The 105,892-nt window shown below is 65.5% G+C and carries 123 protein-coding genes, 1 other RNA gene, 2 pseudogenes and 1 riboswitch (2 of these 127 cut by a window edge); of the genes and pseudogenes, 56 read left to right on the forward strand and 70 right to left on the reverse strand.

The genetic code is table 11. The annotated features are described in order from the left end of the window. The 6 genes from nirB to AC1DQQ_RS09935 form a co-directional block, all read right to left on the reverse strand. Positions 1-358, reverse strand: partial view of a nitrite reductase large subunit NirB gene (nirB, locus tag AC1DQQ_RS09910; RefSeq protein WP_478030959.1) — the start only. 2,159 nt of this gene lie to the left of the window's left edge; the window shows 358 of its 2,517 coding nt (coding positions 1-358); its start codon is at positions 356-358; its stop codon lies off the left edge, out of view. After that, entirely contained in the window at positions 358-1,563 is a 1,206-nt protein-coding gene (locus tag AC1DQQ_RS09915) for an alginate export family protein (protein WP_478045057.1), read from the reverse strand. Before AC1DQQ_RS09915 ends, nirB begins: the two co-directional genes overlap by 1 nt. A gap of 22 nt (positions 1,564-1,585) precedes the next feature. Further along, positions 1,586-2,824 (reverse strand): nitrate/nitrite transporter, encoded by a 1,239-nt coding sequence (locus tag AC1DQQ_RS09920; RefSeq protein ID WP_478030962.1) that lies wholly within the window; start codon positions 2,822-2,824, stop codon positions 1,586-1,588. Positions 2,825-3,054: 230 nt separating this feature from the next. Beyond that, on the reverse strand, positions 3,055-4,266 hold the full coding sequence (locus AC1DQQ_RS09925; protein ID WP_478030964.1) for a CmpA/NrtA family ABC transporter substrate-binding protein: 1,212 nt from the start codon (positions 4,264-4,266) through the stop codon (positions 3,055-3,057). Further along, positions 4,263-4,844 carry an ANTAR domain-containing response regulator gene (locus tag AC1DQQ_RS09930; RefSeq protein WP_478042618.1) on the reverse strand — a complete coding sequence of 194 codons (582 nt, stop codon included), beginning with the start codon at positions 4,842-4,844 and terminating at the stop codon, positions 4,263-4,265. Before AC1DQQ_RS09930 ends, AC1DQQ_RS09925 begins: the two co-directional genes overlap by 4 nt. A gap of 99 nt (positions 4,845-4,943) precedes the next feature. Then, a complete protein-coding gene (locus AC1DQQ_RS09935) occupies positions 4,944-6,047 on the reverse strand; it encodes a glycosyltransferase (RefSeq protein ID WP_478042620.1) in 1,104 nt (367 codons plus the stop codon). Positions 6,048-6,322: 275 nt separating this feature from the next. Here AC1DQQ_RS09935 and AC1DQQ_RS09940 point away from each other — a divergent pair, with 275 nt between their 5' ends. Both AC1DQQ_RS09940 and AC1DQQ_RS09945 read left to right on the forward strand, forming a co-directional pair. After that, positions 6,323-7,294 carry a hypothetical protein gene (locus AC1DQQ_RS09940; RefSeq protein ID WP_478042621.1) on the forward strand — a complete coding sequence of 324 codons (972 nt, stop codon included), beginning with the start codon at positions 6,323-6,325 and terminating at the stop codon, positions 7,292-7,294. 10 nt (positions 7,295-7,304) lie between these two features. Further along, positions 7,305-8,501 (forward strand): glycosyltransferase, encoded by a 1,197-nt coding sequence (locus AC1DQQ_RS09945; RefSeq protein WP_478045059.1) that lies wholly within the window; start codon positions 7,305-7,307, stop codon positions 8,499-8,501. On the opposite strand, the gene AC1DQQ_RS09950 is transcribed toward AC1DQQ_RS09945, so the two are convergent. After that, complete coding sequence (locus tag AC1DQQ_RS09950) at positions 8,479-9,936, reverse strand: DUF2029 domain-containing protein (RefSeq protein ID WP_478045061.1); 1,458 nt, start codon at positions 9,934-9,936, stop codon at positions 8,479-8,481. The two genes, AC1DQQ_RS09945 and AC1DQQ_RS09950, sit on opposite strands and share 23 nt — an antisense overlap. Before the next feature lie 123 nt (positions 9,937-10,059). On the opposite strand from AC1DQQ_RS09950, the gene AC1DQQ_RS09955 reads away from it, so the two are divergent. Then, positions 10,060-11,661, forward strand: coding sequence for an alkaline phosphatase D family protein (locus tag AC1DQQ_RS09955; RefSeq protein WP_478045063.1), 1,602 nt, complete (start codon positions 10,060-10,062; stop codon positions 11,659-11,661). Between the two features lie 136 nt (positions 11,662-11,797). On the opposite strand, the gene ubiG is transcribed toward AC1DQQ_RS09955, so the two are convergent. After that, entirely contained in the window at positions 11,798-12,538 is a 741-nt protein-coding gene (ubiG, locus tag AC1DQQ_RS09960) for a bifunctional 2-polyprenyl-6-hydroxyphenol methylase/3-demethylubiquinol 3-O-methyltransferase UbiG (protein ID WP_478045064.1), read from the reverse strand. A 53-nt stretch (positions 12,539-12,591) separates the two neighbouring features. Between ubiG and AC1DQQ_RS09965 the strand changes: the two genes are divergently transcribed. The 3 genes from AC1DQQ_RS09965 (at position 12,592) to AC1DQQ_RS09975 (ending at position 15,294) form a co-directional block, all read left to right on the forward strand. After that, entirely contained in the window at positions 12,592-13,893 is a 1,302-nt protein-coding gene (locus tag AC1DQQ_RS09965) for an aspartate kinase (protein ID WP_478045066.1), read from the forward strand. Positions 13,894-13,994: 101 nt separating this feature from the next. Continuing rightward, positions 13,995-14,588, forward strand: a complete 594-nt coding sequence (locus AC1DQQ_RS09970; protein ID WP_478030979.1) for an acetate uptake transporter — start codon at positions 13,995-13,997, stop codon at positions 14,586-14,588. A 280-nt stretch (positions 14,589-14,868) separates the two neighbouring features. After that, the gene (locus AC1DQQ_RS09975; RefSeq protein ID WP_478042627.1) at positions 14,869-15,294 is read left to right on the forward strand and encodes a DUF1801 domain-containing protein; all 426 of its coding nucleotides are present in this window, start codon (positions 14,869-14,871) and stop codon (positions 15,292-15,294) included. 9 nt (positions 15,295-15,303) lie between these two features. On the opposite strand, the gene AC1DQQ_RS09980 is transcribed toward AC1DQQ_RS09975, so the two are convergent. Continuing rightward, positions 15,304-15,720: a secondary thiamine-phosphate synthase enzyme YjbQ gene (locus AC1DQQ_RS09980; protein WP_478042629.1), complete on the reverse strand. Its 417-nt coding sequence runs from the start codon at positions 15,718-15,720 to the stop codon at positions 15,304-15,306. Between the two features lie 46 nt (positions 15,721-15,766). On the opposite strand from AC1DQQ_RS09980, the gene AC1DQQ_RS09985 reads away from it, so the two are divergent. Beyond that, complete coding sequence (locus tag AC1DQQ_RS09985) at positions 15,767-16,798, forward strand: NAD(P)H-dependent flavin oxidoreductase (RefSeq protein WP_478042630.1); 1,032 nt, start codon at positions 15,767-15,769, stop codon at positions 16,796-16,798. A gap of 16 nt (positions 16,799-16,814) precedes the next feature. Here the strand turns inward: AC1DQQ_RS09985 and AC1DQQ_RS09990 are convergent, their stop codons facing one another. Then, entirely contained in the window at positions 16,815-17,282 is a 468-nt protein-coding gene (locus AC1DQQ_RS09990; protein ID WP_478042631.1) for a hypothetical protein, read from the reverse strand. Between the two features lie 159 nt (positions 17,283-17,441). Between AC1DQQ_RS09990 and AC1DQQ_RS09995 the strand changes: the two genes are divergently transcribed. Then, a complete protein-coding gene (locus AC1DQQ_RS09995) occupies positions 17,442-18,047 on the forward strand; it encodes a TetR/AcrR family transcriptional regulator (RefSeq protein WP_478043472.1) in 606 nt (201 codons plus the stop codon). Positions 18,048-18,077: 30 nt separating this feature from the next. On the opposite strand, the gene AC1DQQ_RS10000 is transcribed toward AC1DQQ_RS09995, so the two are convergent. The 4 genes from AC1DQQ_RS10000 to AC1DQQ_RS10015 form a co-directional block, all read right to left on the reverse strand. Beyond that, positions 18,078-18,590: a hypothetical protein gene (locus tag AC1DQQ_RS10000; protein ID WP_478042634.1), complete on the reverse strand. Its 513-nt coding sequence runs from the start codon at positions 18,588-18,590 to the stop codon at positions 18,078-18,080. Between the two features lie 108 nt (positions 18,591-18,698). Then, positions 18,699-19,037: a hypothetical protein gene (locus tag AC1DQQ_RS10005; protein ID WP_478042635.1), complete on the reverse strand. Its 339-nt coding sequence runs from the start codon at positions 19,035-19,037 to the stop codon at positions 18,699-18,701. Positions 19,038-19,191: 154 nt separating this feature from the next. Beyond that, positions 19,192-20,166: a hypothetical protein gene (locus AC1DQQ_RS10010; protein WP_478045067.1), complete on the reverse strand. Its 975-nt coding sequence runs from the start codon at positions 20,164-20,166 to the stop codon at positions 19,192-19,194. Position 20,167: 1 nt separating this feature from the next. Continuing rightward, positions 20,168-20,509: a PadR family transcriptional regulator gene (locus AC1DQQ_RS10015; protein WP_478042638.1), complete on the reverse strand. Its 342-nt coding sequence runs from the start codon at positions 20,507-20,509 to the stop codon at positions 20,168-20,170. Between the two features lie 107 nt (positions 20,510-20,616). Between AC1DQQ_RS10015 and AC1DQQ_RS10020 the strand changes: the two genes are divergently transcribed. Both AC1DQQ_RS10020 and AC1DQQ_RS10025 read left to right on the forward strand, forming a co-directional pair. Further along, entirely contained in the window at positions 20,617-21,198 is a 582-nt protein-coding gene (locus AC1DQQ_RS10020; RefSeq protein WP_478045068.1) for a YdeI/OmpD-associated family protein, read from the forward strand. 125 nt (positions 21,199-21,323) lie between these two features. Beyond that, on the forward strand, positions 21,324-22,259 hold the full coding sequence (locus AC1DQQ_RS10025) for an MBL fold metallo-hydrolase (protein WP_478045070.1): 936 nt from the start codon (positions 21,324-21,326) through the stop codon (positions 22,257-22,259). A 22-nt stretch (positions 22,260-22,281) separates the two neighbouring features. Here AC1DQQ_RS10025 and AC1DQQ_RS10030 read toward each other — a convergent pair whose 3' ends face one another. Then, positions 22,282-23,019: a hypothetical protein gene (locus AC1DQQ_RS10030; RefSeq protein ID WP_478045072.1), complete on the reverse strand. Its 738-nt coding sequence runs from the start codon at positions 23,017-23,019 to the stop codon at positions 22,282-22,284. Positions 23,020-23,408: 389 nt separating this feature from the next. Beyond that, positions 23,409-23,837 (reverse strand): DoxX family protein, encoded by a 429-nt coding sequence (locus AC1DQQ_RS10035; RefSeq protein ID WP_478030998.1) that lies wholly within the window; start codon positions 23,835-23,837, stop codon positions 23,409-23,411. 183 nt (positions 23,838-24,020) lie between these two features. Between AC1DQQ_RS10035 and AC1DQQ_RS10040 the strand changes: the two genes are divergently transcribed. Next, a complete protein-coding gene (locus tag AC1DQQ_RS10040; RefSeq protein WP_478031000.1) occupies positions 24,021-24,497 on the forward strand; it encodes a MarR family winged helix-turn-helix transcriptional regulator in 477 nt (158 codons plus the stop codon). Between the two features lie 27 nt (positions 24,498-24,524). On the opposite strand, the gene AC1DQQ_RS10045 is transcribed toward AC1DQQ_RS10040, so the two are convergent. Further along, entirely contained in the window at positions 24,525-24,956 is a 432-nt protein-coding gene (locus AC1DQQ_RS10045; protein WP_478031001.1) for a winged helix-turn-helix transcriptional regulator, read from the reverse strand. A gap of 88 nt (positions 24,957-25,044) precedes the next feature. Between AC1DQQ_RS10045 and AC1DQQ_RS10050 the strand changes: the two genes are divergently transcribed. From AC1DQQ_RS10050 to AC1DQQ_RS10060, 3 genes are all read left to right on the forward strand, one after another. Then, the gene (locus AC1DQQ_RS10050) at positions 25,045-25,860 is read left to right on the forward strand and encodes an oxidoreductase (protein WP_478031002.1); all 816 of its coding nucleotides are present in this window, start codon (positions 25,045-25,047) and stop codon (positions 25,858-25,860) included. Between the two features lie 51 nt (positions 25,861-25,911). After that, complete coding sequence (locus AC1DQQ_RS10055; RefSeq protein WP_478031004.1) at positions 25,912-26,913, forward strand: NADP-dependent oxidoreductase; 1,002 nt, start codon at positions 25,912-25,914, stop codon at positions 26,911-26,913. A 139-nt stretch (positions 26,914-27,052) separates the two neighbouring features. Continuing rightward, a complete protein-coding gene (locus tag AC1DQQ_RS10060; RefSeq protein WP_478031006.1) occupies positions 27,053-27,715 on the forward strand; it encodes a hypothetical protein in 663 nt (220 codons plus the stop codon). A gap of 12 nt (positions 27,716-27,727) precedes the next feature. Here AC1DQQ_RS10060 and AC1DQQ_RS10065 read toward each other — a convergent pair whose 3' ends face one another. Further along, positions 27,728-28,372, reverse strand: coding sequence for a TetR/AcrR family transcriptional regulator (locus AC1DQQ_RS10065; protein ID WP_478031007.1), 645 nt, complete (start codon positions 28,370-28,372; stop codon positions 27,728-27,730). A 104-nt stretch (positions 28,373-28,476) separates the two neighbouring features. Between AC1DQQ_RS10065 and AC1DQQ_RS10070 the strand changes: the two genes are divergently transcribed. From AC1DQQ_RS10070 to AC1DQQ_RS10080, 3 genes are all read left to right on the forward strand, one after another. Further along, the gene (locus AC1DQQ_RS10070; RefSeq protein ID WP_478045074.1) at positions 28,477-28,899 is read left to right on the forward strand and encodes a VOC family protein; all 423 of its coding nucleotides are present in this window, start codon (positions 28,477-28,479) and stop codon (positions 28,897-28,899) included. 143 nt (positions 28,900-29,042) lie between these two features. Beyond that, positions 29,043-29,516 carry an NUDIX domain-containing protein gene (locus AC1DQQ_RS10075; protein ID WP_478045076.1) on the forward strand — a complete coding sequence of 158 codons (474 nt, stop codon included), beginning with the start codon at positions 29,043-29,045 and terminating at the stop codon, positions 29,514-29,516. A gap of 219 nt (positions 29,517-29,735) precedes the next feature. Next, positions 29,736-30,236 (forward strand): hypothetical protein, encoded by a 501-nt coding sequence (locus AC1DQQ_RS10080; RefSeq protein ID WP_478031012.1) that lies wholly within the window; start codon positions 29,736-29,738, stop codon positions 30,234-30,236. Positions 30,237-30,305: 69 nt separating this feature from the next. Here the strand turns inward: AC1DQQ_RS10080 and AC1DQQ_RS10085 are convergent, their stop codons facing one another. From AC1DQQ_RS10085 to AC1DQQ_RS10105, 5 genes are read right to left on the reverse strand one after another with little or no spacing between them, the layout of a single operon-like run. Further along, positions 30,306-30,794, reverse strand: a complete 489-nt coding sequence (locus AC1DQQ_RS10085) for an NUDIX hydrolase (RefSeq protein ID WP_478031372.1) — start codon at positions 30,792-30,794, stop codon at positions 30,306-30,308. A gap of 56 nt (positions 30,795-30,850) precedes the next feature. Next, complete coding sequence (locus tag AC1DQQ_RS10090) at positions 30,851-31,531, reverse strand: TPM domain-containing protein (protein ID WP_478031014.1); 681 nt, start codon at positions 31,529-31,531, stop codon at positions 30,851-30,853. Continuing rightward, complete coding sequence (locus AC1DQQ_RS10095) at positions 31,531-32,352, reverse strand: TPM domain-containing protein (protein WP_478031015.1); 822 nt, start codon at positions 32,350-32,352, stop codon at positions 31,531-31,533. Before AC1DQQ_RS10095 ends, AC1DQQ_RS10090 begins: the two co-directional genes overlap by 1 nt. Then, positions 32,349-32,858 (reverse strand): TPM domain-containing protein, encoded by a 510-nt coding sequence (locus AC1DQQ_RS10100; protein ID WP_478045078.1) that lies wholly within the window; start codon positions 32,856-32,858, stop codon positions 32,349-32,351. The genes AC1DQQ_RS10095 and AC1DQQ_RS10100 overlap by 4 nt, the downstream gene beginning before the upstream one ends. A gap of 14 nt (positions 32,859-32,872) precedes the next feature. Next, positions 32,873-33,463, reverse strand: coding sequence for a LemA family protein (locus tag AC1DQQ_RS10105; RefSeq protein WP_066809741.1), 591 nt, complete (start codon positions 33,461-33,463; stop codon positions 32,873-32,875). A 156-nt stretch (positions 33,464-33,619) separates the two neighbouring features. Between AC1DQQ_RS10105 and mscL the strand changes: the two genes are divergently transcribed. Next, on the forward strand, positions 33,620-34,057 hold the full coding sequence (mscL, locus tag AC1DQQ_RS10110) for a large conductance mechanosensitive channel protein MscL (RefSeq protein WP_478031019.1): 438 nt from the start codon (positions 33,620-33,622) through the stop codon (positions 34,055-34,057). 188 nt (positions 34,058-34,245) lie between these two features. On the opposite strand, the gene AC1DQQ_RS10115 is transcribed toward mscL, so the two are convergent. Next, positions 34,246-34,677: an RrF2 family transcriptional regulator gene (locus AC1DQQ_RS10115; RefSeq protein WP_066809744.1), complete on the reverse strand. Its 432-nt coding sequence runs from the start codon at positions 34,675-34,677 to the stop codon at positions 34,246-34,248. A 141-nt stretch (positions 34,678-34,818) separates the two neighbouring features. On the opposite strand from AC1DQQ_RS10115, the gene ssrA reads away from it, so the two are divergent. Beyond that, positions 34,819-35,161: a transfer-messenger RNA gene (ssrA, locus tag AC1DQQ_RS10120) on the forward strand. 46 nt (positions 35,162-35,207) lie between these two features. On the opposite strand, the gene AC1DQQ_RS10125 is transcribed toward ssrA, so the two are convergent. Next, a complete protein-coding gene (locus tag AC1DQQ_RS10125) occupies positions 35,208-36,410 on the reverse strand; it encodes a histidine-type phosphatase (RefSeq protein ID WP_478045079.1) in 1,203 nt (400 codons plus the stop codon). Between the two features lie 158 nt (positions 36,411-36,568). Here AC1DQQ_RS10125 and AC1DQQ_RS10130 point away from each other — a divergent pair, with 158 nt between their 5' ends. Beyond that, complete coding sequence (locus AC1DQQ_RS10130; RefSeq protein ID WP_478031023.1) at positions 36,569-37,339, forward strand: class II aldolase/adducin family protein; 771 nt, start codon at positions 36,569-36,571, stop codon at positions 37,337-37,339. Positions 37,340-37,388: 49 nt separating this feature from the next. Further along, positions 37,389-38,789 (forward strand): hypothetical protein, encoded by a 1,401-nt coding sequence (locus AC1DQQ_RS10135; RefSeq protein WP_478045080.1) that lies wholly within the window; start codon positions 37,389-37,391, stop codon positions 38,787-38,789. Positions 38,790-38,795: 6 nt separating this feature from the next. Here the strand turns inward: AC1DQQ_RS10135 and AC1DQQ_RS10140 are convergent, their stop codons facing one another. The 4 genes from AC1DQQ_RS10140 to AC1DQQ_RS10155 form a co-directional block, all read right to left on the reverse strand. Continuing rightward, the gene (locus AC1DQQ_RS10140; RefSeq protein WP_478031027.1) at positions 38,796-39,254 is read right to left on the reverse strand and encodes a DUF1003 domain-containing protein; all 459 of its coding nucleotides are present in this window, start codon (positions 39,252-39,254) and stop codon (positions 38,796-38,798) included. Between the two features lie 237 nt (positions 39,255-39,491). Next, positions 39,492-40,148 (reverse strand): glutathione S-transferase family protein, encoded by a 657-nt coding sequence (locus AC1DQQ_RS10145; RefSeq protein ID WP_478031028.1) that lies wholly within the window; start codon positions 40,146-40,148, stop codon positions 39,492-39,494. Between the two features lie 4 nt (positions 40,149-40,152). Next, the gene (locus AC1DQQ_RS10150) at positions 40,153-40,581 is read right to left on the reverse strand and encodes an SRPBCC family protein (RefSeq protein ID WP_478031030.1); all 429 of its coding nucleotides are present in this window, start codon (positions 40,579-40,581) and stop codon (positions 40,153-40,155) included. Next, on the reverse strand, positions 40,581-40,916 hold the full coding sequence (locus AC1DQQ_RS10155) for an ArsR/SmtB family transcription factor (protein ID WP_478045082.1): 336 nt from the start codon (positions 40,914-40,916) through the stop codon (positions 40,581-40,583). Before AC1DQQ_RS10155 ends, AC1DQQ_RS10150 begins: the two co-directional genes overlap by 1 nt. A 131-nt stretch (positions 40,917-41,047) precedes the next feature. Between AC1DQQ_RS10155 and AC1DQQ_RS10160 the strand changes: the two genes are divergently transcribed. After that, positions 41,048-41,596 carry a DUF4272 domain-containing protein gene (locus tag AC1DQQ_RS10160; protein WP_478045281.1) on the forward strand — a complete coding sequence of 183 codons (549 nt, stop codon included), beginning with the start codon at positions 41,048-41,050 and terminating at the stop codon, positions 41,594-41,596. A gap of 138 nt (positions 41,597-41,734) precedes the next feature. Here the strand turns inward: AC1DQQ_RS10160 and pnp are convergent, their stop codons facing one another. The 13 genes from pnp to rimP form a co-directional block, all read right to left on the reverse strand. Beyond that, on the reverse strand, positions 41,735-44,086 hold the full coding sequence (gene pnp / locus AC1DQQ_RS10165; protein WP_478045083.1) for a polyribonucleotide nucleotidyltransferase: 2,352 nt from the start codon (positions 44,084-44,086) through the stop codon (positions 41,735-41,737). Positions 44,087-44,237: 151 nt separating this feature from the next. Continuing rightward, positions 44,238-44,507 carry a 30S ribosomal protein S15 gene (gene rpsO / locus AC1DQQ_RS10170; RefSeq protein ID WP_066812946.1) on the reverse strand — a complete coding sequence of 90 codons (270 nt, stop codon included), beginning with the start codon at positions 44,505-44,507 and terminating at the stop codon, positions 44,238-44,240. A 24-nt stretch (positions 44,508-44,531) separates the two neighbouring features. Next, on the reverse strand, positions 44,532-45,485 hold the full coding sequence (gene truB / locus AC1DQQ_RS10175) for a tRNA pseudouridine(55) synthase TruB (protein ID WP_478045085.1): 954 nt from the start codon (positions 45,483-45,485) through the stop codon (positions 44,532-44,534). A gap of 31 nt (positions 45,486-45,516) precedes the next feature. Continuing rightward, positions 45,517-45,921 (reverse strand): DUF6491 family protein, encoded by a 405-nt coding sequence (locus tag AC1DQQ_RS10180; RefSeq protein ID WP_478045086.1) that lies wholly within the window; start codon positions 45,919-45,921, stop codon positions 45,517-45,519. Positions 45,922-46,006: 85 nt separating this feature from the next. After that, positions 46,007-46,687, reverse strand: a complete 681-nt coding sequence (locus AC1DQQ_RS10185; RefSeq protein ID WP_478045087.1) for a site-2 protease family protein — start codon at positions 46,685-46,687, stop codon at positions 46,007-46,009. Next, a complete protein-coding gene (locus tag AC1DQQ_RS10190) occupies positions 46,684-47,271 on the reverse strand; it encodes a thymidine kinase (protein WP_478031043.1) in 588 nt (195 codons plus the stop codon). Before AC1DQQ_RS10190 ends, AC1DQQ_RS10185 begins: the two co-directional genes overlap by 4 nt. Continuing rightward, complete coding sequence (locus AC1DQQ_RS10195) at positions 47,271-47,807, reverse strand: hypothetical protein (RefSeq protein ID WP_478041538.1); 537 nt, start codon at positions 47,805-47,807, stop codon at positions 47,271-47,273. Before AC1DQQ_RS10195 ends, AC1DQQ_RS10190 begins: the two co-directional genes overlap by 1 nt. A 533-nt stretch (positions 47,808-48,340) precedes the next feature. Next, complete coding sequence (gene rbfA / locus AC1DQQ_RS10200) at positions 48,341-48,739, reverse strand: 30S ribosome-binding factor RbfA (RefSeq protein ID WP_478041537.1); 399 nt, start codon at positions 48,737-48,739, stop codon at positions 48,341-48,343. Between the two features lie 119 nt (positions 48,740-48,858). Continuing rightward, positions 48,859-51,546 carry a translation initiation factor IF-2 gene (gene infB / locus AC1DQQ_RS10205; protein ID WP_478045089.1) on the reverse strand — a complete coding sequence of 896 codons (2,688 nt, stop codon included), beginning with the start codon at positions 51,544-51,546 and terminating at the stop codon, positions 48,859-48,861. Beyond that, the gene (locus AC1DQQ_RS10210) at positions 51,543-52,337 is read right to left on the reverse strand and encodes a DUF448 domain-containing protein (protein WP_478045090.1); all 795 of its coding nucleotides are present in this window, start codon (positions 52,335-52,337) and stop codon (positions 51,543-51,545) included. The genes infB and AC1DQQ_RS10210 overlap by 4 nt, the downstream gene beginning before the upstream one ends. 61 nt (positions 52,338-52,398) lie before the next feature. Next, positions 52,399-52,629 (reverse strand): tautomerase family protein, encoded by a 231-nt coding sequence (locus AC1DQQ_RS10215; protein WP_066827428.1) that lies wholly within the window; start codon positions 52,627-52,629, stop codon positions 52,399-52,401. Continuing rightward, on the reverse strand, positions 52,629-54,242 hold the full coding sequence (gene nusA / locus AC1DQQ_RS10220; protein ID WP_478031050.1) for a transcription termination factor NusA: 1,614 nt from the start codon (positions 54,240-54,242) through the stop codon (positions 52,629-52,631). Before nusA ends, AC1DQQ_RS10215 begins: the two co-directional genes overlap by 1 nt. Continuing rightward, positions 54,242-54,772, reverse strand: coding sequence for a ribosome maturation protein RimP (gene rimP, locus AC1DQQ_RS10225; RefSeq protein WP_478031051.1), 531 nt, complete (start codon positions 54,770-54,772; stop codon positions 54,242-54,244). The genes nusA and rimP overlap by 1 nt, the downstream gene beginning before the upstream one ends. A gap of 183 nt (positions 54,773-54,955) precedes the next feature. On the opposite strand from rimP, the gene AC1DQQ_RS10230 reads away from it, so the two are divergent. Next, positions 54,956-56,170 carry a PQQ-dependent sugar dehydrogenase gene (locus AC1DQQ_RS10230; protein ID WP_478045092.1) on the forward strand — a complete coding sequence of 405 codons (1,215 nt, stop codon included), beginning with the start codon at positions 54,956-54,958 and terminating at the stop codon, positions 56,168-56,170. Positions 56,171-56,504: 334 nt separating this feature from the next. On the opposite strand, the gene AC1DQQ_RS10235 is transcribed toward AC1DQQ_RS10230, so the two are convergent. Together AC1DQQ_RS10235 and AC1DQQ_RS10240 are read right to left on the reverse strand one after the other, a co-directional pair. After that, positions 56,505-56,894, reverse strand: coding sequence for a PaaI family thioesterase (locus AC1DQQ_RS10235; protein ID WP_478045094.1), 390 nt, complete (start codon positions 56,892-56,894; stop codon positions 56,505-56,507). Further along, complete coding sequence (locus AC1DQQ_RS10240; RefSeq protein WP_478045096.1) at positions 56,891-57,325, reverse strand: PaaI family thioesterase; 435 nt, start codon at positions 57,323-57,325, stop codon at positions 56,891-56,893. Before AC1DQQ_RS10240 ends, AC1DQQ_RS10235 begins: the two co-directional genes overlap by 4 nt. 107 nt (positions 57,326-57,432) lie before the next feature. Between AC1DQQ_RS10240 and AC1DQQ_RS10245 the strand changes: the two genes are divergently transcribed. From AC1DQQ_RS10245 to AC1DQQ_RS10265, 5 genes are all read left to right on the forward strand, one after another. Further along, the gene (locus tag AC1DQQ_RS10245; protein ID WP_478045097.1) at positions 57,433-58,974 is read left to right on the forward strand and encodes an acyl-CoA synthetase; all 1,542 of its coding nucleotides are present in this window, start codon (positions 57,433-57,435) and stop codon (positions 58,972-58,974) included. Between the two features lie 99 nt (positions 58,975-59,073). After that, positions 59,074-59,856 (forward strand): crotonase/enoyl-CoA hydratase family protein, encoded by a 783-nt coding sequence (locus tag AC1DQQ_RS10250; protein WP_478045098.1) that lies wholly within the window; start codon positions 59,074-59,076, stop codon positions 59,854-59,856. Positions 59,857-59,907: 51 nt separating this feature from the next. Further along, a complete protein-coding gene (locus AC1DQQ_RS10255) occupies positions 59,908-60,828 on the forward strand; it encodes an MBL fold metallo-hydrolase (protein WP_478045100.1) in 921 nt (306 codons plus the stop codon). Between the two features lie 82 nt (positions 60,829-60,910). Continuing rightward, positions 60,911-61,402 carry an N-acetyltransferase family protein gene (locus AC1DQQ_RS10260; RefSeq protein ID WP_478041527.1) on the forward strand — a complete coding sequence of 164 codons (492 nt, stop codon included), beginning with the start codon at positions 60,911-60,913 and terminating at the stop codon, positions 61,400-61,402. Positions 61,403-61,474: 72 nt separating this feature from the next. Further along, the gene (locus tag AC1DQQ_RS10265; RefSeq protein WP_478045101.1) at positions 61,475-62,170 is read left to right on the forward strand and encodes an endonuclease/exonuclease/phosphatase family protein; all 696 of its coding nucleotides are present in this window, start codon (positions 61,475-61,477) and stop codon (positions 62,168-62,170) included. Positions 62,171-62,174: 4 nt separating this feature from the next. Here the strand turns inward: AC1DQQ_RS10265 and AC1DQQ_RS10270 are convergent, their stop codons facing one another. Beyond that, positions 62,175-62,597 (reverse strand): acyl-CoA thioesterase, encoded by a 423-nt coding sequence (locus tag AC1DQQ_RS10270; RefSeq protein ID WP_478045103.1) that lies wholly within the window; start codon positions 62,595-62,597, stop codon positions 62,175-62,177. Between the two features lie 179 nt (positions 62,598-62,776). Between AC1DQQ_RS10270 and AC1DQQ_RS10275 the strand changes: the two genes are divergently transcribed. The 3 genes from AC1DQQ_RS10275 (at position 62,777) to AC1DQQ_RS10285 (ending at position 65,085) form a co-directional block, all read left to right on the forward strand. Then, complete coding sequence (locus tag AC1DQQ_RS10275; protein WP_478031067.1) at positions 62,777-63,229, forward strand: hypothetical protein; 453 nt, start codon at positions 62,777-62,779, stop codon at positions 63,227-63,229. A 91-nt stretch (positions 63,230-63,320) separates the two neighbouring features. Further along, entirely contained in the window at positions 63,321-63,986 is a 666-nt protein-coding gene (locus AC1DQQ_RS10280) for a nitroreductase (RefSeq protein WP_478045104.1), read from the forward strand. Positions 63,987-64,131: 145 nt separating this feature from the next. Then, entirely contained in the window at positions 64,132-65,085 is a 954-nt protein-coding gene (locus AC1DQQ_RS10285) for an alpha/beta fold hydrolase (protein WP_478045106.1), read from the forward strand. Between the two features lie 60 nt (positions 65,086-65,145). On the opposite strand, the gene AC1DQQ_RS10290 is transcribed toward AC1DQQ_RS10285, so the two are convergent. Beyond that, the gene (locus AC1DQQ_RS10290) at positions 65,146-65,460 is read right to left on the reverse strand and encodes a transcriptional regulator (RefSeq protein ID WP_478041524.1); all 315 of its coding nucleotides are present in this window, start codon (positions 65,458-65,460) and stop codon (positions 65,146-65,148) included. After that, on the reverse strand, positions 65,444-65,890 hold the full coding sequence (locus tag AC1DQQ_RS10295) for a hypothetical protein (RefSeq protein WP_478045107.1): 447 nt from the start codon (positions 65,888-65,890) through the stop codon (positions 65,444-65,446). The genes AC1DQQ_RS10290 and AC1DQQ_RS10295 overlap by 17 nt, the downstream gene beginning before the upstream one ends. Positions 65,891-66,076: 186 nt before the next feature. Between AC1DQQ_RS10295 and AC1DQQ_RS10300 the strand changes: the two genes are divergently transcribed. The 12 genes from AC1DQQ_RS10300 to AC1DQQ_RS10355 all read left to right on the forward strand — a co-directional run bounded on the left by AC1DQQ_RS10300 (position 66,077) and on the right by AC1DQQ_RS10355 (position 75,742). Further along, positions 66,077-66,715 (forward strand): nicotinate-nucleotide adenylyltransferase, encoded by a 639-nt coding sequence (locus tag AC1DQQ_RS10300; protein ID WP_478045108.1) that lies wholly within the window; start codon positions 66,077-66,079, stop codon positions 66,713-66,715. An 8-nt stretch (positions 66,716-66,723) separates the two neighbouring features. Beyond that, a complete protein-coding gene (rsfS, locus tag AC1DQQ_RS10305; RefSeq protein WP_478031075.1) occupies positions 66,724-67,110 on the forward strand; it encodes a ribosome silencing factor in 387 nt (128 codons plus the stop codon). Between the two features lie 145 nt (positions 67,111-67,255). Then, on the forward strand, positions 67,256-67,678 hold the full coding sequence (locus AC1DQQ_RS10310; protein WP_478031077.1) for a 23S rRNA (pseudouridine(1915)-N(3))-methyltransferase RlmH: 423 nt from the start codon (positions 67,256-67,258) through the stop codon (positions 67,676-67,678). 4 nt (positions 67,679-67,682) lie between these two features. After that, positions 67,683-68,876 carry a murein hydrolase activator EnvC family protein gene (locus AC1DQQ_RS10315; RefSeq protein WP_478031078.1) on the forward strand — a complete coding sequence of 398 codons (1,194 nt, stop codon included), beginning with the start codon at positions 67,683-67,685 and terminating at the stop codon, positions 68,874-68,876. A gap of 60 nt (positions 68,877-68,936) precedes the next feature. Next, a complete protein-coding gene (locus tag AC1DQQ_RS10320; protein WP_478031080.1) occupies positions 68,937-70,280 on the forward strand; it encodes a S41 family peptidase in 1,344 nt (447 codons plus the stop codon). A 7-nt stretch (positions 70,281-70,287) separates the two neighbouring features. After that, on the forward strand, positions 70,288-70,758 hold the full coding sequence (locus AC1DQQ_RS10325) for a disulfide bond formation protein B (protein WP_478031081.1): 471 nt from the start codon (positions 70,288-70,290) through the stop codon (positions 70,756-70,758). Then, positions 70,755-71,291, forward strand: a complete 537-nt coding sequence (locus tag AC1DQQ_RS10330) for a demethoxyubiquinone hydroxylase family protein (protein WP_478041520.1) — start codon at positions 70,755-70,757, stop codon at positions 71,289-71,291. The genes AC1DQQ_RS10325 and AC1DQQ_RS10330 overlap by 4 nt, the downstream gene beginning before the upstream one ends. Before the next feature lie 25 nt (positions 71,292-71,316). Then, positions 71,317-71,763: a hypothetical protein gene (locus AC1DQQ_RS10335; protein ID WP_478045110.1), complete on the forward strand. Its 447-nt coding sequence runs from the start codon at positions 71,317-71,319 to the stop codon at positions 71,761-71,763. A 346-nt stretch (positions 71,764-72,109) separates the two neighbouring features. After that, positions 72,110-72,622: a DUF2306 domain-containing protein gene (locus AC1DQQ_RS10340; RefSeq protein WP_478045111.1), complete on the forward strand. Its 513-nt coding sequence runs from the start codon at positions 72,110-72,112 to the stop codon at positions 72,620-72,622. Between the two features lie 7 nt (positions 72,623-72,629). Beyond that, on the forward strand, positions 72,630-74,042 hold the full coding sequence (locus AC1DQQ_RS10345) for a hypothetical protein (protein WP_478045112.1): 1,413 nt from the start codon (positions 72,630-72,632) through the stop codon (positions 74,040-74,042). A gap of 143 nt (positions 74,043-74,185) precedes the next feature. After that, complete coding sequence (locus tag AC1DQQ_RS10350) at positions 74,186-74,821, forward strand: hypothetical protein (protein ID WP_478045113.1); 636 nt, start codon at positions 74,186-74,188, stop codon at positions 74,819-74,821. 120 nt (positions 74,822-74,941) lie between these two features. After that, a riboswitch (ZMP/ZTP riboswitch) is annotated at positions 74,942-75,023 on the forward strand. A 20-nt stretch (positions 75,024-75,043) separates the two neighbouring features. Next, positions 75,044-75,742 carry a DJ-1/PfpI family protein gene (locus AC1DQQ_RS10355; RefSeq protein ID WP_478045115.1) on the forward strand — a complete coding sequence of 233 codons (699 nt, stop codon included), beginning with the start codon at positions 75,044-75,046 and terminating at the stop codon, positions 75,740-75,742. Here AC1DQQ_RS10355 and AC1DQQ_RS10360 read toward each other — a convergent pair. From AC1DQQ_RS10360 to AC1DQQ_RS10400, 9 genes and pseudogenes are all read right to left on the reverse strand, one after another. Next, positions 75,708-76,358 carry a DedA family protein gene (locus AC1DQQ_RS10360; RefSeq protein WP_478045116.1) on the reverse strand — a complete coding sequence of 217 codons (651 nt, stop codon included), beginning with the start codon at positions 76,356-76,358 and terminating at the stop codon, positions 75,708-75,710. The two genes, AC1DQQ_RS10355 and AC1DQQ_RS10360, sit on opposite strands and share 35 nt — an antisense overlap. A gap of 60 nt (positions 76,359-76,418) precedes the next feature. Then, a complete protein-coding gene (locus AC1DQQ_RS10365; RefSeq protein WP_478045118.1) occupies positions 76,419-77,474 on the reverse strand; it encodes a sulfotransferase in 1,056 nt (351 codons plus the stop codon). Further along, positions 77,425-77,826, reverse strand: coding sequence for a hypothetical protein (locus AC1DQQ_RS10370; protein WP_478031093.1), 402 nt, complete (start codon positions 77,824-77,826; stop codon positions 77,425-77,427). The genes AC1DQQ_RS10365 and AC1DQQ_RS10370 overlap by 50 nt, the downstream gene beginning before the upstream one ends. Next, on the reverse strand, positions 77,823-78,056 hold the full coding sequence (locus tag AC1DQQ_RS10375; RefSeq protein WP_478031094.1) for a hypothetical protein: 234 nt from the start codon (positions 78,054-78,056) through the stop codon (positions 77,823-77,825). The genes AC1DQQ_RS10370 and AC1DQQ_RS10375 overlap by 4 nt, the downstream gene beginning before the upstream one ends. Then, the gene (locus AC1DQQ_RS10380) at positions 78,053-79,423 is read right to left on the reverse strand and encodes an arylsulfotransferase family protein (protein WP_478045120.1); all 1,371 of its coding nucleotides are present in this window, start codon (positions 79,421-79,423) and stop codon (positions 78,053-78,055) included. Before AC1DQQ_RS10380 ends, AC1DQQ_RS10375 begins: the two co-directional genes overlap by 4 nt. A gap of 194 nt (positions 79,424-79,617) precedes the next feature. After that, a pseudogene (locus AC1DQQ_RS10385) lies at positions 79,618-80,372 on the reverse strand (UdgX family uracil-DNA binding protein); the annotation flags it as partial. 22 nt (positions 80,373-80,394) lie between these two features. Beyond that, a complete protein-coding gene (locus tag AC1DQQ_RS10390; protein ID WP_478045121.1) occupies positions 80,395-81,381 on the reverse strand; it encodes an aspartyl protease family protein in 987 nt (328 codons plus the stop codon). A gap of 61 nt (positions 81,382-81,442) precedes the next feature. Further along, positions 81,443-83,848, reverse strand: coding sequence for a ligase-associated DNA damage response DEXH box helicase (locus AC1DQQ_RS10395; protein ID WP_478045122.1), 2,406 nt, complete (start codon positions 83,846-83,848; stop codon positions 81,443-81,445). 164 nt (positions 83,849-84,012) lie between these two features. Continuing rightward, positions 84,013-84,690, reverse strand: coding sequence for a hypothetical protein (locus AC1DQQ_RS10400; protein ID WP_478045124.1), 678 nt, complete (start codon positions 84,688-84,690; stop codon positions 84,013-84,015). 62 nt (positions 84,691-84,752) lie between these two features. Here AC1DQQ_RS10400 and AC1DQQ_RS10405 point away from each other — a divergent pair, with 62 nt between their 5' ends. From AC1DQQ_RS10405 to AC1DQQ_RS10415, 3 genes are read left to right on the forward strand one after another with little or no spacing between them, the layout of a single operon-like run. After that, on the forward strand, positions 84,753-85,751 hold the full coding sequence (locus AC1DQQ_RS10405; protein WP_478045282.1) for a ligase-associated DNA damage response exonuclease: 999 nt from the start codon (positions 84,753-84,755) through the stop codon (positions 85,749-85,751). Positions 85,752-85,798: 47 nt separating this feature from the next. Beyond that, on the forward strand, positions 85,799-86,866 hold the full coding sequence (locus tag AC1DQQ_RS10410) for a zinc-binding dehydrogenase (protein WP_478045126.1): 1,068 nt from the start codon (positions 85,799-85,801) through the stop codon (positions 86,864-86,866). A gap of 52 nt (positions 86,867-86,918) precedes the next feature. Continuing rightward, a complete protein-coding gene (locus AC1DQQ_RS10415; protein WP_478041512.1) occupies positions 86,919-87,626 on the forward strand; it encodes a DUF899 family protein in 708 nt (235 codons plus the stop codon). On the opposite strand, the gene AC1DQQ_RS10420 is transcribed toward AC1DQQ_RS10415, so the two are convergent. The 7 genes from AC1DQQ_RS10420 to AC1DQQ_RS10450 all read right to left on the reverse strand — a co-directional run bounded on the left by AC1DQQ_RS10420 (position 87,620) and on the right by AC1DQQ_RS10450 (position 93,125). Beyond that, the gene (locus AC1DQQ_RS10420; RefSeq protein ID WP_478045127.1) at positions 87,620-87,919 is read right to left on the reverse strand and encodes a putative quinol monooxygenase; all 300 of its coding nucleotides are present in this window, start codon (positions 87,917-87,919) and stop codon (positions 87,620-87,622) included. The genes AC1DQQ_RS10415 and AC1DQQ_RS10420 overlap by 7 nt on opposite strands. A 229-nt stretch (positions 87,920-88,148) precedes the next feature. Continuing rightward, positions 88,149-88,538: a hypothetical protein gene (locus AC1DQQ_RS10425; protein WP_478031110.1), complete on the reverse strand. Its 390-nt coding sequence runs from the start codon at positions 88,536-88,538 to the stop codon at positions 88,149-88,151. Between the two features lie 41 nt (positions 88,539-88,579). Next, positions 88,580-90,082: an RNA polymerase factor sigma-54 gene (gene rpoN / locus AC1DQQ_RS10430; protein WP_478041510.1), complete on the reverse strand. Its 1,503-nt coding sequence runs from the start codon at positions 90,080-90,082 to the stop codon at positions 88,580-88,582. Between the two features lie 7 nt (positions 90,083-90,089). Beyond that, complete coding sequence (gene lptB / locus AC1DQQ_RS10435) at positions 90,090-90,866, reverse strand: LPS export ABC transporter ATP-binding protein (RefSeq protein WP_478041509.1); 777 nt, start codon at positions 90,864-90,866, stop codon at positions 90,090-90,092. 146 nt (positions 90,867-91,012) lie between these two features. Then, entirely contained in the window at positions 91,013-91,657 is a 645-nt protein-coding gene (lptC, locus tag AC1DQQ_RS10440) for an LPS export ABC transporter periplasmic protein LptC (protein ID WP_478041508.1), read from the reverse strand. Continuing rightward, positions 91,650-92,270: a ribonuclease D gene (locus AC1DQQ_RS10445; RefSeq protein ID WP_478041507.1), complete on the reverse strand. Its 621-nt coding sequence runs from the start codon at positions 92,268-92,270 to the stop codon at positions 91,650-91,652. The genes lptC and AC1DQQ_RS10445 overlap by 8 nt, the downstream gene beginning before the upstream one ends. A 57-nt stretch (positions 92,271-92,327) precedes the next feature. After that, the gene (locus AC1DQQ_RS10450) at positions 92,328-93,125 is read right to left on the reverse strand and encodes a TerC family protein (protein ID WP_478031116.1); all 798 of its coding nucleotides are present in this window, start codon (positions 93,123-93,125) and stop codon (positions 92,328-92,330) included. Between the two features lie 208 nt (positions 93,126-93,333). On the opposite strand from AC1DQQ_RS10450, the gene AC1DQQ_RS10455 reads away from it, so the two are divergent. Further along, a complete protein-coding gene (locus AC1DQQ_RS10455) occupies positions 93,334-94,140 on the forward strand; it encodes a cold-shock protein (protein ID WP_478031117.1) in 807 nt (268 codons plus the stop codon). A 221-nt stretch (positions 94,141-94,361) separates the two neighbouring features. Here the strand turns inward: AC1DQQ_RS10455 and AC1DQQ_RS10460 are convergent, their stop codons facing one another. Continuing rightward, the gene (locus AC1DQQ_RS10460) at positions 94,362-95,192 is read right to left on the reverse strand and encodes an EamA family transporter (protein ID WP_478045128.1); all 831 of its coding nucleotides are present in this window, start codon (positions 95,190-95,192) and stop codon (positions 94,362-94,364) included. Between the two features lie 46 nt (positions 95,193-95,238). Between AC1DQQ_RS10460 and AC1DQQ_RS10465 the strand changes: the two genes are divergently transcribed. The 3 genes from AC1DQQ_RS10465 to AC1DQQ_RS10475 all read left to right on the forward strand — a co-directional run bounded on the left by AC1DQQ_RS10465 (position 95,239) and on the right by AC1DQQ_RS10475 (position 97,103). Continuing rightward, a complete protein-coding gene (locus tag AC1DQQ_RS10465; protein ID WP_478031120.1) occupies positions 95,239-95,808 on the forward strand; it encodes a sigma-70 family RNA polymerase sigma factor in 570 nt (189 codons plus the stop codon). Beyond that, on the forward strand, positions 95,798-96,478 hold the full coding sequence (locus tag AC1DQQ_RS10470) for an anti-sigma factor (RefSeq protein WP_478045130.1): 681 nt from the start codon (positions 95,798-95,800) through the stop codon (positions 96,476-96,478). The genes AC1DQQ_RS10465 and AC1DQQ_RS10470 overlap by 11 nt, the downstream gene beginning before the upstream one ends. Positions 96,479-96,551: 73 nt before the next feature. Continuing rightward, on the forward strand, positions 96,552-97,103 hold the full coding sequence (locus AC1DQQ_RS10475; RefSeq protein ID WP_478045132.1) for a fasciclin domain-containing protein: 552 nt from the start codon (positions 96,552-96,554) through the stop codon (positions 97,101-97,103). A gap of 50 nt (positions 97,104-97,153) precedes the next feature. Here AC1DQQ_RS10475 and AC1DQQ_RS10480 read toward each other — a convergent pair. Then, a pseudogene (locus AC1DQQ_RS10480) lies at positions 97,154-98,743 on the reverse strand (cisplatin damage response ATP-dependent DNA ligase). A 149-nt stretch (positions 98,744-98,892) separates the two neighbouring features. Here AC1DQQ_RS10480 and AC1DQQ_RS10485 point away from each other — a divergent pair. Further along, positions 98,893-99,717 carry a metallophosphoesterase gene (locus AC1DQQ_RS10485; protein WP_478045133.1) on the forward strand — a complete coding sequence of 275 codons (825 nt, stop codon included), beginning with the start codon at positions 98,893-98,895 and terminating at the stop codon, positions 99,715-99,717. Between the two features lie 48 nt (positions 99,718-99,765). Here the strand turns inward: AC1DQQ_RS10485 and AC1DQQ_RS10490 are convergent, their stop codons facing one another. From AC1DQQ_RS10490 to AC1DQQ_RS10500, 3 genes are all read right to left on the reverse strand, one after another. Beyond that, complete coding sequence (locus tag AC1DQQ_RS10490) at positions 99,766-100,257, reverse strand: Dps family protein (protein WP_478031129.1); 492 nt, start codon at positions 100,255-100,257, stop codon at positions 99,766-99,768. A 100-nt stretch (positions 100,258-100,357) separates the two neighbouring features. Then, positions 100,358-100,903, reverse strand: a complete 546-nt coding sequence (locus AC1DQQ_RS10495) for a TMEM165/GDT1 family protein (protein ID WP_478045134.1) — start codon at positions 100,901-100,903, stop codon at positions 100,358-100,360. 11 nt (positions 100,904-100,914) lie between these two features. Then, positions 100,915-101,223, reverse strand: coding sequence for a hypothetical protein (locus AC1DQQ_RS10500; protein WP_478031131.1), 309 nt, complete (start codon positions 101,221-101,223; stop codon positions 100,915-100,917). A 165-nt stretch (positions 101,224-101,388) separates the two neighbouring features. On the opposite strand from AC1DQQ_RS10500, the gene rpmG reads away from it, so the two are divergent. Then, positions 101,389-101,556 (forward strand): 50S ribosomal protein L33, encoded by a 168-nt coding sequence (gene rpmG / locus AC1DQQ_RS10505; protein WP_066808222.1) that lies wholly within the window; start codon positions 101,389-101,391, stop codon positions 101,554-101,556. A gap of 264 nt (positions 101,557-101,820) precedes the next feature. Here rpmG and AC1DQQ_RS10510 read toward each other — a convergent pair whose 3' ends face one another. Beyond that, positions 101,821-102,183 (reverse strand): response regulator, encoded by a 363-nt coding sequence (locus AC1DQQ_RS10510; protein ID WP_478031132.1) that lies wholly within the window; start codon positions 102,181-102,183, stop codon positions 101,821-101,823. 28 nt (positions 102,184-102,211) lie between these two features. On the opposite strand from AC1DQQ_RS10510, the gene AC1DQQ_RS10515 reads away from it, so the two are divergent. The 4 genes from AC1DQQ_RS10515 to AC1DQQ_RS10530 all read left to right on the forward strand — a co-directional run bounded on the left by AC1DQQ_RS10515 (position 102,212) and on the right by AC1DQQ_RS10530 (position 104,847). Beyond that, positions 102,212-102,478, forward strand: a complete 267-nt coding sequence (locus AC1DQQ_RS10515; RefSeq protein ID WP_478031134.1) for a DUF3572 domain-containing protein — start codon at positions 102,212-102,214, stop codon at positions 102,476-102,478. Next, entirely contained in the window at positions 102,475-103,113 is a 639-nt protein-coding gene (locus AC1DQQ_RS10520; RefSeq protein ID WP_478045136.1) for an HAD family hydrolase, read from the forward strand. Before AC1DQQ_RS10515 ends, AC1DQQ_RS10520 begins: the two co-directional genes overlap by 4 nt. Then, the gene (locus AC1DQQ_RS10525) at positions 103,110-103,577 is read left to right on the forward strand and encodes a RidA family protein (protein ID WP_066821255.1); all 468 of its coding nucleotides are present in this window, start codon (positions 103,110-103,112) and stop codon (positions 103,575-103,577) included. Before AC1DQQ_RS10520 ends, AC1DQQ_RS10525 begins: the two co-directional genes overlap by 4 nt. A 121-nt stretch (positions 103,578-103,698) precedes the next feature. Then, positions 103,699-104,847, forward strand: a complete 1,149-nt coding sequence (locus AC1DQQ_RS10530; RefSeq protein WP_478045138.1) for a GNAT family N-acetyltransferase — start codon at positions 103,699-103,701, stop codon at positions 104,845-104,847. Here the strand turns inward: AC1DQQ_RS10530 and AC1DQQ_RS10535 are convergent. Next, positions 104,822-105,892: the 3' portion of a hypothetical protein gene (locus AC1DQQ_RS10535; RefSeq protein ID WP_478031375.1), read on the reverse strand. Its footprint extends 576 nt past the window's final position; 1,071 of the gene's 1,647 nt are visible here — the last part of the coding sequence; the start codon falls outside the window, past its right edge — the gene reads right to left on this strand; the stop codon is at positions 104,822-104,824. The two genes, AC1DQQ_RS10530 and AC1DQQ_RS10535, sit on opposite strands and share 26 nt — an antisense overlap.

Below are 105,892 nucleotides of genomic sequence, written 5' to 3' on the forward strand. Positions count from 1 at the left end.
ACCGGCCCGATCGCGCGGTTACGGTCTTGTCGGCGCGGTCGATCGCCGCCACCGGATCGCCGGCGACCAGCTCGATTCCGTTATCCGCGTACCAGGCGGCGTCGTTGATCACGATGTCGTCGAACGTCTTCTCGCCCGCCAGCACCGGCGACAGCATGATGCGGTTGTAGTTCACCCGCGGTTCGGCGCCGAAGATCGTCACCCGGTAACGCCCGGCGTCGCGAGCGATCAGTTCCTCGACCGCGCGGCATCCGGCCATGCCGTTGCCGATGACGACCAGATGGGGAAGGCCCGACTCCGAGCCGGACGGCGCGTCCGGCTCGGAGTCAGGGTTGGACGCGGAAACAAGGAAATCCATCACAAGCTCCAATCGAGCTGCAGCCAGAATTTGCGGGTATCGGTGGCGAAGCCGTCCGCCTGGTAATCGGCGTAGCGGGCGGAAAGGCTGGTCTTGCCCAGCTTGGCGCTGGCGAGCAGGTCGATCTCGTCGCCATAGAGGCGGCTATGCCGGTCGCTGGCGAAGCGGTGATAGACCGCCTGCAGCGTCAATGCCTTGAACGGCCCCGCCTGTTTCCAGCCATAGCCGAGATTGCCATAGAGATCGCGGACGCCATCGGGCGGCGTCGTCAGGAACTTGTCGGCCCAGCCCTGGAACTTGAAGCCGGTCGCGATCGGCGTCTGGAAGGACGTGAGCGCGGCACCCTTGTCGGCGCCGAGCACTTCATACCCCGCGCCGAGCTTGACCGCGTGGAGATCGAGTCCGCCGTCGATCAGATAATAATCGGCGCGATAGCGATTGGGGTTGCGGTCATAATCGGACTGGGTCGCGTAGCTCAGCTGGTAAGAGAATTTGACCCCCTTGCCGAGCGGGCGCGCGCCAGCCAGCCGCGCGCCATAGGTCTGGCTCGACAGGCGGAACCCCTGCACCGCGGCTTCGTCCTGGTCGACCAGATAGGCGAAGCAGGTGATCGTGCCGAGCGGGCTGGCATAGGACAAATTGCCCAGCACATTGTCGCCCCCGATCGACCGCGGCCGCGCGCCCACGCCGTCGATTCCCCAGACGGTGTTGACCCGCCAGGCATAGGTCAGGTCGGCTTTCAGCCCTTTCACGCCCGTCCATTCGAAGCGTGCGGCATCGAAGGTCTGGCCGTTCTGGCGAAACGGCACCGCACCGACGAAGCGCTCGTCGTCGAGCGCTATCCGCTGGCGGCCGACGGTCAGGGCGACGGCTTTGGTGCGATATTGGAGCTGCGCGCGGTACAGCGCGATATTCTGCGGGTCGGCGATCAGCGGGCGCGTGGCGGCGCCATGCAGTCCGTCATAATAGTCGCCGACCAGCGCAAGGGTGCCCTGCATTTCGACGATCGCGGAAAGCGGCCCGCTGCTCGCCTGCACCCCGCTGCGGATGCGGATGGTCGCCGCCTCCGCATCTTTCGGCAGCCCCGCCTGATCGACAGTTTCATAGCGCAACCGCGCATCGATCAGTGGCTTCAATTTGATGTCCTGCGCCATGGCGGGACTTGCCGCCAGCACGCTTCCAAGGATCAACCAGGCAGGTTTCATCGCGTGTCTCCCCTGCTCTCGTTCAGATCCGCACGCCTGCCGCCGCGCCCCAGCGCCGGCGCCAGGAATGCTTGACGATCAGCAGACCGAGTCCGGCGACCAGTGCGAGTCCCGCGAAGATCAGGAAGCCGGGTGCGAAGCTGCCAGTCAGCTGCTTGGCGATGCCGAGCGAAGAGGCGAGGTAGAAACCGCCAACGCCGCCCGCCATGCCGACCAGCCCGGTCATCACGCCGATCTCTTCGGCAAACCGCTGCGGCACCAGCTGGAACACCGATCCGTTGCCGACCCCCAGCGCCAGCATGGCCAGCACGAACATCGCCATCGCCATGACCAGGGTCGGCGCCATGCTGACCGCCACCAGCGCGAGCGCGGCGGCGGCGAACACGGCGGTCAGTGCCTTCACACCGCCGATCCGGTCGGCGATCGCGCCGCCGAGCGGCCGAACCAGCGAGCCGGCGAACACGCAGGCGGCAGTGCAATAGCCGGCGGCCACCGGCGTCAGCCCGAAGCGATCGGTGAAATAGATCGGCAGCGAGGCGGCGAGTCCGACGAACCCGCCAAAGGTCACCGAATAGAAGCCCATCAGCCACCAGGCGTCGGCCGATTTGAGCGGGTGGAGATATTCGGCGAGCGACTTGGGCGCGGGGCGGTTGGGCGCATCGCGCGCCATCAACTGATAGGCGATCAGCACGAGCACCAGCGGAATACAGGCCAGGCCGAGCACGGCGTTCCAACCGAACGCCTTGGCCAGCAAGGGCGCGAACAGAGCGGCGAGCACGGTGCCCGAATTGCCCATGCCGGCAATCCCCATCGCCTTGCCCTGATGCTGCGGCGGGTACCAGCGGCTCGCCAGCGGCAGCGCGATCGCGAAGCTCGCCCCGGCAAACCCGAGAATGACGCCGAGCGCCAAGGTGCCGGCAAAGCTGGTTACGCCGGCCAACCAGGCGGTCAGCAGTCCGGCGATGACGATGATCTGGCTGATCGTGCCCGAGCGTTTGGGACCGATACGGTCGACGAGCAGGCCGTTGACCACGCGCAGCACTGCGCCGGCGAGCGTCGGCGTCGCCACCATCAGGCCCTTTTCGGCCGGCGTCAGCGCCAATGTCTTGGCGATTTCCGGGGCGAGCGGCCCCAGCAATACCCAGACCATGAAGGCGAGGTCGAAATAAAGGAACGCGGCGATCAGCGTCGGGACATGCCCGCTCGACCAGAAGCCGTCCTGCTGCCTGCCTTGTTCCCTGTTCCAGAATGCGGTCGCCATGCGGATCCCCTTCGCGTGCGATGGACAAGAAAAAAGCCGCCCCGACGGCAGCCAATATTGGCGCGTCGGGGCGGCTTCGTTGCCTTGGCGGATCGTCGGACCCGCCCCGCAATTACCCCCGTCGGTGGAGGTCGTCGCGGTTATTTCGTGCCGAGCGTCATTGCCCTGCGAAAGGGATGATGCGTGATTCGCTCGCCGGACGCAAGCTTATTTCGCACTTGCAGCAAAAATCAGGGCAGCGACGCCAGATACGCCTGCGCATCGTCGGGATCGAACGCGCGGCCGTCGAAGAAGCGATCGGCGCCAAGCACAAGCCGCCCCTGGACCGATCCGGCACCGAGCGGATCGCCGATCGCACCTTCCAGTTTCGAGCTCGCGCCCGGCAGGATCGCCGACGACCCAGCCAGCGCAGCGCGATACAGGTCCGGCCTGAACACGCCTTCGGCGCGGGCGGCTTCTTCGGCCGAGAAAGGCGTGCCGTCCCACCGCGTCATTTGCGAATAGAGCCACGCCGCCTGGCTGCGCCACGGAAAGTTCGCCGCCTCGCGAAACTGGAACATGAAATCGGGAATGTGGAGCGGGGTCGCGCCTTGCGACAAACGGACGCGATCGGTGATCGCGCGCAGGATCGTCTCCTCCGGCGCCGCCAGATAAGCGGGCTGCGCCAGGATCCGTGCATTCTCTTCGGCTGCGTCCGGCTCGACGAAATGCGCCGCGGCATCGTGCAGCGCACGAATCAGCCGTTCGACCAATTCGGGCGATCCGCGCACCGTCTCGCGCCGCATCGCGAGCACCTTCTCGACCCCGCGCCGCCAGATTTGCGCCGTCACCAGCGCAATCCGTCCGACCCCGCGATCGACCGCCACGCTGTTCCACGGTTCGCCGACGCAGATGCCGTCGACCTCTCCCGCGGCAAGCGCGTCCGCGGCGAAAGGCGGGCTGGTCGTGACGATCTCGACATCCATGTCGGGCCGGATGCCGACCGCCGCCAACCAGTAGCGCAGCATGTAATTGTGGCTCGAATAGCGATGGACGACGCCGAAGCGGAGCGGGCGACCCGCTTGCGCCCGCGCCAATGCGACCTGGCGGAGGCGTTCTCCGACGGTCCGCGGGTCGCCGAGTTGGCCGCTTTCCAGCGTTTCGGCCGCGAGCGGGATCGAGAAGGTGATCGCGTTGCCGTTGAGGCCGAGCGCGAACGGCACGTCGATCTCGACCGCCGGGCGGCCACGGCCGAGCGCGGTGGCGATCGCCAGCGGTGCGATCATGTGCGCGGCATCGGTATGGCCATAGAGCAGGCGGTCGCGCACCGTCGCCCAACTGAGATCGCGAACCAATTCGATCTCGAGTCCGTGCGCTGCGGCGAATCCCCGCTCGCGCGCCAGAATCGGCAAGGCGGCGTCGACCAGCGGCAGAAAGCCGATCCGGATGCGGTCGAGCGTCAAATATCGTCCCCCATCAATGCCGCGCTGGTGATGATCGCTTCCGCCACGTCGGCGATGCGGCGGTTGGATTGCATCGCGTGGCTGCGCAGCAAGGCATAAGCGGCGGGCTCGTCGATCGCGCGGCGGCGCATCAGGATCGCCTTCGCCTTGTCGATCGCGGTGCGGTCGGCCAGCGCGTTGCGCGCCTCGTGGAGTTCGTCCTGGAGCCGCGAAAAGGCGTTGAAGCGTCGCACCGCGAGATCGACGATCGGCATGATCCGCTGTTTCGACAGACCGTCGATGATATAGGCCGAGACGCCGGCATCGATCGCCGCGGCGGTCGTCTCGGGATTGCTCTGATCGACGAACATCGCGATCGGTTTGGCCAGCGCCCGCGACACCGCGAAATATTCCTCCAGCACGTCGCGGCTGGGGTTTTCGAGGTTGATCAGCACGACTTCAGGGTTGGCTGCCTCGATTTGCGCGACCAGCGCGTTCGAATTGTCGATCAGGACGAGATCGTCGAGTCCCGCCTCGCGCAGACCTTCGGATATGATCGCCGCACGAGTCGTGCTGGTGTCGATGATCGCGATCCGCATGGGGTAAGCATATGCTGCGCTGCAGCGGCGCGCCAGAGTTACCTATGGCTGGGGGGTTGGCTGGGGGGTAAACCGGACAATGAAAGGTCCGCGGACGGATTAATCCTTCAATGCCCTGAGCTTGCGATCGAGCACCAGCTCTTCGAACAGCCTGACATAGCGTTCGATCGAATCGCGCCCGCGTTCGGGCACCGGGTCGGGGCGTGGCCGGCCGGGGGCGAGCCAATGGTCGAACGCGGAAACCAAAGCGAGCGGATCGTCGGTCGGCACGACGCTGCCGAGGCGTGGATGCGCGACGATTTCGCGGATCGCGACGCTCGAGTCGGTGGCGACCACCGGCGTGCCGAGCGCCAGCGCTTCCTGCAGCACGCCCGGCACGCCCTCGAAGTCCGAGGTCAGCACCAACGCGCGCGCCTGGGCCAAAGCGGGGCGCGGGTTGGTCGAATAGCCGGGCAGATGGACGCGCGAGCGCAGCCCCAGCGCGTCGATCTGGTTCTCCAGTTCGCCGCGAACCTCTCCCTCGCCGACGATCATCAGCTTGACGTCGCGGCGTTCGACCCGCGCCAGCGCGGAGATCGCGCGGTCCCAGCGCTTTTGCGGCGTCAGCCGGCCGATCCCGATCAGATAGTCGGCGCCCGGCAGCGGCGGAGTCGGCGCCCCGATCGGCTCGGGGCTCGGCGGATTGGCGATCACGCTGACGCGATCGGCACCGATTCCCGTCATCCGCACCGTTTCCTCGGCCATTGCCGGGCTCATCGCGACCAGATGATCGATGAAGCTGGGATAGGAACGCAGGAACGCGCGATAGCCCTGCGCCACCGGAAAATGCTGATCCCCGCGGTCGAGCCGGTTGGACACCTTGCCCACCACCGGCGGGCAATCGCGACCGAGCCGCAGCTTCAGCCAGGCGACCGCGCTGGAATAATGATTGCCCGGACAGAACACGATATCGGGCGCCGCGCTCTTCACTGCCTGGGGAAGCGCGCGGATCATGCCGAAATGAGTCGTGCCCAGCTCGATCAGCTGCACGCCGTCGGGGATTTCGGCCGCGAGCGGACCTCGTGCCGAACTCAGCACCAAGGTGACGTGCTGCCCCAATTCGACCCAGCCGCGGATCATCCGCAACATCGCGCGTTCGACCCCGCCGCCCTGAAGGCTATGAGCGAAAGTCAGGATTCTTACGGGGGCGTAAGGACTGAGCATGGATTGGCGCGCTAACGTCGATTTGTGTCAAAAGTTTCTCGGAGGCGAAATAATTAGGGCAAAACCGACTTATTTGCCGCCGAAACGATGCTGCACCGCAACATAGTGCTTGTCATTAGCCCTTTCCACCCCCAAATCGCGCGGCGCTCTCGGCAACCGGCTTGTCGCGGGCCAATTGTCGTGCTCGTGCGTTGCCGCTAAGCGGCCATTATTTCCGGGCAGGTCCGATTGGAGACTAAACTGCCGCATTTGGATGAACAGATTTTGGAGCGTCGATGAACAGCGGCTTTGTCGGGGCATCCAGCAATCCTGCCGCCGGTCTGGCGCCCAAGATTGTTGATGCGGCCGAGGACCTCGCCGGGCTCGAACCCGTCAGGAGCCTGAAGAGCCGCTGGCCGATGATCATCGCCGGCGTGCTGAGCCTGGCGATGATCGCGGGGCTGGCGAAGCAACTGCTCGGCTCGGGCCTGGCCGGGTTCAGCCACGCTGCGCCCAACAGCTGGCTCTATTACATCGCCTTCGCGTTGCTCTACATTTCGCCGCCGACCGGCGATTACATCATCTTCCGCCGGTTGTGGAAAATCCCCTTCGAGGGATTCGGCGCTCTGATCAAGAAGCGCATCGCGAACGAGGCGGTGGTCGGTTATTCGGGCGATGCCTATTTCTACGCCTGGGCGCGGCAACGCGCGGCGATGGTCGCGGCCCCGTTCGGGGCGGTCAAGGACGTCTCAATCCTGTCGGCGATTTCCGGCAACATGATGACCTTGGTCATGACCGCGCTGGCGCTGCCGTTCGCGCTCGAGGTGCTGCCGCCACGTTATTATACCGGCCTGGCCGTCGGCATCCCCGTCGTGATCGCGATGTGCCTTCCGTTCCTGATCTTCTCGCGCAAAGTGTTCTCGCTCGACCGCAAGACGCTTTGGTGGATTTTCTGGATTCATGCCGCGCGCCTGACGGTCGGCTGCGTGCTGATCGCCTTCGCCTGGCATTTCGGGCTGCCCAATGTCGGCATCGGCGCCTGGCTGATCCTGTCCGCCGTGCGCATGCTGGTGTCGCGCCTGCCGTTCGTGAACAAGGATCTGGTCTTCGCGACGATGACCAGTGCGATTCTCGTTCACAGCAACAGCAACGCGACCAATGTCGATCTCGCCAATTTGATCGCCTTCACCACCGCGCTGACCCTCGTGGTCCATGTCGCCTTCGCCGCGTTCTTCGCGGTCCAGGCGCTGATCAAGCGCCAGATCTAGGCCGCGCGCGATGCTGGTCGTCGACGTCAACGAATTCTACTCGCCGACCGGTGGCGGCGTGCGGACCTATATCGACCGCAAGATGTCGATCATGGCCGATATGGGCCACGAACTGATCTGCATCGCCTGCGGCAAGGAAGACCGGGTCGAGGAACGCGCTGGCGGCGGCAAGATCATCTATATCAAGTCGCCGGGTCTGCCGTTTGACAAGAATTACGGCCTGTTCTCACGCTACGAGCCGATCTGGCGCTGGCTCGACCAATTACAGCCCGACGTCGTCGAAACCTCGTCGCCATGGCGCCCGGCCTGGATCGTCGGCAAATGGCAGGGGAGCGCGCTCAAGTCGTTCTTCATGCACAACGACAATATCGCGGCCTATCCGATGCGCTGGCTCGAGGGGCTGGCTCCGCCCGAGCAGATCGAGGAGGCCTGCGCCCTCTATGCGCGGTACATGAACCGCTTTCTGACGCTTTACGACACCGTCGTCACCAATGGCCCGGCGCTCCAGAAGCGGCTGACTCGGCGCGGCGTCCGGATCGATGCCGCGATGACCCTGGGCATCGAGCGCAGCCATTTCTCACCCGGTCTGCGCGACGAAAGGTTGCGCGCGGCGATGCTGCGGCAGGTCGACTTGCCGCCCGAAGGGCATCTGCTGATCGGGATCGGCCGCCATCATGGCGAGAAGCGCTGGCCGCTGGTGATCGATGCGGTGCGCATGGCGGGCGACAAATTGCCCGTCGGCCTGATGCTGCTCGGCACTGGTCCCGAGAGCAAGCGGCTTGAGGCGCGGATCGACGGCAACCCGCATATCCGGCTGTTCCGCCCGGTTTACGAACGCAACGAACTGGCGCGGATCATGGCGAGCGCCGACGCGCTGATCCATGGCTCCGAGGCCGAGCCGTTCGGGCTGGTCCCGTCCGAGGCGATGGCGTCGGGCCTGCCGCTGATTGTCCCCGATACCGGCGGCTGTGCCGAGGTGGCAGACCCTCTGACCAGCGAAACCTATCGCGCGCGTGACGCCGTGTCGGCCGCTGCCGCGATCCAGCGCTTGTTCGCGCGCGAACCCGCTATCCTGCGCAAGGCGGCAAAAGTCGCGGCCGGCCGCGTCCGCACCGACCGCGAGCATGCCGTCGACCTGATGGCCTATTATCAGTCGCTGATCGACGCGCGTGACGGCGCCGGCGTCAGCGCAGCACGTAGAGCGTAAACTTCCCGTTCAACCGCGCGATGCCGACTGCGTGGGGCGCCGCCCATGCCGCGAGCTTCGCCTCGAGCGCGGCATCGCCACCTTCGGCATCGGCATCGCCACCGACCAGCACCGCATCCGGCAGTGCCGCGCCGTCCAAATTCTTCGCCGACACCAGGTTGAGTGCCCGCTCGCTAGCCGGGTCGAGCAGATCGTGGCTGCGGAAATAGAACGGCCCCGGTGCGAACCGCGGATCGATCGCTCGACCGGTCGCGGCGACATATTGCGGCGACAGCGTCGCGACCATCCCGGTCACGCCTTGCTGATCCATCGCCGCGGTCAGCCGCGCGCCGTCGGTCACCGCATTGGCCATCGGCGCGCCATGCTCGGCGGTCAGCACCACTGCCTCGACCGACGGCGCCAGACCGGCGAAGAAGAACACCGCGAACGCAATCCGCTCCCAGCGCGCAGGCGGCCTGCTTTCCCACAATAATGCCAGCCGCACGAACAACGGCGGCAGAACGGGAAGCAGATATTGCCGCCAGGTCGGCTCGGGCAGCAACGCTGCGACCAGCCCCGCCACGATCAACATGTCGAGCAGCCGCGCCAGGCCCTGCTCGTCGCGCCGCCAGCGCGCCGCGACCGCGACGATCGCCGGCAAGGCCGTGCCGAGCGCGAGGAATTTGAGCGTGTCGATCGCCTTGAACCCGAGCGACAATTTGAACGCGCGCCCGGCATCGCGGTACATCTGGTCGGGAGCGAGCGCCGGAAAGGTCAGCATCTCGAACCGCGCCGCCTCGGGCGCTTGCGCGACCATCCAGCCGATCAGCGCGATTACCGGCAGCGTGCCGAGCGCGATCATCACCGGACGATGGCGCCGATCGAGCAATGCCCAGACGAAATAAGCGACCGCCGGGATCGCGTAGCTGATCTTGGCTCCCGCAGCGAGCGCGAGCAGGAACCCGGTCAGCAGCGCGTGGCGCGTCGAGCCTTGCCCTTGCGCCGCGCGCACGATCAGCACCAGCGCACCCGCCAACGCGGCGGCGGGAAGCGCATCGTTGCGCGCGGTCCCCGCACTGAACAGCAGGACGTCGGTTCCTGCAAACAAGCCGGCGACGATGATCGCCATCCGCGATGTCACGCCCGCCGCCCGCGCCGCACGACCGACCATCAGCACCGCGATTACGCCGAGCACCGCATTGAGTACTCGCAGTCCCGGCCAGGCCAGTGTCCCCAGGCCGACCGCGAAGGGTGCGAACAACACCGGCTGCAACGGCGTCTGGAAATAAGCGAAGTCGCGCCACGGCAATGCATTGCGCGCCAGGATCGCGGCGGCGACATATTGGCTCTCGTCATGATTGACCGGCCGCAGCACCGACAGCACCGCGAACAGGAAGATCAGACCCAGGACCAGCGGCGCGCCCGCTTGCCCCCCACGCATCATCCGTAGCAACATGGCCGCGTCCGTACCGGACCTGTCACGAACGCGCCACATGAAGCGCGCAAGGGAACCGGCGTTTAGATTGGTTTTCGCGGTGCCGGCCCGCTCCCCCACCCGGCCACCCATAAGATACTGCCGTTGGGTGTTCTCGTCACCGGCACGTTGGGACTGGGTGCCTGGAGCGTCCCAGGGTTCGCGCAAACCACCAACGTCACCAACGCGACCGGCTTCACCCATTCGGTCGCGAGCGGCGAACCGGCCAGCGACTCGATGCTGTTATGGACGCGCTACGTCCCGGCCGACGGCAAGCCCGTCCATCTGACGGTCGAACTGTCCGAACAGGCCGATTTCGCCAAAATCGCGGGCAACGGCATGGCGATCACCGGACCGTGGCGTGACTGGACGACCAAGATCACCGTCGATGGCCTCAAGCCGGGCACCAATTATTTCTACCGCTTCGTCGGTCCCGATGGCTCCAAATCGCCAACCGGCCGGACGCGTACGCTGCCGACGGGGCCGCAGGCCAATGCGTTCAGGGCGGCGATCTTCTCCTGCTCGAACATGCCGTTCGGCTATTTCAACGCTTATGGTCACGCCGCGGCGCGCGACGATCTCGACCTCGCCATCCATCTCGGCGACTATTTCTACGAATATAAGACCGGCGGCTATCCCGCCCCCAAGGACACGGTGCGTTCGACCGAACCGGCCAACGAATTGGTCCATCTCGCCGATTACCGCATCCGCTATGCCAGCTATCGCAGCGACCCCGACCTCCAGGCGCTCCACGCCCGCCTGCCGATGATCGTGCAATGGGACGACCACGAATCGGCCAATGATTCGTGGGAAGGCGGCGCGGAGAACCACCAGCCCGACGAAGGCGACTGGACGCTGCGCAAGATGGCCGCGATCCAGGTCTATCGCGAATGGATGCCGGTCAGCGACGAGCCGTGGAAAGCCTATGAAATCGGCGATCTCGCCACGCTGTTCCGCACCGAAACGCGCGTGCTGGCGCGCACCGAGCAGCCCGATATCGCGCCCTTGTTCAAGGCGGCCGACCCGGTCGCGGCGCTCAAGGCGTTCCGCGATGGCCCTTGGATGGATCCCGCCGCGACGATGATGGGGACGCAGCAGGAAGACTGGCTGTTCCACGCCATGCGCCGATCGGTCGCGGCAGGGCAGAAATGGCAGTTGGTCGGGTTCGGCACGATCCTGGGCGAGACGGTGATGCCCGCCGCCGCGCTTGGCTGGGTCGACCCGAACGCCAGCGAGCGGGCGAAGAATTACGTCCTCGCCGGTATCCAGGCGGGCAAGCTCGGCCTGCCGTTCAATTACGACAATTGGGGCGGCTATCCGGCCGCGCGCGCCCGTTTCCTGCGCGCGGCGCAGGGGACCAATGCCAATCTGGTGGTGATTTCAGGCGACAGCCACAATGGCTGGGCGTTCGATCTCAAGCAGGATGGCAAAGCGGCGGGCGTCGAGTTCGCCGGGCACAGCGTGACCTCGCCCGGCTACGAGCACGAAGTGAAGGTCGATCCCAAGACGGTCGCCGCCGGGCTGGTCGCAGGCAATCCCGAACTCAAATGGTGCGACACCTCGCACCGCGGCTACATGGCGCTGACGATCACGCCGGAGAAGGTGTCGAACGACTGGCTGTTCGTCGATACGGTGCGGGCGAAGTCGCGCAATGCGGTGGTCGGGCATAGCACGAGCGTTGCGCGTGGGCGGAATGTGATGGCGTGACCGAATTCCTCTCCCCTTGGGAGAGGAAGGGAGCCGCGCAGCGGCGGAAGGGTGAGGGCAGGTTGGAGCAACGCTCTGCCCTCACCCTTCCGCGCCCTATGGGCGCTCCCTCCCTCTCCCGAAGGGAGAGGGAAATTTACCCCCGAACCGCGGTCAGGAAATAGTCGAGCTTGGTGTCGTCGCTTACCTTGAACCCCTTACCCGGCGAAAAGCTCAGCCCGCTGACGTCGATCACCTTTAGTCCCGCATCCTCGACCAGCTCCGTCAGTTCCTCAGGCGTCAGGAACTTGCTCCAATCGTGCGTGCCCTTGGGGATCATCCCGCTGCCTTCACCTACCGTGATCATCGCGAGACGCGACAGCGCGGTGCGGTTCGGCGTCGACAGGATCATCAACCCGCCTTCGGCCAGTGCGGTAGCCAGCCCCGCGACGAACGCCGCCGGGTCGGTGACATGCTCGATCACTTCCATGCTGGTGACGAGGTCGAACCGCTCTCCGGCCAACAGCTCGACACTGCCCGCGCGATAATCGATCGCCAGCCCCAATTGCGCCGCATGCGTGCGCGCCACGCCGATATTCTCCGCCGCGGCATCGATCCCGGTGACCTCGGCGCCTAGCCGCGCCAGCGGCTCGCACAACAACCCGGCACCGCAGCCGACATCGACCGTGCGCTTCCCCGCCAGCGGCGTGAAGCTCGCCAGATCGCCACCCCAATGCGCATCGATTTGGCGCCTGATATAGCCCAGCCGCGGCGGGTTAAGCCGATGGAGCATCGCCGACGAGCCTTTGGGATCCCACCAGTCGCGCGCCAATTTGCCGAAATGCGCGGCTTCCTCGGGGTCGATAGTGGTTACAGACGTTACGGTTGCGCTTGCCATCGCGGCTTCCTATCAGGCGCGCCTCTCCAATCCAAAGGACTTCCGCTCCTCCGATGGCCGCGACCCCTGCCCGTATTGTCATGAAGTTCGGCGGGACGTCGATGGCCGGGATCGAGCGAATCCGCAATGTCGCCAATCGCGTCAAGCGCGAGGTCGATGCCGGCAACCAGGTCGCCGTGGTCGTATCGGCAATGGCCGGCGAGACCGATCGGCTGGTCAATTTCTGCCGCGAAGCGTCGTCGCTCTACGATCCGCGCGAATATGACGTGGTGGTCTCGGCGGGCGAACAGGTCACCAGCGGATTGCTTGCGATCGCGCTCCAGGCGATCGGCGTGCCGGCGCGGAGCTGGCTCGGTTGGCAGTTGCCGATCCACACCAGCGACGCCCATGCCTCTGCCCGGATCGAGGAGATCGACACTGCCGCGCTCGACCTCGCGCTCTCCTCGGGCCAGGTCGCGGTGATACCCGGATTCCAGGGCGTCGCCGACAGCGCCGACGGCGAACAGGGCCGCGTCACGACGCTTGGCCGCGGCGGATCGGACACGTCGGCGGTGGCGGTGGCGGCGGCGATGAAGGCCGATCGCTGCGACATCTATACCGATGTCGACGGCGTCTACACGACCGACCCGCGTATCGTGCCGAGGGCGCGCAAGCTCAAGAAAGTCACGTACGAGGAAATGCTCGAGCTCGCGAGCGTCGGGGCGAAAGTGCTCCAGACGCGCTCGGTGGGCCTTGCGATGAAGGAAAATGTCCGCGTCCAGGTGCTGTCGTCGTTCACTGGCGACGACGCGCCGATGGCGGATACATTGCCCGGGACGATGATCGTGGGCGAAGAGGAGATCGACGACATGGAACGCCAGCTGATCACCGGCATCGCGCACGACAAGAACGAGGCGAAGATCACGCTGACCAACGTGTCCGACACGCCGGGCTCGGTCGCGGCGATCTTCGCGCCGCTCGCCAAGGCCAATATCAACGTCGACATGATCATCCAGAACATCGCGCACCAGAGCGCTGGGCGTGCGGGGTCGACCGACGTCACCTTCACCGTCCCCGCGGTCGACCTGGCGCGGTCGATCCAGGCGCTGAACGAGGCCAAGGAATCGATCGGGTTCGAGGAACTGGTCCACGACACCCGCGTCGCCAAGATCTCGGTGGTCGGCGTCGGGATGAAGAGCCATGCCGGCGTCGCGTCGAAGATGTTCACCACGCTCGGCGAGCGCGGCATCAACATCCAGGCGATCTCGACCAGCGAGATCAAGGTCAGCGTGCTGATCCACGAGGACGAGACCGAGCTCGCGGTGCGCGTGCTGCATACCGCTTATGGGTTGGATGCCGAGGAAGCGGCGGCCTGAAGCACGCTGAACAGGCTCACGGAGCGGCGCACGCTTGACTGTGTGGCGGCGAACCGTGTTTGTTAGGTCAACTGCAAGATCGCTTAGGGGGAGAGAGGTTCGTGCCTGATTCAAACACCGTGCCGGCGCCGGCCAATCCTGCCGCTCTTGGCCTCGTGGGCTTTGGCTTCACGACGATATTGCTCAGCCTCATCAACGCCGGCCTGCTTCCCGCGGGTGGCGAAGGCGTGGTCGTGCCATTGGCGCTCGCTTTTGGCGGGCTGATCCAGCTCATCGCCGGCTTGCTCGAAGTCCGGCTTGCCAACACCTTCGGAATGACGGCCTTTCTGAGCTATGGCGCCTTTTGGCTGTGGTTCGGCCTGCTGCAGATTTTCGCGCACACCGGCGTGATCGATATTTCGTCGGCGGGTCCGACGGTCGGGGTCGCGCTATTGTTGTGGGGCGTGCTGACGCTCGGTCTCTGGATCAGCACCTTTCGATTGGCGCGCATCGTCTTCCTGATCTTCCTCACGCTCTGGCCCACATTCTTCCTGCTGGGACTGGGCGCGGCGCTGGGGCAGCCCGCTTTGGGCCATCTCGGCGGGTGGCTCGGCCTGCTCTGCGGATCGCTGGCGATGTACGGCAGCTTCGCCTTCGTCACCAATGCGACCTGGGGACGACAAATCGTGCCGGTCGGCGGCCCTGTCGTTTCCTGACATTCGAAGTGCCTGCGCAGGGCCCGAGACTCACTCGCCGATAAGATGAAGCGCGAGGTGCCGCCGATGCGGTGCCCGACGGTGCTCGAACACATCATTGCCTGCCGAATGCCGGGGATCAACCAATCGGCGGGATCGACGGCCCGGCCTGATCAGCCGCATCTCGCCCGTGACTGTCCGCCACGGGCGAGATGCGGCTGGGCCGTTGGAGGCACAAAGCCTAGAGTCGCCGTCCGCAGGCGCGCGACGAGCGTGGTGACGATGGAAGGAGGCTCCCGCCATGACCATAGATGAGCAAATCCATGCCTATATTGCCGGGCAGCCCCAGCCGAAAGGCGATGAGCTGCGGGAGCTGCACGAGCTCATCCTGCGCATCTCGCCGACCTGTAAAACATGGTTCCTGGACGGCAGGAACGAGGAAGGCAAAACAGTTTCCAATCCGAATATTGGATATGGAACCCAGACGATCGAATATGCCGATGGTAAAACCAGGGAATTTTACCAAATCGGCCTGAGCGCGAATACGACCGGAATATCGGTCTATATAATCGGCGTAGAAGACAAGAAATACCTCGCCCAGACTTATGGCCAAAAACTCGGAAAAGCATCTGTGACTGGCTATTGCATCAAATTCAAGAAATTGAAGGACATCAATATAGATGTGCTTGAGGAGATAATTCGATTTGGGTTGGGCGTCCGGAATTAGAAGGGCTGCTCACTCGCCGATGAGGTGAAGCGCGAGGTGCCGCCGATGCGGTGCGCGACGGTGCTCGAACACGTAGATTCCCTGCCACGTCCCGAGTGCTAGTCGGCCGCCGATCATCGGGATCGTCAGGCTGGTCTGGGTCAGCGCGGCGCGCAGATGCGCGGGCATGTCGTCCGGTCCTTCGTCGTCATGTTCGTACTCGCGTGATTCGGGCGCGATGCGAGCGAAATAGCGTTCGAGATCGCGGCGCGTGGCAGGCGCGGCATTCTCCTGGATCAGTAGCGACGCGGAGGTGTGGCGGATGAATAGCGTCAGCAGACCGCTATCGATACCAGTGCCCTCGACCCAGCGCCGCACCGCGTCGGTGCAGCCGTGCAATCCCTGACCGCGCGTCTCGACCGTCAGCTCGGTATTATCCTGCCGCATGACGCGGGCTTGCCCCAAACCCCCGGGCAAGGCTAGGTCCGGCGGCATGACATCCCCTTCATCGATCGGCGCCGAGCGCCTCAAGCGGCGCATGGCGCGCGGCGTGGATTTTCTCGGCTCCGAGGTCGCGATCCTGTGCGGCGCGATGTCGTGGGTGAGCGAACGCCATCTCGTCTCGGCGATGTCCAACGCCGGCGGGTTCGGATTGATCGCATGCGGGGCGATGACTCCCGAATTGCTCGATAACGAGATCGCCGAGACCAAAAAGCTCACCGCCAAGCCGTTCGGCGTCAATCTGATCACGATGCACCCGATGCTGTTCGACCTGATCGAGGTCTGCAGCAAGCATGGGGTCGGCCATGTCGTGCTGGCCGGCGGCCTGCCCCCGACGGGGTCGCTCGACGCGATCAAGGCAAACGGCGCCAAGCTCATCTGCTTCGCTCCCGCGCTCGCACTCGCCAAGAAGCTGATCCGCTCGGGCGTCGACGCCCTGGTCGTCGAGGGCATGGAAGCCGGCGGGCATATCGGCCCGGTATCGACCAGCGTGCTGGCGCAGGAAATCCTGCCCGAAGTCGCCGAGCAGGTGCCGGTGTTCGTCGCCGGCGGGATCGGCCGCGGCGAGGCGATTGCCGGCTATCTCGACATGGGCGCGGCCGGCGTCCAGCTCGGCACGCGCTTCGCCTGCGCGACCGAATCGATCGCCCACCCCAATTTCAAGAAGGCGTTCTTCCGCGCCAATGCCCGCGACGCGATCGCCAGCGTCCAGATCGACCCGCGCCTGCCCGTCATCCCGGTCCGCGCGCTCAAGAATGCCGGCACCGAATTGTTCACCGCCAAGCAACTCGAAGTCGCGCAATCGCTCAACGACGGCACGGTCGAGATGGCCGAGGCGCAGTTGCAGATCGAACATTATTGGGCCGGCGCGCTGCGCCGTGCGGTGATCGACGGCGATATCGAGCATGGCAGCCTGATGGCCGGCCAGTCGGTCGGCATGGTGAAAGAGGAAGAACCAGTCGCCGACATCATCGCGCAATTGATGGCCGAAGCCGCGCACGCGCTGGAGAAGCGCGCGGCGTAGCTCGCGCGCAGCCCGATTATCCCGCCGTCGCCCGCCGGAAGCCCCAGCGGACGATCATCGCGACGATCACGCCGAACACCAGCATCGCCAGGACATTGAGCAACAACCAGACCAGCGAGATATGCGCCGGCTTGGGGCCGAACGCCGATAGCGGCACGACGATCAGGTTCATCACGACGAACACGCCGAGACCGAAGGCCAGACCGGCCAGGACGGGGCGCGTCCGTAGCCAGGCGAGCCGCGTCGCGGCGGCGGCGTAGATGCCGGCGATCGCGATCGACATGGCGAGCTGAAGCGCAAGCCCCAAGGTCACCGTCCCGGTGCCACCGGCATAGGATTTCATTCCGATCAGCCCGCTGGCGATGCCCTGAAGGATCAGCGCCGGGCCGACATGGTTGATGAGCGCCGCCGCGCCGATGTCGATCGTGCCGGCGACGAGGCCGGCAATCACGGCCGCGCGGGTAATTTCGATCGTCTTGTCCATGGTTCGAACTCCCTCACGAAAACAGATGATTGTCCTCTGATCGGACGGGCTCAGCATGGTCGCCGCTATGGATACGATGCGCTTTGGCTTGCACTTCGCGGTCCGGTGCCGACAATGGCGTGTGCCCGACTCAGAAACATACATACAGTTTGTATGAAAATGGAACGCCGTACGCAAGCCGAACGGACGACCGCCACGCGCGGCGCACTGATCGCGGCGGGGCGAGCGCTGTTCACCAAGCGCAGCTATGCCGAGGTCAGCGCCGAGGAGATCGTCGCGGCGGCGGGCGTCACGCGCGGCGCGCTCTACCATCATTTCGAGGACAAGAAGGGCCTGTTCGCCGCGGTGTTCGAGGCGATCGAGGAGGAGACGATCGCCCGGCTCGCCGCCGCCGGCAGAGAGGGTGGCGCACTCGACCGGATACGTGACGGAACCAAAAAGTGGCTCGACCTGTGCCGAGAGCCCGAGGTGCATCGCATCGCGCTGATCGAGGCACCGGCCGTGTTGGGCTGGGAACGCTGGCGCGCGATCGGCGACCGCTACAGCCTGGCGCTGGTCGAACATCTGCTGAGCAGCGCGATCGCAGCGGGGGAAATCCCGCCGCAACCGGTGCCGCCGCTGGCGCACATCCTGCTCGGCATGGTGCGCGAAGGCGCGCTGTTCCTGGCGACCGCCGCCGACCCCGCACAGGCGCAACGCGATGTCGGCCGCGTGGTCGATCACTTGCTGCTGGGGCTGGCTCGGCCGGACTGCGCGGCAGCCTGACGAGCAATAGCAAGCCCGTCAAAATAGCGTTCAGGCGCAGGTCGTGCGCTGGTTGAGGCACAATGTCTTGGTCCAGCCGACCCCCGATTTGATGCGGATCTTCACGAAATCGCCCGCACAGCCGAGCAGATAAGCGGGTTGGTCGCCAATCTCCCCTGCCAGAATCTGCGCAGCGCGTTCGTCGTGGTCGGCACGGATCGGCTCTCCGTTGACGAGCCCATCGGACCCGAGGACGGAGCGGTGCATATAGCCGCTGCCGCGGAAGATCGTCTTGCGCGCGTCGCCGACTAGATCGGCGCGGTCGATCGCGAACCAGTCGCCCGCCTGGCCCACGACATGGACCTCTATCCAGTCGTCGCCCGTGCGCGGTGTGCGCAACGTCGCGGCGACAGCGCCGCCGGGGGTCTTGCGCACATTGGTGCCGGCAGGATCGGGATCGATCACGCTGACCATGACGTTGCACGCGGTGGCGGCCGGCGCGGCCGCTTCGAGCGAGCCGAGCGGCCATAGCAGCAGCGGAGCGGCGCAGAGCAGGAGCTTCATCGGGCATCCTCCGAAATAGCGCGGCCGGCCGGACCGCCATGCCGGGAGCATGGCGGTCGATCACGATATCGGCAACTCGTTCGCGTCGGATACCCGATACGAGCAAGGCTAGGACACGTCGAATTGCTCGGTCTGATTGGCCCCGATTACCTCGATCCCCCTGGTGCCGGTGATACCGGTGAGCGGCAAGGAGACATGATACGGTTTCACCGCGTCGAGGCAGATACCGCCAGCCAAGGTGCCGACCACCTCGATGCCCCAATAATCGGGCTGGCGGATGTAGATCAGCGGAACGAGTTTGACGGTCATGTTGAAACACGGCGCGGTGCCGGTGACGATCAGGAAAAAGGTGCCGTTGACGATCCCTGGTACCACCTCGGCGCTCTCGAACGCGATCACGCGGCTGCTTTCGGCGGCCTTGGTCGATTGCATTAGTTTTTCGGACATCGCTCATCTCCCCACGACTCGCCCGCTGGGCGGGACGATCAAGTTCAGGAGACGATCATTCGCAATACTTTGGAATATCTTATCGTGTCCATTATGGTCGGAGCCGTTATTCAAACATTATTTCAGACATTTGGTTTCGACCACTAGAGCCGGATTAGATCGCCTTCATGCCCACCGTCCCTGGTCGCGCCGTGGCGAGGCGCCACACTTCCTGCAGACCCTGAAGCACCAGGATCGCGCCGACCACGATGATCGCCCAGTGGATGCCGATGTTCACGCCACGATCGATCTGCGCCAGTTTGTCGGCGGGGAGCGTGCCGCTCGCGGTGAGCCAATGGCCCGCCTGATAGATCACATAGGCCAGGCCAAGCCCGCCCGCCGCGGTGGCGACCGCGAGCGCCGCCAGCAGGGCTTTCCAGCGCGGGCGCAGCCATTGGACGAGGTTGAACACCAGGCGCGCGACCAACAGCGCGAGCACCGGCCACCAGATTGCGGTCCAGATCGGATCGGGCGTCAGGGTCAGTCCCTTCACGTTGCTGTAATAAGCCGGGAACGGCACCAGGCCGCACCACCACAGGATGAAATAGACCCCGATCGCGACCTCGAACGCCGATCCCCAGACATTGGGTTGCTTGTCCTTGACCTCGGGCAGGTCCTGCGGCCGCCATTTGGCGAGATGGTCGGCGGGGAAGCCGGTGCGTTCGAGCGCGTAGAACACCGCGGCGACCGTGCCGAAGGCGAGCATCGCCGAACTGAACAGGTTGGACATCGCGCGGCCGAGGGCATGGGCGATATCGGCATGGCCGAACACCACGCTCGACGCCGCGGTGACCGCGAAGGCCAGCGCCAGGACCATCGCGACGATGCGCAAGGTCGCGACGAAGAACGGAAAGGCGTCCGGCCCGATCAGATATTGCTGCGGCCGATAGCGCGAGGCGACGATCAGCGGGTGACCGACCTCCTTGATCAACGCGGCGACCTCTTTCCTGTCGAGCGGGCGGCCGAGCGCGTCCTCGCGCACTTCCTGGCGGGTGAGCAGGTCGTCGCGAATCTCGGCAACGATATCGTCGGCCTTGTCCGCCGGCAGGCGCCGCGCGATCGCGGCGAGATAGCGGTCGATCAGGTCCATCTCATTTGTCCTTTTCGGTAAGGCGCAGGATCGATTCTGAAATCGCATTCCATTCGTGGAGCAGCGCGGCGAGCGTGTCGGTGCCGTCGATCGAGAGGCGGTAGAAGCGCTTGGTGCGCTTGGCCTCCTCGCGCCATTCGCTGATCAGCAGGCCCTGCGATTCGAGCCGGCGCAGCAGTGGATAGAGCGCGCCCTCGTCAATCAGCAGCCCGGCATCCTCGAGCGATTGGCGCAGCGTATAGCCATAGCGCTCCTCGCGCAGCGCCCCGAGCACGGCGAGCACCAGCGATCCCCGCCGGAGTTCGACGCGCAGTTTCTCGAATGTGTCGTCATCGACCGGCATGAGCTGTGCTTCACATAGTGTGTGATATACACTGTATGATGCACAGTAATTGAAGAGTCAAGGCCGGCAATGCCAAGGGGTGTGCGAGAGCGGCGATGGAGAGCGCGATGGATAAGGAACGCGGCGGGTTGCCGGTGCTGGACTTCGTCGATGCCGAAGCGTGGGAGACGTGGCTGGCGACACGCGGCGGAAATGCCGCCGGCCTGTGGCTGAAGATCGCCAAGGCGGGCAACGCTGCGTCGAGCCTGACCAAGGCGCAGGCGATCGACGGCGCGCTATGCCATGGCTGGATCGACGGCCAGATCGACAAATATGACGAGGCTTGGTTCCTGACCCGCTTCACCCCGCGCAAGCGCACCAGCAAATGGTCGGAAAACAACCGCAAGCGCGCCGAGCAGCTGGCGGCGGACGGCCGCGTAGCCCCGGCGGGACTGGCCGAGATCGAGGCGGCCAAGGCCGATGGGCGATGGGACACGGCCTATGCCCCAGCCTCGACCGCGGCGGAGCCGGAGGATTTGACGGCCGCACTGGACGCGGCGCCCGCCGCGCGGGCGTTCTTCGACACGCTGACCGGGGCCAACCGCTACGCGATCTTGTACCGCGTGCAGACCGCGAAGAAGCCGGAAACGCGCGCGGCGCGGATCGCGAAGTTCGTTGGGATGTGTGCGCGCGGCGAAACGATTCATTGAGGCGATCGGAAATGGCCGTGTCCGGACTGACGGCTTTCTCGCGCACGTCTCTGACAAGTTGAGCCCGTGGCGATTGCCATGATATTACGTTTGTCGGAATAGGTAATACCTCATATGGTGAGCCTATGGACCTGCTCGCCTCGTTTCGCACCGCCCGCCGCCTGGCCACCTGCCGTCATTCCATGGCGCTGATCGGTTCGGTATTGCTGCTTGGCTCAGCGCCTTCCGGGCCCAATTTGCCGCAGTTCGCGCACTGGATCGACGGTGCAACGGCGAACGAACCCGAGACACAGGTCCAGATGATCGATGCCAACACATTCGTCATTCGTCAGTCGGTCGAAACCAACTTCGAAGCGCCGTTCCTCTATCTGCTGTTCGGCAAGGATCGTGCGCTGTTGATCGACACCGGCGCAGGAGGACTCAGGATCCGTCCGACCATCGACCGGATAATAAGCGAATGGCGGACAAAACATCGCGATCGTTCGCTCCACCTCATCGTTGCGCACTCGCACGGCCATGGCGATCATCATGCGGGTGACGATGAATTTCGCGATCGTCCCGACACCGACATTGTCGGCCTCGCGCCGGAAGATGTCGCGACCTTCTTTCGTATCAAGAGTTGGCCAAAGGACGTCGCTCGCTTCGATCTCGGCGGGCGCGTTCTCGACATTATCCCGACCCCCGGCCACCAGCCGGCGCACATCATGGTCTATGATGTGCGCACACAATTGCTGTTCTCGGGCGACATGCTCTACCCGGGTAGGCTCTACGTGCCGCGTGGACAGTTCGGCCAGTTCCGCGCGAGCGTCGACCGGCTAGCCGCCTTCGCGGCCAGCCATCCGATTCGCGCGCTGCTCGGGGCGCATATCGAGATGACCAATGCGCCCGGGCAGGACTATCCGATGAAGGCCGCGGCGCACCCGTTGGAACACCCCCTCCCGCTGCCGCCGTCGGCGATCGGAGAACTCCAGCGGGCGGTTGCAAAGATGAGTTCGGCGCCGATGGTCGATCGGCATACCGACTTCATTGTCTATCCGCTTCCGCCACAACCCGCTTCCTGAGTCTCTTCCGGTCCTGGCGACCTCAGATGCGCAGCCCGCAAAGGGCAGCTGTGATCAGAAGCGACACGCCGCCCGCGCATAGAAGACCGGACGCCCATAGACGGTTCGCGGACGACGGCCTGACGCCGTGCGCCAACAAGACCGTGCGCAAGCCGCAAAAGACGTGGGCAATGACGAAGAAGACGCCGAGCGCATAATGCGGCAGCAGCCTGATGTTCCACGCGTCCATTAACAGACCGTCCGGGGCGCCCGTCGCCCAGGCCCAGTCGGTCGGGATGTTGTACACCCATCGCGCCGAGACGAAGGCCGAGTTGAGATGGGTGAGAATGAACCCCGCGAGATACGCGCCCGATCCGACCTGTAGCACCCCCGCGGCATCGAGCGGACGAGCGCTCCATCGCCATGCCAGCTTGACGCCGCTCGCAACCTGGAAAAGCAGGATCGCGACGAGGACCGGTTCGACGAATCGAGAGCGATACACGACCCGCCCTATCGCCATCACCTGCGCGTGCATGACGGGTCCGAACAATCCGAACAGATGGTTGGTCAGATGGAAAGCCACGAAAAGGAGGATGGCCAAAGCGGAGATGCCATGCGCCACGCGCAAGCGGCCCGTCATGACCCCCGGCGGTCGCGGTTGCCCTTTGGAACTCGCGACCGCAGCGCCGATGCCGAGTCCGAGCCACAGGATAGACCAGGTCCATAGGTCGGGGACAGGAGAGTTGACCAAACTCGAAATCACGCCGGTCGACACGAACAAAGGCGGTGCCGCCAAAGCGACGAAAGCGACGCGGCGTACAACCGGTAGCGCATCGCCAGATCGTTCCGCGCAGCGCCAGGCGAAGACCAGGCATGAGAGGGGCAGAGCGAAGGCGAGGATCAGCCAGATTGCCGGAACGACGCTCCGGGGCTGCGCGACGATTGCCTCGTGGAAAAGGCGCAACGTCCAAGGATAGGCGAGCGCCATGCCGATGGGGATCCATGGCAGCAGGCGCTTCGGCCAGCCGCGTTGGCGACCGGCATCCGCGCTTTCGGCCGAAATGCAGGGTTCGGGCAATTGAATCCCCGTTTGTTTGGACGAACCTGATGGTCAGCTCGGCGCGCTCGGGACGCGGCGGCTTGGCTCGAATAGGTCAGCGATGGCCAGAATCAGGCGACCGAGCGCCGCAGGGCATGATCTTCCGGATCGCGCGCCCGGACATTGTCGATTGCCCAGGCGCCAGGGCCGGCCGCTGCGAAATAAAGGAAGATGAAGCAATAGAGGATGGCCGCAGTCCCCATGTTCGCGACCGGCCAGAATCCCATCGGCACGTGGAACCCCCAATAAGCGACCGCCATCATTCCCGACAAAAGGAAGGCAGTCGGACGGGTGAAGAGCCCGACGATGAGCAGCATGCTTCCGACGAACTCGAGCAGACCGGCCGCGAACAGCCAGGGCGCCATTTCGGGCGGTGGCGCGGGCATCGGCAATGCCGGCCATTCAAAGAGGTGGTATACCCCCGCCTCCAGGAACAGGAGTGCGGCGACGATCCGCAAGATCGCCAAAAAATATGCCGAACGGGCTGCGAGAACCTTCATTGTCCATCCTCCTTCGCTGTTTGCGACCAGTTCATTGCGTACTCGGCGGCGGCATATCCCGACCGCCCGAGTCGACACGCGCCCACCGTGGTGCTCCATGACAGCGGCCCGCATCAGCGGCCCCGCGTTGATTTACTACGGTATGACGTATATTACGGTCGACCGTAACACTTTGAGGTCATCATGTCAAAACAGCACGAGGAGACGGACCGTTTGGACAAGGTTCCGGCCGACCTGGCTGCGGCCCTGAATGCGCATAGCGAGGCCGTGGTGCTGTTCCATTCGTCGGTTGCCCAGAGCATGGGCCTCGACCCGTCAGCCTATAAGACGCTGTTTCTGCTAGGCCGCCTGGGCCCGCTCAGCGCAGGGGAGATCGCGAAGGAAACCGGGCTGGCGACCGCGTCGGTAACCGACCTGATCGATCGCCTCGTTGCGAAGGGTTATGTCAGCAGAGGCCCCCACCCCACGGATCGGCGGCGGATCGTCGTGACGCTGAACGAAGCTTCCGTGACGACCTCGCGTCGCGGCTTCGGCGTGCCGAACCCGTCTTTGGCCGAACTATGCGAGCGCTACGATGGCGAGGAGCTGGAGCTTATCGCCGACTTCCTCAAGCGAAACGCGCAAAGGCTGAGGGACGATCTGGCTGACACCCTGGTTTAGCCGAGGCCGTAACGGCGTTTGTCCCCGTCAATCGGGCAGCACAATCCGAATGGCCCGCGTTCCGATCGGCGCGCCGGTCGACCGATCGATGGTGACGGGGTCGATCTCGCTGCCCGCCTCCGCGTCGAAGAAGCGGGTCACGCCGTCGCCATTGCGGTGCTTCCGGCCCCAGGCGCTGATCGCGAACAACACCGGCAGGAAGTCGCGTCCCGCTTCGCTCAGCACGTATTCGTCGCGCGGCGGGCGTTCCGAATAGCGCCGTTTTTCGAGCAGCCCCTCCTTGGTGAGCATCGCGAGGCGACGAGTCAGGATCGTCGGCGCGATGCCCAGGCTTTTGCGGAACTCGTCGAAACGGGTGAGCCCGGCATGGGCATCGCGCAGGATGAGCATGCTCCACGCATCCCCCACCAAAGCGAGGCTGCGGGCGATCAGGCAAGGTTGTTCCGAGAGATTCGACATGTCAGTATCTTTTTAGTAGTGACTTAATATCGAATCGATAGTAACAGGGTTCGCGACGGTGTTCCACGACAAAGTGAAGGCAAGATCGATGAGCAAGACTGAACGCGGCGTCGCGCTGGTCACAGGCGCTTCCTCCGGAATCGGACTGGCGACCGCACGGGCGCTGCACCGGGACGGCTATCGGGTGTTCGGCACCAGCCGCAAAAAGATGGCCGAAACCGATCAGGGCGTGACGATGCTGGTCTGCGACGTCACCGATGACGCGTCCGTGCAGGCGCTGGTCGACGAAGTCGTGGGCCGCGCGGGGCGGATCGACCTGCTGGTCAACAATGCCGGAATCGGGTTGCTTGGCGGTGCCGAGGAATCGTCCCCAGCCCAGGCAAAGGCGCTGTTCGACGTGAACGTCTTCGGCGTGTTGCGGGTGACCAATGCCGTTCTGCCCGTGATGCGGCGCCAGGGAAGCGGCAGGATCGTCAATCTCGGCTCACTGGTCGGCCTCATCCCGGCGCCGTTCAACGCGCTTTATTCGTCGTCCAAGCACGCGATCGAGGGCTATTCGGAATCGCTCGACCACGAAGTGCGAACCCAGAATATCCGCGTCGTATTGGTCGAGCCGGGCGGCATCCGCACCTCGTTCGAAGACAATTTGACGCGCGCGGATCGCCCGCTTCCCGTCTACGATACCGTCCGAACAGCCGCCGAGGTGCTGATGCGCGAGGTTATCGAAAAGGGCGAGGCTCCCGAGATCGTCGCCGACACGGTCGTCAAGGCCGCCAATGCGGTGGTACCCAAGCGACGCTACACGGCCGGAAAAGTGGCGGCCCAGGTGCGCTTCATACGCCGCTTCATGCCCGAGTCGTTCGTCGACCGGAATCTCAGGAAGTTCAACGGGCTCCCCGCCTGAACGTTCGGCGGGGTCGCTGATCCCGCCCCGCATTTGGCAAGGACATCGCGCATGAAGGCCTATATCGTCGATCGCTACCGGAAGAACGAACCCCTGCGCTATGGCGACGTGCCGGAGCCGGTACCGGGGCAAGACGACGTCCTGGTCGAAGTCCACGCCGCTGGGCTCAATCCGCTCGATGGCAAGATTCGCGACGGCGCGTTCAAGGCCATCCTTCCCTATCGGCCGCCTTTCATTCTGGGCCACGACGTGGCGGGTATCGTTATTGGGGTCGGCGCGAACGTCCGGCGCTTCAAGCTTGGCGATGCGGTCTATGCCCGGCCGCGCGACGGCCGGATCGGGGCCTTCGCCGAACGGATCGCCATCGACCAGGCGGATGTCGCGCTGAAGCCCGGAACGATCGGCATGGAGGAAGCGGCCTCGATCCCGCTGACCGGGCTGACCGCCTGGCAGGCGCTGGTCGAACGAGCGGGTCTGGAGCAAGGGCAGAAGGTCCTTATCCATGCGGGTTCCGGCGGGGTCGGCACTGCCGCCATCCAGCTCGCCAAGCATCTCGGCGCGACGGTGGCGACCACCACGAGCACGGCCAATGTGGATCTGGTCAAGCGCCTCGGCGCCGACATCGTCATCGATTACCGCAATCAGGAATTCGACAAGCTGCTGTCCGGCTACGATGTCGTCCTCAACAGCCTCGATAGCACCACGCTTCGCAAGTCGCTGGATGTGCTCAAGCCGGGCGGCAAGCTGATCTCGATCTCCGGTCCGCCCGACCCGGATTTCGCCCGGGAGCAGGGGTTGAGCTGGGCGCTGCGGCAAGTGATGCGGCTGCTGAGCCTCGGCATCCGACGAAAGGCCGCGGCCCGCGGCGTCCATTATTCCTTCCTGTTCATGCGTGCGAACGGCAACCAGCTCGGCCAGATCGCGACGCTGATCGACAAGGGCATCATCCGCCCGGTCGTCGAGCGGATCTTCCCATTCGACGATACCAACGAAGCCCTGGCCTTGGTCGAAACGGGGCGGGCGAAGGGAAAGGTCGTCGTCAAGCTGCGGTGACGCCGGATCGGATCGGCGACGAATCCTGGCCGGTATCCGAAACTACGTGACATGCCCAAAATGCCCGGGAAAGGTATTTTGCCCATATCAACGTGATCCCGACTCAGGAGCACCCGTCATCGCCACCCTAAAGCGAACCTTGACCACCGGCGCGCTGGCAGTGCTGACGCTCGGCGCGTCGCCCGCACGGACGGCTTGGCCGGACGCGCCGATCGCCAGGCTCGAAATACTGGCCGAACTCCAGACGCTGAATGCCGATCTGCTGAGCCATGACAGCGCGACGCTGACGCTCGACCGCTGGTGCGCGCACCACCATCTCGCCGATGGCGCCAAGATCGTGGCGGACCGCGTCCGCGGCCAGGACAAGGCACCGCCCGCCGCGGTCCGTGAACAATTGCATGCCGGGGCCGACCAGCCGATCGCCTATCGCCGGGTGCGATTGCGCTGCGGCGAGCACATCCTGTCCGAAGCCGATAATTGGTACGTGCCGTCGCGCCTCACGCCCGACATGAACCGAACGCTGGAAACCAGCGATACGGCATTCGGTCGCGTCGTACAGCCGCTTCGGTTCCAGCGTCACACCGTCGCGGCCAAGCTCCTCTGGTCGCCATTGCCCGAGGGTTGGGATAGCGGCGGCGCGCCCTTGCCGCGCGCCAATCCAGGCGCTTCCTTGCTGATTCCCGACAAGGTGATCGAGCATCAGGCCCTGCTGACGCGCGCCGATGGCGAGCCGTTCAGTTACGTGGTCGAAACCTATACCGGCGCGGTGCTCGACTTTCCGCCATCGTTCGACCCGTCCTAGTTTGGCGATCCCTCAACGGGCTTGGCCGGACGTCCTTCCATAAAGGGCGAGAAAGGCCTCGACCGAGGCGTCGGCATGCCGCTCCAGCTCGGTCCTCGATCGGGGATGGCGGTTTCCGGTGAACATCGCTTCGTTCATCGGAATCCACAGCAGCATTCCGAAGAAATGGCTGGCGGCGAGATCGGCGTCATCGGCTCGCATGAGGCCTTGAGCCGACAGCTTTCGAAAGCAGGATGCCATGGTGCCGAGCATTCGCTCGAAACCCTTTTCGTACCAATCGCGGCCGAGGCTCGGCATCCGATCGGCATTGGCGATGATCAGGCGCCGGAGTTTCACCAATTCGTCGTCCAACAGCGTCGTCACCACGAGCCGACCGAGCTCGACGAGACCGCCCTGCCGGAATTTGGTGTCGGACAGCAAGGTCGTCACCGACTCGACGATGTCGTTCGCCCCGGCCGCGGTCGAGCGGACGACCTCTCCGAACAACGTCTCCTTGTCGGTGAAGTGCTTGTAGATGGTCTGTTTGGAGACCGCCGCCTTGGTGGCGATCTCCTCCATGCTGGTGCCGTCATAGCCCTGGCTGATGAAGGTGGCCGTCGCCGCCTGGATGATGTCGCGCTCCTTGCGCGCCGATCTCGTCTCGCCGTCAGTTTTCATGCGCCCTCGCCGACGCGGTACTAGACAGTACCGACACCGAATGCTAGCTCGCCACCAGTACTAGCCGGTCTAGTACTAGATTCGAGCTAGCAGTGGAGCAGACCATGCCCAAAATGATTTTCGTGAACCTCCCCGTACGCGATCTGGCGGCCTCGACAGCCTTTTACGTCGCGCTAGGCGGCACGGTTAACCCACAGTTTTCGGGAGAGACTTCGACCTCCCTCATGTTCTCCGACACGATCTTCGTCATGCTTCTCACCCATGCGCATTATGGCGAATTCACCAAGCGTCCGATTGCCGATGCGCATGCGTCCAGCCCCTTGCTGCTCGCGCTGTCGGCCGACAGCCGGGATGAGGTGGATGCGCTCGTCGATCGCGCCGTGGCAGCGGGCGGCACCGCCGATCCCAATCCCGCGCAGGACCTGGGCTTCATGTATAACCGTCATGTCGAGGATCTCGACGGTTACGTCTGGGAGATCATGTGGATGGACCCGTCGGCGACTGGCGGCGCTCGAGAGGCCGAATAAGAGTATCGATTGTCCAGTTGCGGCGCCTGTTTGCCCAGGGGTGGAAATCGCACGGTCGGTGCGCCACCATGCACGCTCGATCCAGTTTGATTGGGTGCATTGGTAAACGCGCGCCGCAGCCGGCGCCTGCGAAGGAGGCCGGGATGGCGTGGACGCATCGGCTGGCCGGCAAGGCCGCGCGCATCGTGTGGCGGATCACCAAGCCACGGACAATCGGGGTTCGTGCAATCCTGCTCGATCGGGGTGGTCGCATCGCGCTGGTCCGCCACACCTATATGGATCAATGGTATCTGCCCGGCGGCGGAGTGAAAAAAGGCGAGAGTATCGACGCCGCTCTATTCCGCGAGCTTGCGGAAGAAGTGGGCGTGACCGACGCCAGGATCGAGCGCATCCTCGGCGTCTATCATAGCCGGCGGGAGGGCAAGGACGACCATATCGTCATTTTCGTCGCGCAGGCCGGTCCCGATGCGAGCGCCGAGTTGCGCCGCGCCGACCTTGCCGAGATAGAAGAGGCTGGCTGGTTCGCGCCGGACGCCCTGCCCGCTCCACTGTCCCTCGCCACCGCGCGCCGGATCGCCGAATATCGGCAAGGGCTCACGGGGCTCGGCGCCTGGTAAGCCGCGGTGTGCGTCAGGGGCACGCCGCGCCAAGCGCCATCGCAATCGGGTGCAGACGATCGCAAACTCTCGAATCCATAACGGCCGCTATCAGGATACAGGCCGAGTGGAGAAAACTGGGTGATAAGGCGAATATCCGCTTTCGGTCGTGGGACCTCCGTGATGGACATTGGATCAGCACGTTTTGTCCCCTATGACCGGGCTAAGCATGGGGGGCTTATGTTCACCAGAGCGATATTACTGACACTGATTTCCCTTGGAGCTGTCGCAGCCCGAGCCGACACGCTCGACAAACCCGTCATCGGCCCAAAACTAATCTGCTTCAAATACAGCACATTCTACCTCGACGAGGGCGAGAGTATCGCAGAGTTGTCTGGCTCGCCGGAAGGAATCTCGGTATCCGTCACCAGCAGGTCCGGTCACTTCTCGATTGGTGAGGGCGAGATATTCGCGCCAGCAAAAGGGCTGAAGCGCTTGGTCTACTCCAACGGAAGCACGTCGGTTTATCGCGTGCGGGGAAGGGGCGGCCGTTACGCCATCTATGGTCCGACCAGCTTCTCGAACGGCAAGCCCCGTCTCATAATATGGCTCACGGGCATAAACCTGAGGGGGCGGAAGAATGATAAAAGCGTATATAGTCGTTTTGAAATTCGGGACCCTTCAGGGCTGAAGTGCGAGCACACATTTACGTATTCCTGGGATTTTTTGCCGGAGCAGTAACGACCGTCTCGGGCGGCTCTGTTCGCCTCCAAGAGTTAACCAATGAGTCGCTTGCCGAAATCCGGCTTTCTATGAATCTACCGCCTGATCGGAAAGCAACGATGGCCCGAGCAGCGTCAGCAGCTTGACGTCGATCGCTACACCCGCAGCGCGGCGCTCGGCGATGAAGTCTGCTATTGTCGCCGCTGGCACGCGGTGGACGATGATATTCTCATCCGGCGTCCCGCCGCCCTCGCTTACCCGCATCAGCCCTTTCGCGCGGACCAAGGTGAAGCATTCGCTGACCATGCCGGGCGAGGCATAGAAGGTCCCCAAGGGGGTGCATTTGGCTGGACGATAGCCGGTTTCTTCCTCGAGCTCGCGCGCGGCCGACATTTCGGCAGTCTCGCCTTCGCTCTCGTCGCCGACCAGGCCGGCGGGCAGTTCGAGGCACGAGCGTCCCAGCGGTACGCGATATTGCTCGACGAGTATCACGTGCCCGTCGTCGATCGCGATGATGACCGCAGCCTGGACGCCACCGACGCGCCCGACATATTCCCAGCGGCCGCGTTTCTTCATTTCGAGGAAACGGCCTTTCCAGACGGTTTCCTCGGGCAGCTCCGCGTCGGTGACGCTCACAATTCGATCAGCCGGTCGGGGAGCTCGTTCACGTCGCTTTCCGTCTTGGGGAAATGTTCGGCGACGATGGTGCCAATCGCTGTCACCGCGGCGGCCATACCGTCGCCCGGATGGCCCGCGCGCACCCGGTCGATCAGCGCGGCCATCGCCGCGCCCCAGCGTTCGGGCGGGACCTTGGCATGGATTGCTTCATCGGCGACGATCTCGGCCAGCCGCTCGTCGAGCGAGAGATAGAGCAGCACCCCGATCCGAGCGGCGGTGCGGCGTTCGGCGCCGACCTTGAAATATTGGATCGCGCGGCGCCGCACCCGACGCGACCGCACCGCCTTGGGCGTCAGCGCCATCCGAAGCGGCGCCCAATAGAGCGCGCCGCGCACCAGCAGGAACACGACCGCCTCCACCACCATCAGCGCGAAGAACGACCGGCCCAGGTTGACCCCGCCCTGCCAGCCATTCTGGAACCAGGCGATCTTGTCTTCGATCGCGGTGGGATTGAGCGCGGCGATCCCCGCCACCAACAGCATCGCGACGATGCCGAGGTTGAGGCCGATATCGTGATAGGGGTCCGATCGCGGCGCCACGATGGTGACGATCTCGGCATCGGTGCCGGCTTCGGCGGCGATGACCGCCTGGGTCACTTGCTCGCGCTCGGCCGGGGTCAGGATCGGTCCGCGCATCACCAGCTCCCCGACGCGCCGCCGCCACCGAACGACCCGCCGCCGCCGGAAAAGCCGCCGCCACCGCCGCCCCAGTCGCTGCCGCCGCTGCTCCAGCTGCTCGACGACGATCCGCCGCCGCTGCCCCAGCCGCCGCCCAGCCCCGGACCCCACAGCACCACCGGCCCACGCCCGCCGCGATATTTCCGGCCGCGCGCACCGCGAAAGACGATCGGCAGCACGAAGAACAGGATGATGACGATCCAGAAGATCGCGATGAAGCCGTCCGATGACGAGCCCGATGACCGCGCCGCCTGCGGTTTAACGGCGGCCGCCTTGACTCTCGCCTCGGCGGCTTCGGGTGGCGCCTTCATCTGCTCGGCAATCGCCTGCGCCCCTGCCATGATGCCTCCCGCCATGTCGCCGGCGCGGAATTTGGGCAGGATCTGGTCATCGATGATCGTCTGCGCCAAAGCGTCGGTCATGATCGGCTCTAGCCCATAGCCGACCTCGATCCGCACTTTCCGCTCATTGGGCGCGACGATCAGGATGATGCCGTTATTGGCGTCCTTTTGCCCGATCTTCCATTCGCGGCCGAGCTTGTAGCCGTAATCCTCGATCGGATAGCCCTGCAGATCAGGAATCGTCGCCACCACGAACTGGCGTTGCGCGACATTGCCGACATCGGTCGACAGCGCCTCGAGCTGCTGCTTCTGCGCGGGGCTGAGCAGGCTCGCGGCATCGACCACGCGTCCCGACAGCGCCGGAAAGGTTTGTGCGGAGGCCAGTTGCGGGACGACCAGCAGCGCGAGCATCAGGATCAGGGCACGAAGCGTCTTCATGCGCCACCTCCCGCCGGCCCGACGTCGCGGATCACGCCATCGACGCCATTATCGATCCCGCGAACGAAATCGCCCGACCTGAATGCCGGGAGGATGTCGGTGTCGATGATCCGCTGCGCCTCGGCATTGGTGAGCGTCGTTTCCAACCCCTTGCCGATTTCGATCCGGACCTTGCGCTCGGTCGGGGCAACCACCAGCAGCACGCCGTCATTGGCGCCCTTGCGGCCGACTCCCCAATTGCTGCCGAGCGCTCGCGAATACTCCTCGATGGCATGGCCGCCCAGGGTCGGGACCGTCACGACAACGAATTGATGGCCAGTAGTGCGCTCGAGGGCATCCGATTTGGCGACGATCCGCGCCTCGTCGGCTGTTGGCAGTATCTCAGCGCGGTCGACTACCCGGCCGGTCAACGCCGGGAAATCATATCCCGGCGTCGCCGTTGCGGTCGGGGCGCTCGTCGCCGGCTGGCCGCACGCGGCCAGCGCCAGCAGAACAGGGGTCAGCACCCGGATCACGCCGGTCAGTTCGTGTTGCCGAAATCGACCGTCGGGTTGGTCTCGGCGCCCGGCTGCGCCTGGAACGGGACCATCGGCTTGGCGCCATAGAAGATCTTGGCGCCGACCGCGTCGGGGAAGGTCCGAATGCGCGTGTTATACGCCTGGACCGCGGTGTTATAATCGCGGATCGCGATCGTGATGCGGTTGTTGCTGCCCTCGATCTCGGTGATCAGCGAGCGGAAATTCTCCTGGCTCTTGAGATCGGGATAGGCCTCGACCGTCGCCAGCAACCGGCCGAGCGACGAGCCCAATTGGTTCTGCGCGGCCTGGAAGCTCGCGACCTTGGCCGGATCGGTCAGGTCGGTGGCGTTGACCTGGACCCGCGTCGCATTGGCGCGCGCGTTGATCACGTCGGTCAGGATCTTGCCTTCGGACGCGGCGCTGCCCTTTACCGACGCGACGACGTTGGGAATGGTATCGGCGCGGCGCTGATAGGCGGCCTGGACGTCGGCCCAGCGTGCCTTGGCATTTTCCTCCGCGGTCGGGACGGAGTTGATCCCGCAAGCCGACAGCATCGCCATGGCGGCCAGCACGATCATCGCACGAAACTTCATCGAGATATCCTCCAGTGCCCCTTGCGTGGCGGCAATGTAGTGACGCCCGGCGCCGTCGTGAAGCGGATTCGGTTGCGCGGGCGCAACGGACCGCCGCTTGCATCCATGCAATCCAGGCTTAGGCTGTGCCGCGCTGAGACAGGGAAAGATCGGATCATGTTCAAGGAATTCAAGGCGTTCATTGCCCGCGGCAACGTGCTCGATCTGGCGGTCGCGGTGATCATCGGTGGGGCATTCGGCAAGATCGTCACCTCGCTGACCGACGACCTCATCATGCCGCTGATCGGCAAAGTCTTCGGCGGACTCGATTTCTCGAGCCATTTCATCGTCCTGTCGCCCGAAAAGGTGCCGCCGGCGCTGGCCGGATCGACCGATTACGCCGCACTCAAAAAGGCTGGCGTCGCGTTGTTCGGCTATGGCGAGTTCATCACCGCCGCGGTCAATTTCCTGATCGTCGCGTTCATCATCTTCCTACTGGTCCGCGCGGTGAACCGCGTCGCGCCCAAGCCCGAGGAAGCCGCGCCGGCGGATCCCGCCGATGTCGTGCTGCTGCGCGAGATCCGCGACGAATTGCGGGCGCGCAAGGGGGTTTAGGCTTCAACCTTCAAGACTCCCCTCCCTAGTCAAGGGAGGGGTTGGGGGTGGGTGGGCGTGTGGAAACTGCTGCGCTCGCTCCTAGGCGCAGCTAGGGTGTGGCGTCCGAAGATCAGCATCATCTCGATGGCGTTACTGAGAGCCACCCACCCCTAACCCCTCCCTTCCAGGGAGGGGAACCGGCTTGCTCAAGCGGCCGCGAGATCCTCGCTGACCGCATCGGCCAGGCTGGTACCGTCGAGGATGCGCGCGGTCTCGTCGCGGACGCGCGCCATGGCGTGACGGATCGCGCAGGCGGCTTCGTCCTTGCAATCGGCGCAGCGGCGATAGGCGGTGCGGCTGACGCAGGGGACCAGCGCCAGGGGCCCCTCGATCACGCGGATGATCTCTCCAAGCGAGATCAAATGGGTCGGGCGCGATAGGCAATAGCCGCCGGTCTTGCCGCGATGGCTATGCAGGAAGCCTGCCTCGCGCAGATCGGCCAGGATCAATTCGAGGAATTTGCGCGGGACATTGGCATGTTCGGCGATCCGGTTCATCGGGATCGGGGGGCCGCCTGCGGGCGCCTCAGCCAGATAAAGCATCGCGCGAAGCGCGTAACGGGAACGCTGCGTCAACATAATAGGTAACCTTATTACCCGATAATGTGGCGACCGAAAGGCGAAGTACAGGCAAAACTCGCGAAAAAGCGTGTTTTCTGGCCGTTTTGATATCGGCGGGAGCGGCCAGTGTCGACCATCCGCCCGAGCCGATTGCGGGCACCACTTTCCTTTAAGCGCGCAGTGCCTATATTGGAGGAGCCGGTTCGCCGGCTATGGCGATAAATGATGGCGTGCAATAGACGCAGCGGACCCGGGGGCAGTACCCGGCGGCTCCACCAGAAATGGTGGTGGATCTGGACACCGTTTCTGACGGGGCCGAACCAGGATCGACGTGTGTTGAAAAGCGCCGACGTTCGCTCAGAACGGGCCACTGTGACGGCTCATTACACAAGTGCCAACGATAACGAAGCACTCGCTATTGCGGCGTAACCCCAAGGCCTAACGGCTTAAGGTTATTCTAAAATGCGCGGTTGGACCGCACCGGGCAACAGAAGCGGATTCCAGCGGTACGGGGAGCACCGGGCAACAGAAGCTCCCCACTGACTTCCCTATTTCCCCGACATCACCCTCTGGAACTGTGCCAGCGTGCACAGCCCGGCGACGCCCCGCGCGCTGCATCCGGCGATCGGCAGTATCTGGCGATAGCCGGGCGCCGCGCCGGCGCGGAGCTGAGCGAGCGTCTGGGCGCGGTAATAAGCACGGACATAGGCATTGCCGCTGCCGTCCTTCAGCCGCTCGAGGATGATCGCACCGCCAGGCGCGGGATCGTCGGCGGCGAAACCCGGCACGCGCCAGTGCAGGCCCAGCATCCCGCCGAGATTGGCGACATTGGTGTCGTGGCCCGAAATCATCACCAGCTTTGGCCCCTCGCCCGCCATCGCGCGGAGGATCGGCGGGGTCAGCCCAGCCATATTGGCGGCGGCAATCGGTTTAGGCCGCGCCAGGATGGCGAATTCGAGCGCGTGGAATTCACTCAAGGCCGTAACGTCCGCCGCCGTCGCGCGGCCCCAGCCGACCTCGCGCATCGGCTTGCCGTCGGCATATTCGAGCAGCAGGATTTGCGCCGCGGTCGACGCGCGATCGAGCGCACCGGTCAGATCGGGGCGCCTGTTCGGAGCTGCGGGCGCGATGGCGGTCTTCTCCGCGCTCACTCCGCAAACCGCTTTCTTCGCGCATAGGATCGCGTCGAGCCGGTTGAGCAACGGCCGCATCCGCGCCTCGACCACGGCGATCCCGCCCGGCCCGATCGCCTTGGCCATCGCGGCATTGGCGGCTGGCGCGTCGACCGTGCCCAGCCCCTGCTCGATCGCCGAAAAGCGCGGATCGTCGGCGCCCTGCGGCTGATGATCGATCGCCATCGTACAGCCCGGCGCCAACGTGCCGGCATAAGCCTGGGCCGTGGCGATCGTCCGCTGGTCGCTATCGGCGATCATCGCGGCATCGGGGCAACCGCGCGCGAACAGACCGGCACGCGCGTAGAAAGCGCGATCGGCGGCACCGATTGCAGCGACGGCCTGCGCGCCATGCTGGGTCAGCCAGCCGGGATTGACCGACCAGCCGGGCCAGGCATCGGCGGCATATTTGGCGGGCATGGCGGGGTTCTTGGTCGGGGGGCGGACGCCATGACGCATCATCACCACGACGCGGTCGACCATCAGCGCATCGGCCGACGTCCGCGCGGGCGCCGACGCGCCGAGGGCGAATCCCAAGCCGAGCAGCGCCGCCGCTCCGACCATCCACCGTCCCGCCATGTCGCTTCTCCCGCTGTCGCCGGCTGCTTGGCCGGCGAATGTTACAGATTCGAGAGAAGTAGCGCATTATTCCGTCGTCGAACCCAGAGCCCACCATACCCATTGTTCGATTGCGCTCGCCGAGCTAGGTTCGGCGCAACGGAATCGGAGAGGCTGACATGGCGACATTGGCAAAGGTCGAGGATACCGGCATGGCCCCGGGCGAATGGGAAGCGCGGGTCGATCTCGCTGCCGCCTACCGGCTGGTTGCGCTCTACGGCTGGGACGACCTCATCTTCACCCACCTCTCGGCACGCGTGCCGGGGCCGGAGCATCATTTCCTGATCAACCCCTATGACATGATGTTCGAGGAGATCACCGCATCGAGCCTGGTCAAGATCGACGTTCAGGGCAATCCGGTCGGCAAGTCGGAGCATCCGGTCAACCCGGCGGGCTTCACCATCCATTCGGCGATCCACATGGCGCGCGACGATGCGGCGGCGGTGATGCACCTCCACACCCCGCACGGCCAGGCGGTGTCGGCGATGGAATTCGGCCTGTTGCCGCATACCCAGACGGCGATGATCGCCAAGCACAATGTCGCGTACCACGACTATGAAGGCATCGCGACCGACCTCGATGAGCGCGAGCGGCTGGTGCAGGATCTCGGCGACAAGCATGCGATGATCCTGCGCAACCACGGCACGCTCGCGGTTGGCAAAACCGTCGGCGACTGTTTCCTGCGGCTCTATTTCCTGGAGCGCGCATGCCAGGCGCAGGTGATGATGCTGTCGGCCGGCTACGACCATCTTTCCAACCCGCCCCAGGGAACCGAGGAAAAGGTCGCCGGCCAGACCCCGCCCGCCGGCATGGCAATGGCGGCCGAACGTCTCGCCTGGCCGGCCCTGCTGAGGAAGCTCGACCGGATCGACCCGGGCTTCCGCGACTGATCGCAACCGCGCTTGCATCGGCGCCGTCAATCGGCGCAGACCGGGCGGCGTGCCGATCCGCTGGACCGACTATCGACTGATCACAGCATTGCTGCTGGCGATGGCGCTCGTCTGCGCGGCGCAGGCCTATGCTTATGCGCCTGGGCTGATGACTTGGGATTCGATCCGCCAATATGGCCAGGCGCTGAGCGGCGAGTTCGACGACTGGCATCCGCCGGCGATGGAATGGCTGTGGCGGCAAACATTGCCGATCGCGCATGGTCCCGCGCCGATGCTGGCGATCCAGCTCGGGCTCTATTGGACAGCGTTCGCCGGCCTGGTCGTCTGGGCGATGCGCGCGGGTCGGCGGCGGCTCGGCATTGCCTTGGCGATCGCCTCGGTTCTGCCGCTCCCGGTCGTGCTGATGGCGGAGATCATCAAGGACAGCTTGATGGCCGCGCTGCTGCTCGCCGCCAGCGCGATCCTGGTCGCGATCCCGACGCGCGGCCGGCCCGTCGCCCGGGTGATCGCCCTGATCCTGATCGTCTGTGCGGCGACGTTGCGCTTCAACGCGCTCCCCGCCTGCCTGCCGCTGGCGATCGCGCTGCTGCCGGCATCGTGGCGCGCGACGCGGGTGCGGTTCGGCGCCGCGCTGCTGATCGGCGCCGCGGTGATCGCCGCCGCGCTGCCGCTCGCCAATCGAGCGGTCGGCGCCAAACCGAGCGGCGTCGGGCTGTCGCTGGTCATCTTCGACCTCGGCGGCATCACCCGGTTCAGCGGGGTCGACGCCTTTCCCGCGGACGACGATGTCGATGATCCGGTCGCGGTCAATCGCCATTGCTACAAGCCCGAGCGCTGGGATTCCTATAGCTGGTGGGTGCCCGATCCCTGCCCGCTCGGGTTCGACGCGATGGACGATCTGTTCAAGCAGAGCGGCGAGAATCCGTACCGCCACTGGCTCGGCGCGGTGCTGACGCACCCGATCGCTTATGCCGAGCATCGCCTGACGCATTTTAACATCAACATCCGCTTCCTCGTCCATGACGAGGTCGAACGCCCGGTCATGGGCCAGATCCCGCCCAATGACTGGGGCTTCCGCCTCACGCCCAATCCGGTGCTGACCTGGCTCGACCGCGGCGCGCGCTGGTCGGCGCATACGCCCTTGGGCTGGCCGGTCTGGTGGATGGCGCTGGCGATCGGATTGCTTGTCATCGCGCCCGGCCTGCCGTCGCGGCGGCTGGTCATCCCGCTGGCTTTATCGGGGCTGCTCTATGGCCTCGGCTATCTGCCGGCGAGCGTGGCGTGCGAGTTGCGCTATCACCTCTGGACTATGCTCGCGGTGCTGATCGCCGCGCTCATCGCCGCCGGCGACATGGCCGGCGGCGACATGCCGGGCCGTCACCGCATGTTCGCGGCCGCGGCGCCGGTGGTGCTCGTCACGATCCTCTGCCTGGTCTGGCGACTGACCTGAGGGGCGTCACTTCGAGGTGTGTGCCGCTTCGCGCAGAGCGATCGCCTCATCGCCCGCCATTGCCAGCAGCAGGTCGATCTTCTCGTGCAGGCTGGCGATCTCCTGTTCCGAGCGCAGGTTGGTTTCGTAATCCAGCCGCATGTCGAGCCGGTCCTTCGCGGCCTGCCGGTTCTGGCTCATCATGATGATCGGCGCCTGCAGCGCGGCAAGCATCGACAGCATCAGGTTGAGGAAGATGAAGGGGAACGGGTCGAAGGCGTGGCGGACAAGAACGACCGTGTTCAGGATGGCCCAGACCACCATGAACAAGGTGAACCCGATGATGAAGTTCCACGATCCCCCGATCGCAGCGACGCGATCGGCGAGCCGGTCGCCAAAGGTCAGGCGCGCCTCGAAAACCTCGTTGACGTCGCGGACGCGCGGGACACGCCGGAAGGGGCCGGCAAAGAAACGGATTGCGTTCATAACTCACCTATTGCTGCGACCGCCCCCTGGGGGCGCCGCCGGTGAGATGAACCTCAGTTCACTCCGCCAGTCGCCTCCAGAGGGACGGTCGATCGACTATGGTCGTTGTCGGACATGGGTCCCTCTGAGAGGAAAAATGGGTTGCGACTCCAAGCGGAGCCGTGGGCGCAAGTGGTTCGGCGAGCGCGATTCGTCAACCCCGTTGCGACCAATTGTGGGGCCTGATCTCGATGCGGCTCACGGAGCGGTCCCCGCCTCGTCCGCCGCGGCGAAATGCGCCATCTGGTCGGCATGCGCCTTGACGAACGCCGGCCGCGCCGTCGCGCGCTCGACATAGCCGCGGCAGGCGGGATAGTCCGCCAGTCCGTCGAACCGATCGACCAGGCGCAGCACATCGGACATCAGGATGTCGGCAACCGAAAAGTTCCCGGCCAGCCATTCCCTGTCGCCCAGCACGATTTCCATATGCTTGAGCCGAGCCTCGAGGAAGCCATCGAAGAACTTCCGCATCGGGTTTTCGCCGGTATCGCCGGAGAACATGAAGAAGGACCAGGGCTGGCTCGCGGCCTCGACCGACGCGAGTGCTGCGAACAGCCATTCCTTGGTGTCGCTTTGCCCTTGGACGTCGGTCGGCATCAGCGTGTCGCTCAAGCCGCCGAGATGAAGCAGGATGGCGCCACTCTCGAAGATCGACAGGTCGCCATCGGTCAGCCAGGGGATCTGACCGAACGGCTGGTGCGCGAAATGCTCGGGACCGCGGTCCTTGAACGGCACGCTCGCGACGCGATAGGGCAATCCGGCTTCTTCGAGCGCCCAGCGCAAGCGTATGTCGCGCACGAAGCCGCGCGGCGGCTCGGGAACCCAATCGTAGGTGAACAGGGTCAGATCGCCCATGTCATCAGACTCCAAGGAATAGGGGTAATTTGTCGAGCAGGCCGCGCCAGCCTTGCTCATGGCTCTCGCGCTCGGCTTCGTTGGGAAGATGCTCGTGGAGCAACGTCAGTTCGGTGCCTCCGTCGATCGGCTTGAGCAGGAAGGTGACCAGTGATTCGCGCTCGCCGGGCAGATCCCAGGTGAAGACCAGCTTTCGCTCAGGAACCACTTCCCGGTAGATCCCGGTGGGATTGTGCTCGTCGCCGTTGAGCAAGCGGAACACCACGCTGAACCGGCCGCCGGGGCGCACATCCACGTCGGCACGCAGCGTCGGCCCGGCATCGGGCCCCCACCATTGGATCATCTGATCGGGCCGCGTGATCGCCGCCCAGACCTTGGCCGGCGAAGCCTTGATGCGGCGGACGATGGTCACGCTCGGCAGAGTGTCGGCCATTATTCGCCATCCTGTTCGACGTAGGCGACGAGCCGATCGATGCTCACTGTCCAGAGACGCTCGTACCGTTGCAGCCACGCCATCGCCTCCTGCATCGGCCCGACCGACAGATTGACCGACACCGTGCGCCCGGTCTTGGCCCGCGTGATCAGCCCGGCATCGGACAGCACGTCGAGATGCTTCATCATGCCGGGAAGCTTGAGCGACAAAGGCCGCGCGAGTTCGCTCACCGACAGGCCGGGCTCGTCCTTCAGCCGCAACAGGATGTGCCGCCGCGTCGGATCGGCGAGCGCGGAAAAGGTGCGGTCGATCGCGGATGGCTGATACTTCACCATGTAGCGAAGTATTGTTCATACCGTAGTTCGCGTCAACCCCAGGCACCGCCACGGATCGAAAACTCGTTATCATACATGCCGATACCGATTGGTATGACGCTGGCAGTTTGGGGGAGGCCGCATTGAACGACGTGAGTGGTTACGGGGCGGTGAGGACCGGCGAAGAAACAATGCGCCGAGCCATGTGCCTTTTCGCGGTCAGTTATGCCGCGATCCACAATGCCGTCGACAAGGGCGTGGATCTGTTGCGTGCATGGGATCTTGAGGGTTCTCTGACGCCAATAGAAAGAGGCTTTCTCACCACCGATCCTATGCCCGCCAAACAGCGCGTTGCCTTGAGCTGGCGGTGCGAGGCGATGGTCCCATTGATGTGGGCCACTGGGTTGTTCGAGATGATGCCGGAGCCGACCGACACCTTCGACTTCGAATATCTGTCCGAGTTCTGGCTCACTGTCCCGGCCGGATATTGGAAAGACGTGGAGATAAGGCCGGAAGCGGAGATCATATCTGCGACCGATCATATCCGCGACCTGCACTGGCGGCTGCGCGACGCGGAACTGCACCATCGTCCTCCGCCTCCCGGCATCGACCAGGGTGTCGTGATTGAACGCCATCATGCTCTGAACTGGCTTTGCCGATATGAGGATGATGATTGGGACGATGTCGCCACCGACACCTGAATTGCGCTGAGACCCAAACGGCAAAGCGGCCCGGGATTGCTCCCGAGCCGCTTCATCCTCCCCGGCTTTCCCGGTGTTATGCCTTTTGTCGTCCTATCGCTTTTGCGGGAAAGCGGTAGCCGCTTTCCCGCGCAAAGCTCAGTCGTCGTTGCGCTCGGTCAGGAACGCCGGCGCGAACTCGGGCTCGGGGCCTTCGTCCTTGCCGCCTTCGCTGCGCTCGCGACGCGGGCCGCGATCGCCACCACGGTCGGGACCACGGTCGCGACGCGGGCCGCGATCGCCGCCGCCGTCACGGCGCGGACCACGGTCACCGCCACGATCACCGCCGCCGCTGCGCGGACCACGATCACGGTTGCCACCTTCGCGCGGCTCGCGCGGGGGACGGGTGTCCTCCAGCTCGGCGCCGGTTTCCTGGTCGACGACGCGCATCGACAGGCGAACCTTGCCGCGCGGATCGATCTCGAGGACCTTGACCTTGACTTCCTGGCCTTCGCTGACGACGTCGCCGGGCTTCTCGACCCGCTCGTTCTTCATTTCGCTGACGTGGACGAGGCCGTCCTTGCCACCCATGAAGTTCACGAACGCGCCGAAGTCGACGATGTTGACGACCTTGCCGTTATAGACCTTGCCGACCTCGGGCTCCTCGACGATGCCCTTGATCCAGTTGATCGCGGCTTCGATCTGGCTGACGTCGGACGACGACACCTTGATGATGCCCTCGTCGTCGATGTCGACCTTGGCGCCGGTGGTGGCGACGATCTCACGGATGACCTTGCCGCCGGTGCCGATGACGTCACGGATCTTGGTCTTGTCGATCGTGAAGGTCTCGATCCGCGGCGCGTGCGCCGACAGTTCCGAGCGGGTGTGGTCGAGCGCCTTGGCCATTTCGCCGAGGATGTGCGCGCGGCCTTCATTGGCCTGCGCCAAAGCGACCTTCATGATCTCCTCGGTGATACCGGCGATCTTGATGTCCATCTGAAGGCTGGTGATGCCTTCCGAGGTGCCCGCAACCTTGAAGTCCATGTCGCCGAGGTGATCCTCGTCGCCCAGGATGTCCGACAGGACCGCAAAGTCCTTGCCTTCGAGGATCAGGCCCATCGCGATGCCCGACACCGGCCGCTTGATCGGCACGCCGGCGTCCATCAGGCTGAGCGAACCGCCGCACACCGTCGCCATCGACGACGAGCCGTTCGACTCGGTGATGTCGCTGGTGACGCGGATCGTGTAGGGGAATTCCTCCTTCGACGGCAGCACCGCGTGCAGCGCGCGCCAGGCAAGCTTGCCATGGCCGATGTCGCGGCGGCTGGGCGCCCCGAAGCGGCCGACTTCACCGACCGAATAAGGCGGGAAGTTATAATGCAGCATGAAGTGCTGGTAGCTCAGGCCACCCAGCCCATCGATCATCTGCTCGGCGTCCTTGGTGCCCAGGGTCGTCGTCGCGATGGTCTGCGTCTCGCCACGCGTGAACAAGGCCGAGCCGTGCGCGCGCGGCAGGAAGTGGACTTCCGCCTCGATCGGACGGACGGTCTTGGTGTCGCGGCCGTCGATGCGGCGGCCGGTCTTCAAGATCGCGCCGCGGACGATTTCCGCTTCGAGCTTCTTGACCAGCTTCATCGCGACCATCTGCTCTTGCGGCGCCTTGTCGGCCATCGCGGCCTTGGCGGCGGCGCGGGCTTCGTTGAGCGCGTTCGAGCGGGCCGACTTGTCGACCAGCTTGTAGGCTGCGTCGATGTCCTTGCCGATCAGCTTCTTCAGCTCGGCCTTGATCGCCGAATTGTCGTCGCTGTTCTTGAGCTCCCAGGGCTCCTTGGCCGATTGCTCGGCCAGCTTGATGATCGCCTTGATGACGTCCTGCGACGCGCGGTGCGCGAACATCACGGCGCCCAGCATGACCTCTTCCGACAGCTCCTTGGCTTCGGATTCGACCATCATCACCGCGTCGTGGGTGGCGGCGACGACCAGGTCGAGCTCGCCTTCGGCGATTTCGGCGTCGGTCGGGTTGAGCTGATATTCGCCGTTCTTGTAGCCGACGCGCGCGGCGCCGATCGGGCCCATGAACGGCACGCCCGAAATGGTCAGCGCGGCCGAGGCGGCGATCATCGCCAGGATGTCGGGCTCATTCTCGCCGTCATACGACATCACCTGAGCGATGACGTTGATCTCGTTGTAGAAGCCTTCGGGGAAGAGCGGACGGATCGGGCGGTCGGTGAGACGGCTGATCAGCGTCTCGCGCTCGGTGGCGCCACGCTCGCGCTTGAAGAAGCCGCCCGGGATACGACCCGAGGACGAGAACTTCTCCTGGTAATGGACGGTGAGCGGGAAGAAATCCTGCCCTTCCTTGACCGACTTGGCGGCCGTGACCGCGCACAACACGACGGTCTCGCCGAGGGTCGCGATCACCGCGCCATCGGCCTGACGGGCAACCTTGCCCGTTTCGAGCGTGAGGGTCTTGCCGCCCCACTCGATGCTTACCTTCTTGGTATCGAACATTCTATTTCCTTCGTCCGGCGGCCCTATGCCTGCCGGTGCCTGTATGAGGACCTGCCTTCAGGTCCTGGTGGCGGAGAGTTCCGCCGCCGGCCCGTACCGAATTGTACGGAGCCGAATAAGCGAAACGGCGCCCTGAGGCGCCGTTCCTGGATTACTTGCGAAGACCGAGCTTCGCGATGAGGGCGAGATAACGGTCGCCATCCGATTTGCGCAGATAATCGAGCAACGAGCGGCGCTTGTTGACCATCATCAAGAGACCGCGACGCGAGTGATTGTCCTTCGCGTGGGTCTTGAAATGCTCGGTGAGCGTCTTGATGCGGTCGGTCAGGATCGCGACCTGGACCTCGGGGCTGCCGGTGTCGCCTTCGACACGGGCATGTTCCTTGATGACCGCTTCCTTGCGCTCGGGGGTAATCGACATTCTGTTTCCTTCGACATCGCGTGACTAACAATTGAACCCGCGGACGATACGGGCTTCCCCGCTTTCGACTTCCACCAACGCCACCGGGGTTTCGCCCAGCATTGCGAAGTGAAGGCCATCGTCTTCGGCAATCCCGACCAGAACGCGCCCCTGTCGGAGCGCCCCTGCCTGGTCGGGGTCGAGGGAGAGAGCCGGGATGTCGTCCAGCCCCGCCCTCAATGGCAGGAGAATCTGTTCAAGGCGCCGCGCATTAGCGGATTCGGTCAATTTGTCCAGCGATATCGCGTGGGAGAAGTCGAACGGGCCTGCCTTGACCCGTCTGAGATAGGTGACGTGGCCGACCGTGCCAAGAGCGTGTGCGATGTCGCGGGCAAGGCTGCGGATATAGGTGCCCTTGGAGACGTGGGCGACAAGCGTGATGGCATCAGCCGTCGCCCCGGCGGAGGCCGGGGCCGCTGGAGTTGATGCGCTGACGTCGCCAGGTGACCGCGCGGCCCCGGCCTCCGCCGGGGCGACGGCTAGAGAAAACACCGTCACCGCCCGCGTCGCGAGCACGACCTCCTCGCCTGCCCGCGCCAAGTCATACGCCCGCTCGCCATCGACCTTCAGCGCCGAATAGGCCGGCGGTACCTGCTCGATCGGTCCGGTGAAGCGCGGCAGCACCGCTTCCACCTCGGCCAGCGTTGGCCGCACATCGCTCTCCGCGATCGCAATACCCTCACCATCGAGCGTGTCGGTCTCGACCCCGAACCCGATCGTGAATTCATAGATCTTGTCGCTGTCGAGCATCCGCCCGGCGAGCTTGGTCGCCTCGCCGATCGCGACCGGCAGAACACCGGAGGCGAGCGGATCGAGCGTCCCGCCATGCCCGACCTTGGCCTTGCCATAGCCGCCCTGGCGCAGCGCGCGCTTGACCGCGCTCACTGCCTGAGTCGAGCCGAGTCCGAGCGGTTTGTCGAGGATGATCCAGCCATGCATCCGCGCGCCCTAGCGTGCGGGGCGGGCGCGGTCAGCCCTTCTTCTTCGCCTTCTTCACCTTGGGCGGCGGGCCGTTGCTCGCGGTCAGGCTGTCGATATGGCAGCGCTGGCGATCGACCAGCAAGGTGCCGGTGCGGTCGAGCTGCGTGCCGCCGAACCGCGTGTCGACGCCGATCCGGTTCGCGAAGGACAGGCCGGTGCACGGTGCCATGACGGTCGCATAATACCAGCGCCGCTGCTGGTCCTGCAGCCAGACGCCGCGATCGCTATCGGCCTCGAAATTATAGAGTCCGATCGTGCCGATGAACGGAATGCTGGTTTCCTTGCCCAATTTGTCGGCTGGCCAGGTGCGATCCTGCTGCTTGGCGGCGGCGGGGGCGGCGCTGCCGGCCAGGCTTGCCGCCGCCAGCATCGCAATTGTGAGAGTGCGGATCATGTGCGTGGCCTTTCGAAGACGAGGACGAAACGAATCGCTGTCACCCTTGATCCTGCCACGCCAAGGCTGAATTCATGCTGAAGCGTTAGACCAGGCCGAACAGCGACAATAGCGCGCCCCTTACGCCGTAGACGATAGGTCCGACGACGCGCGCGACGACATTGGCACCTGGGAGTAGCATGGGCAGGATGACCAGCAGGAACAGCATCACCGGAAAGCCGAAACGGCTCAGCTTGCCATATTGCGCGGCGAGTGGGCGCGGGAGGAGCGCCTCGACCGCGTGCCCGCCGTCGAACGGCGGTACCGGCAGCAGGTTGAAGATCGCCAGGAAGACGTTGATCCGCAGGAAGCTCGCGAGATTATCGACCGCGAACCTGCCGCCGCCGACTTGCGGCAGCCCGCCGCCCCAGAGGTTCCACAGCCCGAGCGCGGCCGCTGCGGCAATCGCCATGACCAGGTTGGTCCCCGGCCCGGCGAGCGCGACCAGCGCCATGTCGCGACGCGGATGGTTGAGCCTTGCGGGCACCACCGGCACCGGCTTCGCCCAGCCAAAGATCGGCGCATTGGCGAGCGCGAGCATCATCGGCACCAGCAAGGTCCCGACCGGATCGACATGGCGGATCGGATTGAGCGTCAGCCGCCCGCGTTCCGCCGCGGTCTGGTCGCCCAGCATGCGCGCGACATAGCCGTGCGCGACCTCGTGGAACACGATCGCGATGATCAACGGGATCAGCCAGATCGCGACCGTATAGAGCGTGGTGTTCATTGCCCCGCCGCCTGCCGTGCAGCGACGAAGTGCTTGCGGCACAAAGCGACGTAGCGGTCGTTGCCGCCGATTTCGGTCTGCGCGCCCTCGACCACCGCCCGGCCCTGCTCATCGACGCGCAGATTCATCGTCGCCTTGCGTCCGCATTCGCACACCGATTTGAGCTCGATCAGCGAATCGGCCAACGCCAGCAGCCGTGCCGAGCCGGGGAACAGCTGCCCCTGGAAATCGGTGCGCAGGCCGTAAGCGAGCACCGGAATCCCGACCACATCGGCGAGATGAGCGAGCTGATCGACCTGCGGCGAGGTCAGGAATTGCGCCTCGTCGACCAGCACGCAGGCGATCTTCTCATGCGCATGACGCTCGGCGACGATCGTCGCGATGTCGGTGGAGCCGTCGAACGGAATCGCGTTCGCTTCGAGCCCGATCCGCGAGGTGATCGCGTCCGCGGCGAAGCGGTCGTCGATCGCCGCGGTGAACAGCATCGTCGTCATGCCGCGCTCGCGATAATTGAAATCGGCCTGGAGCAAGGTGGTCGATTTCCCGGCGTTCATCGACGCATAATAGAAATAGAGTTTCGCCATCAGCCGATCTTCGCGGGTCCCTCGGCCAGGACTGCCCAGCCCTTGCCATTGTTGTAGATCGCGATGGTGCGGCGGCTGGTTCCGTCGTCCCAGCGGACGAACGCCATGTTGGCGACGATCATCGGCGAGGTCAGCGTCAGCGTTCTGCCGCACGGGGCCGGCTTGTCGCGCTGCACGGAGGCGGGGAGAGTCAGCGCGGGATAGTCGCGCGCACGAGCTTGCGCCCAGGCTGCGGCGAGCGTGCTCGCGAGTTGGTCGTCGACCAATTGATACAGGCCTTGCGCGTCGCGCTCGAGATAGGTCCAGGTAATGGCCTTGCCGGCGATGGCGGGCGGGACCGGCTCGGGCCCCTTGCGCGCGACCGTCTGCGGCGCGACGCAGGCATTGCCCGAATAGCGCGCGGCATAGTCACGCACGACCGCGGCTTCGATCGCGATCTGGTCCGCCGTCACTGCCGGCGCGGCGGGTGCGCCGCCGGGCGAATGGCAGGCGGCGAGAAGGAAGGGGGCGAGCGGCAACAGCCGACGGAGCATCATGTCACGAAACTAAGCACGCGGCGCGCCCCGCGTCCACGCATGACCGTACCATTTTGGCGGGGTCGCCAATGCCCGCTCATCTTTCCGGAGACACCGCCGATTGTAGCACTGCGTCGAGCGGCCTGATCAAATTCAGCGCCCGAACCAACGCGAAAACCAGCCGCGCCTCTTGGGAGGGACGGCGGGTACGCCTCCGGGCCGTGCCTCGGGGAAATCTCCGAAGAGGATATCCACGAAAGATCGCGTAGAGAGCGAACCCATGTCGGGCGCCGGAATTGTCGCCGAGCAACTATCCTGACCAACCCCGTCGATCTCGACGTGCATCAGACTGCCCCTCGGACCATAGACGGTCACCAATCTGTCCGAGAACTCGAGGTCAGGCCATTCGGGCACCTGGGACTGCGATACCGTCACATGAAGTGCTAGTTCGGAGCGTGGCGGCAGTTCGAACTCGTCGACCCAAGGTTCCAGCCAGATGGACAATGGCGCTGCCGTCGCGTTGCTGAAACGCACCGATACGGCAGCCGGCCCGGTCATTTTTCAGTCGAGTCCAGATCCTGCGCCACCCTGGGCGCGCGCAGCAGCGAGTCGATATGGCTGCCTTCGTCGAAACTCTCGTCGGCGAGGAATTTGAGCTTGGCGGCATATTTGGTCTGCACGCGGCTAGCGACCTCGCGCTGCAGATAAGCGGTGTTGGTGCGCAGCGCCTTCAGCACCACGTCCTCATCCTTGCCGAGCAGCGGCTTCACGAACACCGTCGCATGTCGGAGGTCGGGCGACATCCGTACTTCGGTGACCGAGACCATGTGGTTGACCAGCGTGTCGTCGTGCACATCGCCGCGCTGCAGGATCTCGCTCAGCACATGGCGTACCTGTTCGCCGACACGGAGCGTGCGGACCGATTTTTCGGGGCTGGAATCTTTGTTTTGCATGACGCGGCCTCCGACACTGCGTCACCCCAGCGAAAGCCGGGGTCTCATGCCGCGGGCGAGACCGATAAGGTACCGCCCGCGGCTCGAGATGCCAGCTTTCGCTGGCATGACGGTTGATCTTACAGCGTCCGTTCGCGCAGTTCGACCTCGAAGGTTTCGAGGAAGTCGCCGGCCTTGATGTCGGTGAAGTTCTGCGTGAACGTCACACCGCATTCCAGCCCCGCGCGAACTTCGGCGACGTCGTCCTTGAAGCGACGCAAGCTCGCGATCTCGCCCTGATAGATGATGACATCCTCGCGGGTGATGCGCGCCTTGAGCGCCTTGCGGATGACGCCGTCGACGACCAGCAGACCGGCCGCCTTGCCGTGCTTGCCGGCCGAGAAGACCTCGCGGATTTCGGCGCGGCCGACCACGGTCTCGAACGCTTCGGGACCGAGCTCGCCCGCCATGCCGGCGCGGATCTCGTCGATCAGGTCGTAGATCACGTCATAATATTTCAACGCGACCTTCTGACGCTCGGCGATCTCGCGCGCCTTGGCATTGGCGCGGACGTTGAAGCCGATGATCGGCGCGCCCGAGGCACCGGCCAGGGTCACGTCGCTTTCGGTGATGCCGCCGACGCCCGAATGGAGCACGCGCGCCTTGATCTCGTCGGTCGAGATCTTGTTGACCGCGCCGACAATCGCCTCGACCGTACCCTGCGTATCCGCCTTAATGACCAGCGGATATTCGATCGCCTGATTGGCCTTGAGCGCGGAGAACATGCTCTCCAGGCTGGCCGGCGCATTGGTCGTGCGCTTGTCCTGGATGACACCGGCACGATAGGCCGCAACTTCGCGGGCACGCGCTTCGTTCTCGACCACCTGGAGCGGATCGCCCGCCGAGGGGACGCCCGAAATACCCAGGATCTCGACCGGCATCGACGGTCCGGCTTCCTTGATCTGCGCGCCCTTGTCGTTGACCAAGGCGCGGACCTTGCCGCTCTCGGCGCCGGCGACGAACACGTCGCCGACCCTCAGCGTGCCGCGCGTGACCAGCACGGTCGCGACCGGACCACGGCCCTTGTCGAGCTTGGCCTCGATCACGGTGCCCTCGGCGTCGCGGTCGGGATTGGCCCTGAGTTCCATCAGCTCGGCCTGGATCTGGATCTTCTCGATCAGCTCGTCGAGCCCGGTCTTCTTGAGCGCCGAGACTTCCACGTCCTGGACGTCGCCGCCCATCTGCTCGACCACGACTTCGTGCTCGAGCAGGCGTTCGCGGATCCGCTGCGGGTTGGCCTCGGGCTTGTCGACCTTGTTGATCGCGACGATCATCGGCACGCCGGCCGCCTTGGTGTGGTTGATTGCCTCGATCGTCTGCGGCATCAGCCCGTCGTCCGCGGCCACCACCAGCACGACGATGTCGGTGACGTTGGCGCCACGCGCGCGCATCTCGCTGAACGCTTCATGGCCCGGCGTGTCGAGGAAGGTGACCTTCGACTTGTCCTTCAGCGTGACCTGATAGGCGCCGATATGCTGGGTGATGCCGCCGGCCTCGCCGCGCACCACGTCGGTGCCGCGCAGCGCATCGAGCAGGCTGGTCTTGCCGTGGTCGACGTGACCCATGATCGTGACGACCGGGGGACGCGGCTTCAGCGTCTCGACCGCATCCTCAATCGCGCCGGTCGACAGATCGACGTCCGAATCGCTGACGCGGGTGATGTTGTGGCCGAATTCGGTGACCAGCAGCTCGGCGGTGTCCTGGTCGATCGTCTGGTTGACGGTGACCGGCATGCCCATCTTGAACAGCGACTTGACCAGGTCAGCGCCCTTTTCCGCCATGCGGTTGGCGAGTTCCTGGACAGTGATCGCGTCCGGCACGACGACGTCGCGGACTTGCTTCTCGCGCGGCGCGGACCCGCCGACGTGACGGCGATGTTCCTTTTCACGCGCCCGCTTGAGCGCGGCGAGCGAGCGGGCGCGGGCGCCTTCCTCACCACCGAGCGCGCGGTTGACGGTCAGCTTGCCGCCACGGCGTTCCTCGCCCTTGCGGTCGCGCTGACCGGGGCGTGCGGGTTGCGACGCCTCGGCGCCGCGACGCGGGGTCGCCTGGCCGGTGCCGGTCGGCGCCGCGCGCTGCGCGGGGGCAGCGGGCGAAGCCGATGACGCGGCCTGGGCCGGTGCCGGCGCGGGCGCCGGGGCTGGCTTGGGAATCTCGGGACGCGCGACCGGGGTGAAGCGGCGCGGCGCCGGCAAGCTCGGATCGAGCTGCACCGCGACCGGCGCTGCGGGCACGGGTGCGGGCGCTGGCGCTGGGGCGGGCTTGGGCGCGGCGGGTGTCGCCGCGACGGCCGGGGCAGCCGGGATCGGTGCGGGGGCCGGAGCAGGAGCCTCGACCGGCGCCGGCGGCGTGTCCGCCGCCTTGCTCTTTTCCTCGACGCGGCGTTTTTCGTCCTCGACCGCGGCCTGACGCTGCGCGTCCTCGCGGCGGCGCGCATCCTCCAGCGCATTCATGCGCTGTTCCTCGGCCTCACGCAGCAATTGCGTCTGGCGCTCCTGCGCCGATAGCTGCGGCGCGGACGGTGCGCGCGCGGCAGGCGCGGCCGGGGCAGGCGCCGGGGCCGGTGCGGGGGCTTCCTCGACGACCGGCGCCTCGGCAGGGCCGCCGGCATTCGGACCGAGCACGCGGCGACGCTTGACCTCGACCACGACGGTGTTCGAGCGCCCGTGGCTGAAGCTTTGCTTCACCTTGCCGGTCTCGACGGTGCGCTTCAGCCCCAATGGCTGGCGCATTCCGAGTTTCGGCTTGTCGTTGTCGGTATCGCTCACTCAATATCCTCGTCGTTGTCGGCCGAGCCGCCAGTGCTTCCGACTGCCGCGGGAAGCGCCGATGCGCCCTGCGAGGCCGTTTCGCAAGGCTCGGTAGTCAAATCAGGGCCGATAAAGTGCCGCCAGCGGTCGAGCGCGTCACGCACGCGGACCGCGGCAGCGGGGTCGGTCACGGCGATATGTACCACATTTTCGCGGCCTAGCGCCAAGGACAATATGGTGCGCGGGAGGGGAAGTGCCAAGCCCTCTTCGCCAGATCCTTCGCGATCGCGCCCGACCCGCCACGCCTGAGCAAGCTTGCGCGCGCCGTCGCTGCCGGCATCGGAGGCATGGAGCAACAGCCGGACCTGGCCCGATCGCGCCGCCTTTTCCACCCGTTCGGTGCCGTTGACGATCTTGCCCGCCTTCGATTCGAGACCGAGCCGATCGAGGAACGCGCGCTGCAACTGGTCGGCGATCAGCGTGCCCAAATCGGCGGGGATCGTCAGGTCGTTGGTCTTGAACGCCCGCGCCAGCGCGCCGCGCAGCTTGCCCTTGGCATTGGCCGCGTCGAGCTCGCTTTGCGTCACCCCGATCCACGCCCCGCGTCCCGGCGCCTTGGCGCGGATGTCGGGCAGCACCTGGCCCTCGGGCCCGAGCGCCAGCCGGATCAACTCGCCGCGCGGCTCGCGGTCGCCCGACAGGATGCAGCGGCGGATCGGGTCGCTGGAGCCCCTCCCCTTCGGAATAGAGGAGTCGTCTGTAACTGCAGCATCGGCCGAGGCATCGAGCGTCGACCGTTGCTGCTCCACCTCTTGCCCCTCTCCCGAAGGGGAGTGGCTGGGGTTACGCCGCTTGCCTACGTTGGCATTATCATTGCGAGGGGACCGCATGCGCGTCTCCCTCGATCTTGGGGGCATCGCGATCGGCGATCAGGATGCCGCCGGCGCCATAATTTTCGGTCGAAACTTCCTCGATCACGATCTGCACCGCAGCCGGGTTCTTCCCCAGCCGCTCGACGAGCGACTGGGTGACGTCCGCCACGATGCCGGACTTCTGGTCCTTCGTGGCGGTGCCCGAGATGCGGATCGAGACGAACGGCATCAGGCTTCTTCACCCTCCGCCGCTTCGCCTTCCGTCGCGGGTTCGTCCTCGAACCAATGCGCGCGGGCGGCCATGATGATCTCGTTACCCTGCTCGTCGGTCAGGCCATATTCGGCCAGCACGCCGCCCTTGTGCTCGGGGCGCTTGGGCGCGTCCTCGGCGCGGCGGCGCGGTTCCTGGCGCTTCTTCTCGACCAGTTCGTCGGTAGCGAGATCGGCGAGGTCGTCGAGCGTCTTGATCCCCGCCTTGCCGAGCGTGACCAGCATCGCTTCGGTCATGTACGGCATGCCGGCAAGCGCATCCTCGACGCCGAGCGCCTTGCGCTCCTCGCGATTGGCCTGTTCGCGGCGATCGAGCGCTTCCTGCGCGCGGCTCTGCAGCTCCTGGCCGAGATCGTCGTCAAAGCCTTCGATCGAGGCGAGCTCGGCGAGGTCGACATAGGCCACTTCCTCGAGCGCACCGAAGCCCTCGGCGACCAGCAGCTGGGCCAAGGTCTCGTCGACGTCGAGTTCGTTCTGGAACATTTCCGACCGTTCGACGAATTCGCGCTGGCGCTTCTCGCTGGCATCGGCCTCGGTCAGGATGTCGATCGCCTTGGCGGTCAGCTGGCTGGCCAGGCGGACATTCTGGCCGCGGCGGCCGATCGCCAGGCTGAGCTGGTCGTCGGGCACCACCACTTCGATCCGGTCCTCTTCCTCGTCGATCACGACGCGGCTGACCGATGCCGGCTGCAGCGCGTTGACGACGAAGGTCGCGGTGTCCTCCGACCAGGGGATGATATCGATCTTCTCGCCCTGCATTTCCTGGACCACCGCCTGGACGCGGCTGCCTTTCATGCCGACGCAGGCGCCGACCGGATCGATCGACGAATCGTGGCTGATCACGCCGATCTTGGCGCGCGAGCCGGGGTCGCGGGCAGCGGCCTTGATCTCGATGATGCCGTCATAGATTTCGGGCACTTCCTGCGCGAACAGCTTCTTCATGAAATCGGGATGCGCGCGGCTCAGGAAAATCTGCGGCCCGCGATTCTCGCGGCGAACGTTGAGGATCAGCGAGCGGATACGGTCGTTGACGCGGACGACCTCGCGCGGGATCTGCTGGTCGCGGCGAATAACACCCTCGGCCCGGCCCAGATCGACGACGACATGGCCGAACTCGACGCGCTTGACCACGCCGGTGATGATCTCGCCCATGCGGTCCTTGAATTCTTCGAACTGGCGCTCGCGCTCGGCGTCGCGGACCTTCTGGAAGATGACCTGCTTGGCGGCTTGCGCTGCGATGCGGCCGAATTCGATCGGGGGCAGCGGATCGACGATGAAGTCGCCGACCTTGGCGTCCTTCTGCAGCTTCTGCGCGCCCTTCAAATCGACCTGCTTGAAATAATCGTCGACCGCCTCGACCACTTCGACGACGCGCCACAAGCGCAGGTCGCCGGTATTCGGGTCGAGCTTGGCACGAATGTCGTTCTCGGCGCCGTAGCGCGCGCGAGCGGCGCGCTGGATGGCGTCTTCCATCGCCTCGATCACAATGCCGCGGTCGATCATCTTCTCGGTCGCGACCGAGTTTGCGATCGCGATCAGCTCGGCGCGGTTGGCGGTAACGGCGGTGGCCATCAGTTACTTTCCTCTGTCTCGAATTCTTCTGCGCCGTCGCTCGACAGCGGCGCGGTTGCGGCAATCAGTTTGTCGGTGATCAGCAATTTCGCGTCGGCGACCTGATCGAAGCCGATCGTCATCGGCTGATGCTTCTTTACATCGATCGTGATGCGGTCGCCGTCCACACCAGCGAGATCACCGGTGAGTTGCTTGCGGCCATCGACCGGCGCGGTCAGGTGGATGCGTGCCTCTTGCCCGATCCAGTTGGCGAAATCCTTGAGCCGCGTCAGCGGCCGGTCGATTCCGGGCGAACTGACTTCCAGCCGGTACGCCTCCTCGATCGGATCGACCTCGTCGAATTTGTCGGAGATGCGGCGCGACAGCTCGGCGCAATCGTCGATCGTCAGCTGACCCGTGTCCGGCCGCTCGGCCATCACTTGCAAGGTCAGGTCGTCCTTGCCCCCGAACATCTTCACGCGCACCAGGTCGAAGCCCAGGGCCTGGGCCTCGGGCTCGATCAATTGCGTCAGTCGGGCGATGTCCGCCATGGGGTGTCCGTGAAACAAGCAGGTTCGGCGCCGGAGAGCGGGAGCCCTCCGACCTCTTCACCTGGCGATGTAGAGATTGGCCAATGATATAGGCCGGTCCGCGCGCTGTGGCAAGCCGGCAACCCTGGCGGCGAATGGGGCGTTGTGTCAGCATCCTTTTTTTTCTTTCAGGGAGCTGCGATCATGATCCGTCGCGCATTGTTGTTGACCGGCCTGATCGTCACGGCGTGCTCGGGCCCGTCGGACGGACCGGCGAACGCCCAGTCCGCGACGAAGACCAGCGTGCCGCGCAATTCCCCGCTCGAACCTGATATCAAGAACGTGCCCGCGACGACCGGACGCGCCAACATGCCGATCGCGCCGGCACCGTTCACCGTGACCGATATCGGCAAGTTCGATGCGCCGTTCGCCATGGCTTTCCTGCCCAACGACCAGGGGCTGCTCGTCACCGAGAAAGCGGGTGTGCTCAAGCTGCGCCAGACCGACGGCAAGGTCCTCGAGATCGCCGGCGTGCCTGCAGTTGCCAAAGGCGGACAGGGCGGATTGCTCGATGTCGCCATCGCGCCGACCTATGTCGACAGCCATATCGTCTATCTGAGCTATGCCGAGCCGGGCGCGGACGGCAGCCAGCTCGCGCTGGCCAAGGCGAAACTCGATCTCAAGGGGCGCAAGCTCGACGACCTCTCGGTGATCTGGCGCTCGGGCTCGGCCGGACCGGGCGGACAATTCGGTTCGATCATCACCTTTTCGCCCGATGGCCAATATCTGTTCCTGACCTCGGGCGAGCGCCAACGCTTCACCCCGGCGCAGGATCCCAAACAGGCGCTCGGCAAGATTCTGCGGCTGACGCTCGACGGAAAGGCTGCGGTGGGCAATCCGATGTACGACAAGGGCGGCGTCGAGGCGATGACCTGGACCAACGGCCACCGCAATCCGTATGGCCTGGTGTTCGCCCCCGACGGTCGGTTGTGGGAAGAGGAGATGGGCCCGCGCGGCGGCGACGAGCTCAACCTGATCCTGCCGGGCAAGAATTACGGCTGGCCGATCGTCTCCAACGGCGACAATTATTCGGGCCAGCCGATCCCCGACCATCCCAGCCGCCCCGACCTCGAAGCGCCCAAATTGTGGTGGAACCCGTCGATCTCCCCCGGCGGCATGATCTATTATTCGGGCATCATGTTCCCGGCATACAAGGGCTCGCTGTTCATCGCCGCGATGTCGACACCCGGCCTGATTCGCGTGACCTTGTCGGGCGATACCGCGACCGCAGCCGATTTTTGGGATTTCGGCACGCGCATCCGCGACGTGGCGCAGGCGCCCGACGGGTCGATCTGGCTGCTCGAGGATGGTGAGGAAGGCTCCGGCGGGCGGTTGATGCGACTGACGCCGAAGGGGTGATTGGAGCTGATCGCTATTGCGAGGGAGCGGGATTTGTCACCTAGGTCGCCTCTCCCGCTTGCGGGAGAGGGAGGGGCCCGCCGCGAAGCGGTGGGAGGGTGAGGGTCTTCTTTCTTGTTTCGTCGCGTTGCCCGCTTGGAAGAAGGAAGAAGACCCTCACCCAACCTGCACCGGGTGAACAGCGCCCCGCGCTGTTCAGGTCATGCCGGGGGCATGACCGACCCGGTGCACCCGCAAGCGGGAGAGGGCAGCATAACGCCCGGTCATCTCACCCTGGCAAAAGCCCGGCGTCACTCCGGCAAAGGCATGGGCCGAAATAGGAGGTGCGCTATCCTTATCCCCGCACGATCAAATAGTTCATCCGCGCCGCGGCGATCGGCTTGGCCGGGTCGTCCTGCCACGCCGTCGCCTCGACATTGGCGACGCGTGTGCCCAGCCGGGTGACGATGCCGCGCGAGCGAGTCGGCTTATCGCGGCCGCCGCGCATGAAATCGACCGTCACGTTGACCGGCTTGACCTCGCCCCCGCCCTCGCCCGCCAAGGCATCGTACAAAGCGACGATCGCCGCCATCTCCATCAGCCCGCTGATCGCGCCGCCATGGAGGAAGCCGGGGCGGCCGAGCACGCCGACGCCGAACGGCATTACCAGCACCGGCGCACCATCGCCGTCGCGCTCGGCGGTCAGCCCGAGCAGTTGCGCGTAAGGGGGCAGCCGGTCGATCATCGCGGATAGCCGTCGGGCGCCATGAACGTGCCCGCGACATGCGCGAGCGGATCGCCCGGGTCGCCGTCATGCGCCTGACCGCGCACGAACGCGATCGACCGCGTCAGCCGGTAACATTCGCCGCGCCCGATCACGGTCTTGCCCGGCGTCGCCGGCCGCAGATAATCGACCCGGAGATCGAGCGTGGCATGCGCGACGAACGCGTCGGCGCGCAGCCAAACGGCTAGGCTCGTCGCCATGTCCATCATCGACAGGATGGGGCCCGAGGCGATCACGCCGGTGTCGACATTGCCGATCAGCCGTTCGTCATAGGGCAGTTCGAGTTCGGCCCAATCGGGGCCGTGCGCGCGATAGCCGATGCCGATCGCGCCGCCATGGCCCAGCCGGCTGTTGAGGAACCGCGCGGGGTCGAACTGAAAGCCCTCACTCATTGCCCATTGCCCTACACGCGCCGCCGCTCGGTGCAACCGGGTACGCGCGCTCTTGCCTTGTCGCGGCGACCGGCTAGCCTTGCTGACAATGATGTAAGGAGAGGCGGATGCATCCCAGCGTCCATGCGCGGACCGACGCGGACAAACCCGCGCTGATCGTCGCCGAAACGGGCGAGACGTGGAGCTATGCCGAGCTCGATCGCCGGTCGAACCGCGTCGCCCAGCTGTTCCGCGCGCGCGGCCTGGCGATCGGCGACACGGTCGCGATCTTCATGGACAACGTGCCGGAATATTTCGCGCTGACCTGGGGCGCGCAACGTGCCGGGCTGTTCTACGTCTGCATCTCGTCGAAGCTGACCGCGCCCGAAGCCGACTATATCGTCCGCGATTCGGGCGCGAAATTGGTCGTCGCCTCGGCCGCGCTCGCCGCGATTGCCGAGCCGCTCGCCACGCTGATCCCCGATCTCGATCGGCTGATGCTGGGGCGCACGACTACCGGCTGGGACAGCCTCGAGGAGGCGCTGGCGACACAACCGGACACGCCGATCGCCGACCAGCGCGCCGGGATCGACATGCTCTATTCGTCGGGCACCACCGGCCGCCCCAAAGGCGTGCGCGTCGCCTTGCCCGAGGATCCCGACATCGCCGCGGTCAACGTCCTGGCGATGCTGGCGCAGGGACTTTACGGCTTCGGTCCCGACACAATCTATCTCAGCCCCGCGCCGATGTATCATGCCGCGCCGCTACGCTGGTGCATGACCGTCCACCGCCTCGGCGGCACGGTGATCATGATGCAGCATTTCGATCCGATCGCCGCGCTCGCGCTGATCGAACGCTATCGCGTCAATGCCAGCCAATGGGTGCCGACGCATTTCGTCCGCATGCTCAAACTGCCCGAGGCCGATCGGCTGGCGCACGACGTGTCGAGCATGAGGGCCGCGATCCACGCCGCGGCGCCCTGCCCGGTCCCGGTCAAGGAAAAGATGATCGCCTGGTGGGGACCAGTGATCTACGAATATTATGCCGGATCGGAAGGCAACGGCTTCACCTCGATCACGTCGGAGCAATGGCTCGCGCACAAGGGCTCGGTCGGCAAGCCGGCTTACGGCATTGCGCATATCTGCGGCGAGGATGGCGAGGAATTGCCGGCGGGAAGCGAAGGCCTGATCTATTTCGAGGGCGGCGGCCAGTTCGCTTATCATAACGACCCGGCCAAGACCGCCGAGGCATCGAACGCCAAGGGCTGGACGACGCTCGGCGACATCGGACGGTTGGATGAGGAGGGCTTCCTGTATCTGACCGACCGCAAGAGCTTCATGATCATCTCGGGCGGGGTGAACATCTATCCGCAGGAGATAGAGAATCGCATCATCACCCATCCCAAGGTCGCCGACGTCGCGGTGATCGGCGGCCCCGATCCCGATATGGGCGAGCGCGTGATCGCGGTGGTCCAGCCCGCCGACATGGCCGATGCCGGCCCTGCTTTGGCCAAGGAACTGACCGCCTGGTGCCGCGCCGAATTGTCGGGCGTGAAGACCCCGCGCCAGATCGACTTCACCGCCGAACTGCCGCGCCACCCCACCGGCAAGCTCTACAAACGCTTGCTCCGCGATCGCTATTGGGGCGAGAGCGGGAGCAGGATCGTCTAAGTGCGCGTCGCCCCGGCGGAGGCCGGGGCCGCTTCGCGATTCGAAGCGCGCGCGTGAACCCAGCGGCCCCGGCCTCCGCCGGGGCGACGGAGCTCTGCCATGAACGACCGCGTCACCATCAGTATCGCCGACCAGATCGCTGATGTCCGCCTTGCCCGTCCCGACAAGATGAACGCGATCGACCCGGCGATGTTCGAAGGCATCGGCGCGGCGATCGACTCGCTCGCGGGCCGGACCGATATTCGCTGCGTCGTCCTCTCCGGCGAAGGTCGCGCTTTCTGCGCCGGGCTCGACATGACCAGCATGCAGGGCGGTGGCTCGGGCCTGTCGTCGCGCGGCCGCAACGACCAGGGGGCGATCCTGCCGCAGCATGTGGCGTGGGGCTGGCGCAACCTGCCGATGCCGGTGATCGCGGCAGTCCATGGCGTCGCGTTCGGCGGGGGTTTTCAGATCATGTCCGGCGCCGATATCCGCATCGCCGCGCCGACCGCGCGCTTCGCTATCCGTGAAACGCATTGGGGCCTGGTTCCCGACATGGCCGGCTTTCCTCTCTGGCGCAGCCTGGTCCGCGACGATGTGCTGCGCGAACTGGTCTATACCGCACGCGAATTCGATGCCCAGGAAGCGCTGGCGCATGGCTTCGTCACCCGCCTCGCCGACGATCCCCTCGGCGCGGCGATGGACCTAGCACGCGAGATAGCCGGCCGCAGCCCGCATGCCATCCGCGGCGACAAGCGCCTGCTCAACATGATGCGCGACGCCGATCCGGTGACGATGCTCGCCGCCGAGACCGAGGAGCAGGTCAAGGTGATCGGCAAGCCCAACATGATGGAAGCGGTAGCCGCCAACATGCAGAAGCGCGCCGCGGTGTTTCAGGACTGAAGCAGGGCGAGAACCTGGCCTGGCGGTGCAGGGGCTGAGAGGAGAAAAAGGATGACGCTGAGGCGAGTGGCGCGTGGGTTGGCGATCACGGCGGTCGTGCTGCTCTGCCTGGCCGGCGCCGCGGTCTATTGGCTCTTCTACGATACTGGTCCGGCACCACGCGCAGGCTATGCGCTCGACTTGCCGGCTATCCGGGTGGCGGCGGCGAGTGTGCCGGGCAATCTTCCCACGCATATCGAGCTGGAAATCCTGTCGCACGACGCGGTGCCGCGCACAGCGATGGTTAGCGGCACCGATTGGAGCAAGATCGATCTGGCGCGGGCAAGCTACCGAATCGTGTCGCCCGATCGCTCGGTGATCGTCGATACCGGCTATGACGAGGCGAGCGCACGGGCCTCGGGCGCCGACTGGTACGACCGCGCCGCCTATCGCCGCATGCTCGCGGGCCTGGACCGGGCCAGCGCGATCATCGTGACGCACGAGCATGGCGATCATCTCGGCGGCGTGCTGACCAGTCCCAATTTGATGCGCAACCTGCCGCGTCTGCTGCTCACCCGCGCGCAAGCCGGCAGCGCCGTGGCCCCGCGCTGGCCCAACGGCGCCAGGGCCGCATTGCGGCCGTTCGATTACGCGTCGATCAAGGCGGTCGCGCCGGGTATAGTGCTGATCAAGGCGCCGGGGCACACGCCGGGATCGCAGATGATCTACGTCCGTCAGGCCGACGGCCGCGAATTCCTGCTCATGGGCGACGTTGCGTCGATGCTCGACAATGTCCGCCTGCTGCACCAGCGATCGCGCTACGTCACCTGGCTGATCAGCGGCGACGATCGCGGCGCGGTCGCCGCCGAATTGCAGACGATCGCCGCGGTCAGCAGGGCGAACCCCGGGCTGATCCTGGTACCTGGGCATGACGGCGCGGCCATCGAGGCGCTCGCTGCGCGCGGGCTGCTCGTCCGCAAATTCCGGTTTTGAGAAGAGTGGAGCCGCCCAATATGATGGAAGGAGTTGCCGCCAACCTTGTCGAGGCGTGCAGCGTTGCTCGAGGTCTAGAGAGATGAAGCTGAATGTCCGGCCAGCGGTACGAGCGGACGCCGCCGCGCTCGCCGACCTGCTCAACGAGATCATCGCCGCGGGCGGCACTACCGCTTATGAGACGCCGTTCACACCCGAGGCCTTTGCCGACGCGCATGTCGATGGGCCGGGCGTGATCACCAGCATGATCGCCGAGAACGAGGATGGCGGCCCGATGGGCTTCCAGATCCTGCTCGCCAGCGACAAGCTCGAACCCGGCTGGGGCGATATCGGCACGTTCGCGCGCCGCGGATCGACCACGCGCGGGATCGGATCGGCGCTGTTCGCCGCCACCAGGGCCGCGGCGGTCGCCGCCGGGCTGAAGACGATCAACGCGACGATCCGAGCCGACAATACCGGCGGTCTCGCCTTCTACGCGCGGATGGGGTTTGTCGATTACGCGGTCGCGCGTGGCGTCCCGCTCGCTGATGGTACACCGGTCGACCGTATCTCGCGCCGGTTCGACCTGGGATAGGCGGACTCCGCACATGCCCGTCGCGCGATCCAGTTCAAGCCCCGCCAACCGGGCCGCCGGCAAGGGGCCCGCATGAGGATCGTGACGTGGAACTGCGCCGGCGCGCTCCGCCGCAAGACCGCGGCGATCGATGCGCTCGGGGCCGATATCCTCGTGGTCCAGGAATGCGAGAATCCCGCGGCATCGGACAGTGCCTATGCCGATTGGGCGGGCAATTACGCCTGGACCGGCGCGATCAAGCACAAGGGGGTCGGCGTCTTCGCGCGCAACGGCATTGCGATCGAAACGCTAGGCTGGGACGGTGACGGACTGGCGCATTTCCTGCCGGTCAGGATCGGCGGCCGGCTCGATCTGCTCGCGGTCTGGACGCAGCCGGTCGTGCCGTCGACCTATTCCTATATCGGCCAGTTCTGGCAGTATCTGCAGCGCCACCGCGCCGCTTTCGGGTCGGACTCGCTGATCTGCGGCGACTTCAACAGCAACGCGATCTGGGACCGCAAGACGCGGCACTGGAACCATTCGGATTGCGTGCGAGAACTCGGCGAGGTCGGCCTGGTCAGCCTATATCACGTCGCATCAGGCGAGCCGCAGGGAGCGGAGAGCCAACCGACCTTCTTCCTTCACCGCAACCCGGCAAAGCCTTTCCACCTCGACTATCTCTTCGCACACGCCAGCCAAGTGCCGCCGGGCTGGTCGGGGCTACGGGTTGGTGATCCCGAGGACTGGCTGACACTGAGCGATCATATGCCGGTGATCGTCGACCTGTGACACGTCAGGCTTCGCGCACCGGCCATTTCTCCAGTTCGGCGCGAAAGGCGGGGTCGGTTTCGCTAACGCCCGTGCTGACGATCGTGACGTCGCACGTCGCCAGCGGCACGCCGTCCTGCAATGCGAGGCTCAGCGTCTGCCACGACCGCGTGCCGAGCCGACCGATCCCGCTGGCGATCGTCACCTCGGCGGGAAAATTGCCCTCACCAAGATAATTGATCTCGACATTGGCGACGAGCCCGCGGTTGCGCCCTGGCCCCAGGCTGTTGAGCCTATGATAGAACCGCACCCGCGCGGTCTCGAACAACGCCGCCCAGGCGACGTTGTTGATATGGCCGAGCACGTCGAGATCCTGAAAGCGGGTCTGGATGATGTCGTGATGCGGATAGGCGGCTGGATCGAGCCGCCAGGGTGCAGGGCGAGGCATGGCTCGTCCTTGCCGACCCCTGGTGGACAAGTCGAGTCCCCTGACCGGTATAACTTAGCGCATAGATGATATGTCGATCAGGTTCGTTATTTCCAATCCGTTGCCGGAGCGGAACGATTCTGGTTGCATCAATTTGCGAATGAGGCCTTCCTCTTATAATTAACATAGGAGAGGTTACCATGAGTCGTGCCATGATTTTGGTGGCAGTAGGCGCCACTTGTCTTGCCGCTACTGTCGCCATCTCAAAGCAATATACTGATTACATTCCACAAAAGGGCGTGTGGGAAATCAACGCCATCGAGGTCGATCCCAATCACGTCGATGACTATCTGACCGGCCTACGCAAGTCGCAGGTCCCCGGGTTCGAGGTGATGAAGGCGCATGGAGTCATCGACTCCTACAAGTTCCTCGTCCGCAACGGCTATAACAAGGGCGCGCCGAGCGTCCTGATCATGACCCATTTCACCAGCGCCGCGATGCTCGAGCCGGATAAGGCGCGCGACCAGATGATCGAAAAGGAAATCTTCGCCAAGTTCAGCGAGGAAGAGGGCAAGATCGCGGTGGCTGGGTACGAGAAGTACCGCACCTTCATCGACGACGGCCTGTGGTCCGAGATGACGATGGCGAAATAACCGGCTTGGCCCCGGATGGCGCGTGCCGTCCGGGGCAGTCGCTACGCGATCCCGCTTGCCGATCCGCCCGCGCCGGGCAAGGGTCGCCGGCATGAACGTCTCCGACGCCATCGCGGCGCGCCGGTCGGTGCGCGGATTCCTCGATACGCCGGTCGACCGGGCGCTGCTCCGCGACATCGCGGTGAAGGCCGCGCGCGCGGCGAGCGGCGGCAATATCCAGCCCTGGCATATCGACCTCGTCACCGGCGACAGCCTGGTCGAGCTCAAGGCGATCATGGCGGCCAAGCTTGAGGCGGGTGAGACCGAAGCCCCCGGCTACGATATCTATCCCAGGGAATTCGTCGCGCCCTATCGCGCGCGCACCTTCGCGGTCGGCGAGGCGATGTACGGCCATGTCGGCATTCCGCGCGAGGGCAAGGCAGCGCGGCGATCGTGGTTCGCGCGCAACTTCCAGTTCTTCGGCGCGCCAGCGGCTCTGTTCTGCACGGTCGACCGCCGGATGGGCCCGCCGCAATGGTCGGATCTCGGCATGTACCTCCAGAACGTGATGCTGCTCGCGGTCGAGGCCGGGCTGGCGACCTGCCCACAGGAATGCTGGGCGATGTATCCCGAGACGATCGAACGCTTCCTCGGCACACCCGCCGACCGCATGCTCTTTTGCGGGATGGCGATCGGGTATGAGGATGAGAGCGAGGCGGCCAACCGCTTGCGCACCGAGCGGGCGCCAGAGGAGGAGTGGCTCACTCTGCGTGACTGACCTAACCCGTCATGCCGGGCCCGTCCCGGCATCCACGGAGCCGCAAATTCCGCGCCCAGAGGCACGGTGGATGAAACTGCCCGACGGTTCATCCGAACTCGCAAGCGCCCTTGCCTCGTTCGGCCGGATGATGGAGCCTCGGTCCATGACCCGGCTCCGACTCCTGCCCGCCGTCCTCGCGACCGCTTTACTACTCCCGACCCCCGCGGCCGCCCGCTCCACCGCCACAGCTACCGGCGAACATCGCTTCGCCGTCGGCAGTGTCCACCTCTGGTACCGCGTCGCCGGCAAGCCCGGCGGCACGCCGGTCGTCTTCCTCCACGGCGGCCCGGGCGAGGGCAGCCAGACCTTCGCACGCTACGCCGGGCCGACGCTCGAAGCCCGATTGCGCATGGTCTATCTCGACCAGCGCGGCAGTGGCCGGTCGGACCGGCCCAAGGCTGCGGATAATTACTCGATCGCACAATTGGTCGACGATATCGAAGCACTCCGCGTCCACCTCGGTGCGCCGCGCATCGACCTGATCGGCCATTCGTTCGGGACGATCCTCGGCCTCGAATATGCCGCGCGTTATCCCGACCGCGTCGCGCATCTCGTGCTCGCCGGGGCGGTGCCGGACCTGCCGCGCGCGATTGATATCCAGTGCGCGCGCCTCCAGTCGAGCGACCCCGCCGCCTTCGCTCGCGCGGCGCAGGGCAAGACTCCGGGTGCCTATCCGCGCTGCGACGTCTTCAGCGCCTATGACGGCGACGCCATGAGCGCAGCGATCCACCGCAACATGTATCCGAACGCCGCCATCGGCCGGAAAGTCGACGCGACGGATTCAGCCAACAGCCTCGGCAATACCGGCGAATTGGGCAATGCGCTCAGCTCCAAGGGGTTATGGAGCTACCACTTCGCCGACGCCGCCAAGGTGAGCGCGCCGACGCTCGTCATCGCCGGCGGCCGTGATTTCCAGGCGGTCGAGGCGCCGCAACGCGACCTGGCGAAGGCCCTGCCCCGCGGCCGCTTCCTGCTCTACCCAAACGACGGCCACTTCATGTTCGTCGAGGAACCGCAGCGTTTTGCGAAGGACGTTGCTGCGTTCCTGCGGCGATAGCGGAACCGTTAAATTGCGCGCCATTCATGCCTCCTTCCAGGGCGGCGCCCGGTCCTCCGCTCAACCGCCCGCGACGATCCGCTGGAGCGCGGCGACATGGTCGTCAAACACCTTGCGGCCGATGCGAGTCAGGCTGACCCAGGTGCGCTGGCGGCCGTCGAGCGCAGCCTTGCGCAAGGAGATGAACCCCGCGTCCGACAGCGCCGCAAGGTGCTTGGACATCACCGAATCGCTGCTCGCCGTGATCTCTTTGAGCCGGGCGAATCCCGCGTCCTGAGCATTGGCCAGCACCGCCATCACCTGGAGCCGCGCCGGCGCCTGGAGCAGCGGCTCGAACCCCGCGATCGGGTTGAGCGGCTCAGGCGCCGAGTTCACGGACGAATACCCGCTGCCAGATCATACTGCCGATATAGCCGATGACGAACGACGCCGCGGCGAGCGCCAGGCTGATCATGGGCTGGCCGCGATCGAGCGCGAAATAGCAGCTCGCGGCATAGAGCAGCAGGATCAGCGCCAGCATCGGCAAGGCGACCAAGCGCGTCTTGCCGCGGCGATAGCCATTGACGAACACGCCCAGCCGGCGCCGGTCGGATTGCACGACTAGGGCGATGGCGACGAATATCAGCGCCAGCAGAACGAAGCGCAGCGTCAGCGGCACGGCGGGGGCGGCGACCAGCGCCGCCATCATCCCGGCGAACACCGCATGGCGCCAGGGCGGGCACGTCGCGAGCCGCGCCAGGTCCTGTTCGGCCGCGCCCTTTGCCATCAAGGCGAGGCGAGCCTGTGCCTCGAAGGTTGTCATCATCGATTCCTCACTTTCCAATATGGAAAGAGATATTTCCAACTTTCCAAGTTGGCAAGTCAAAACTTTCCATATTGGAAAATGACGGCCTAGCTATATTCCCCTCCCCCTTGCCCGGCGAACATCACCCGTCCACAGAGAAACGATGACCAAGCCCGCTCCCGCGCCCAAGGCATCGTCCGGCATCTGATGGCGGGGGCATTGCGCGTCGGGCTGTTGGGTGGATCGTTCAACCCCGCGCATTCGGGGCATCGGGCGATCAGCTTGGCGGCGATCAAGGCGTTAGGGCTCGACGAAGTCTGGTGGATGGTGTCGCCCGGCAACCCCCTGAAGGACAAGGCGACCGACATGGCGCCGTTCGCGGTGCGCTTCGCTTCGGCGCGCGCGATGGCCGGGCACGCGCCGATTCGGGTGACCGCGATCGAGCAGCGGCTGGGTACTCGCTACACGGTCGATACCCTGTCCAAGCTGCAGCACCTCTATTCGCGAATCGACTTCATCTGGTTGATGGGAGAGGACAATCTGGTCAATTTCGACCAGTGGAAGGGTTGGCGCCATATAGCGAAATCGATCCCGATTGCGGTTATCGCGCGGCCGGGCTATGATCATGCTGCCCAGGCGGTGCCCGCTATGGGTTGGTTGCGGCGCTCTTTCCGGCCCGTACACCAGGCGAAGAACTGGACTACGTGGAGATTGCCAGCCCTCGTGCTGCTTCGTTTCCGCCCTGATTCCACCTCAGCCACCCGGCTGCGTTTGGCCGATCCGGCCTGGCAGCGTCGTTTCCTTCGTCGATCGCACGACACCGATCCTCCTTCCTCCGCACCATAGGACCCACATTGGCCACTAACCCGCATGCGTACCGCTCGTCCGACCCCCAGGGGGCCGAGACGTTGCACCAGCTTGTCCTGTCCAGCCTGGATGACGACCAGGCGGTCGACACCATCTCGATCCCGCTCGCCGGCAAATCGTCGATCGCCGATCACATGGTGATCGCGAGCGGCCGGTCGACGCGTCAGGTCGCGTCGATGGCGCAGAAGCTCGCCGAGCGGATCAAGGCCGAAACCGGCCGCGGCCCGCGGATCGAAGGCCTGCCGACCGCTGACTGGGTGCTGATCGACGCCGGCGACGTGATCATCCATCTGTTCCGCCCCGAGGTCCGCACCTTCTACAATCTCGAGCGGATGTGGGCGTTCGGCGACGGGCCATCGGGTTCGTCGCACTAAGACAAGTGTTTGTGGGGTGAGACAGCCTCACCGCTATACGTCACCCCGGACTTGTTCCGGGGTCCAACCCTCCACACCGGAATCGCTCCGTTGTCGCACGTTGGATGCCGGAACTAGTCCGGCATGACGGGAAGGATTTAGTCCAATGCTCCTCCACATCGTCGCGCGAGGCCGGATCGGGCGGAGTCCGGAGGCGGAGCTGGTCGACCGTTATCTCAAGCGCGTCAGCTTCCCGACGCGGGTGACTGAATTGCCCGATACCGGCGGCAAGATGCCGGTGGTCGAACCGCAAACGCGCATCGTCATGCTCGACGAGACCGGCGACACGCCGGGGTCGGTCGCGTTCGCCGAAAAGCTCGGCAAATGGCGCGACGACGGGGTACGCGAAATCCGCTTCCTGATCGGCGCCGCGGACGGATTTTCCGCAGAGGAGCGCAAGGCCGCCGACTGGCTGGTGTCGTTCGGCCGGCTGACCTGGCCGCACATGCTGGCGCGCGCGATGCTGGCCGAGCAATTGTGGCGCGCGAGCTCGATCCTTGCCAACCATCCCTATCATCGCGAAGGGTAGCGCGATGCGCGCCGCCTGGACTCTTGCCTTGCTCCCGATCGCCGCCGCCTTCGCCGCGAGCCAGGGCAATGCCCAACCCGATCCAGCACAGTCCGATCTGGCCGACCAGCAGCGCCGCTTGCTCGCCGCACGGGCGCAATCGGCCGCCGCCGCCGAGCGTGCGGCGAAACTCGACGCCGCGGCTAAAGCCGAACAGAACGAAGCCGCCAGGGCGCGCGCCGAGGAAGAGGCGATGGGCGCACGGATCCAGCAGGCCCAGGCCGATATCGCCGCGGCGAGCGCGCGGGTGACGTTGGTCGATCGGCTGCTCGGCGACCAGCAGGCCCGGCTGGCGGCGCAGCAAGGTCCGATCGCGCGCCTGATCGCCGCGCTCTGTTCGCTGGCGCAGCGGCCGGACGCGGTCAGCGTGATGCAGCCGGGATCGGTCGGCGACCTGGTCCATGTCCGCGCGGTGATCGGCAGCACGCTGCCACTGGTGCGTGCGCGCACGGCAGGGTTGCGTGCCGACCTGAACAATACCCGCCGGCTGCGCGCCGACGCCGCGCTCGCCGCGCGCAGCCTGACCGAAGGGCGCCGCCGGCTGGAGAGCAACCGCATCGCGCTGGCGCGGCTGGAGGCGGAGCATCGCCTGAAGTCGCAGGATCTCAGCCGCTCCGCATTGGCCGAGAGCGACCGCGCGATCGGCCTGGGCGAGCGCGCCCGCGACTTGGTCGACAATATGCAGGAAACGACCAACGCCAGCGCGACCGCGACCGCGCTGGCCGCGCTGTCGGGACCGTTGCCGCGCCCCGGCGAGGCGACCGACCCGCCTTTGTCGTGGACCGGCGGCACGGCGCCTTATCGCGTGCCGGTCACTGGCAAGCTGGTCACCGGGTTCGGCGAGGTGTCGTCCGACGCCGGCGTCACCTCGCGCGGGCTGACCTGGGCAGTGCCGGGCGGCGCCGATATCGCCGCGCCCGCCGCCGGCAAGATCGTGTTCGCCGGCCCGTTCCGTGATTATGGCAAGATCGTCGTGATCGATCATGGCGGCGGCTGGAGCACCGTGCTGATCGGGCTGGGCAGCTTGTCGGTCACCACCGGCCAGCGCGTCGGACAAGGCGCGCTGCTCGGCGCGGCACCGCAAGGCGAAGATCGCCAGGTCACCGCCGAACTGCGCCGCAAGGGCCGTCCCGTCGATCCGGTGGCGCTGACTGGCTAGGCCCGCCGAATACCGCTACATGACACCAGAAGTTGAGCAAGATCGGAACGCAGTAACCCCATGGCCCGTGCTTTTACCTGGCTCCAGGCGACCGCCATCGCCGGCGCCATCGCCCTCGTCCCTACCGCCACCGCGGCGATGGCGGCCTCCGACGGCGACACCTATCGCGAGATCGACCGGTTCATGGAGGTCTTCAACCAGGTCAAGAAGTCCTATGTCGACAAGGTCGACGACAAGACGCTGATCCGCGGCGCGATCGACGGCATGCTCAACAGCCTCGACCCGCATTCGTCCTATATGGATGCGGTCGATTTTCAGAACATGAAGATCCTGACCGAGGGCAATTACGGCGGCCTGGGTCTGTCGGTCACGATGCAGGACGGCGCGGTCAAGGTCATCGCGCCGCAGGAAGACACGCCCGCCTTCCGCGCCGGGATCAAGGCCGGCGATTACATCACCCATATCGACGGGCAGCTGATCTTCGGCGAAACACTGGACCAGGCGATCACCTCGATGCGCGGCAAGCCCGGCACCAAGATCTCGCTGACCCTGGTCCGTCCGGGCCGCGACAAGCCGATCGACGTCAGCCTGGTCCGCGAGATCATCGTCCAGAAACCGGTGAAGTGGGAAGTCCGCGACGGCATCGGCTATATCAACATCAACACTTTCTCCGAAAATACCGGCGCCGACGTCCGCTCGGCGATCTCCAGCGTCGACAAGTCGCTGGGGCACAAGCCGCTCGGCTATGTCGTCGACTTGCGCGACAATGGCGGCGGGTTGCTGAGCCAGGCGATCGAAGTATCCGACGCCTTCCTGTCCTATGGCGAGATCGTCAGCCAGCGCGGCCGCGATGCCGCGGATATCGAGCGTTACTACGCCAAGCCGGGTGATCTCGCGACCGGGCTGCCGGTGATCGTGCTGACCAATGCCGGCACCGCATCGGCGTCCGAGATCGTCGCCGGCGCGCTGCAGGACCATCACCGCGCGCTGATCATGGGCGAGCGCAGTTTCGGCAAGGGATCGGTGCAGACCTTGCTCCAGCTCGACGAGAATAGCGCGCTCCGCCTGACCACCGCGCGTTATTATACGCCGTCGGGACGGTCGGTGCAGGAAGGCGGCATCCGCCCCGACATTGCAGTGCCGCAGATTTCGGACCCCGATTACAAATCGCGCCCGATCTTCCGCGAAGCCGATCTGCGCAAGCATCTGGTCAACGAGGTCAAGGCCGACAACGCGATCCTCGAAGAGGACACCAAGACCGATCCGCGCTTCGCCGCGACGCCCGATGAGCTCAAGAAGAAGGGCGTGACCGACTTCCAGCTGTGGTACGCGCTGCAGACGATCGGGCGACTGTCCAAGGTGCCCGCCGTGACCACCGCGGCGGCGACGCCGAAGAAGCGCTGAGACCGTCATGACCTCGCTGCAAAAGGCCCGCGCGCTCGCCTTGCTGATCCCCGCCGCGCTGCTCGCCGGCGCCTGGGGGTTCCAGCTGATCGGGCACCTCTACCCGTGCGAGATGTGTCATTGGCAGCGCTGGCCGCATTACGCCGCGCTGCCGATCGCGTTGCTGGCGTTCGTGCCGGGCATGCCGCAGCGGCCACTGGTCGCGCTGGCGGCGATCGCGATTGCGATCAGCGGCGCGATCGGCGTGGCGCATGCCGGGGTCGAATATCATTGGTGGCAGGGGTTCACGCCGTGCACCTCCACCTTCAGCAGCGGCGGTGACACGCTGACCGCGATCATGAACGCGCCGGTGGTGCGCTGCGATGCGCCGCAATGGACCTTTGCCGGCATTTCGCTGGCGGGGTTCAACGCGATCGTCTCTCTGAGCGGCGCGCTAGTCATCCTGGTCCTGCTGACTCGCCGGAGCCGCGCGGCATGAAGCGCTGGCGCCCCGGTGATCGCAGACCGCGGACCGACTCGATGATCCGCGTCGACCAGGCCGGCGAGTACGGCGCGACGCGCATCTATGCCGGGCAATTGGCAATCATGGGCGACCGCACCCCCGCTGCGCGCGAGATCGCCGGCATGGCGCGGCAGGAGGAACGCCATCGCGCGTTCTTCGACAAGATGATCGCCGATCGCGGCGTGCGCCCTACCCTGCTCCAGCCATTCTGGAGCGTCGCCGGCTTCGCGCTCGGCGCGGCGACCGCGGCGATCGGCCCCGAAGCCGCGATGGCCTGCACCGCGGCGGTCGAAACCGAGATCGACAAACATTATTCAGAACAGCTTCAGCAACTAGGCGATAGCGATCCCGCATTGTCGGCGGCGATCGCGGAATTTCAGGCCGAGGAGGTCGAGCATCGCGAGACCGCGCTGGCGCACGGCGCGGAATCGGCGCCGGCCTATCCGCTGATGTCGGCGCTGATCCGGCTCGGCTGCAGGGTGGCGATCGAAACCGCCAAGCGCCTCTAGGCGTTGGCGGGAGAAGGAGACGAGGATGCGTAATATTGCCCTGGGCCTGCTGGCCGCGACGATGATCGCGATGCCCGCGACCGCACAAGTGGCGGGTCCCGGCGTGCCGCCGCCGCCCAAGCCGACCGCGCCCGGCCAAGTGTCGCGCAACGCGCCGGTCAACGGGGTTTTGGTGCTCTATGGCAACGAGCAATGCCCGACCGACCGCGACGGCAACGAGATCGTCGTCTGCACGCGCCGCGACGCCGCCGAGCAATTCCGGGTTCCCAAGGAATTGCGCAATTTCAAGGTCACGCCCGAAAATCAGAGCTGGGCGCTGCGCGCGCAAGGCACGCTCGACACCGGCGCGTCGGGAATCGGATCGTGCTCGGCGATCGGCCCGGGCGGCTCGCTGGGCTGCTCGCAACAGCAATTCCGCGAGAACAAGCTGATCAACAAGGACCGCAAGGCCGCCGAGGAAGAGGGGAAGTAGGTTTCCAGCGGCGGTCACGGTCGGTGAAGGGACCACTTTCCGATGATGTATTTTACGGGATCGCAGTCGCGTGGTTCGCCATCATCGCGATCTTCCCCCGCGGCGTCATTCTAGTTTTGACGCTTGGCAAGAACAGGATCAGCGATACTGGCGTGCGCGTCCTAAGGGTGATGGCTGTCGTCTTCGCTGCATGGGCGGCAATCGACCTGGCAATCGCACTTACTCGTTAGCGGGTTTGTAGACCTACCCAATCGGCCCCTCGGGGGAGTTTGCATTCAACGCCCATCTCGGTTGCCGGTATCGAGCACGCTCCTTAGGGTCGGCCCGACCAAAGCGGGGGGACAAGATGGCAACCTTATTCATAAAAACCGATGCGAAGGCCGGCTCGCTCGCACCCAATTGGTACGACAAGGTCCTGTCGGGCGCGGCGATGCTGTTGCTCGCGGTCGTAATCGTCGCGCTGGCGCGGGGCGCGGCGCAATGGCCGCACGTTCCCGGCATCGTCTGGGCGCATCTCGCCACCGTTCTGGTCGCGCTGGTGCTGACGCCGTGGATGCTGCTCAGGCCGCGCGGCACCAAGACCCACCGGCTGCTCGGCAAGATCTGGGTAACGGCGATGGTCGCCACCGCGGCGCTCAGCCTGTTGGTCAAGACGATCAACCCCGGCCATTTCAGCCTGATCCATATCCTGTCGATCTTTGTGTTGGTGATGGCACCGCGCGTCTGGTTGACCGCACGCGCGCATCAGGTCGCGCGGCATCGCGCGACCGTCCGCGGTCTGGTGACTGGCGCGTTGCTGATCGCCGGCTTCTTCACCTTGCCGCCGTTCCGGCTGCTCGGCGGCTGGCTGTTCGGCTAAACTAAGGGTGCGGACGCGATTGCTGCTGTTCGCATTGGTCTGGCTGTCATGCGTATGGTTCGGATCGTGGGCGCTCAATCCCAATAATGCGACGCGGATCTATGCCGGCATGGCGCTGGTCGAGCGCGGCGACGCGCGGATCGATCAATATCAGGCGCTGACGATCGACAAGGCCGAGTTCGGCGGCCATTTCTATATGGACAAGGCACCGGGGATGACCTTGTTGTCGCTGCCCGCGATGGCGATCGCCGACCATGTCGGGCGGCCGCTCGAATATGTGCCGCCGACGCTCTACGACGCGGTTTTCGAGCATTACATGACAGTGCGGCTGCGGCTCGCCGTCGCACTGGGGAGCGCCGTCATCACCGCGCTGGCGGCATTGGCGATGCACGACCTCGGGCTACGGCTGACGGGGAGCGCGGGCGGCGCGCTCGTCGCGAGCCTGGGCTTCGCGCTGGGCACGCCGGTCTGGGGCTGGTCGACCACCCTGTTCGGCCATGCCCCGGTGGCGGGGTTGTTCGTGATCGCTGTGTGGGCCTTGTGGCGCGCGGGCGAGGGACGAGCAATGCGCTTCGCTGCGATCGGCGGCCTGTCGCTGGGGCTGGCGGTGCTGATCGAGTTCGAGGCGACGCTGGCGGGGTCGGTGATCGCGATCTGGGGCGCGCTGCGGCTGTGGCGTGCCGATAGGCGCGCGGTGGCGGTAGCAGCGGTCGCCGGACTTGTGACGCTGCTGGTGCCGTTCATGACCTACAATATGATCGCCTTCGGCACCCCATTTCGGCTCGGCTATCAGGGCGTGGTCGGTTTCGCCGGGATGGACGAAGGCCTGTTCGGCCTGACCAGCCCCAAGCCGATCGTGCTGTTGAAAATCCTAGTCGGCATGCGCCGCGGCCTATTGTGGGTGGCGCCGGTGCTGGCCCCCGCGGGTGTTGGATTATGGCTGCTCGCCCGAAAGCATCGCGGACTGGCGGTGATGCTGGCCATGGCGGCGCTCACCGTGCTGCTGGTCAATTCGGCCTATGTCTATTGGGACGGCGGCCACTCGACCGGCCCGCGCCATTCGGTCCCCGCGATCGGCCTGATCGCCATCGGCCTGGCGCCGTTCTGGGCGAGCCTGCGATTCACGTGGGAGCGCGCGGTCACGATCGCGCTGCTGCTGGTATCGATCGTCATCAACCTGATGATCGCGGCGGCGAATATCACCACGCCCGACACCTACCGTTTCCCGCTGGCCGATCCGATCCTAACAGCGTGGAAGGCAGGTGCGCTCAGGACGTTGCCGAGCGATTTCCTGGGATGGAGCCCGGTGACTGGAGCAGCCGTCTATGTCGCGGTTGCGATTACTTTCACCGCATTACTGAGTCGTCCCGGTCGCCAATCGAACGGCATCGGCCACCACGATAGCGGAAATATGCACTAACATCGCGGCGCAAGTTCAAACGCCATTCGGGACGGGGCAGGAAGGCGATCGGGCGTGAAGTTCCAACGGATCGCCAGATTGCGGTTCACATTCAACGCGACGCGGCGCCTATCCGTCAGGCAATGGAATCCGGGAACGACGCCGTGAATATAGCCGCCGCCGCTTCCGTGGCCAGCCGATCGACTGATCCGAAGACGATCGACGAACTGGCGGCGTTGCGTGCCGGGTTTGACCTGGCGCGGGCAAGCCAGTTGACCATGGTCCGGCTGCAGCTCGCGCTCCACAAGTCGAACCGTCGCTCCGCGATGCAGGCGCTCGACACCCTGCTCGACATCGAGGCGGAAATGGCGGAGCTTGCCGCCATCCTGGACGCTGCCCCCGCGCATCCAGGCAGCGATACGGCGCTGTCTGGCTTCATCGGATGCCAGAAGGCGGCGATCGCGGTCGAAAAACATGTTCTGGCGGGGGGCGACTGGCCCAGCGACGCCCAGCCGGACGCCATCTCCGAACCCGACGAGCCCGCAGTCGCCGCGCCCGACGATGCCGCGGTTCCCGTACATAACGAACCGGCGGTCGCGGTTGCCACGCCCGTTGATCGGCCGGTCGCGATCGACCTGCCGACGCTATATCCGGCCGCGGACGTCGAGGCGGACGAAGTGGAGAGCGACGATCGGTCCGGCGGCGCACGCTGGATGGCGGTTCTTGCCGCGGCGATTGCGCTCATCGTCATTGCTGGCCTGGTCGCATGGCAGTGGCCGGCTTTGTCCGCATTGCGATAAGACTCGGCGTCGGGATTGATCGCCGACCCGTTGGACGCACTGCCTCGCCCCCGCGATTTCGAACCCTTCGCAGAATGGCCAAACCCCGCTTGGCCCGGCGCCGCTCGCGCGATACACTCCGCCCCGCTGCGTGACTGGCGAAACCGTGGGGCACCACAGGGGAGCGCAGCCTGAACCAACGCCGCTCGCCTGGGCATCCCGCGCTCGACAAGGAGTCCGCTCATGGCCAGCATTCCGCCGATTTCCGTCGCTTTCCTGCTGTTCCCCAACGTCACCCAGCTCGACCTGACCGGGCCGGCGCAAGTGCTGTCGCGGCTGGGCAATGTGCATCTCGATCTGGTGTGGAAGGATCGTGCGCCGGTCGCGACCGACGCCGGGTTCGCGATCGTGCCGACAGCGACCTTCGCCGAGGTGTCACGCGCCGACATATTGTGCGTCCCGGGCGGCATGGGCGTGACCGAGGTGATCGCCGACGACGAGGCGATGGCGTGGGTTCGCGCGGTCGGGGCCGAAGCGCGCTGGGTGACGAGCGTGTGCACCGGGTCGCTGATCCTGGGCGCGGCGGGGCTGCTCGAGGGCTATCGCGCGGCGACGCATTGGTCGTGGCGCGATTATCTCGCGATGTTCGGAGCGGAAATGGTGCCCGAGCGCGTGGTGGTCGACCATAACCGCGTGACCGGCGGCGGCGTGACCGCCGGGATCGACTTCGCGCTGACCTTGATGGCCGAGGTGCGCAGTCCGGAGTTCGCCAAGGCGGTACAGCTCAGCCTGGAATATGACCCCGCACCGCCATTCGACGCCGGATCACCCGAGAAAGCCGGACCCGAATTGGTCGCGACCTATCAGCGGCGGGTGGCGCAGCTGGCGCCCGACCGCGAGGAAAAGTTCAGGGCCGCGGCGGCGCGTCTGGGCTTTTCCTGACCCCGCGCAGGCGGTGCCACAGGTAGAAGGCGACCGCCGCGACCAGCAGGCCCGCGATGACCACATCGGCCGAATGGAACGCCGCCTTCAGCCGCGGATCGCTGTCCCATGCCTTGCCGAGCTTCATGCCGATCCAGGCGAGCCCGAAGCACCATGGCCACGAGCCGAGGAACGTATAGATGTGGAACGGCACCAGCCGCATCCGCGCAACGCCGGCCGGAAAGGCAATGAACGAGCGGATGACCGGTAGCAGGCGGCCGATCAGCACCGCGATCGAGCCGTAACGCTCGAAAAAGCGGTCGGCGGCGTCGATCTCGCCCGGGCCGACCAGCACGTACTTGCCCCATTTGAGCGCGAGCGGGCGGCCGCCGCGCTTGCCGATCTCATAGGCGACGATCGAGCCGAGGTTGCAGCCGATCGCCCCGGCCGTCGCGGCTAGATAGAGGTCGAACCGCCCGGTCGAGACGAGATAGCCGGCGAACGGCATGATGATTTCGGACGGCAACGGAATGCACGCGCTCTCGATCGCCATCAGCAACACGATGCCAAGATAGCCGCCCGACGAGATCACGGCGATGATGATGCCGGCCAGCCAGCCCAGGATTTTCTCGATCATGGGACCGACCGATGCGCAGAATGGCCGGTTAGGGTCAATCGGCAATCGGGCGCGACAACTTCAACGGGCGCGCGCAACCAATTGGCTATGGACCGCACGCGCCTCGGCGAGCACGTCGTCGCTCGCGCCCTCGACCCCATGCACCGGCGGCGGTCGGAGGCTGTCACCCGAGCCAAGCACCACGCTCGTCGCGGCGGCAACGCGCGCGACACCAGCGGCTGGCTGCGCGCACAAGGCATCGTAATCGACGAACACTTGCCGCACCCTCACCTCGCCCGGCTGGTCGAGCAACAGACGGTGAACCGCGCTCCAGATCGCCAGCCAGTAATCGATCCGGTCAGTCGGCTCGCTCGCGGCAGGCGCACCAGGGATCAACGGCGGCCGGTGGCTGCGACCGAATTCGTAATGGCCGAGCCAGCGCATATAGCTCGCGCGGAACGGATCGGCCCGGCCGAGCGCGACTGAGCGGCGATGCTGGTTGAGCAGCGACGCCGCCTGTTGCAGCGGATCGCGAAACGGATGGATCAGCACCGCGTCGGGGAACGCCACGACGATGCCGCCGAGGCGCAGGACATTGGCATTGTTCTTCGACAGATAGCGCGGGCGATCGTAGCGGTGGCGCACCAACGCGACGAGATCGCGGAAGGCATCCACGCTGTCGGGCAGCGGGTGGTGCGGATGGAGATGGCTGCGCGTGATGTAGCGCTTGCCCTCGGTGGTGCGCCAGAACACTTCCTCGATCGCCTCCGGACTGTCGAGGTCGTGCGCGATGCCGTCGCCATGGCCGCGTTCCTGCGTGGCCACATCGTGGCGCGACCGCTTGCTCATCCACTGCCAGCTGTTGGGCGCGAGCGGAAACGGCATGTCGCGATACGTGAGCGACGCGAATTGACCGCTGTCATGGAGCAAGCGGAGCAGGATGGTGGTGCCGGCGCGCGCCAGCCCGGTGACGAACACCGGCGCGCCGCCGTCGCGCAGCCGGGCGGCGGCGCCATAACGCGCGCGCTCGAGGTCGAACGACAGGTCGAGCACCGCCGGGTTCATCGCCAGGCGGTGGAGCAGACGGTCAGCGCGGCTGTAGCCGCCGCCGGCCGATCCGCCATCGAGCGAGGACATAGATCAGACTCACGACAAGGATGAGGAGACGCGCTTGCCAATCGAAAAAGGCGGCGCGCACGCCTAGCGGCACCGTCCCGTCAGCCAGCAGCAGCAAGACGACCGGGGCGATCACCAGCGCCAGGATCGCTCCGGCGGTCAGCGACGATGCCATCATGCGGCCCGCCAGGATGCGCGTTGCGCGCTCCTTCAGATGATCGGACACGCCGCGCCGGGCGAGCACGGTGCCCGCGCGACGTCCGAGCGCGGCAAGCGTGGCGAAGCGCGGCACGATGCGCAGCCGGCGCGCGAGTTCGCCCGCTGCGACGATCGCGGCGAGCAAAAGCACGATCGGTGCGATCGCCCCGATCATGCCTTGCTGTCGCGCGGCGGCGGCGCCGGGCGCTGGCGCAAGCTGCGGATCAGGCGCTTGACCGGATACCAGATCAGCGAGACGGTCATCAGGAACACCGACCCGAGGATACCGAGCACGACGCCGATTGCGCCGAGCCCGACGCCCGGGCCGCTATAGGCTTGGGCGATCGCCGGGATCATCGTCAGCAGGATCGCGCCGGTCAGCGCGGGAATGCGATGGGGGGTCATGTGCATTGCTCCCTGGCAGTGGCCGCCTTGACGGCGGAAAGGACCCCCGGATCATTGGGGTCGAGATAGCGGCTCCAGCTCAGCCACAAGCGGCGGCCGGAGGGGTCGGCGGAGACGTAGCGCCAGCGCAGGCTGCCGTCGGGGGCGATGCGCATCAGCTGGCCGCGCTCGGTCTCCTCGACCATCACGTCGCCGTTCGACAGCGGCGTGGCGCGGCCCTGGGTCGCGGTGGTGATGCCGCGTACGGCGAAGGTGGCCGCCAGCGGCGAGCTCACCCTGTCGGTCGCCAGATCATAGATCAGCAAGCGGCTGTTGCCGTCGACGCGCCGCTCCGCCACGCCCCAGCGCACGTGATTGTCGAACACCATGATACGATGATCGTCGAGGATCGAGACGTCATGCTGCGCCGACCACGGTCCCGCGCGCGTCCACAGGATGCGGCCGGTCGAAGGGCGATAGAGCGCGATCAGCGACATGTTGCGGAGCGACAGGATGACGTCGCCCTGTTGCCAATAAGGGCCCGAAGTCAGCACCGGCTCAATATCGTTGAGGTGGAACGGGTCCTCCTCATAGGGGCGGCCACGCCACAAACCGCCGAGATCGTTGCGGTCGAGGATGTCGATCAATCGCTCGACACGGATCAGCCGGCCTTTCTCGTCGACCTGCGCCAGCGCCTCGTCGGCGAATTTAGCGCCGACACCGGGAACGTTGGACCGCGTCAGCCGATAGGGAATCCACAACGTCCCGTCGGCGGCGCGTTCGAGCGAATGGTGGAAGATGCCGTCAATCACCCAACGCGGCCGCCCGCAGCCGTCGATCCGCGACAAGGGCGTGTTGTCGTGGACCAGCAAGTCGCCATTGGCGAGCAGCATCGGATGCATCGGTCGCATCCGGTCCACGCTTTTGTCGCGATAGAGGTCGACGATCGCCGATTGGAAACGCGAGTGCGCATTGATCGCCGCGACGTCGGGCAGCCACTCCTTGAGTATCCGACCATCGGACAGACGGATCAGCTGGACAGTCGCGCGGCCGCGTTTGGTGTCATAAGGGGTGATCAGCGCATAGCCCGGATCGACGAACGACCGCGCGACATTGCGCTGGAAACCGCCGGGGAGCTTTTCGTAAGGCGGCTTGGCGAAGGGCGCGGCGCCTTTCCACCAATCGCCGATCGTGTCGGGTATTTCGGCAATCTGCGCCGCCGCGACGCCCAGCGCGCCATGCTTTTCCGCGCTGCGAGCGAGCGCCGCCACCGCGACGACCAGGATCAGCGACACGTTGCAGACGAGAACGAGCATCCACAGCGGCACCCGGCGCGCGAGCAACGGCATCTCCCGCCGCTCGTCGGCGGCGCGCTCGTCGCGGGCCATCAACACCCCGCTCGCTCTGAATTCCGGCCGCCGCCAGCCGTCATGTCGTCTCCTTCGTCGCGCTGCGGCCGGGCTAAGCGCGATTTGTCGCATAAGTTTGTCACTGGGACAGGGTCATTGCCCCTTGTTTGCGCCCGGGTTGCGATGGGGTTTCGGCATCGGGCGCGGCGGTAACGCGCCGGCAATGTTCGCGGTCAACGACGGAGGCGGCTGGCGACAGCCTTGAGGTCGTGGACGAATTTGGCGAATTCCGCGTGCCGCGCGTCCTCGTCGGGCAGCCGAAGCAGGAAGCTGGGGTGGACGGTGATCCAGGCTTCGCCGATCTCGGGCAGATCATGCGGGCGGCCGCGTTCGCGGCTGATCGTCATCGTCTTGCCGAACAAGGATCGCGCCGCGGTCGCGCCCAGCGCCACCGTCACGCGCGGCTTCACTAGTGCTAGTTCCTGCTCGATCCACCAGCGGCAGGCCGTGATCTCGCCCGCATCGGACTTGGAATGGATGCGGCGTTTGCCGCGCTGCTCGAATTTGAAATGCTTGACCGCGTTGCTGACATAGACGCGGGCGCGGTCGATCCCCGCCTCCGCCAGCGCGCGGTCGAACACCTGTCCGGCCGGGCCGACGAACGGCTTGCCCGCCAGATCCTCCTGGTCGCCCGGCTGCTCGCCGACAAAGACCAGATCGGCATCGGCCGGCCCTTCACCGAACACGGTCTGGGTCGCATGCTTGTAGAGATTGCAGCGGCGGCAATGCATCGCCTCGTCGCGCAGCGCCACCCAGGCCGCCCCGACATTGCCTCCGGTCTTCGCGCGTGCCGTCGCGACCATCGCCTGCTCCCCGCGATCAACTCGGGTACCAACGCGGTTTCGGGCATGTTTTTCCAATATTTGCGCGGCATCTCCTTGAGCATCGCGCCGACCGTCACCCGAGCCGGGTTGAAGATCGACGCATAACAACTATCGGCGGACTGCCAATCAGGATGAGGGGCCGATACTCCTGCAGGCGGCACTGCCGTTTCGGCAGATGTCGTGAAAATCGATCTGCGGCCGCGGCAGGCTGAACCCGATCTCGCGATTGACGAAGTCGAGCTCGACTCGGCCGAACAGCTTGAGCGAGCTCATCCCCAGGATCAGCGCCGGCTGGTCACGCAGACCGAAACGATCGAACGGCGGCACATCGGCGAACACCAGCCCGAAATTGTCGAACCGGATGGTATCGATCTTGACGTTGCTGATCGAGACGAAATTGGCGGTAAAAGTTCGCCCGGTCACCGACGTGATCGCTACCGGCCCGTATGATCGCGGTGCTTTCTTCGCCAGCTTGAGCATGGCGGTGTTACCGACGCTGAGCCAGGATCCGGTATCGATGACCACCGCGATCGGCTGATTGTTGAACCACGCCTTGGTCACGATCAATTGGCCGGTACGCGACTCGGCGCGAATGACGAAATCGCCCGAGGCGTGGCGCCGCGCCGGTCGCAGCAGCATCCGCCGCGTGTTGAAATCGAGTATGACTTTCTGCCCCTGGAGCGCGTCGATACCGAGCATGCCGGGGGCACCGATATCGGCCAGCAGCAGCTGCGGCGCTTCCATCGCCGGCGTGCCGAGCTTGCCCGCGGTCAGCGACGGCACTTTTACTGTCGTAACCTGGGCGGCGCCGGTGAAATCGAACAGCTTCACATCGGTCCCGGGCAGCAACTTGAGGTAGCCGGCGAGTTCACGCGAGACGACCGAGCGTTCGGCCCCGGTATCGATGATGAAGGGGAAGGGCCCATGCGGGCCGATCGACACCGGCACCGTCATGCGGTCGGTGCGCTCACCTATGGTGAGGACGTCCGGTGCGGGTCCCTCGGCGGGAGCGGCGGCGACGGGCTTGATCGAGGGCTGCGCCTGTTGCGCGGCGAGGGGCGGTCCGGCCAGTGCACCGATGCCAAGCGCCAGCAAGGGAATAAACCCGCGCATGCCCGGATCATACGCCCGTTTCGGACGTGTACCAAGCGGATAATACGCTCCCAAACGGGGGTCAGTCGAGCCGCATCGCCTCCTGCGCCAGCACCTCGGCCTCCATCAGCAAGGCGTCGTCGGCGAGCCCCTGCGCCACGGTTTCGCGGCCGATCAAAGTCAGCACCGGCACCGCCAGCGGCGAGATGCGGTCGAGCGTCACGTGCATCATCGTGTCACCGGCACGATCGACCAGATCGGCGAGACGCCCGACATCGGTCATTCGCGCGCGCGCGTCGGCCCAGGCGGCCTCGAGCAGCAAATGGCCGGGCTCGTATTTGCGCAGCACGTCGTAGATCAAGTCGGTCGAGAAGGTGACCTGCTTGCCCGACTTGCGCTTGCCGGGATGTTGGCGCTCGACCAGGCCGCCGATCACCGCCACCTCGCGGAACGCGCGTTTGAGCAGATGCGATTGCTGCACCCAGTCGACGAATTCGTGTTCGAGGATGTCGGGCGAGAACAGCGACGCCGGATCGGTCACCGGATCGAGCGAATAGCAAGCGAGCGCATAATCGTTGGCGACGAAGCCGAGCGGCTTGAGCCCCTGTGTCTCCATCCGCCGGGTCACCAGCATGCCGAGCGACTGGTGCGCGTTCCAGCCCTCGAAACTATAGGCGACCATGTACTGACGGCCTTCACGGGGAAAGGTCTCGACCAGCAATTGCCCGGCTTCGGGCAGCCGCGAGCGATAGGATTGCACTTCCAGCCATTCGCGCACGTCGTCGGGGAAGCGCGCCCATTCCTGCGGTTGCGCGAGGAAGCCGCGGACGCGGTCGGCGAGGTGGGTCGACAGCGGCATGCGCGCGCCGCCATAGGTCGGGATGCGCGCCGGGCGGGTCGAGGCGCGGACCAGCACGTCCTCGGTATCGATGCGCAACACCTCGCAACTCATGCCTGCAAAGAAGAAAGTGTCGCCGTTCGACAGCGAGGCGGCGAACCCCTCCTCGACCTTGCCGAGCAACCGACCGTTCTTGAACCGCACATTGAGCATCGCCGCCTCGACGATGATCCCGGCATTGAGGCGGTGCTGCTGAACAAAACGCGGGTGGCTGACGCGCCACGAGCCGTCGGGCTCCTGCGTCAACCGCTTGAACCGGTCGTAAGCGCGCAAGGCATAACCGCCGTCGCGGATGAAGCTCAGCACGCGCTCGAACGTCTCGCCATCGAGCGCCGAATAGGGCAGCGCGCTTTGCACCTCGGCGAGCATCTCGTCGCTCAGAAACGGCGCGGCGCAGGCGCACGCCATGACATGCTGCGCCAGCACGTCGAGCCCACCCGGGCGGAACGGTTCGTTGTCGAGCTCGTTCGCCTCGACCGCGTCGATCGCGGCGCGCGCCTCGAGATATTCGAAGCGGTTGCCGGGGACGAGGATCGCCTCGCTCGCCTCGTCGAGCCGATGGTTGGCACGGCCGATCCGCTGGAGCAGGCGCGACGATCCCTTGGGCGCGCCCATCTGGATCACGCAATCGACATCGCCCCAATCGACCCCGAGATCGAGGCTGGCGGTGGCGACCAGCGCGCGCAGCTGCCCCGCCGCCATCGCGCCTTCGACCTTGCGCCGCGCTTCCTTCGACAGGCTGCCGTGATGCACGCCGATCGGCAGCGACATCAGATTCACTTTCCACAGATCCTGAAAGATCAGCTCGGCGAGGCTGCGCGTGTTGCAGAACACGATCGTGGTGCGCCGCGTCTCGATTTCCGCCATCACCTGTTCGGCGGCATATCGCCCCGAATGGCCCGCCCATGGCACGCGCCCTTGCGGCAGCAGGATGGAGATGTCGGGATCGGCGCCGGGCTCGCCGAGCACCAGGTCGACCATGTCGATATCGCCGTCGGGCGCGAGCCAGGCGCGATAGGCATCGGGATCGGCGACGGTTGCCGAGAGTGCGACGCGGCGCATATCGGGGGCGATCCGCTGGAGCCGCGCCATGCATAGCGACAACAAGTCGCCGCGCTTGCCGCTGGCAAAGGCATGGACCTCGTCGACGACGATACGCTTGAGCCCGGCGAACATCAGGAAGCTGTCGGGATAGCTGAGCAGCAGCGACAGGCTTTCCGGCGTGGTCAGCAGGATCTGCGGCGGGCGCACGCGCTGCCGCGCCTTGCGGTCGCTCGGCGTGTCGCCGGTGCGCGTCTCGACGCGGATATCGACTCCCATCTCCTCGATCGGGGTGAGCAGATTGCGCTGGACGTCGACCGCGAGCGCCTTGAGTGGCGAGACGTAGAGCGTGTGCAGCCCCTCGGCGGGGGTCTCGATCAGCTCGGCGAGCGTGGGGAGAAAGCCGGCCAGCGTCTTGCCCGCCCCGGTCGCCGCGACGAGCAGCGCGTGATGCCCGGCGCGCGCGGCGTCGAGCATCTCGAGCTGGTGGCGCCGCGGGCGCCAGCCGCGCGCGGCGAACCAGTCGGTCAGAGGGGCGGGAAGTTCCATTAAAGCCCCTCCCCTTCAGGGGAGGGGTTGGGGGTGGGGCAGTGCCTCAAGCAAGTCGCCTGTGGATAGGCCCCACCCCAACCCCTCCCCTGAAGGGGAGGGGCTATGGAAAGACGGAAGCCTGCGCTCATCCTGCAGATATAGGGTGCGGGCCGCCGATCGCGCTATGGCGCCGGCGGCGCGCCCGCCGGCCGGGCGATCAGCTTCGGCGCCGCTTTGCCCTCGACCGCCAGCCTTGCGCGCTCGCCCTCGGCACGGTCCTGGAGCGACAGCCACACGGTGTCGGCTTGCGTCCCCATCCGCAGCCCTTCGGCATATTTGCCCAGCGGGTTCTGGTAGTTGACCACCAGCCCGGCAAACCCGGTCTTATCGTTGGCGGTGAGCAGCACCGCATCGCCACCGGGCCGGTCGAGCGACAGGATCGCGCGGCCATTGTCCAGGAAGCTGAACCCGCCGCGCTCATTGCCTTTGGCATCGTGGATCAACAGGCCATACGCGCTCGCGATCCGCGGATAGGCCTTGCCGTCGACCAGCACCGGCGGCTGCTCGCCCAGTACCAGGCGATCGGCGCCGTCGGGGCCGAGTATGACGATCGACGCGGTCTGCGCATCCTTGCGCTGGCGACCGTCGGTAGGTGGCGGCGCACCGATCAGGATGCGCGGCTTGCCCGTAGCATCGACGATACGGATCGCCTGCGCCTCGATCGTGCCGGGCGCGGCAGGCGCGAGCGCCATCAGCAACGCCGCCGCGCCACCCAATCCGACCATGCCCAATATCAACCGCTGCCGCCTGACCGTGCGTTCGAGCCGATCGAGCCGCCGATCGAGAGCCATTTGCTGCATCCGTTTCCTCCTTATTTCCTGGCAAGATGGAACAGGAACGCGCGCCGCGCCATATTGGTGTGATGACCAAGCTCGGCGACTGGATCACGCCCCATCCACAGGGGATCTTTGTGGCGCCGGCCGATGTCTGGATCGATCCGTCGGTGCCCAGTCCCCGCGCGCTGGTGACGCACGGTCACGCCGATCACGCTCGCGGCGGGCACGAAGCAGTGTGGGCGACGCCGGAAACGCTGGCGATCATGGAAGCGCGCTACGGCCCGCAGGCCGGACACGCCGTCCAATATGGCGAGCCGCGCGACATGGGCGGAGTCGAGGTCGAATTCGTCCCCGCCGGCCATGTGCTGGGATCGGCGCAGATCGTGCTGAGATATCGCGGCGAGACAATCGTCGTGTCGGGCGATTACAAGCGGCGCGCCGACCCGACCTGCGCGCGGTTCAAGCCGGTCAAATGCGATGTCTTCGTGACCGAAGCGACGTTCGGCCTGCCCGTCTTCCGCCACCCCGAGACCCATGACGAGATCGACAAATTGCTCGCCGCATCGCGCGCCAATCCCGATCGCTGCGTGCTGGTCGGCGCCTATGCACTGGGCAAGGCGCAGCGCGTGATCCGCGAATTGCGCGACATGGGCTATGACGATCCGATCTACATCCATGGCGCCTTGCAGCGATTGTGCGACCTCTATGTCGACCTGGGCGTCGATCTCGGCGAGCTTCGCCCCGCAACCGGAGTCGCAAAGGCCGAGTTGCAGGGGCGGATCGTGCTGTGCCCGCCGGGCGCGCTCAACGATCGCTGGTCGCGGCGGCTGCCAGACCCGATCACGGCGATGGCCAGCGGCTGGATGCGCGTCCGTCAGCGCGCGCGGCAGAGATTGGTCGAACTGCCGCTGATCCTGTCCGACCATGCCGATTGGGACGAATTGACCGAAACGCTGATCGAGATCGGGCCCAAGGAAGTGTGGGTTACGCATGGCCGCGAGGACGCGCTGATCCATTGGTGCGAGACGCGGCAAATCAAGGCACGCGCGCTGGCGCTGGTGGGGTACGAAGACGAGGACGATTGACCGCGCTCCGTATTTTCGAAAAGAGGGTACGGAAAAAGGAGAGCGCGATGCGGGCAGTGGTCAAGCGGGGGCAGCGGCTGGAACTCGACGAGATCGTCGAGCCGACCCCCGACAAGGGGCAGGTGCTGGTGCGGACGCTACGTTGCGGCATTTGCGGGTCCGATCTCCACGCGCTCCACCATATGGACAAGATGGTCGCCGAGCGCACCGGCGGCCCGCCGCGCCCCTTGCCCGACATGGTGATGGGCCACGAATTCTGTGCCGAAATCCTCGATTACGGTCCCGACACGCCGCATCGGCTCAAGCCGGGAACGCGCGTGGTCTCGGTACCGGTCACCAATTCTTCCAAAGGCTATCATCCCGTCGGCTATTCGCCTTCGGCGCCGGGTGGGTTCGCCGAACGCATGCTGCTCGACGAGCGGTTGTTGCTCGAAGTACCCAATGGCCTTTCCGACGATCTTGCCGCGCTGACCGAGCCGTTCGCGGTCGGCGCGCATGCCGTCGCGCGCGCCGCGCTCGAGCCCGGATCGGCCTCGTTGGTGATCGGTTGTGGGCCGGTCGGGCTGGCGATCATCGCCGCGCTCAAGATCGCCGGAAAGGGGCCGGTGATCGCCGCCGATTTCTCGCCGCGCCGCCGCGCCGAGGCCGAACGGATGGGTGCCGACGTCATCGTCGATCCCGCGGTCGAAGGCCCGCACGGCAAATGGGCCGATTATGGCGTCCCCGCGACCGAGGCGGAGGCGCACATCGCCAGAATGGCGGGCAAGCTGCACGCCCGCCCAATCGTGTTCGAATGCGTCGGCGTGCCGGGCATGGTGCAACGGATCATCGAGGATTGCCCGCCCGGCGCGCAGATCGTCGTCGCCGGCGTGTGCATGGAACCCGACAGCTTCCGTCCATCGATGGCGATCACCAAGCAACTCAACCTGGAATTCGTCTATGGCTACACCCCCGACGAGTTCGCCGCGACGTTGCGCGAGATCGCCGAGGGGACGGTCGACGTCGGCCGGGTCATCACCGGGACGGTTGGGCTGGACGGCGTGCCGCAGGCGTTCACCGACCTCGGCGATCCCGAAAACCACGTGAAGATCATGGTCGATCCGGCCATCGCCTGATAGGAACCCGACTCCGACTTCGAACGCTTTGATGCGCGAAAAGGAGAGGATCATGGCCGAGGCCGACGTCAAAATGCTCGCTCCCGCCAGCGAGCTCGCCGATAAGGCGCATCATCCCTATCCAGGCGAAAGCGCCGATTACGCCGAGGCTCGCAAGAAGCTTCTCGCCGAGGAAGTTGAATTACGACGACACCTGGAACGCGTCGCCGCGCAACGCCGCGCGCTGCCGCCAGGGCCGGTGGTCACGAAGGACTATCGCTTCCAAAGCAAAGACGGCGAGGTCGGACTCGCCGATATGTTCGAAGGGCATGACGCGCTCGTCACCTATTGCTGGATGTTCGGCCCCGAACGCGCGCGGCCATGCCCGATGTGTACCCAATTTCTCGGCGCGCTGGCAGCCAATGCGCTCGACTTGCGCCAGAAGGTCGCGCTGGCGGTGATCGCGCGGTCGCCCGTCGAACGACTGTACGATTTCGCCAAGGAGCGCGGTTGGCGCGGTCTGCCGCTCTATAGCGACACCAGCGAGGCATTCGGCCGCGATCACAACGCCTGGCACGACGATGGCGACTGGCCGTCCTACGATGTGTTCACCAGGGACAAGGACGGCACGATCCGCCATTTCTGGGGATCGGAATTGGGCGGAACCCAGGATCCCGGTCAGGACCCGCGCGGCGCGCCCGAAATGTCTCCGCTATGGAACGTGCTCGACACGATCCCCGCCGGGCGCGGCACCGACTGGTATCCAAGCATCGACTACTGATCCGGCGCCTTTTGCGCGCTGTAGGTCGTGATCTTCTCGCTCGACGCGGCGTGCTCGCGAATCGCGCCCATCAGCTGGGCGATGCCGGACGTGAGGAAGTGTTCCTGCAGCGCGGGCAGGTCGCGCCATTCCTCGAAAAACACCAGACGGAGCGGGTTTTCGGCATCGATATGAACCGCATGGCTGATGCAGCCGTCCTCGGTCCGCGAGCGGTGGACGTGCGCGAGGCAGGCATCGCGCAACGGCTCGAACTGGCCCTCCTTCGCGGTGATGCTGCCGGTGACGATGATCATGACGCCCTCTCCCTAGGTGGGAGGCTAGAGCATTTTCGCGTTCTGGGGAACTAACGAAAGTATTAGAAAACAAGGAAAATAAAAGAAATATGGCGCATCCGGTCCTTTTCACGTCATGCCGGCCTCGTCCCGGCCTCCACCGGGCCGGCGAGCGAGATGCCTGAGCTCATCGTTCCGCGCTGGCGGCACGGGCACAAGGCCGGGGTGATGCAGGAGAAAGGACGGCCCGTCAGGCCGCCACCATCTCCGAATCGTGCGCGAACAGCCATTGCTCGGCATCGACGCGATTTTCGAAGCATTTCGCGGTGCGGCCGTTGAGCGCGCGCATCAGCTGGCTGCGCGCCAGCGTGCGGTCGACGATGAACGCGAGTTTGCGCGACCGATAGGCCGGATCGGCGAGCAGGTTCTGGAAGGCGGCGACCACGTCCTGCGCCTGCACCTTCATCGCCCTGAGGTCGTTGAGCGTGACATGCTGGTTGGGCCCGCAGGTCAGGCGGGCATGTTCCGCGGCGCGCGCGTCGCAAAATGCCTGGATGTCGTCGGGATTGAAGAAGCCGGACATGGTGATGCGAATCAAATCGCGCGAGGGTTCGGCCCGGACCGTGAAATGTGCAGCCATGCCGTTTGGTTAGAGCGAATGTTTTGCCGAACGGTAAAAAACTACCCGACTCCCTCCAGCGCCTTTTGCCGCCGGCGCTGGACCGAACTACCGATCCCCATCGCTTCGCGATACTTGGCGACGGTGCGCCGCGCGATGTCGAAACCCTTGGCGTTGAGCATGTCGACCAAGGTGTCGTCGGACAGGATCGCCTTCGGACTCTCCGCCGAGATCAGTGTGCGAATCGCCGACTTGACCGCTTGCGCCGACACCGCATCGCCGCCATCGGCCGCCTGGATCGCCGAGGTGAAGAAATATTTGAGCTCGTACAGCCCGCGCGCGCAGCTGAGATATTTGTTCGAGGTCACCCGGCTGACCGTCGATTCGTGCATCTCAATCGCGTCGGCCACTTGCTTCAGGGTCATCGGCTTCAGATGCGCGACGCCATGGAGGAAGAACGCTTCCTGCTGCTTCACGATCTCGCTCGCGACCTTGATGATCGTGCGCTGGCGTTGGTCGAGCGCCTTGACCAGCCAGTTGGCGCTGGCAAGCATCTCGCTCAGCCACGCCTTGGCCGTCTTGTCCTGCGGGCCCGAGGACAGCTCGACATAATAGGAACGGTTGACCAGCACCTTGGGCAACGTCGCCGCGTTGATCTCGATCGCCCAGCCCTGCTTGGCGCGCGCGACATAGAGATCGGGGACAACCGCCTGCATCGGCTCGCCGCCGAATCGACATCCGGGCTTGGGGTCGTAATTGCGCAACTCGCGGATCATGTCGGCGAGGTCTTCGTCGTCGACGTCGCAAATCCGCCGCAGCCGCGACATCTCGCCGCGCGCGACGAGGTCGAGATTATCGATCAATCGCGCCATGCACGGATCGTAGCGGTCGGCCTCCTTCGCCTGGAGCGCGAGGCATTCGGCGAGGTCGCGCGCGCCGACCCCGGTTGGGTCGAACGTCTGGATCACCTTGAGCACGTCCTCGACATGCACCAGCGGCACGCCGAGCCGGTTGGCGATGTCGAGCAACGGCGTGGTCAGATATCCCGCTTCGTCGATCAGGTCGATCAGATGCTGGGCAACGAACATGTCGGCGCCCGACAGCACTTCGCCCGCCTGGGTCAGCAAGTGATCGGCAAGCGTCAGGCTGGTGTCGGCAAAGGCGTCAAGATCGGGACCGTCCTCGCTCGCCCCGCCCGACGTGCCGCCGTTCATGCCGAGCGACCCATCCATCCCGGCCTGATCGGACGGCGAATCGTGGTGGAAGCTTTCCGCCGCGAAGTCGACGTCGAGCGACGCTTCGCCGCCGCTCTCGCCGTTCAACAAGGCATCGGCGCTGGCCGGCTCGTCGCCCATCGCGACCGGCGCCTCGCGTTCGACGATCGGGCCGTCGTCATCGCTGCCCGCGCTCGAACTGTCGAGCAACGGATTGCGCTCGATCTCCTCGGCGATGAAGGTTTCGACTTCAAGGTTCGACAGCGCGAGCAGGCGAATCGCCTGCTGCAACTGCGGCGTCATCACCAGCGATTGCGACTGCCGAAGATCAAGGCGAGGCGCGAGACTCATGGGCTGGTCAGAGCTGGAAGCTCTCTCCCAGATAGAGCCGGCGGACATTCTCGTCGGCGACGAGTTCCTCGGGCGAGCCGGCGAACAGCACGCGTCCATCGTAGATGATGTAGCCGCGATCGACGATGTCGAGCGTCTCGCGGACATTATGGTCGGTGATCAGCACGCCGATGCCGCGCTTCTTCAATTCGACGATCAGGTCGCGAATGTCGGAGATCGACAAGGGATCGATGCCGGCGAACGGCTCGTCGAGCAGCATGATCGAGGGATTGGCGGCGAGCGCCCGCGCGATCTCGGCGCGGCGGCGTTCGCCGCCCGACAGAGCCATGGCGGGCGCGTCACGCAGGCGGGTCAGGCCGAATTCGTCGAGCAACTGGTCGAGCCGGCGTTCGCGCGCCGCTTTGTCGGGCTCCGAGAGTTCCAGCACGGTGAGGATGTTCTTTTCGACCGACAGACCGCGAAAGATCGAGGTTTCCTGGGGCAGATAGCCCAGGCCGAGGATCGCGCGGCGGTACATCGGCAATCCGGTGATGTCGTCGCCATCGAGCATGATGCGGCCCGAATCGGGCTTCACCAACCCCATCACCGAATAGAAGCAGGTGGTCTTGCCGGCGCCGTTGGGACCCAATAGCCCGATCACTTCGCCTGGGCCCACCGACAGCGACACGTCGGTCAGCACGACTCGCTTGTCGTAGGACTTGGCGATCGACACGACCGACAGGCCGCGCATCACCGGGGCTTCCGCGATCGGCGGTATCTCTTCCAGGGTAACGGTATCGTTCATATCGGCTCCCTGAGTGCCCGCCTCTTGGTTACTGAATGGTTATCGGACAGGCAATTGGCAAGCTTTGTGCATGGCGCGCGCGGTGCCATGCACCGGCGTCTCGCCGCGAGCAAGCGTGTGCGCGGCGGATGCGCCAATAAATCGGGCTATCGGTTGCGCTTGGCCTTGCCGCTAAAGTGCATGGTCGCGCGTCCGTTGAGCCGCACCACGCGATTCTCGAGGTCGGCGTTCATCGTATCGGCGTTGAAATTACCTTGCGGCAAGGTGCCGGAGACGCCGCCCGTCCCCTGCATCGTGCGCTTCCTCAAATCGACCGTCGCCGCCTTGCTCTGGAGGCTATAGCCCCTGGGGCCGGTGAAGGTGATCGGCCCCGACACGTCGACCTGCTGGCTCTTCAGATTGTAATTGCCCTTGGGCGCTTGAAGCGTGCCGGGACCGTCCGACAGCAGGATATCGGCGTTCATCCGGTCGATCTCGACGATCGGCTGGGTGGCGTCGCGTTGCACCGCCGATTGCGCGGTCAAGGTGAAGGGTTGGCCCTTGTCATCCTGGCCGCGATAGGTCGCCGACTGGACGCGCAGGCGTTCCTTGGTGATTTCCACCTTGTTGCGATCGAGCACGAAACTGACGTCGCCACCGGCGGTCAGCGGCAGGAATACCATCAGCGCGGCGACGACGCCGACCGCCGACGGCAGGACGACGCGCAGGATCGCGATCAATGTGTCGTGCCCGCTCCCCGGCGCCGCCCAGCGCTGACGCTCGGACCGCATCTGGAGCGCGACGTCAGACATGCGCGAAGATGTCGATTTCAGGCCAGCCGGCGAGATCGAGCTCGGCGCGCCACGGCAGGAAGTCGAAACAGGCCTGCGCCAGCTCGGCGCGGTTTTCGCGAACCAGGCGGCGATCGAGTTCGTCGCGCAGGCGATGCAGATAGCGCACGTCGGACGCGGCATAATCCTTTTGCGCGTCGCTCAGCTCAGGACCGCCCCAATCGGACGATTGCTGCTGTTTCGAAATGTCCTGGCCGAGCAGCTCGCGGACCAATTCCTTCAGGCCATGGCGGTCGGTATAGGTGCGGACCAGCCGCGACGCGGTCTTGGTGCAATAGACCGGGCCGGCGGTGACGCCGAGATAATGCTTGATCGCGGCGAGATCGAAGCGCGCGAAATGATAGAGCTTGTCGCGTGCCGGATCGGCGAGCAGCGCCTTCAGATTGGGCGCGGCATAATCGCTGCCGGGGCCGAAACGGACGAGATGCTCGTCGGGTCCGCCATCGGACAATTGCACCAGGCACAATCGGTCACGCGGCGTGATCAGCCCCATCGTCTCGGTATCGACGGCGATCGCGGCGCCGGGCGCGAACAGCCCGGCGGGAAGGTCTTCCTCATGGAGATATACGGTCATCGCCTAGCGCCTAGCCCTTCCGAGCCGAACGCTCAATGGCTGGGGAAGATGCGGCGTTCAGTGAGCGGCGCTGTTCCCGCCTCGACGCTCGCGCGCCTTGCGGCTCCAGATGTTGAGGATCTCGACCCCGGCGGAGAAGGCCATGGCGGTATAGACATAGCCCTTGGGGACATGGACGCCGAAGCCGTCGGCGATCAGCACGAGGCCGATCATCAACAGGAAGCCGAGCGCGAGCATGACCACGGTCGGGTTCTTGGCGATGAAGTTGGACAAGGGATCGGCGGCGAGCAGCATGACCCCGACCGCGACCACGACCGCGACGATCATGATCGGCAATTCGTCGGTCATGCCGACGGCGGTCAGGATCGAATCGATCGAGAAGACCAGATCGAGCACCAGGATTTGGGCGATCGCGGACGCGAAGCCGAGCGACTTCTGGCTGTTGGTCTTGTCGAGTGGCGAGTCCGATTCGGCCGGATCGACGCTGTGATGGATTTCGGTCGTCGCCTTGTAGAGCAGGAACAGGCCGCCCGCGATCAGGATGAGATCGCGAATCGAAAAGGCGGTCTCGAAGCTGGGAGTGCCATGCGCGTCGGCAGCACCCGTCAGCCCGAGATCGATCACCGGCGCCGTCATGCCGACGATCCAGCTGATCGTCGTGAGCAGCAGCAGACGCATGATCAGCGCGAGCCCGATCCCGATTCGCCGCGTGCGGGCACGGTCCGCCTCGGGCAATTTGTTCGACAGGATCGCGACGAAGACCAGGTTGTCGATGCCGAGCACGACTTCCATCATGATCAGCGTCAACAGCGCCGCCCAAGCGGCCGGACTGGCGAGAAGTTCGATGATCGACATGGGGCAGGGCTGTGCCGTCTTGGCCACGCTCGCGCAAGTATCGCGACGACAAGGGCAGGAATGCCGACGATTTTGTTCGCGGCGTGGCCGATTTTCGGCTAAGACTCGCACTAAGGCGCTATTGGTTTGCGTCCGAAGGCCTGCGTCTGTCGTCCGACGCGTTGGTTCTTGAATGTGATACGGGGCGAACCGGAAAGACGAACAGGGCATGAGTTTCGATAAAGGTGGCCGTGGCAATCGTGGTGGTCGCGGCCGTGACAAGCGCGACAATTTCGGCGGTGACGAATTTGGCGGCGGCGGTGGTGATTTCGGCGGCGGTGGCTTCGGCGGCGGTAGCAGCTATGGTGGCGGCGGCGGTGGATATCGCGGCGGCGGTGGCGGCTTCGGCGGTGGTGGCGGCTTCGGCGGCGGCGGCGGTGGTTTCCGCGGCGGCGGCGGCGGTGGCGGCGGGTTCCGTGGCGGCGGCGGTGGCGGTGGCGGCATGCCCCCCCAGGTCGTCGGTGAAGGCACCGGCGTCGTAAAGTTCTTCAACGGACAAAAGGGCTTCGGCTTCGTCGTTCGCGACGATGGCGGCGAGGACGTGTTCGTGCACATCAGTGCGGTCGAGCAGGCCGGCCTGACCGGCCTGGCCGAGGGTCAGCCGCTGGGCTTCACGCTCGTCGATCGCGGCGGCCGCATTTCGGCGACCGACCTCAAGATCGAGGGCGAGCCCCTGCCCGTCCAGGATCGCGGCCCGCGCCCCGAGCGTGCGGCAGGCGGCCCGGGTGGCGCTGGCGGCGGCGGTGGCCGCGAGCTGACTGGCGAGAAGGCGACCGGCACGGTCAAGTTCTTCAACGCGATGAAGGGCTTCGGCTTCATTCAGCGCGATGACGGCCAGCCCGATGCATTCGTCCACATCTCGGCGGTCGAGCGCGCCGGCATGACCAGCCTGAACGAAGGCGATCGGCTCGAATTCGAGCTCGAGGTCGACAATCGTCGCGGCAAATACGCCGCGGTGAACCTGACGTCGATCTAATCGCCCTCCGGTTCTGCTTTTGAAAAGGCCCGGTCCGCGAATGTGCGGGCCGGGCTTTTTTCTTATTCCTCCCCGGAACGGGGAGGGGGACCGCGCGCGCTAGCGCGTGGTGGAGGGGGCCCGCGACCAACTATCCACAACCGAGGAGGCAAGCGGTCGCAGGCCCCCTCCACCGTCCGCTTCGCGGCCGGTCCCCCTCCCCGTTCCGGGGAGGATTTGAACTACCCCCGCAAGATCAGCCCTGCCCCAGCCAGAATCCCCAGCACGGCCACCCCGCGTCCGACCGTCACCCGCTCCTTCAGAAACACGACAGCGATGATCAGCGCCGTCACCATCCCGGTCTCGCGCAACGCGGCGAGCGGCGCGGTCGGACCGATCGACAGTGCATAGAGCGCGAGGCCGTAGGTCAGGATCGACAGCGCACCGGCAATCGCGCCCGGCCGCCATTGCTGGCGCATCGATGCGAACAAAGTGCCGCGCGTCAGGATCGCGAACAGGCCGACGATGACCAGCCCCATCGTCACGAACATCCAGGCGATATAGCTGAACGGCGTCGGCGCCGCGCGCACGCCGGCGGCATCGATCACGGTATAGGCGGCGATGGTGAAACCGGTCAGCACTGCCCAGCCGAACCCGGCGCGGCTGAGGTGACGGCCGATCGCGAGCACAAACATCGACACGCCGATCAGCGCGATCCCGGCGACCGCCAACGTCGAAACATGATCGCCGAGTAGCCCGAGCGTCACGCCCGCGGTCACCAGCGGCGCGGTGCCGCGCAGCACGGGATAGGCCGAAGAGAAATCGCTGACCTGATACGCCCGGATCAGCGCGTAGAGATAGAGCGCATGGACCAGCGCCGTCGCCGCGAGCCACACCCAGGCGCCCTGCGGCAACGGCACGAGCAGCAAGGCAGGGAGCAGGATGATCGCCGCCGACCCGTCGGTCATCGCGCGCGACGCCATCTTGTCCTTGCCGCCCTTGACGATGGCATTGACCACCGCGTGGACAGATCCCGAAGCGATCATCAGCAGCGGCGCGAGCATGGCGGTCATCCTCGCCCTAATTGCGTGCGCCGCTGCCGACGTCTAGTCATGGGGCGTGCGCCCACCTACCGATCCCGCCGCCGCGCGCGCCCGCCTGACCGAGGCGTTGGTGCGTACCGGGCAGGAGGATCGCGCGGCGCTGCAGGACGTGTACCGGCTGACATCGGCGAAGCTTTTCGGAATTTGCCTGCGTATCTGTGGAGAGCGGAGCGCTGCCGAAGATGTATTGCACGAGGTCTATCTCACGATCTGGAAGCGCGCCGGCGCGTACGAGCCCGGCCGCGCGAGTCCGATTTCGTGGCTGGCGACGATCGCGCGCAACAAGGCGATCGACTGGGTGCGGGCAAGAGGCGCCCGGCCCTCGCATCCGGTCGAGGAGGCCGCGTTGGTAGCCGATCCGTCCCCCGATCAGCGCGAGATCGCCGAGCGCGACCAGGAGTCGCAACGGCTACACGATTGCCTCGACGCGCTCGACGAGCGCGCGCGCGACGCGATCCGCACGGCCTTTTTCGACGGCGTGACCTATGCCGAATTGGCCGAGCGCAAGAACGTGCCATTGGGCACGATGAAGAGCATCATGCGGCGCGGCCTGCTCCAGCTGAGGGGATGTGTCGATGACGCCTGACGCTCCCGATCCCGATATGACCGCCGCCGAACTCGCGCTCGGCCTGCTCGACGGCGAGGAGCGCGCCGCGGCGCTGCGCCGGGTGTTGGCCGATCCCCATTTCGCGCGCGAGGTCGAGCAATGGCGCCAGCGGCTGGCCGGCCTGTTCGACGATTATCCCGAGGTGGCGGCCCCCGACTCGGTTGCCGCACGGCTGACCGCGCCCGAGCCGCTGCCCCAGGCACGGGCGACACCCGGCTTCCGTTGGCCGATAGCAGCGCTGGTCGGCGCGGTCGCAGCGATGTTTGCGCTGTTCGTCGTGCTGCAACCGACGTCGCAAGTGGCCGGCCCGCCGCACCACATGATGGTCGCCTCGTTGATGATGAGCGATAAATCGAGCGCGGTGCCGGCGATGGTCGACATGACCACCGGCGAGATGCGGATCGGCGAGGCCGGGATGGCGCCCCAGGGCAAGACCGCGCAGCTCTGGATGATCGGCGGCGACGGCGTGCCCAAGCCGATGGGAATGCTGGCCTCGACCGGACCGTCGCGCATGATGCTGCCGATGGAGAAGCGTCGCGGCCTGAAAGCCGGGATCATGCTGGCGGTGTCGATCGAACCACTGGGCGGGTCGCCGACTGGCCTGCCGACCGGACCGGTGGTGGCGAGCGGCAAGCTCTCGATCGCCTAGCTGCATCCAAGGGTGATCCCCAGCCGTACCTCTCGATGCACGCGCCAGAAGGCGTGCTTCAGGAGAGAGCGACATGAAGGCATTCCGGAAATTCGCGCTCGCGACCGCATTGGTCGCCGGCGCCACCGCGGGCGTCGCCGCGATGAAGAACCCGATGGTCGGCGGCGCGCCGATGTATTCGACCAAGACGATCGTCCAGAACGCGGTCAATTCGAAGGACCACACCACGCTGGTCGCCGCGGTCAAGGCCGCGGGGCTGGTCGACACCTTGTCGGGCAAGGGCCCGTTCACCGTCTTCGCCCCAACCAATGCCGCGTTCGCCAAGCTGCCCGCAGGCACCGTCGACACTCTGCTCAAGCCCGAGAATAAGGGCCAGCTGGCGTCGGTCCTGACCTATCACGTCGTGCCGGGCCGCGTCACCGCGGCCGACATCGCGGCCAAAGCCAAGAAGAATGGCGGCGTCGCCAGCTATGCGACGGCCCAGGGCGGCATGCTCAAGTTCAAGAAGATGGGCGCCGGTTGGGCCGTGATGGACGACAAGGGCGACATGGGAATGATCACCATCGCCAATGTGATGCAATCGAACGGCGTGATCCACGTCATCGACACCGTCATGCTGCCCTAATTCCTGCCGGGGCAGCGAGGGACCGGCGTCATTCCCCCGGCGCCGGTCTCTCACGTCACCAGCTTCCTGATCCCCGCGATCGTGTCCGCCTCCGCGGCCGGCTTGTCGGTGCGGATGCGGTGGATGCGGGGGAAGCGCATCGCGACGCCGGATTTGTGCCGTTTCGACTCGTGGATCGAATCGAACGCGACTTCGAGCACCAGGGCCTTCTCGACCTCGCGCACCGAGCCGAAACGGTTAACGGTGTGGTTGCGCACAAAGCTGTCGAGCCATTTCAGCTCGTCGTCGGTGATCCCCGAATAGGCTTTGCCGACGGGCAGCAACTCGCCCTCCTCGGTCCAGCAGCCGAACGTATAATCGCTGTAGAAGGACGAGCGCCGGCCATTGCCGCGCTGCGCGTACATCATCACGCAATCGGCGGTCAGCGGGTCGCGTTTCCATTTGTACCACAGGCCCGTGCGGCGGCCGGCGACGTAATCGGAATCGCGCCGCTTGAGCATCACGCCCTCGATCGCGGCATCGCGGGCGCCGGCGCGGATTTCCTCGAGCGCGGCGAAATCCTTCGCTTCGATCAGGACGCTGATGTCGAACCGGCCGGAATCGAGCCGGCCGGCGAAGCTCTCGAGCCGCGCGCGCCGGTCGGTCCAGGCGAGCGCACGCAGATCCTCGCCGCCATCGAACAAGATGTCGTAGAGGCGGACGAAGGCTGGATAATCGTCGAGCATCTTTGCCGACACGGTCTTGCGTCCCAGCCGCTGTTGCAGCGCATTGAAGCTGGCGGCACCCGCGCCGCCCTCGAGCGCGCTGCCCTGCGCTTCGCCCTTCACCATCAATTCGCCGTCGAGCACGCCCGGCGAGCGGAACGCCGCGGCGATGTCGGGAAAGCTGCCCGTGATATCGTCGCCCGCGCGGCTATAGAGCCGAGTCTCGCCGCCGACATGGACGAGCTGGACGCGGATGCCATCCCATTTCCATTCGGCGGCATAATCGGCGAGATCGACCGTTCCGTCCTCGAGCGGATGCGCGAGCATGAAGGGGCGGAACACAGGAATATCCGCGGCGGTCGGCTGCGGGCCGCGGCCTTCGACCCAGTCGAACAATTCGGCATAAGGCGGGCGGATCGCATGCCAGACTTCCTCGACCCCTTCGACCGCGACGCCGAAGGCCTGGGCCAGCGCGGTCTTGGCGAGCCGCGCGGAGACGCCGATCCTGAGCGCACCGGTCGCCATCTTGAGCAAGGCGAACCGCTCCTCGGCGTCCATCCGGTCGAGCATCGCGGCGAGTGCGGCCGGCGCGTCCGAGCGTGACAGTGAATTGAGCGTGTCGACGACCTGCCCGACCGACAGCGGCTCGCCTTTGCCGTCATCGGCACCGGGTCACAGCAAGGCGATCGTCTCCGCGGTATCGCCGACATAATCGCGGCTCATGCGGAACAGCACCGGGTCGACGCGCTCCTCGATCAGCGCGCGGATCACCGCCGGCTTGACCGCGGGGAGGTCGAGATCGCCGGTCAGCGCGGCGATCGCCCAACCGCGGTCGGGATCGGGCGTCGCCTTGAGATAATCGCCGATCAGCTTGAGCTTGGCGTTGCGCGACCGCGTGTAGATCAGCGAATCGAGGAGCTGCGCGAAAGCGTGCATGTCGCGACCAACATGGCGCTCGCGTAACGGTTCCACCAGAGGCGTTGGCGAAGGCGAGCATGATCGTGCATGTCCAAAATTCCTCCCCGGCACGGGGAGGAATTTCCAGACCATTGCTCGCCGCCCGCGCACCCCTTACGCCCTCGACCATGCGCAAGCTGCTGAAGGTTCTGCTGATCCTGCTGCTGATCGTGGCGGGATTCTATCTCTATGCGCGCGCCGAGGCGCGGTTCGACCCCATGGTGCGCACCGCCACGATCAAGCTGCCGCGCTGGCCCAAGGGGGTAAAGTCGGTTCGCGCCGTCCTGATCAGCGACGTGCATATCGGCAGTCACGCGATGGACGAAGCGCGCCTCAGCCGCATCGTCGACCAGATCGACGCGCTCAACCCCGATATCGTGCTGATGGCGGGCGACTTCATCTATGGCCACGATCCACACGGCGGGAGGAAGCTCGGGCCCGGGTTAGTGGCGCCGTTCAAGAAACTGCATCCGCCACTCGGCGTCGTCGCGGTGCTCGGCAATCACGATCATTGGACCGGAGCCGACGACGTCGCCAGCGCGTTGGCCCAGGCGCGGATCACCGTTCTCGTCAACGACGTCACCGCGCGCGGGCCAATTGCGATTGGAGGGATCGACGATGATTTTTCCCACCATGCCAATATCGCCGCGACGATGGCCAAGCTGCGCGCGTTCGAGGGAGCACGCATCATCCTGACGCATTCTCCCGACATCGCGCCGCGATTGCCGGGGGACGTGCATCTGCTGCTCGCGGGACACACGCATTGCGGACAAGGCGTGCTGCCCTTTTACGGCCCGGTTGCAAGCGTATCCCGTCTCGGGGACCGGTATCGCTGCGGGCTGGTGCTCGATCCGGGGCGTGCCGTGATCGTGACCGGAGGATTAGGCACGAGCGGCCCGCCGCTCCGGTTCGGCGCGCCGCCCGATCTGTGGTTGATCACGATCGAGGGCTGACGCTTATCCGTCCGCTAACTCGCGCAAGAACAGGCATCAGCCTCCATATCACGCCTTCCGCCCAGCCTCGAACAGGAACCAGGCGCGGCGTTCGGCCTGGTCCGTCCAGTCGTCGATCATCGCGCTGGTGGCATTGTCCCTGGCGTTGTCGGCGATGTCCTTGGCCTCGCGCAGGCTCTCGACCAGCTTGAGGTTATCGTCGCGCAATTCCTTGAGCATGTCGTCGGGCGCGACGAAATCCTTGTCGTTGTCCTTGAGCGTCTGGTGCCGGGCGATGTCGCCGATCGAGCGCAGGGTGACGTTGCCGGTCTTGCGGACGCGCTCGGCGATATCGTCGGTCGAGGCGAAGATTTCCGCCGCCTGTTCGTCGAGCATCAGATGATAGTCGCGAAAATGCGGGCCCGAGACATGCCAGTGGAAGTTCTTGGTCTTGAGGTAGAGCGCGAACGAATCGGCCAGGATCGTGTTGAGCGCGTCCTTCACGCTTTTCGCGGCGTTGGACGACAGATCGGTCGGCGTCTTGAGATCGGCGTTGGGCATGGTGTCTCCGTTGAACGAAAGAGTCGTTGCGACAACGGATCAATATAGGATTGGCTCCGCCCCTTGCCGCACGAAAATGCCGGGCAGAGTGATCGACGCGCTAGATCAGCCGCAGCGCCGAGAATGCCATCCAGAACCCCGCGACTGCGAGCAATCCGCCCAGGATTATGCCGATCGCGCGGTGCGGCAAGGTGCGCCAGATCAGGTCGCCGCCGATTGCCGCGAACCCGAGCACAACCGCACTGCCGATGAACCCGCCGATCCCGGCAAGCGCGGCGGTGCCGCTCATCGCCAGCGCGAGCGTGACGAATTCGCTGCGCCCGCTCCACCCGCCGACGATCAGCCGCGCGGCGACGGTCCAGAACGGATGGCGCCCCTCGCCCGGCTCGATCGGCTTGCCCGGCCAAATCCCCCCGCTCGCCGCGGCGAGCAGGGCGAAGGCGACGAACAGCCGCTTCGGATTGGGCGTGAGATGCGGCGCGAGGAAGAAGCCCGCCACCGCGGCAATTGCGTGCGTGATCAGGATCGCGACCAGCGCACCGGCCAGCACCGCGCCGGCCTTGCGAGAGCGATCGGCGACACGCGCGACATAGGCCGCGGTTGGATCGGTCGCGCGAATCAGCAAGGCGGCAACCAGCGCCGCCATCAATGAATCCATTAGCCGCCCAGTCGCATCGCACCGGCGGCGAGGAAGACGTGGCCGGTCTGCGCGTCGGTCTGGCCGCAGCCGACCGCTTCGGTCAGCATCGCGATCCAGCCGCGCACGATCATCCCGCTTTCGCCGCGTCCCAGTGCCGATTCGAGCGCGTGCGCCACCGCCACAACGGGCAGCACGCCCGCCGCTTCGGCCACGCAACGGATTGAATCGACTTCGACGACGAGGTCGCGCGGACGCACATGCTGTGCCATCAGGTCGAGCCGCGCGATCCGCGCGGCGAGATCGTCATTACGAGCAGAAACCCCCATTTCCCTAACTCCCGCTTCGCTGGCTCGAGAGTGCTACCGATATGGTAAAGGGGGTGTTAAAGCCCCTTCCGCTTGACAATCCCCCTCGGCTGGGCCAATGGCCCGCCCCTGACAAGCGGCGGCGCGTCCGCCGCTTTTGTATTTCAACCAGCAGGAATTTGGGTCATGGCCAAGCCGACCACCGTCAAGATCAAGCTCGTCAGCTCGGCCGACACCGGCTTCTTCTACGTCACGAAGAAGAATCCGCGCACCCAGACCGAGAAGCTGTCGTTCCGCAAATACGATCCCGTCGTGCGCAAGCATGTCGAGTTCAAGGAAGCGAAGATCAAGTAACTCGCGCTAGCGCGAGTTACGCAGTCCCCGCGTCAGCGGGAACCCAGGCCGCAGGGGAAACCCTCGCGGCCTTTTTGCTTTTCCTTGGCCCGTCATCCCAACCGTCACCCCAGCGAAAGAGCGTCGGGTTGAGCATGCCCCGCATGCTCAAGGATCGTCCGGGGGGACGATCCGACCCGACGCTGGTCTCACGCGGATCGCGCCATCGCGAGAGATCCCAGCTTTCGCTGGGATGACGGATTTGGTGTCGATGACGGACTCGCGTCAAAGCAGCGCGTTCACTTCCTCGACGAATCGCGCGACCGAGATCGGTTTGGACACATAGGCGTCGGCACCGGCGGCGCGGATGCGGTCCTCGTCTTCGCGTCCAGCATAAGCGGTGACCGCCATGATCGGGATCTTGCCCAGATTCTCGTCAGCCTTGATCTGCAGGATGAGGTCATAGCCGCTGACATAGGGCAGCTGGATGTCCATCACGATGAGGTTGGGAACGAAGGCGCGCGCGCGGTCGACCGCCTCGCGCCCGTCGCGCACGGGTTCGGTCTCGAATTCGTGCGCGCGCAGCAAATCGCAGAACAGCTTCAGATTGAGTTCGTTGTCCTCGACAACCAGCACGCGCTTTGCCAACGGGGTCTCCTTGGACCACGACATAGCAATGAACCCCACCGACACCAACGACGCCCCGACCCTGGCATTGCACGCGCTGGCCTGGACGCTGGCCGATCCGGCGCGCGCGCGGCGGTTGCTCGACCTGACCGGACTCGACGCCGATGACCTGCGTGCGTCGGCGGCAAATCGCGGTACCCAGGCGGCAGTGCTGGGATTCCTCGAAGCGCACGAGCCTGACCTGGTCGCCTGCGCGGCCGAGCTCGGCATCAAACCCGAGGCGCTGGTCGCCGCCCGCCGGAGTCTGGAAGCATGACGCGCCCGCTGCTGATCTGCGACTGCGACGAAGTGCTGCTGCACATGGTGCGCCATTTCGGCACCTGGCTGCGCGAGCGCCACGACATCGCCTTCGCGCATGAAACGGGCAGTTTCATCGCCATGACCCATGCCGATGGTAGCCCAGTCGACCATCAGCGAATCTGGGCGATGCTCGACGAATTCTTTCCCGCCGAAATGGAGCGCCAGACCCTGGTCCCCGGCGCCGCCGAAGCGCTGGCGGCGCTGTCCGAGCGCGCCGACATCGTTATCCTGACCAATCTGGGCGACCATTGCCGCGACCATCGCATCGAGCAGCTGGCGCGGCACGGCATCCGCCACCGGGTCGAGACCAATCAGGGCGGCAAGGGTGCACCGGTCGCACGGCTGGTCGCGGAATATGGCAATCCGGTCACGGTTTTCGTCGATGATCTGGCGACGCACCACGAATCGGTTGCCAAGCACGCGCCCACAGTCCACCGGCTGCACCTAGTCGCCGAGCCCGCAATGGCACCGCAAGTGCCGCCCGCGGCGCACGCGCACGCACGAATCGACGACTGGGGGGCAGCGCGCGACTGGATCGCCCAGCGCTTCGCCGCCGACCAGCCGGCCATAACAGAAGGGATTTCCGCATGACCGACCGTATCGACCGCAAGCTGGAGGAAATGGGCCTGAGCCTGCCGTCGCCGGCCGCCCCGGTTGCCTCATACGTGCCGACGGTCGACGCCAACGGTTTGCTGCACATTTCGGGGCAGTTGCCGTTCAAGGACGGCAAGGTCGTCACCGGCCGATTGGGTGACGGGGTCGACAAGGTCGCGGGCCAGGAAGCCGCCGAACTGTGCGGGCTGATGCTGGTCGCGCAGATCAAGGCGGCGTTGGGCGGCGACCTCAGCCGCGTCGAGCGCATCGTCAAGCTGGGCGTGTTCGTCAATTCGGCGCCCGATTTCACCGATCAGCCCGAAGTCGCCAATGGCGCATCGAACCTGATGGAAGCCCTGTTCGGTGAGGCCGGCAAGCACGCCCGCAGCGCGGTCGGCGTCGCGGCGCTGCCGCGCGGCGCGGCGGTCGAGGTCGACGCCGTCGTCAAGCTGGCCGACTGAACCAACTAAACGTCATGCCGGGCTTGTCCCGGCATCCACCCGTCCGCATATTCCCAAGCATGCAGGATGAACGGCGGCGTGAATCCCGGCGCAATGTCGGGGTGACGGGGAAATGCGGCGCGTGAGCCGCCAGCCCGTCACCGCGCGCATCTCGGAAGGCGTGTCGCAAGTGGCGGCCGCCGACTGGGACGCCTGCGCCGGCACCGGCAATCCGTTCGTGCGCCACGATTTCCTCTCGATCCTCGAAGAATCGGGCAGCGTCGGGCGCGGTACCGGTTGGCAAGCGCTGCCGGTAATCGTCGACGGCACCGACGGTCGGCCCGCCGCGATCGCGCCGGCCTATGCCAAGAGCCACAGCCAGGGCGAATATGTCTTCGACCATGGCTGGGCCGATGCCTGGGAGCGCGCCGGCGGTGATTATTATCCCAAGCTTCAAGTGGCGGCGCCGTTCACCCCGGTGCCAGGCCCGCGATTGCTGCTACGCGACGAGACGATGGCTCCCGCGCTGATCGGCGCGATCGAGGCGCTGACCGATCAGAACGGGCTGAGCTCGGCGCATGCGACCTTCATCGCGCCCGACCAGTTGCCAATGTTCGAGGCGGCGGGCTGGCTGATCCGCGAGGGCACCCAATTCCATTGGCAGAATGACGGCTATGCGACATTCGACGATTTCCTGACAGCGCTCGCCAGCCGCAAGCGCAAGGCGATCCGCCAGGAGCGCGCCAAGGCGGTCGAGGGCCTGACCATCCGCCACGTCACCGGCGCCGAGCTGACCGAGGCGCATTGGGACGCGTTCTGGGCATTCTATCAGGACACCGGCAGCCGCAAATGGGGGCATCCCTACCTGACGCGGCCATTCTTCTCGTTGCTCGGCGAGCGGATGGCGGATGAGGTTCTGCTGATCCTGGCCGAACGCAACGGCCGCCCGATCGCCGGCGCGCTCAACCTGATCGGCGGCGATACGCTATACGGCCGCTATTGGGGATGCGTCGAGGACGTCCCCTTCCTCCATTTCGAACTCTGTTATTACCAGGCGATCGACGCCGCGATCGCGCGCGGGCTGTCGACGGTCGAAGCAGGGGCGCAGGGCGAGCACAAATTGGCGCGCGGCTATGTTCCGGTGCCGACCTGGTCGGCGCATTACATTCCCGACCGCAACTTCCGTCGTGCGATCGCCGATTTCCTGGCGCGCGAACGCGCCGGCGTCGAGAGCGACCAGCAATATCTGGCCCAGCTCACGCCATTCAGAAGAGGGGAACCTTGCTCTTAGGCGGGAGCGGGAAGTCGCTCCTCTTGGCTTGCGGCGCCACCTCGACATGGTTGACCTTGAACACCACGCTGTCGCCGCTGCGCCAGATCGGGGTCAGGTCCTGCACGTATTTGGCGTGATAGGGCGGCGGCGTGATCAGCCACACATAATCGAATGCCGGGCGCGGGAAGAGCGCGAGGCTGCGGTCGATCGGTCGCCACCATTCGCGCGCGCATTGCCGTTCGGTGACGATTTCCGAGGGGTCGTGCGAGAAGTGCCCGGCAGCGACATATTTGGTCGTGAGCAATTGCGCGCCCGGCATCGACCATTGGTCGTTGGTATAGGCAGCGTTGCGTTCGAGCGCGAGCGCGGGGAGATGCTCGAGCCGGCTCATCAGCCATTCGTTGTTGCACGTCTTGCCGACGAAGCTGACCAGGCGCGCGCCGACCGGGATGTGATCGAGCGCCTTGAGCTCACGGTCGTAATTCTGGTCGAAGATGTAAAAGCTGACCGTCGTCGCGGTGGTACGGACCAGCACGAAGGCAAGGCCCAGCGCCGCGACCGTCGTCATCGTGCGTGGCGACACCATTTTTTTGGGCCGGATCGCGATCACCGCGATCGCCACCATGAACGGCGCCAGCCGCATATCGGCATAAGCCGAACCGAACACGATGCGCGGCAACAGCACGAAGACCGCGACCAGGAACAAGGTCGAGAGGCCGACGGCGCGCGAATATTCGAAATTGGGGTCGCGCACCGCCTTGTAGATGACGAGCCCGATCACCGCCACCGAGGCAATGTCGAACGCCATCCAGCGATCGCGCAGCATCATCGTCAGCCAGCTGATCTTGGCCTGCCAATTGAACCAGTCGCCGGTCTCCCCGGTCACATGCTGGCCATTGCGCCAGGCGATCATCAGCAGCATCGGCAAGCAGAGCGGCAGGCAGTGCAGTCCGGCACGCACGAATCCCATCGCCCAGCGCTTGGCGCCTTCGCGCGTGATCGGCCCGATCCGCGCCCCGACCTCGTTTTTTATGCGGTCATGCTCGCGCACCATTTCCGCCGA

Source organism: Sphingomonas sp. P4_G3 (assembly GCF_056401105.1).

What these genes read in the sequence shown, in the direction of transcription:
- AC1DQQ_RS09915 (WP_478045057.1), bottom strand. Translation starts at nt 1,563, where the DNA reads ATGAAACCTGCCTGGTTGATCCTTGGAAGCGTGCTGGCGGCAAGTCCC.
- AC1DQQ_RS09920 (WP_478030962.1), bottom strand. Translation starts at nt 2,824, where the DNA reads ATGGCGACCGCATTCTGGAACAGGGAACAAGGCAGGCAGCAGGACGGC.
- AC1DQQ_RS09930 (WP_478042618.1), bottom strand. Translation starts at nt 4,844, where the DNA reads ATGCGGATCGCGATCATCGACACCAGCACGACTCGTGCGGCGATCATA.
- AC1DQQ_RS09935 (WP_478042620.1), bottom strand. Translation starts at nt 6,047, where the DNA reads ATGCTCAGTCCTTACGCCCCCGTAAGAATCCTGACTTTCGCTCATAGC.
- AC1DQQ_RS09940 (WP_478042621.1), top strand. Translation starts at nt 6,323, where the DNA reads ATGAACAGCGGCTTTGTCGGGGCATCCAGCAATCCTGCCGCCGGTCTG.
- AC1DQQ_RS09945 (WP_478045059.1), top strand. Translation starts at nt 7,305, where the DNA reads ATGCTGGTCGTCGACGTCAACGAATTCTACTCGCCGACCGGTGGCGGC.
- AC1DQQ_RS09950 (WP_478045061.1), bottom strand. Translation starts at nt 9,936, where the DNA reads ATGTTGCTACGGATGATGCGTGGGGGGCAAGCGGGCGCGCCGCTGGTC.
- ubiG (WP_478045064.1), bottom strand. Translation starts at nt 12,538, where the DNA reads ATGGCAAGCGCAACCGTAACGTCTGTAACCACTATCGACCCCGAGGAA.
- AC1DQQ_RS09965 (WP_478045066.1), top strand. Translation starts at nt 12,592, where the DNA reads ATGGCCGCGACCCCTGCCCGTATTGTCATGAAGTTCGGCGGGACGTCG.
- AC1DQQ_RS09975 (WP_478042627.1), top strand. Translation starts at nt 14,869, where the DNA reads ATGACCATAGATGAGCAAATCCATGCCTATATTGCCGGGCAGCCCCAG.
- AC1DQQ_RS09980 (WP_478042629.1), bottom strand. Translation starts at nt 15,720, where the DNA reads ATGCGGCAGGATAATACCGAGCTGACGGTCGAGACGCGCGGTCAGGGA.
- AC1DQQ_RS09985 (WP_478042630.1), top strand. Translation starts at nt 15,767, where the DNA reads ATGACATCCCCTTCATCGATCGGCGCCGAGCGCCTCAAGCGGCGCATG.
- AC1DQQ_RS09990 (WP_478042631.1), bottom strand. Translation starts at nt 17,282, where the DNA reads ATGGACAAGACGATCGAAATTACCCGCGCGGCCGTGATTGCCGGCCTC.
- AC1DQQ_RS09995 (WP_478043472.1), top strand. Translation starts at nt 17,442, where the DNA reads ATGGAACGCCGTACGCAAGCCGAACGGACGACCGCCACGCGCGGCGCA.
- AC1DQQ_RS10000 (WP_478042634.1), bottom strand. Translation starts at nt 18,590, where the DNA reads ATGAAGCTCCTGCTCTGCGCCGCTCCGCTGCTGCTATGGCCGCTCGGC.
- AC1DQQ_RS10005 (WP_478042635.1), bottom strand. Translation starts at nt 19,037, where the DNA reads ATGTCCGAAAAACTAATGCAATCGACCAAGGCCGCCGAAAGCAGCCGC.
- AC1DQQ_RS10010 (WP_478045067.1), bottom strand. Translation starts at nt 20,166, where the DNA reads ATGGACCTGATCGACCGCTATCTCGCCGCGATCGCGCGGCGCCTGCCG.
- AC1DQQ_RS10015 (WP_478042638.1), bottom strand. Translation starts at nt 20,509, where the DNA reads ATGCCGGTCGATGACGACACATTCGAGAAACTGCGCGTCGAACTCCGG.
- AC1DQQ_RS10020 (WP_478045068.1), top strand. Translation starts at nt 20,617, where the DNA reads ATGGATAAGGAACGCGGCGGGTTGCCGGTGCTGGACTTCGTCGATGCC.
- AC1DQQ_RS10025 (WP_478045070.1), top strand. Translation starts at nt 21,324, where the DNA reads ATGGACCTGCTCGCCTCGTTTCGCACCGCCCGCCGCCTGGCCACCTGC.
- AC1DQQ_RS10035 (WP_478030998.1), bottom strand. Translation starts at nt 23,837, where the DNA reads ATGAAGGTTCTCGCAGCCCGTTCGGCATATTTTTTGGCGATCTTGCGG.
- AC1DQQ_RS10040 (WP_478031000.1), top strand. Translation starts at nt 24,021, where the DNA reads ATGTCAAAACAGCACGAGGAGACGGACCGTTTGGACAAGGTTCCGGCC.
- AC1DQQ_RS10045 (WP_478031001.1), bottom strand. Translation starts at nt 24,956, where the DNA reads ATGTCGAATCTCTCGGAACAACCTTGCCTGATCGCCCGCAGCCTCGCT.
- AC1DQQ_RS10050 (WP_478031002.1), top strand. Translation starts at nt 25,045, where the DNA reads ATGAGCAAGACTGAACGCGGCGTCGCGCTGGTCACAGGCGCTTCCTCC.
- AC1DQQ_RS10055 (WP_478031004.1), top strand. Translation starts at nt 25,912, where the DNA reads ATGAAGGCCTATATCGTCGATCGCTACCGGAAGAACGAACCCCTGCGC.
- AC1DQQ_RS10065 (WP_478031007.1), bottom strand. Translation starts at nt 28,372, where the DNA reads ATGAAAACTGACGGCGAGACGAGATCGGCGCGCAAGGAGCGCGACATC.
- AC1DQQ_RS10070 (WP_478045074.1), top strand. Translation starts at nt 28,477, where the DNA reads ATGCCCAAAATGATTTTCGTGAACCTCCCCGTACGCGATCTGGCGGCC.
- AC1DQQ_RS10075 (WP_478045076.1), top strand. Translation starts at nt 29,043, where the DNA reads ATGGCGTGGACGCATCGGCTGGCCGGCAAGGCCGCGCGCATCGTGTGG.
- AC1DQQ_RS10080 (WP_478031012.1), top strand. Translation starts at nt 29,736, where the DNA reads ATGTTCACCAGAGCGATATTACTGACACTGATTTCCCTTGGAGCTGTC.
- AC1DQQ_RS10085 (WP_478031372.1), bottom strand. Translation starts at nt 30,794, where the DNA reads ATGAAGAAACGCGGCCGCTGGGAATATGTCGGGCGCGTCGGTGGCGTC.
- AC1DQQ_RS10090 (WP_478031014.1), bottom strand. Translation starts at nt 31,531, where the DNA reads ATGCGCGGACCGATCCTGACCCCGGCCGAGCGCGAGCAAGTGACCCAG.
- AC1DQQ_RS10095 (WP_478031015.1), bottom strand. Translation starts at nt 32,352, where the DNA reads ATGAAGACGCTTCGTGCCCTGATCCTGATGCTCGCGCTGCTGGTCGTC.
- AC1DQQ_RS10105 (WP_066809741.1), bottom strand. Translation starts at nt 33,463, where the DNA reads ATGAAGTTTCGTGCGATGATCGTGCTGGCCGCCATGGCGATGCTGTCG.
- mscL (WP_478031019.1), top strand. Translation starts at nt 33,620, where the DNA reads ATGTTCAAGGAATTCAAGGCGTTCATTGCCCGCGGCAACGTGCTCGAT.
- AC1DQQ_RS10115 (WP_066809744.1), bottom strand. Translation starts at nt 34,677, where the DNA reads ATGTTGACGCAGCGTTCCCGTTACGCGCTTCGCGCGATGCTTTATCTG.
- AC1DQQ_RS10125 (WP_478045079.1), bottom strand. Translation starts at nt 36,410, where the DNA reads ATGGCGGGACGGTGGATGGTCGGAGCGGCGGCGCTGCTCGGCTTGGGA.
- AC1DQQ_RS10130 (WP_478031023.1), top strand. Translation starts at nt 36,569, where the DNA reads ATGGCGACATTGGCAAAGGTCGAGGATACCGGCATGGCCCCGGGCGAA.
- AC1DQQ_RS10140 (WP_478031027.1), bottom strand. Translation starts at nt 39,254, where the DNA reads ATGAACGCAATCCGTTTCTTTGCCGGCCCCTTCCGGCGTGTCCCGCGC.
- AC1DQQ_RS10145 (WP_478031028.1), bottom strand. Translation starts at nt 40,148, where the DNA reads ATGGGCGATCTGACCCTGTTCACCTACGATTGGGTTCCCGAGCCGCCG.
- AC1DQQ_RS10150 (WP_478031030.1), bottom strand. Translation starts at nt 40,581, where the DNA reads ATGGCCGACACTCTGCCGAGCGTGACCATCGTCCGCCGCATCAAGGCT.
- AC1DQQ_RS10155 (WP_478045082.1), bottom strand. Translation starts at nt 40,916, where the DNA reads ATGGTGAAGTATCAGCCATCCGCGATCGACCGCACCTTTTCCGCGCTC.
- pnp (WP_478045083.1), bottom strand. Translation starts at nt 44,086, where the DNA reads ATGTTCGATACCAAGAAGGTAAGCATCGAGTGGGGCGGCAAGACCCTC.
- rpsO (WP_066812946.1), bottom strand. Translation starts at nt 44,507, where the DNA reads ATGTCGATTACCCCCGAGCGCAAGGAAGCGGTCATCAAGGAACATGCC.
- truB (WP_478045085.1), bottom strand. Translation starts at nt 45,485, where the DNA reads ATGCATGGCTGGATCATCCTCGACAAACCGCTCGGACTCGGCTCGACT.
- AC1DQQ_RS10180 (WP_478045086.1), bottom strand. Translation starts at nt 45,921, where the DNA reads ATGATCCGCACTCTCACAATTGCGATGCTGGCGGCGGCAAGCCTGGCC.
- AC1DQQ_RS10185 (WP_478045087.1), bottom strand. Translation starts at nt 46,687, where the DNA reads ATGAACACCACGCTCTATACGGTCGCGATCTGGCTGATCCCGTTGATC.
- AC1DQQ_RS10190 (WP_478031043.1), bottom strand. Translation starts at nt 47,271, where the DNA reads ATGGCGAAACTCTATTTCTATTATGCGTCGATGAACGCCGGGAAATCG.
- AC1DQQ_RS10195 (WP_478041538.1), bottom strand. Translation starts at nt 47,807, where the DNA reads ATGATGCTCCGTCGGCTGTTGCCGCTCGCCCCCTTCCTTCTCGCCGCC.
- rbfA (WP_478041537.1), bottom strand. Translation starts at nt 48,739, where the DNA reads ATGCAAAACAAAGATTCCAGCCCCGAAAAATCGGTCCGCACGCTCCGT.
- AC1DQQ_RS10215 (WP_066827428.1), bottom strand. Translation starts at nt 52,629, where the DNA reads ATGCCGTTCGTCTCGATCCGCATCTCGGGCACCGCCACGAAGGACCAG.
- nusA (WP_478031050.1), bottom strand. Translation starts at nt 54,242, where the DNA reads ATGGCCACCGCCGTTACCGCCAACCGCGCCGAGCTGATCGCGATCGCA.
- rimP (WP_478031051.1), bottom strand. Translation starts at nt 54,772, where the DNA reads ATGGCGGACATCGCCCGACTGACGCAATTGATCGAGCCCGAGGCCCAG.
- AC1DQQ_RS10230 (WP_478045092.1), top strand. Translation starts at nt 54,956, where the DNA reads ATGATCCGTCGCGCATTGTTGTTGACCGGCCTGATCGTCACGGCGTGC.
- AC1DQQ_RS10235 (WP_478045094.1), bottom strand. Translation starts at nt 56,894, where the DNA reads ATGATCGACCGGCTGCCCCCTTACGCGCAACTGCTCGGGCTGACCGCC.
- AC1DQQ_RS10240 (WP_478045096.1), bottom strand. Translation starts at nt 57,325, where the DNA reads ATGAGTGAGGGCTTTCAGTTCGACCCCGCGCGGTTCCTCAACAGCCGG.
- AC1DQQ_RS10245 (WP_478045097.1), top strand. Translation starts at nt 57,433, where the DNA reads ATGCATCCCAGCGTCCATGCGCGGACCGACGCGGACAAACCCGCGCTG.
- AC1DQQ_RS10250 (WP_478045098.1), top strand. Translation starts at nt 59,074, where the DNA reads ATGAACGACCGCGTCACCATCAGTATCGCCGACCAGATCGCTGATGTC.
- AC1DQQ_RS10255 (WP_478045100.1), top strand. Translation starts at nt 59,908, where the DNA reads ATGACGCTGAGGCGAGTGGCGCGTGGGTTGGCGATCACGGCGGTCGTG.
- AC1DQQ_RS10260 (WP_478041527.1), top strand. Translation starts at nt 60,911, where the DNA reads ATGAAGCTGAATGTCCGGCCAGCGGTACGAGCGGACGCCGCCGCGCTC.
- AC1DQQ_RS10265 (WP_478045101.1), top strand. Translation starts at nt 61,475, where the DNA reads ATGAGGATCGTGACGTGGAACTGCGCCGGCGCGCTCCGCCGCAAGACC.
- AC1DQQ_RS10270 (WP_478045103.1), bottom strand. Translation starts at nt 62,597, where the DNA reads ATGCCTCGCCCTGCACCCTGGCGGCTCGATCCAGCCGCCTATCCGCAT.
- AC1DQQ_RS10275 (WP_478031067.1), top strand. Translation starts at nt 62,777, where the DNA reads ATGAGTCGTGCCATGATTTTGGTGGCAGTAGGCGCCACTTGTCTTGCC.
- AC1DQQ_RS10280 (WP_478045104.1), top strand. Translation starts at nt 63,321, where the DNA reads ATGAACGTCTCCGACGCCATCGCGGCGCGCCGGTCGGTGCGCGGATTC.
- AC1DQQ_RS10285 (WP_478045106.1), top strand. Translation starts at nt 64,132, where the DNA reads ATGACCCGGCTCCGACTCCTGCCCGCCGTCCTCGCGACCGCTTTACTA.
- AC1DQQ_RS10295 (WP_478045107.1), bottom strand. Translation starts at nt 65,890, where the DNA reads ATGATGACAACCTTCGAGGCACAGGCTCGCCTCGCCTTGATGGCAAAG.
- AC1DQQ_RS10300 (WP_478045108.1), top strand. Translation starts at nt 66,077, where the DNA reads ATGGCGGGGGCATTGCGCGTCGGGCTGTTGGGTGGATCGTTCAACCCC.
- AC1DQQ_RS10310 (WP_478031077.1), top strand. Translation starts at nt 67,256, where the DNA reads ATGCTCCTCCACATCGTCGCGCGAGGCCGGATCGGGCGGAGTCCGGAG.
- AC1DQQ_RS10315 (WP_478031078.1), top strand. Translation starts at nt 67,683, where the DNA reads ATGCGCGCCGCCTGGACTCTTGCCTTGCTCCCGATCGCCGCCGCCTTC.
- AC1DQQ_RS10320 (WP_478031080.1), top strand. Translation starts at nt 68,937, where the DNA reads ATGGCCCGTGCTTTTACCTGGCTCCAGGCGACCGCCATCGCCGGCGCC.
- AC1DQQ_RS10325 (WP_478031081.1), top strand. Translation starts at nt 70,288, where the DNA reads ATGACCTCGCTGCAAAAGGCCCGCGCGCTCGCCTTGCTGATCCCCGCC.
- AC1DQQ_RS10330 (WP_478041520.1), top strand. Translation starts at nt 70,755, where the DNA reads ATGAAGCGCTGGCGCCCCGGTGATCGCAGACCGCGGACCGACTCGATG.
- AC1DQQ_RS10335 (WP_478045110.1), top strand. Translation starts at nt 71,317, where the DNA reads ATGCGTAATATTGCCCTGGGCCTGCTGGCCGCGACGATGATCGCGATG.
- AC1DQQ_RS10340 (WP_478045111.1), top strand. Translation starts at nt 72,110, where the DNA reads ATGGCAACCTTATTCATAAAAACCGATGCGAAGGCCGGCTCGCTCGCA.
- AC1DQQ_RS10355 (WP_478045115.1), top strand. Translation starts at nt 75,044, where the DNA reads ATGGCCAGCATTCCGCCGATTTCCGTCGCTTTCCTGCTGTTCCCCAAC.
- AC1DQQ_RS10360 (WP_478045116.1), bottom strand. Translation starts at nt 76,358, where the DNA reads ATGATCGAGAAAATCCTGGGCTGGCTGGCCGGCATCATCATCGCCGTG.
- AC1DQQ_RS10365 (WP_478045118.1), bottom strand. Translation starts at nt 77,474, where the DNA reads ATGTCCTCGCTCGATGGCGGATCGGCCGGCGGCGGCTACAGCCGCGCT.
- AC1DQQ_RS10370 (WP_478031093.1), bottom strand. Translation starts at nt 77,826, where the DNA reads ATGATCGGGGCGATCGCACCGATCGTGCTTTTGCTCGCCGCGATCGTC.
- AC1DQQ_RS10375 (WP_478031094.1), bottom strand. Translation starts at nt 78,056, where the DNA reads ATGACCCCCCATCGCATTCCCGCGCTGACCGGCGCGATCCTGCTGACG.
- AC1DQQ_RS10380 (WP_478045120.1), bottom strand. Translation starts at nt 79,423, where the DNA reads ATGGCCCGCGACGAGCGCGCCGCCGACGAGCGGCGGGAGATGCCGTTG.
- AC1DQQ_RS10390 (WP_478045121.1), bottom strand. Translation starts at nt 81,381, where the DNA reads ATGCGCGGGTTTATTCCCTTGCTGGCGCTTGGCATCGGTGCACTGGCC.
- AC1DQQ_RS10395 (WP_478045122.1), bottom strand. Translation starts at nt 83,848, where the DNA reads ATGGAACTTCCCGCCCCTCTGACCGACTGGTTCGCCGCGCGCGGCTGG.
- AC1DQQ_RS10400 (WP_478045124.1), bottom strand. Translation starts at nt 84,690, where the DNA reads ATGCAGCAAATGGCTCTCGATCGGCGGCTCGATCGGCTCGAACGCACG.
- AC1DQQ_RS10405 (WP_478045282.1), top strand. Translation starts at nt 84,753, where the DNA reads ATGACCAAGCTCGGCGACTGGATCACGCCCCATCCACAGGGGATCTTT.
- AC1DQQ_RS10410 (WP_478045126.1), top strand. Translation starts at nt 85,799, where the DNA reads ATGCGGGCAGTGGTCAAGCGGGGGCAGCGGCTGGAACTCGACGAGATC.
- AC1DQQ_RS10415 (WP_478041512.1), top strand. Translation starts at nt 86,919, where the DNA reads ATGGCCGAGGCCGACGTCAAAATGCTCGCTCCCGCCAGCGAGCTCGCC.
- AC1DQQ_RS10420 (WP_478045127.1), bottom strand. Translation starts at nt 87,919, where the DNA reads ATGATCATCGTCACCGGCAGCATCACCGCGAAGGAGGGCCAGTTCGAG.
- AC1DQQ_RS10425 (WP_478031110.1), bottom strand. Translation starts at nt 88,538, where the DNA reads ATGGCTGCACATTTCACGGTCCGGGCCGAACCCTCGCGCGATTTGATT.
- rpoN (WP_478041510.1), bottom strand. Translation starts at nt 90,082, where the DNA reads ATGAGTCTCGCGCCTCGCCTTGATCTTCGGCAGTCGCAATCGCTGGTG.
- lptB (WP_478041509.1), bottom strand. Translation starts at nt 90,866, where the DNA reads ATGAACGATACCGTTACCCTGGAAGAGATACCGCCGATCGCGGAAGCC.
- lptC (WP_478041508.1), bottom strand. Translation starts at nt 91,657, where the DNA reads ATGTCTGACGTCGCGCTCCAGATGCGGTCCGAGCGTCAGCGCTGGGCG.
- AC1DQQ_RS10445 (WP_478041507.1), bottom strand. Translation starts at nt 92,270, where the DNA reads ATGACCGTATATCTCCATGAGGAAGACCTTCCCGCCGGGCTGTTCGCG.
- AC1DQQ_RS10450 (WP_478031116.1), bottom strand. Translation starts at nt 93,125, where the DNA reads ATGTCGATCATCGAACTTCTCGCCAGTCCGGCCGCTTGGGCGGCGCTG.
- AC1DQQ_RS10455 (WP_478031117.1), top strand. Translation starts at nt 93,334, where the DNA reads ATGAGTTTCGATAAAGGTGGCCGTGGCAATCGTGGTGGTCGCGGCCGT.
- AC1DQQ_RS10460 (WP_478045128.1), bottom strand. Translation starts at nt 95,192, where the DNA reads ATGACCGCCATGCTCGCGCCGCTGCTGATGATCGCTTCGGGATCTGTC.
- AC1DQQ_RS10470 (WP_478045130.1), top strand. Translation starts at nt 95,798, where the DNA reads ATGACGCCTGACGCTCCCGATCCCGATATGACCGCCGCCGAACTCGCG.
- AC1DQQ_RS10475 (WP_478045132.1), top strand. Translation starts at nt 96,552, where the DNA reads ATGAAGGCATTCCGGAAATTCGCGCTCGCGACCGCATTGGTCGCCGGC.
- AC1DQQ_RS10485 (WP_478045133.1), top strand. Translation starts at nt 98,893, where the DNA reads ATGCGCAAGCTGCTGAAGGTTCTGCTGATCCTGCTGCTGATCGTGGCG.
- AC1DQQ_RS10490 (WP_478031129.1), bottom strand. Translation starts at nt 100,257, where the DNA reads ATGCCCAACGCCGATCTCAAGACGCCGACCGATCTGTCGTCCAACGCC.
- AC1DQQ_RS10495 (WP_478045134.1), bottom strand. Translation starts at nt 100,903, where the DNA reads ATGGCGGCGCTGGTTGCCGCCTTGCTGATTCGCGCGACCGATCCAACC.
- AC1DQQ_RS10500 (WP_478031131.1), bottom strand. Translation starts at nt 101,223, where the DNA reads ATGGGGGTTTCTGCTCGTAATGACGATCTCGCCGCGCGGATCGCGCGG.
- rpmG (WP_066808222.1), top strand. Translation starts at nt 101,389, where the DNA reads ATGGCCAAGCCGACCACCGTCAAGATCAAGCTCGTCAGCTCGGCCGAC.
- AC1DQQ_RS10515 (WP_478031134.1), top strand. Translation starts at nt 102,212, where the DNA reads ATGAACCCCACCGACACCAACGACGCCCCGACCCTGGCATTGCACGCG.
- AC1DQQ_RS10520 (WP_478045136.1), top strand. Translation starts at nt 102,475, where the DNA reads ATGACGCGCCCGCTGCTGATCTGCGACTGCGACGAAGTGCTGCTGCAC.
- AC1DQQ_RS10525 (WP_066821255.1), top strand. Translation starts at nt 103,110, where the DNA reads ATGACCGACCGTATCGACCGCAAGCTGGAGGAAATGGGCCTGAGCCTG.